At 58.9% G+C, this 84,996-nt stretch carries 79 protein-coding genes and 1 pseudogene (1 of these 80 only partly in view); 19 read left to right on the forward strand and 61 right to left on the reverse strand.

Features of this window, described 5'->3' with window-relative positions:
- The 6 genes in view from AC07UB_RS08880 to AC07UB_RS08905 are tightly spaced (at most 20 nt apart) and all read right to left on the reverse strand, a layout consistent with a single transcriptional unit that may run on beyond the window.
- Positions 1-122, reverse strand: partial view of a carboxymuconolactone decarboxylase family protein gene (locus AC07UB_RS08880; protein WP_494651331.1) — the 5' end (the start) only. Its footprint begins 607 nt before the window's first position; the window shows 122 of its 729 coding nt (coding positions 1-122); the start codon lies at positions 120-122; its stop codon lies beyond the left edge, outside the window.
- A gap of 18 nt (positions 123-140) precedes the next feature.
- A complete protein-coding gene (locus AC07UB_RS08885; RefSeq protein ID WP_494651330.1) occupies positions 141-3,539 on the reverse strand; it encodes a molybdopterin cofactor-binding domain-containing protein in 3,399 nt (1,132 codons plus the stop codon).
- Positions 3,536-4,000 (reverse strand): (2Fe-2S)-binding protein, encoded by a 465-nt coding sequence (locus AC07UB_RS08890; RefSeq protein ID WP_492792335.1) that lies wholly within the window; start codon positions 3,998-4,000, stop codon positions 3,536-3,538. The genes AC07UB_RS08885 and AC07UB_RS08890 overlap by 4 nt, the downstream gene beginning before the upstream one ends.
- A complete protein-coding gene (locus tag AC07UB_RS08895; protein WP_494651328.1) occupies positions 3,990-4,922 on the reverse strand; it encodes a DUF1177 domain-containing protein in 933 nt (310 codons plus the stop codon). The genes AC07UB_RS08890 and AC07UB_RS08895 overlap by 11 nt, the downstream gene beginning before the upstream one ends.
- A 20-nt stretch (positions 4,923-4,942) precedes the next feature.
- Entirely contained in the window at positions 4,943-5,947 is a 1,005-nt protein-coding gene (locus AC07UB_RS08900) for an LLM class flavin-dependent oxidoreductase (protein WP_494651326.1), read from the reverse strand.
- A gap of 3 nt (positions 5,948-5,950) precedes the next feature.
- Positions 5,951-6,661: a GntR family transcriptional regulator gene (locus AC07UB_RS08905; RefSeq protein ID WP_492792332.1), complete on the reverse strand. Its 711-nt coding sequence runs from the start codon at positions 6,659-6,661 to the stop codon at positions 5,951-5,953.
- A gap of 263 nt (positions 6,662-6,924) precedes the next feature.
- Here AC07UB_RS08905 and AC07UB_RS08910 point away from each other — a divergent pair, with 263 nt between their 5' ends.
- From AC07UB_RS08910 to AC07UB_RS08950, 9 genes are all read left to right on the forward strand, one after another.
- Complete coding sequence (locus tag AC07UB_RS08910) at positions 6,925-8,064, forward strand: ABC transporter ATP-binding protein (RefSeq protein WP_492792331.1); 1,140 nt, start codon at positions 6,925-6,927, stop codon at positions 8,062-8,064.
- Positions 8,064-8,780, forward strand: a complete 717-nt coding sequence (gene pepE / locus AC07UB_RS08915) for a dipeptidase PepE (RefSeq protein WP_494651324.1) — start codon at positions 8,064-8,066, stop codon at positions 8,778-8,780. The genes AC07UB_RS08910 and pepE overlap by 1 nt, the downstream gene beginning before the upstream one ends.
- The gene (locus tag AC07UB_RS08920; RefSeq protein ID WP_492792791.1) at positions 8,780-9,643 is read left to right on the forward strand and encodes an FAD binding domain-containing protein; all 864 of its coding nucleotides are present in this window, start codon (positions 8,780-8,782) and stop codon (positions 9,641-9,643) included. Before pepE ends, AC07UB_RS08920 begins: the two co-directional genes overlap by 1 nt.
- A gap of 8 nt (positions 9,644-9,651) precedes the next feature.
- Positions 9,652-10,137, forward strand: coding sequence for a (2Fe-2S)-binding protein (locus tag AC07UB_RS08925; protein ID WP_494651323.1), 486 nt, complete (start codon positions 9,652-9,654; stop codon positions 10,135-10,137).
- A gap of 32 nt (positions 10,138-10,169) precedes the next feature.
- A complete protein-coding gene (locus tag AC07UB_RS08930) occupies positions 10,170-11,204 on the forward strand; it encodes an ABC transporter substrate-binding protein (RefSeq protein ID WP_492792328.1) in 1,035 nt (344 codons plus the stop codon).
- Positions 11,201-12,079 (forward strand): ABC transporter permease, encoded by an 879-nt coding sequence (locus AC07UB_RS08935; protein ID WP_492792327.1) that lies wholly within the window; start codon positions 11,201-11,203, stop codon positions 12,077-12,079. The genes AC07UB_RS08930 and AC07UB_RS08935 overlap by 4 nt, the downstream gene beginning before the upstream one ends.
- Complete coding sequence (locus AC07UB_RS08940; RefSeq protein WP_492792326.1) at positions 12,076-12,876, forward strand: ABC transporter permease; 801 nt, start codon at positions 12,076-12,078, stop codon at positions 12,874-12,876. Before AC07UB_RS08935 ends, AC07UB_RS08940 begins: the two co-directional genes overlap by 4 nt.
- A 62-nt stretch (positions 12,877-12,938) precedes the next feature.
- Positions 12,939-15,263, forward strand: coding sequence for a xanthine dehydrogenase family protein molybdopterin-binding subunit (locus tag AC07UB_RS08945; RefSeq protein WP_494651320.1), 2,325 nt, complete (start codon positions 12,939-12,941; stop codon positions 15,261-15,263).
- Positions 15,260-15,910 (forward strand): flavin reductase family protein, encoded by a 651-nt coding sequence (locus AC07UB_RS08950; RefSeq protein WP_492792324.1) that lies wholly within the window; start codon positions 15,260-15,262, stop codon positions 15,908-15,910. Before AC07UB_RS08945 ends, AC07UB_RS08950 begins: the two co-directional genes overlap by 4 nt.
- Before the next feature lie 6 nt (positions 15,911-15,916).
- Here the strand turns inward: AC07UB_RS08950 and cofD are convergent, their stop codons facing one another.
- Positions 15,917-16,894, reverse strand: a complete 978-nt coding sequence (gene cofD, locus AC07UB_RS08955) for a 2-phospho-L-lactate transferase (RefSeq protein WP_492792323.1) — start codon at positions 16,892-16,894, stop codon at positions 15,917-15,919.
- Positions 16,895-16,911: 17 nt separating this feature from the next.
- The gene (gene cofE, locus AC07UB_RS08960; RefSeq protein ID WP_492792322.1) at positions 16,912-17,676 is read right to left on the reverse strand and encodes a coenzyme F420-0:L-glutamate ligase; all 765 of its coding nucleotides are present in this window, start codon (positions 17,674-17,676) and stop codon (positions 16,912-16,914) included.
- Between the two features lie 987 nt (positions 17,677-18,663).
- On the opposite strand from cofE, the pseudogene AC07UB_RS08965 reads away from it, so the two are divergent.
- Together AC07UB_RS08965 and AC07UB_RS08970 are read left to right on the forward strand one after the other, a co-directional pair.
- Positions 18,664-18,840, forward strand: a pseudogene (locus tag AC07UB_RS08965) (transposase domain-containing protein); the annotation flags it as partial.
- A gap of 391 nt (positions 18,841-19,231) precedes the next feature.
- Positions 19,232-20,158, forward strand: a complete 927-nt coding sequence (locus AC07UB_RS08970; RefSeq protein ID WP_492792321.1) for a LysR family transcriptional regulator — start codon at positions 19,232-19,234, stop codon at positions 20,156-20,158.
- On the opposite strand, the gene AC07UB_RS08975 is transcribed toward AC07UB_RS08970, so the two are convergent.
- The 24 genes from AC07UB_RS08975 to AC07UB_RS09090 form a co-directional block, all read right to left on the reverse strand.
- Positions 20,155-20,889 (reverse strand): ABC transporter ATP-binding protein, encoded by a 735-nt coding sequence (locus AC07UB_RS08975; RefSeq protein WP_492792320.1) that lies wholly within the window; start codon positions 20,887-20,889, stop codon positions 20,155-20,157. The genes AC07UB_RS08970 and AC07UB_RS08975 overlap by 4 nt on opposite strands.
- Positions 20,879-21,610: an ABC transporter ATP-binding protein gene (locus AC07UB_RS08980; RefSeq protein ID WP_492792319.1), complete on the reverse strand. Its 732-nt coding sequence runs from the start codon at positions 21,608-21,610 to the stop codon at positions 20,879-20,881. The genes AC07UB_RS08975 and AC07UB_RS08980 overlap by 11 nt, the downstream gene beginning before the upstream one ends.
- The gene (locus AC07UB_RS08985; protein ID WP_492792318.1) at positions 21,607-22,596 is read right to left on the reverse strand and encodes a branched-chain amino acid ABC transporter permease; all 990 of its coding nucleotides are present in this window, start codon (positions 22,594-22,596) and stop codon (positions 21,607-21,609) included. Before AC07UB_RS08985 ends, AC07UB_RS08980 begins: the two co-directional genes overlap by 4 nt.
- Positions 22,593-23,465 (reverse strand): branched-chain amino acid ABC transporter permease, encoded by an 873-nt coding sequence (locus tag AC07UB_RS08990; RefSeq protein ID WP_492792317.1) that lies wholly within the window; start codon positions 23,463-23,465, stop codon positions 22,593-22,595. Before AC07UB_RS08990 ends, AC07UB_RS08985 begins: the two co-directional genes overlap by 4 nt.
- 80 nt (positions 23,466-23,545) lie before the next feature.
- A complete protein-coding gene (locus tag AC07UB_RS08995) occupies positions 23,546-24,802 on the reverse strand; it encodes an amino acid ABC transporter substrate-binding protein (protein ID WP_492792316.1) in 1,257 nt (418 codons plus the stop codon).
- Between the two features lie 26 nt (positions 24,803-24,828).
- On the reverse strand, positions 24,829-27,216 hold the full coding sequence (locus AC07UB_RS09000) for a xanthine dehydrogenase family protein molybdopterin-binding subunit (protein WP_494651317.1): 2,388 nt from the start codon (positions 27,214-27,216) through the stop codon (positions 24,829-24,831).
- Positions 27,209-27,691 (reverse strand): (2Fe-2S)-binding protein, encoded by a 483-nt coding sequence (locus AC07UB_RS09005; protein ID WP_494652637.1) that lies wholly within the window; start codon positions 27,689-27,691, stop codon positions 27,209-27,211. The genes AC07UB_RS09000 and AC07UB_RS09005 overlap by 8 nt, the downstream gene beginning before the upstream one ends.
- Before the next feature lie 15 nt (positions 27,692-27,706).
- Positions 27,707-28,579, reverse strand: coding sequence for an FAD binding domain-containing protein (locus AC07UB_RS09010; RefSeq protein WP_492792314.1), 873 nt, complete (start codon positions 28,577-28,579; stop codon positions 27,707-27,709).
- Positions 28,580-28,594: 15 nt separating this feature from the next.
- Positions 28,595-29,527, reverse strand: coding sequence for an alpha/beta hydrolase (locus tag AC07UB_RS09015; RefSeq protein ID WP_494651316.1), 933 nt, complete (start codon positions 29,525-29,527; stop codon positions 28,595-28,597).
- A 26-nt stretch (positions 29,528-29,553) separates the two neighbouring features.
- Complete coding sequence (locus AC07UB_RS09020) at positions 29,554-30,012, reverse strand: SRPBCC family protein (protein WP_494651315.1); 459 nt, start codon at positions 30,010-30,012, stop codon at positions 29,554-29,556.
- 34 nt (positions 30,013-30,046) lie between these two features.
- Complete coding sequence (locus AC07UB_RS09025) at positions 30,047-30,817, reverse strand: SDR family NAD(P)-dependent oxidoreductase (RefSeq protein WP_494651313.1); 771 nt, start codon at positions 30,815-30,817, stop codon at positions 30,047-30,049.
- Complete coding sequence (hisD, locus tag AC07UB_RS09030) at positions 30,814-32,121, reverse strand: histidinol dehydrogenase (protein WP_492792310.1); 1,308 nt, start codon at positions 32,119-32,121, stop codon at positions 30,814-30,816. Before hisD ends, AC07UB_RS09025 begins: the two co-directional genes overlap by 4 nt.
- Positions 32,122-32,175: 54 nt before the next feature.
- On the reverse strand, positions 32,176-33,132 hold the full coding sequence (locus AC07UB_RS09035) for a cyclase family protein (protein ID WP_492792309.1): 957 nt from the start codon (positions 33,130-33,132) through the stop codon (positions 32,176-32,178).
- A 46-nt stretch (positions 33,133-33,178) separates the two neighbouring features.
- The gene (locus AC07UB_RS09040) at positions 33,179-33,475 is read right to left on the reverse strand and encodes a hypothetical protein (RefSeq protein ID WP_492792308.1); all 297 of its coding nucleotides are present in this window, start codon (positions 33,473-33,475) and stop codon (positions 33,179-33,181) included.
- Between the two features lie 401 nt (positions 33,476-33,876).
- Positions 33,877-34,020 carry a hypothetical protein gene (locus AC07UB_RS09045; protein WP_492792307.1) on the reverse strand — a complete coding sequence of 48 codons (144 nt, stop codon included), beginning with the start codon at positions 34,018-34,020 and terminating at the stop codon, positions 33,877-33,879.
- Between the two features lie 28 nt (positions 34,021-34,048).
- Positions 34,049-35,116, reverse strand: coding sequence for a phytoene desaturase family protein (locus AC07UB_RS09050; protein WP_492792306.1), 1,068 nt, complete (start codon positions 35,114-35,116; stop codon positions 34,049-34,051).
- A gap of 183 nt (positions 35,117-35,299) precedes the next feature.
- Complete coding sequence (locus AC07UB_RS09055; protein ID WP_492792305.1) at positions 35,300-35,611, reverse strand: NAD(P)-binding protein; 312 nt, start codon at positions 35,609-35,611, stop codon at positions 35,300-35,302.
- Positions 35,608-39,123, reverse strand: a complete 3,516-nt coding sequence (locus AC07UB_RS09060; RefSeq protein ID WP_494651309.1) for an indolepyruvate ferredoxin oxidoreductase family protein — start codon at positions 39,121-39,123, stop codon at positions 35,608-35,610. Before AC07UB_RS09060 ends, AC07UB_RS09055 begins: the two co-directional genes overlap by 4 nt.
- The gene (locus AC07UB_RS09065) at positions 39,116-40,024 is read right to left on the reverse strand and encodes an alpha/beta fold hydrolase (RefSeq protein WP_492792303.1); all 909 of its coding nucleotides are present in this window, start codon (positions 40,022-40,024) and stop codon (positions 39,116-39,118) included. Before AC07UB_RS09065 ends, AC07UB_RS09060 begins: the two co-directional genes overlap by 8 nt.
- On the reverse strand, positions 40,014-41,438 hold the full coding sequence (locus AC07UB_RS09070) for an amidase (protein WP_492792302.1): 1,425 nt from the start codon (positions 41,436-41,438) through the stop codon (positions 40,014-40,016). Before AC07UB_RS09070 ends, AC07UB_RS09065 begins: the two co-directional genes overlap by 11 nt.
- A complete protein-coding gene (locus tag AC07UB_RS09075; RefSeq protein ID WP_492792301.1) occupies positions 41,428-42,171 on the reverse strand; it encodes an ABC transporter ATP-binding protein in 744 nt (247 codons plus the stop codon). The genes AC07UB_RS09070 and AC07UB_RS09075 overlap by 11 nt, the downstream gene beginning before the upstream one ends.
- 2 nt (positions 42,172-42,173) lie before the next feature.
- Positions 42,174-43,961 (reverse strand): branched-chain amino acid ABC transporter ATP-binding protein/permease, encoded by a 1,788-nt coding sequence (locus AC07UB_RS09080; RefSeq protein ID WP_492792300.1) that lies wholly within the window; start codon positions 43,959-43,961, stop codon positions 42,174-42,176.
- A gap of 2 nt (positions 43,962-43,963) precedes the next feature.
- Entirely contained in the window at positions 43,964-44,986 is a 1,023-nt protein-coding gene (locus tag AC07UB_RS09085; RefSeq protein WP_492792299.1) for a branched-chain amino acid ABC transporter permease, read from the reverse strand.
- 5 nt (positions 44,987-44,991) lie between these two features.
- Positions 44,992-46,206, reverse strand: coding sequence for an ABC transporter substrate-binding protein (locus AC07UB_RS09090; RefSeq protein WP_492792298.1), 1,215 nt, complete (start codon positions 46,204-46,206; stop codon positions 44,992-44,994).
- A 172-nt stretch (positions 46,207-46,378) separates the two neighbouring features.
- Between AC07UB_RS09090 and AC07UB_RS09095 the strand changes: the two genes are divergently transcribed.
- Positions 46,379-46,909: a flavin reductase family protein gene (locus tag AC07UB_RS09095; RefSeq protein WP_492792297.1), complete on the forward strand. Its 531-nt coding sequence runs from the start codon at positions 46,379-46,381 to the stop codon at positions 46,907-46,909.
- A gap of 7 nt (positions 46,910-46,916) precedes the next feature.
- Here AC07UB_RS09095 and AC07UB_RS09100 read toward each other — a convergent pair whose 3' ends face one another.
- Positions 46,917-47,585, reverse strand: coding sequence for a Crp/Fnr family transcriptional regulator (locus tag AC07UB_RS09100; protein WP_492792296.1), 669 nt, complete (start codon positions 47,583-47,585; stop codon positions 46,917-46,919).
- Between the two features lie 120 nt (positions 47,586-47,705).
- Between AC07UB_RS09100 and AC07UB_RS09105 the strand changes: the two genes are divergently transcribed.
- The 3 genes from AC07UB_RS09105 (at position 47,706) to AC07UB_RS09115 (ending at position 50,671) form a co-directional block, all read left to right on the forward strand.
- Positions 47,706-48,929, forward strand: coding sequence for an acyl-CoA dehydrogenase family protein (locus AC07UB_RS09105; RefSeq protein WP_492792295.1), 1,224 nt, complete (start codon positions 47,706-47,708; stop codon positions 48,927-48,929).
- A gap of 35 nt (positions 48,930-48,964) precedes the next feature.
- Positions 48,965-49,378, forward strand: coding sequence for a RidA family protein (locus AC07UB_RS09110; protein ID WP_492792294.1), 414 nt, complete (start codon positions 48,965-48,967; stop codon positions 49,376-49,378).
- 261 nt (positions 49,379-49,639) lie between these two features.
- Positions 49,640-50,671: a glycoside hydrolase family 88 protein gene (locus AC07UB_RS09115; protein WP_492792293.1), complete on the forward strand. Its 1,032-nt coding sequence runs from the start codon at positions 49,640-49,642 to the stop codon at positions 50,669-50,671.
- Between the two features lie 77 nt (positions 50,672-50,748).
- Here the strand turns inward: AC07UB_RS09115 and AC07UB_RS09120 are convergent, their stop codons facing one another.
- The 13 genes from AC07UB_RS09120 to AC07UB_RS09180 all read right to left on the reverse strand — a co-directional run bounded on the left by AC07UB_RS09120 (position 50,749) and on the right by AC07UB_RS09180 (position 67,846).
- On the reverse strand, positions 50,749-51,414 hold the full coding sequence (locus AC07UB_RS09120) for a TetR/AcrR family transcriptional regulator (RefSeq protein ID WP_492792292.1): 666 nt from the start codon (positions 51,412-51,414) through the stop codon (positions 50,749-50,751).
- A 38-nt stretch (positions 51,415-51,452) separates the two neighbouring features.
- On the reverse strand, positions 51,453-54,944 hold the full coding sequence (locus AC07UB_RS09125) for an indolepyruvate ferredoxin oxidoreductase family protein (RefSeq protein WP_492792291.1): 3,492 nt from the start codon (positions 54,942-54,944) through the stop codon (positions 51,453-51,455).
- 2 nt (positions 54,945-54,946) lie between these two features.
- A complete protein-coding gene (locus AC07UB_RS09130) occupies positions 54,947-56,659 on the reverse strand; it encodes an AMP-binding protein (protein WP_492792290.1) in 1,713 nt (570 codons plus the stop codon).
- 41 nt (positions 56,660-56,700) lie between these two features.
- Positions 56,701-57,852 (reverse strand): ABC transporter substrate-binding protein, encoded by a 1,152-nt coding sequence (locus AC07UB_RS09135; protein ID WP_492792289.1) that lies wholly within the window; start codon positions 57,850-57,852, stop codon positions 56,701-56,703.
- 38 nt (positions 57,853-57,890) lie between these two features.
- Complete coding sequence (locus tag AC07UB_RS09140; protein WP_492792288.1) at positions 57,891-59,087, reverse strand: CaiB/BaiF CoA transferase family protein; 1,197 nt, start codon at positions 59,085-59,087, stop codon at positions 57,891-57,893.
- A 3-nt stretch (positions 59,088-59,090) separates the two neighbouring features.
- Entirely contained in the window at positions 59,091-60,221 is a 1,131-nt protein-coding gene (locus tag AC07UB_RS09145) for an acyl-CoA dehydrogenase family protein (RefSeq protein ID WP_492792287.1), read from the reverse strand.
- A 2-nt stretch (positions 60,222-60,223) separates the two neighbouring features.
- Complete coding sequence (locus tag AC07UB_RS09150; protein ID WP_492792286.1) at positions 60,224-61,420, reverse strand: CaiB/BaiF CoA transferase family protein; 1,197 nt, start codon at positions 61,418-61,420, stop codon at positions 60,224-60,226.
- On the reverse strand, positions 61,413-62,243 hold the full coding sequence (locus AC07UB_RS09155; protein WP_492792285.1) for an ABC transporter ATP-binding protein: 831 nt from the start codon (positions 62,241-62,243) through the stop codon (positions 61,413-61,415). Before AC07UB_RS09155 ends, AC07UB_RS09150 begins: the two co-directional genes overlap by 8 nt.
- 10 nt (positions 62,244-62,253) lie before the next feature.
- Positions 62,254-63,015, reverse strand: a complete 762-nt coding sequence (locus AC07UB_RS09160; RefSeq protein WP_492792284.1) for an ABC transporter ATP-binding protein — start codon at positions 63,013-63,015, stop codon at positions 62,254-62,256.
- Positions 63,012-64,010, reverse strand: a complete 999-nt coding sequence (locus tag AC07UB_RS09165; protein ID WP_492792283.1) for a branched-chain amino acid ABC transporter permease — start codon at positions 64,008-64,010, stop codon at positions 63,012-63,014. Before AC07UB_RS09165 ends, AC07UB_RS09160 begins: the two co-directional genes overlap by 4 nt.
- On the reverse strand, positions 64,007-64,873 hold the full coding sequence (locus tag AC07UB_RS09170) for a branched-chain amino acid ABC transporter permease (RefSeq protein ID WP_492792282.1): 867 nt from the start codon (positions 64,871-64,873) through the stop codon (positions 64,007-64,009). Before AC07UB_RS09170 ends, AC07UB_RS09165 begins: the two co-directional genes overlap by 4 nt.
- A gap of 232 nt (positions 64,874-65,105) precedes the next feature.
- Complete coding sequence (locus tag AC07UB_RS09175) at positions 65,106-66,251, reverse strand: ABC transporter substrate-binding protein (RefSeq protein ID WP_492792281.1); 1,146 nt, start codon at positions 66,249-66,251, stop codon at positions 65,106-65,108.
- 140 nt (positions 66,252-66,391) lie between these two features.
- The gene (locus AC07UB_RS09180; RefSeq protein ID WP_492792280.1) at positions 66,392-67,846 is read right to left on the reverse strand and encodes an FAD-dependent oxidoreductase; all 1,455 of its coding nucleotides are present in this window, start codon (positions 67,844-67,846) and stop codon (positions 66,392-66,394) included.
- A gap of 132 nt (positions 67,847-67,978) precedes the next feature.
- On the opposite strand from AC07UB_RS09180, the gene AC07UB_RS09185 reads away from it, so the two are divergent.
- Positions 67,979-68,917 carry a LysR family transcriptional regulator gene (locus AC07UB_RS09185; RefSeq protein WP_492792279.1) on the forward strand — a complete coding sequence of 313 codons (939 nt, stop codon included), beginning with the start codon at positions 67,979-67,981 and terminating at the stop codon, positions 68,915-68,917.
- On the opposite strand, the gene AC07UB_RS09190 is transcribed toward AC07UB_RS09185, so the two are convergent.
- The 11 genes from AC07UB_RS09190 to phnG all read right to left on the reverse strand — a co-directional run bounded on the left by AC07UB_RS09190 (position 68,914) and on the right by phnG (position 78,053).
- A complete protein-coding gene (locus tag AC07UB_RS09190; RefSeq protein WP_492792278.1) occupies positions 68,914-69,498 on the reverse strand; it encodes a TetR/AcrR family transcriptional regulator in 585 nt (194 codons plus the stop codon). The two genes, AC07UB_RS09185 and AC07UB_RS09190, sit on opposite strands and share 4 nt — an antisense overlap.
- 727 nt (positions 69,499-70,225) lie before the next feature.
- The gene (locus tag AC07UB_RS09195) at positions 70,226-70,597 is read right to left on the reverse strand and encodes a hypothetical protein (protein ID WP_492792277.1); all 372 of its coding nucleotides are present in this window, start codon (positions 70,595-70,597) and stop codon (positions 70,226-70,228) included.
- A 196-nt stretch (positions 70,598-70,793) separates the two neighbouring features.
- Complete coding sequence (locus tag AC07UB_RS09200) at positions 70,794-71,111, reverse strand: hypothetical protein (protein ID WP_492792276.1); 318 nt, start codon at positions 71,109-71,111, stop codon at positions 70,794-70,796.
- A 647-nt stretch (positions 71,112-71,758) separates the two neighbouring features.
- The gene (gene phnN / locus AC07UB_RS09205) at positions 71,759-72,334 is read right to left on the reverse strand and encodes a phosphonate metabolism protein/1,5-bisphosphokinase (PRPP-forming) PhnN (protein WP_492792275.1); all 576 of its coding nucleotides are present in this window, start codon (positions 72,332-72,334) and stop codon (positions 71,759-71,761) included.
- Positions 72,331-73,482: an alpha-D-ribose 1-methylphosphonate 5-triphosphate diphosphatase gene (locus tag AC07UB_RS09210; protein WP_492792274.1), complete on the reverse strand. Its 1,152-nt coding sequence runs from the start codon at positions 73,480-73,482 to the stop codon at positions 72,331-72,333. Before AC07UB_RS09210 ends, phnN begins: the two co-directional genes overlap by 4 nt.
- Before the next feature lie 14 nt (positions 73,483-73,496).
- Complete coding sequence (phnL, locus tag AC07UB_RS09215) at positions 73,497-74,195, reverse strand: phosphonate C-P lyase system protein PhnL (RefSeq protein WP_492792273.1); 699 nt, start codon at positions 74,193-74,195, stop codon at positions 73,497-73,499.
- An 8-nt stretch (positions 74,196-74,203) separates the two neighbouring features.
- Positions 74,204-75,007, reverse strand: coding sequence for a phosphonate C-P lyase system protein PhnK (phnK, locus tag AC07UB_RS09220; protein WP_492792272.1), 804 nt, complete (start codon positions 75,005-75,007; stop codon positions 74,204-74,206).
- Positions 75,000-75,881, reverse strand: coding sequence for an alpha-D-ribose 1-methylphosphonate 5-phosphate C-P-lyase PhnJ (locus AC07UB_RS09225; protein ID WP_492792271.1), 882 nt, complete (start codon positions 75,879-75,881; stop codon positions 75,000-75,002). The genes phnK and AC07UB_RS09225 overlap by 8 nt, the downstream gene beginning before the upstream one ends.
- Entirely contained in the window at positions 75,878-76,984 is a 1,107-nt protein-coding gene (locus AC07UB_RS09230) for a carbon-phosphorus lyase complex subunit (RefSeq protein WP_494651300.1), read from the reverse strand. The genes AC07UB_RS09225 and AC07UB_RS09230 overlap by 4 nt, the downstream gene beginning before the upstream one ends.
- A 2-nt stretch (positions 76,985-76,986) precedes the next feature.
- Entirely contained in the window at positions 76,987-77,592 is a 606-nt protein-coding gene (gene phnH / locus AC07UB_RS09235) for a phosphonate C-P lyase system protein PhnH (RefSeq protein ID WP_492792269.1), read from the reverse strand.
- A 2-nt stretch (positions 77,593-77,594) separates the two neighbouring features.
- The gene (gene phnG, locus AC07UB_RS09240; protein ID WP_492792268.1) at positions 77,595-78,053 is read right to left on the reverse strand and encodes a phosphonate C-P lyase system protein PhnG; all 459 of its coding nucleotides are present in this window, start codon (positions 78,051-78,053) and stop codon (positions 77,595-77,597) included.
- 129 nt (positions 78,054-78,182) lie between these two features.
- Here phnG and phnF point away from each other — a divergent pair, with 129 nt between their 5' ends.
- Positions 78,183-78,914: a phosphonate metabolism transcriptional regulator PhnF gene (gene phnF / locus AC07UB_RS09245; protein WP_494651298.1), complete on the forward strand. Its 732-nt coding sequence runs from the start codon at positions 78,183-78,185 to the stop codon at positions 78,912-78,914.
- A 6-nt stretch (positions 78,915-78,920) separates the two neighbouring features.
- Here phnF and phnE (AC07UB_RS09250) read toward each other — a convergent pair whose 3' ends face one another.
- From phnE (AC07UB_RS09250) to phnC, 4 genes are all read right to left on the reverse strand, one after another.
- Positions 78,921-79,769, reverse strand: coding sequence for a phosphonate ABC transporter, permease protein PhnE (phnE, locus tag AC07UB_RS09250; protein ID WP_492792266.1), 849 nt, complete (start codon positions 79,767-79,769; stop codon positions 78,921-78,923).
- On the reverse strand, positions 79,766-80,650 hold the full coding sequence (phnE, locus tag AC07UB_RS09255) for a phosphonate ABC transporter, permease protein PhnE (RefSeq protein WP_492792265.1): 885 nt from the start codon (positions 80,648-80,650) through the stop codon (positions 79,766-79,768). The genes phnE (AC07UB_RS09250) and phnE (AC07UB_RS09255) overlap by 4 nt, the downstream gene beginning before the upstream one ends.
- Before the next feature lie 80 nt (positions 80,651-80,730).
- Positions 80,731-81,669 (reverse strand): phosphonate ABC transporter substrate-binding protein, encoded by a 939-nt coding sequence (phnD, locus tag AC07UB_RS09260; protein WP_492792264.1) that lies wholly within the window; start codon positions 81,667-81,669, stop codon positions 80,731-80,733.
- Positions 81,670-81,736: 67 nt separating this feature from the next.
- Positions 81,737-82,552, reverse strand: coding sequence for a phosphonate ABC transporter ATP-binding protein (phnC, locus tag AC07UB_RS09265; protein WP_492792263.1), 816 nt, complete (start codon positions 82,550-82,552; stop codon positions 81,737-81,739).
- 203 nt (positions 82,553-82,755) lie between these two features.
- Between phnC and AC07UB_RS09270 the strand changes: the two genes are divergently transcribed.
- Entirely contained in the window at positions 82,756-83,946 is a 1,191-nt protein-coding gene (locus tag AC07UB_RS09270) for an alpha-D-ribose 1-methylphosphonate 5-triphosphate diphosphatase (protein ID WP_494651295.1), read from the forward strand.
- Positions 83,947-83,956: 10 nt separating this feature from the next.
- Positions 83,957-84,670, forward strand: coding sequence for a DUF1045 domain-containing protein (locus AC07UB_RS09275; RefSeq protein WP_494651293.1), 714 nt, complete (start codon positions 83,957-83,959; stop codon positions 84,668-84,670).
- Positions 84,671-84,996: the final 326 nt, after the last annotated feature.

Raw genomic sequence — 84,996 nt, forward strand, 5'->3', positions numbered from 1 at the left:
CCTTCGAGATGTGCTTGCCGCTTTGCAAACGCATCCATCCAGTCGGCATCACCGCCAAAGACCTCACCATAGACGTCTTGCGGCCGCGCACCGGCCTCTTGTCGCATAACTACGGCTTTCATGGCTAGGCTCCGTTGTCTTCAAGCTGTTCCGCCGCCCGAACGCACGTCCATCGCGCGCTCGATCGCGCGCTGTGCCAGTTCGACGATCAGATGGGTTTTGTAAGTATTGTCCTTGAGCGGAAGGCTGCCGTGGACAATCGTATCCGCCAGATCGGAGACGATGGCCGCATCAAACCGGTTAAGACCGACCAGCCCCTGCTCAACTTTTTGAGCGCGGATCGGCTTTGGCGCCACCGCTCCCAGCGAGATGCGGGCTTCGGCGATCCGCCCACCATCCCAGATGAGTTGAGCCGCGACCGAAGCTTCGGCGAAATCGCTGCGGCGCACGGCAAACTTCTCAAAGGCGAAGGTAGCGTTCTGCGCGACCGGAATTTCGATCCTGACCAAGGCTTCATGGCTCCCGATGCACGACAACCCGGACCACAGATAGAACTCGTCCATTCCGACGCTGCGTTCGCCGCTCGTGCTGCCGATGATCGCGCGCGCGTTAAGCGCGGTCAGAAGAGGAGCCAGATCAGCGGGACACGGCGCGGCGCATCGCTTCGCTCCGAGAATCGAATGGAAACGGTTGTTACCCTTCACCGCGAAGCACGGACACGTCGCGCCACCCAGTTTGAAACACGGAAAGGCGCTGCGGAAAAACCAGCAACGCTTTTCCTGGCAAAGATCGCCCGCGACCGTCGCAACGCGACGTATCTGGGGCGTTGCGATCAGTTCGACACCTTCCACAAGTCCGGGGAGGAGTTGATTGACAAGGTCCGAACGGACGAGACCATCCAGCGTCGTCGCCGCACCAATCCGCAGGACGCCGTCGTTAACATCAATTTTTTTCAGGTCGGCGACACGCGAGGTATCCACCAACACGTCCGGATCGTAGATGCCCTGACGTATCCCGACGAACAGGTCAGTCCCCCCGCCCAGAATACGGCGCTTCTGCCCGTCCGGCTTCAACGCCGTCATCAGGTCATCGAGGCTCGCAGGCGTCATGACCACCGGCGTGATATCCCGCCGCGGCAGATTGGCGAACTTCGTTCCGACGTTTCGCAGAACCGGGAAAACCACCGATGGATAGGCTTTGCGAACCGTGGCGACCTCGAGATTCATCGGCCGCTTCCATGACTTCAAACGCAGTTCCCGGCCGGATTGCGCGGCGAGGCGCGGCAGCACGCGATCAGGGCTCAGCGGCAACTGCTTGAAACGAATTCCGGTGGCGTGCGCGACAGCGTTGGCAATGGCGGCGATAGTGGCGTTGATGGTCGGCTCCGCGCCGGCCTTGGCGCCGAACGGACCCTCGGGATCGAGGGTTTCGACCAACGCGATCTCGATGGGCGGCGCGTCGCCGATACGCGGCGCCTTGTAGTCGAGGAACGAGGCGTTTACCGGCCTTCCCTCCTCGAAGATCATCTCCTCCTGCAAGGCCATGCCGATGCCTTGCAGCACACCGCCATAGATCTGGCCTTCCATGGCCATCGGGTTCAAGGCGCGTCCGACATCCTGCGCCACAACGATCTTCTTGATGGTGATCCGGCCTGTTCCGGCATCGACCTCAACCTCGGCAGCCTGCGCACCGAAAACATACGTCGCCGCGTAGTTACCTATCCCGGTCGCCGGGTCCGGCCGCTCGCCGGGAGTCGTATAGAAAGCTTCGGCATCCAGCGGACCGCACAGTCGCGCGACGTCCGCCATGGTGGCGCGACGAGCCGGATCGGCGGTGTGAATGACATCGCCGTCGACGAAGGCGATCTGATACGCACTACAGTTCCAGTGCAAGCCGAGCGCGCGCTGAATTTTCTCGCGTAATGCCGCGCCGGCGCGAATGGTTGAGTTTCCGGTGACGAAGGCGACGCGCGATGCGGCGCTGCCGAGATCCGCGGGCGCCTCAGCGGTATTCATATGAGAGACGCGCACCATTTCACTTCGAACGCCGAGCGCCTCCGCAGCGAGTTGGGCGAGCGTGGTATTCTGCCAGGTTCCCGCATCGGCGGTCTGGGTATGAACGACGAATTCACCCGACGCCAGCAACTCGATCCGGGTGTTGGAGTAATTGCCTTCCTGATAGATCACGCCGCCGCTGGGATGGATCATCGCCGCGACGCCAACGCCGCGGAAAGTCCCGCCCAGCTTTCGCTTCTCGGCCCAGCCGATGCGCGTGCGCACCTCTTCGAGACATTGCGACAGACCGCAACTCGATATTTTCCATCCAAGCGGCGTCACGTCGCCGGTCTGGTTGGCCTGCGAGAGCCGGTATTCGAGCGGATCGCGACCGAGCTTCTCGGCGATCTGGTCCATGTGGCTCTCGATGGCCCAGATCGTGTGCGGCGCGCCCATGCCGCGATACTGCCCGCCGGGTACCTTATTGGTGTAAACAAGATCGCAATCGTAATGCGCGGTTTTCACACGGTAGAGACATGTCGTCCGTTGCCGCGACGCGCCGACATAAGTTGGCGCATAAGCGGTGTAGGCACCGTTGTCGATCTGTAGCGATGTCGAGCGGCCGAGAATCGTACCATCGTGATCGAATGCCGTCTTGATCCTGATGCGCTTGGCGTGATCGGTTTTGCCGCTCACGAATTCATCGCGGCGGTTGAGCACCAGCTTTACCGGCCGCCCTGCCTTCACTGAAAGCCGTGCTGCGAGCGCTTCCTGCTCGCAGACCTTCGACTTTCCTCCAAAACCCCCTCCAACGTCGACGCCCCTCAGGTGAACGCGCTCGATATCCATGCCGAGCACGTGCGCCACTTCCTTGCGAATGAAGAACGGAGCCTGCGTCGCAGTCCAGAGCGTCAGATCGCCTGTTTCGGGATCGAAGCTGGCAGCCGTCCCGTTGGTTTCCATGCAGGCCGGAGCGACGATGCCGTGCTCGAACTGATCCTCCAGCACATGCGGCGCATTGGCGAACGCATCGTTGACGGCGCCGTAGTCGCAGGAAAACTTAATCGCGACATTTTTTCCGCCTGGGGTAGAAGTTCCCTCGTGGATCGCAGGGGCATCCGGGCGCAACGCGTCATCCGGAGAAAACACTGCAGGCAGCGGTTCGTACTCGACCTCGATGAGACCGGCGGCATGCTCGGCCGCTTCCAGCGTGTCCGCGGCCACCGCCGCGACCTCCTCGCCATAAAACCGCACTCTATCGACGGCCAGCGGATGCCGGTCGGAATAGCTTCCGCCAAGATGCATATAGTGCCGGCCCGGAAAGTCAGCCGACGTGATGACCGCCCGCACGCCCGGACAAGCCTGCGCGGGATCGGTATTGATGCGAACGATGCGCGCATGGGCATGCGGACTGCGCAGCACGGCGCCAAACAGCATTCCGGGCAGATTCATGTCGTGCGTAAAGATCGCACGCCCCCGCACATGCAGCTCCGAACCTTTCTGCGGCAGCCGGCGGCCCACTTCCTTGACCTCCATGGTGCTCATGGGCGTGCCTCCGCAGCGACCGAGCTGATCGCTTCAATGATGGCGCGATAGCCAGTGCAGCGACAGATATTGCCGGTCATGCCGTGGATGATGTCCTCCTCGGTTGGATGCGCGAACCGCGCAAGCAGGGCCGTTGCCGACATCAGCATTCCGGCCGTGCAAAAGCCGCACTGGGTCGCGCCGTGATCAATAAATGCCTGCTGCAACCGCGTCAGCGTCCCGTCGCGTTCGAGACCTTCGATCGTGGTGACGTCGGTGTCTTCGGCGCGAAACACAGGATAGAGACAGGAACAGACGGCGGTATCGCCCACCAGGACGGTACAGGCGCCGCAGTCTCCGTTGCCGCAGCCGATCTTGGTGCCGCGCATATTGAGCTGTTCGCGCAGGACAACGGCCAGCGGCCGAAGCGGCGGAGCTTCCACCTCGAACTCGTGCCCATTCACACGCAGCTTAATCGGCATGCGCGACGCCTTCCGCCGTCTGCAGATGACGCATGGAGCCGTAGATGGTCGTTAGTTTCCGATACTCGGCCTCGTCATGAAATTGGCATTGGCCGCGGCCGAACCGCTTCGCCACTTCGATCGAGAAGCGAACCGACTTCTCGATGTCGTCAAGCTGCGTGGCGCCCGTCGCGCAGCCGGGCACGACCGAAGCGGCAGTGACAGCGACACCGACGACCGGCACCGACGCATAAACGGACGGCTGAAGGATCGAATTGATATGAAAAAGGTCATTGGCGTAGGGGGTGATATCCTGCGTGCTGAGCGGCATGACCACTGCTGGCTGCGCCGTGACCGTTTCCACGATGTCGATCAGATCGGAACTGACGGGAAGGATATAGCCTTCGCGAACCGTCGGGGTGATTGCAATGCCCTTCCAGTTCACGACGCGATTCCCGCGTGAGGTATCGATGCTGATGATCGCTCCCATATCGGGATGAACCTCGGCCTCGCCGAGCAGCCGCCGATCCACCGGTGAAGACATGAACGGCACCGGATGATGGGGTCGCGTCGGCGCGGCAGGACAGATATGGGTTGATATGATGACGTCGCCGTCGAGCACGTCACCTTTTCGATTCATCGTCGCGAGCTTCATCGCCATCGCGACCGCGGCAATCGCACCATCGGCATCCGACACCATGCCGATCTGCTCGGGACGGGCTCCAATGCCACCCAGTTTGCCCACGACTCCCAGAACCGGCGCATCGCGCCGCCGTCCCGGTACGCGCACCTGAAGAAAATCGGTGAAGTGACGGTCTGACGAGATCCGTCTGGTAACAACGTCCTGCAACCCCATGGCCGCAAGTGTCCTGACGACCTCGTCGCCATCGATCACAGCACTGTCGAGCAACTCGTAGGCATTGACGACTTGTTGGAACGCCATCGATATTCAACCTTTCAGGACTAGATGTCCCTCACGCCTGGCAACACCTCGGAGAAGATCAATTCGCCCATCTCGGGAATGGTCATCCCCTCCGGAGGATAGGGAAGCAGAATTACCTGATCGACGCCGCAGGCGCGGATCGCGCGAATGCGATCGATGCACTCGGCAGGCGTACCGGAGACCGAAAGCTGTGTCGTCAGAGAGTCCGAGACAGTCTCGCGCATAGCCGCGTCGTAGGCATCGGAGCGCGCGTAACCAAACTTATCGAGTTGCTCGATAAGCCGATCTCCGTTTTCGCCCAAGATACCCAGCGCTTCGCGCGTCGAGCTGATCGTGCGACCGATCGCAGGCTTAACCGCCGCCCTCGCCGCATCGCCGTCCCGCGACACCGATGTATAGGCCCAGACTGCAATTTCGGGACGTTTGCGATCGGGCGACCGCTTCTTCAGTCCCGCACTGATATGCCCCTGCGCGAAGGAAATGCCCTTCTCCGAAGTGAAATGGCCAATGATGATTCCATCAGCAAGCTCGCCACCCAGAGCGAGCACCATCGGACCGCGCCCCGTGATGAAAACCGGGATCTCACGTGCGGCAAAACCAAGCGTCGCCGCCTTGGCCGGAACGAACTCCGAAGACGACGTGATTGTTTCACCGGCCCAGAAACGCCGCGACAAATCAATCGCATCACGCAGCGCTTTCACCGGACTGACGCGTTTGATGCCGAGCGCGTCGAAGCCGCTGATTCCCGCGCCCATTCCGAGGATAGCCCGGCCACCCGACAACTCGTCCAGCGACGCTATCGCCGCCGCCGTCAGCAGCGGGTGCCGAATGTACGGATCGGTCGCCCCCGTTCCCAAGGTCGACGCCGCCGTATTGCAGGCCAGAGCAGAGAGGCTGACGAAAACGTCACGGAAGAAACGCTCGTCTGGCACCCACATAGAGAGCCCGTGACTTTCACACCTTCGTCCGAACGCGATAAAATCACCGAGCGACAACTTCGGCAGAATAGCAATACCGACCTTCATGAATCACGCCGCCTCGCTCGAGCCACGACCTTTTCGCTTTTCCTTCTCCGAGAGGAGATCGCCCCCCTTCTCGTGAAGGAGCGCAACCGCACGGTGCAGATGCGCACGAACGATGCGATCTGCCGCATCGCCGTCACGAAGCTCCAGCGCATTGATCAGAAGCTCGTGCTCGCGCACGAACTGCCTCGCATCATCGATCGAGTGAAGCGTCATATCCTCGTCCGTGAAGATGAACTCGGACAGATTGTCGAACTCCCGCTCGATGCGTGGAGAGCGCGAGGCCTTGGCAACCATGCGATGGAAGGCAAGATTCAATTTCGCGCGAAGCACCGTATCCGACAGGTCAGCGATGGCATTCTCGGCAACATTGGCGCGGAGCGCCTGAATTTCGACATTCGTGATGTTCTCCGCCGCAAGCCGCGCCGCATATCCCTCGATCGCAGCACGGACATGATAGCTGTCGAGAATGTCCTGACGCGGGTCCGTTAGAATATAGCCACCGCGCTCCGCACTCGCGATCAACCCATCCCGCTTCAGCTGCGCCAGCGCCTCGCGAAGCGGCGTTCTGCTCACGCCCATCGCACGGGCGAGGTCGACCTCCACGAGGCGCGCGTTCTGCGTGAGCTCACCGTTCAAAATGGCGATGCGAAGGTTGCGGTAGACGCCACGCCATGTGGCCTCGCGGCGCGGCACCTTGTATTCGTCGGTTAGCATTTTTGTATCCTGCATACACTCAATAACGACCATCTCTCATGCACAATGCCATGATTTACAGCACTATCGCAATAAAAATGGCGCAGATAACGAGATTTTTTTCGTTGTTTTTGTATTCAGGATACAATAGCGTACATTCAAGTGCCCGATCTGTGGAGATTTGAGAGCATGCCTGTGTGGGACGGCAGAAATGAATGGCGGAACGTCGATGGTGACGGGACGCTGACGCGCAAACAGATTGCCCTCCGTCGGGAGTGGCGCTGATGTTGTTTCGTCCCTCTAGCGCCATCCGCAATGGCATAGCTCGCGGCGGCGCACCGTGTGATGTATCGATCGCCGGGATTTCCGTGGCCTATGGCGACACGATGCCGGTACGCAATCTATCTCTGGACATTCAGGCTGGTGAATTTCTGTCGCTGCTCGGACCCAGCGGCTGCGGAAAGACCACGACCCTGCGCGCCGTTGCAGGTTTCGTTGCGCCCAGCGCCGGCGATATCCGGATCGGTGGACAGTCCGTTGTGAATGTCCCGCCCAATCAACGCAGCATCGGCATGGTTTATCAGAACTATGCCCTCTTCCCCCACATGACCGTGGCGGACAACATCGCTTTCGGCATGAAAATGCGCGGCTTTCCGCGCGCGGAGATCGCGCAGCGAATCCCGCAATTACTCACCCAACTTCAGCTTTCGCCGTTCGGTCAACGCTATCCCAAGCAATTGTCCGGCGGGCAGCAGCAGCGCGTCGCGCTCGCGCGCGCATTGGCCTTCAATCCGGGCGTCCTGTTGCTGGACGAGCCGTTGGCGGCGCTCGACAAGCAGTTGCGTGGAGATATGCAGTTCGAATTGCGGAAGCTGCAGCGTGAGGTCGGCATAACGACCATCTTCGTGACCCACGATCAGGAAGAAGCTCTCTCCCTGTCGGACCGAATTGCAGTGCTGCATGAAGGCAAGATCCTCCAGGTCGGCACGCCGCATGAAGTCTATAAATTTCCTTGCTGCCGTTTCGTCGCGGAGTTCATCGGCGAGGCGAACATGTTGCAGGGCTCCGTCGTGGGGTCCGGGCGCGACGCCATGTTGCAGATCGACGGCATCACTGAAAAACATCGCCTCAGCGCCGCTCATGATAGCGGTACTGTGTCGATTCTTCTGCGACCGGAAAAGCTTCACCTTCATACCGCCGGCGAAGCGGCTCCCGCCAGTCACAACGCGATCCACGGGCGCATCGTCAATTCGGTCTTTGTCGGAACAAGTCTCAAGTATCAGGTCCAGATCGGCTCCGGGCGTTTGCTTCGCGTCGACTCTCAAGCAGATCGCGAACGACCTGCGGATATCGGCGATGAGGTCGTCCTGTCGTGGATGGCGGATGACGCGCGGTTATTCCGCAACGACCTACTGGAGGCATGATGCGTTTGCTACTCATCAGCAACTCCGGCCGACCTTTTCTGCAGCATTGCCGTACCGAGGTGCTCAATTTTCTGCGGTCCGTTAGATCGCTTGGTTATATCACCGCCGCGCGGCTTGACGATGAAGATGAGCGCTTCAAACTCGCCGCCACCGCGTTGTCCGACTTCGGAATCATGACAGAGCATCTCCGGCTGAGCGACGACTTCAAGTCTCGCTTGAAGCGTGCGGAAGCTGTGCTCGTCAGCGGCGGCAATACTTACGCGCTGCTCAAGCGGTTGCGTGACGCGAGTGCTCTTTCCTTGCTTGCCGACCGGGTCAGGGGCGGCCTGCTCTATATCGGCACCAGCGCGGGCACGAACATCGCGGGCCCGAACATTCTCGCCACCAACGACTGGAACGTCGTCGGCTGCAATCAGTTCGACGCCATGGGGCTCGTCCCGTGGGCCATCAACCCCCACTATCTTCAGCAAGACCCGAACATGGCAACGGGGAGCGAAACTCGCGATCAACGGATCGGCGAGTATCTCACTATCAACAGGGCGCCGTTGCTGGCCATTGAGGAAGAGACTGCCGTCCGCATCGAGGGCGGACACGCAAGTGTCGTCGGATCGGGTCGCGTCCGTCTGTTTCAACCCGATGCCGAGCCGATGTGGTTTGCAACTGGCCAGACTTTGCCAGCCGTCACGCTGTCGTACTCCGCCCCGATGGTTTCGTGATGTCCGTGCAATACGTTGCCGCCACGAGTGTCGCAGATGCCATCTCGCTCGCAAGGCATTGCGGCGCGGGAGCCCGGCTCATTGCCGGAGGCACCGATCTTGTCGTTCAAATGCGGCGCAAGGTGCTCGCACCAACCCATCTGATCGACATTCAGCCCATCGACGAACTCAAGCAGGTCCGGATTGACGATCGTCAAGTCGAGATCGGTGCGATCGTAACGCATAAGGAAATTGAGCGCCTCTTTTCCTCCTATCCCCATCTTGCCGGTCTGGTCGAGAGCGCACGGATCGTGGGCGGACATCAGATCCGCAACAGCGGAACGATCGGCGGAAACATCTGCAACGCGTCTCCTGCTGCCGACCTGCTGCCGATCCTGCTGGCGCTGGAGGCCACTATCGAACTCCAGGGACCCGATGGCAGCCGGCGCGAGCCACTTGAAAGTTTTCTCAAAGGCCCCGGGCGCACATCGCGCCATACAAATGAAATTCTGACGCGCATCACCTTTGCCACTCCTCCCCGCTCATCGGCCACGGCCTTCCTCCGCGCTGGTCGCCGCCGCGCAATGGAAATCTCGCTCGTTTCGGCAGCGGTCTTGGTCGTCCTCGACGCGAACCAGAGGTGCATAAGCGCGCGCATCGCCATTGGCGCAGCAGCTCCCACCGCCTTTCGCGCACGCGAGGCCGAGGCCGCCCTGATCGGTGCGCCGATCACTCCGGCAACGTTGCAGACCGCCGGCGAAGCAGCGGCGGCCGCCGCAAAGCCGCTTTCCGACGTTCGCGCTTCAGAGACATACCGCCGCCGACTGGTCCGGGTCATGACGGCGCGAGCTCTCGAAGCCTGCGTCAAAAGGATCGAACAATGACCCAGATCTTGTTCACGCTCACCATCAATGGCGAGCACTACGAAACGCATGCCGAACCCGACACGTCGCTGCTCGACGTGCTACGCGACAACCTCGGCCTTACCGGAACGAAAACAAATTGCCTCGAGGCGGAATGCGGCGTCTGCACCGTCTTGCTGGATGGCAAGGCGGTTTGCTCCTGCATCACTCTGGCAGCTCAATGTCAGAGCAAGTCCATCGTCACCATCGAAGGGCTCGCCGAGGGCTCGACGCTTCATCCGCTTCAATCCGCCTTCCTCGAAACAGGCGCCGTTCAGTGCGGCTACTGCATTCCGGGCATGATCATGACAGCAGTATCGTTCCTGCATGAAGTCCCGAATCCGACGGACAGCGAAATCCGCGAAGGCCTTGCCGGCACGCTGTGTCGCTGCACCGGCTACCAGAAAATCGTCGAAGCCGTTGCGACGACTGCAAAACAACTCAATCAAGACTCCAGAAATCTACCACGATCTTGAAGACTAACGTTTACAGGGGGAAGTAAGATAAAATGGATTACAAACCGTTCAAATCAAAACTTCAAATCGCTGTCGTCGCTCTCGCAGCCCTTCAGACCATGTCGTCCGCAGCTGCGGCACAGGACAAGAAGCCGCTGGTGTTCATGACCTGGGGCGGCGTCTGGCAGCAGACCTTCGACAAGATCGCAAAAGAATACGAGGCCAAGACGGGTCAGCCGGTCTCAGTCATTGTTCAGGGCGCCGGAGAGGCCGGCCTTGCGCGCGTGATCGCGCAAAAGGACAAGCCGGAGATCGACCTCTGGTCGACCAACATGATCAACTATGAGCGCGGCAAGAAGGCCGGCGTGCTTGCTCCATTTGACAAGGCTGGCGTTCCCAACGCCGCGAAAATGGATCAGTCCCTGATCTTCTCGCATGGCATCACCACCTGGGTGTCGCTCCGCGGAATCTTCTATCGCAAGGATCTCGTGCCGTTCGAACCGAAGACTTGGGAAGACCTTTGGGACCCTCGCCTGAAGGGCAAGATCGCAGCTCCTGCCGCGACTTTCGATCCCGGCTATTTCCCCACGATGGCGGCTTTGCTGGCGGGTGGTAGCGAGCGCAACCTCACTCCGGGCTTCAAGAAATTGAAGGAACTGCGTCCTAGCATTCTCACCTTCTACACCAACAACGTTCAGTCCATTCGCCTTCTGGAGAGCGGCGAAGTCGGGCTGACCGCGTGGGGCATTCTGCCGAACGTGATCAGCTACATCAAACCCGGTGGGAACTACGGCTTCGTCGTGCCGAACAAGCCCCTCTTGATCGCCGAAACGCCAATCGCGCTGATTGCAGGCGCCCCCCGGAAGAAAGAGGCTGAAGCTTTCCTCAACTATCTGCTGTCGATGGACGTGCAGACGAGAATTGCCGATGCCTTTGGCGCGCGCCCAGTCAACAGCGATGCAAAGGGCCCGGAGGTCGTCGAATCAATCCTGACAAACCTCAAGGGAGCATATGCGATCGACTACGATTATCTGTCGGACAATCTCTCAGATATCATCAAGAACTATGACCAAGAGGTCGTCCAATGACGTCTCTTGCTCCGGCAAGTCGTCTGGACAGGCTGGCGCGTGACCGATCGGCCCTCAAGGGCCTGTTGCTCACGGCCCCGGCCCTCATCCTGCTCGTTTACTTTTTTGCCGCGCTTGCCAATATTCTCTCGTTAAGCGTTACGGATAACTCCGGGGCCTTTTCGACGAAAAATTTCACGACGTTCGCGGCGGACGCGCGATTCAGAACCTACCTCATGCGGTCGGCCTGGATCGCGCTCTATGTTACATTCATTGCCTTGCTGGCTGGCTACCCCATCGCCTATGTCATGAGCCGGGGGCGGCAAAGGATCGCTTCCATCGTCACCCTAGCGCTCGCCATCCAGTTTTTCTCCATCTACGTCATCAAGATGTACGGCTGGATGCTGGTTCTCGGCAACAACGGCATTATCAATCGTACATTGCAGGCGATCGGTCTAACTGATGCGCCGGTCAAGCTGATGTATAACGAACTCGGCGTTGCCATCGGCCTGTTCGCCTCCTCCCTTCCGTTGATGGTCTTTCCGATCAGCTCCGTGTTGCAGAACATCAACTCCGAATACGAAGAAGCCGCGAAAGGCCTGGGCGCCAATCCCATATCGGCCTTCTGGCGCATCTTGCTGCCGCTGAGCGCTCCAGGCGTGACAAGCGGCGCAGTGCTGACATTCGTTTTCTGCTTCACGGCCTATCTGGGACCGTCCTTGCTCGGCGGCGGAACATTCAAAATGATCGGCAATCTGATCTACGATCAGGCAACTGTTGGCTTCAATTATCGGCTTGCCGGTGTAGCGGCGGTCGTAACCCTGTCTGTCAGTCTGTGTGTTGTCTTCGGCATTACCGCGCTTGGCAACAGAGTGCTTGACGAGAAACGACGATGACCAGAAACACCGCCTCAACCGACCCGCTTTACATCTTCAGTTTGATTGTTGCTGCGATCGTCCTGACATTCGTCACACTCCCGTTGATCGTCACCTTCGTGACGGCCTTCAATGCCACGACCCAAGCGGCATTTCCTCCAGAAGGTTATTCGCTCCGCTGGTTCAAACACGTATTCGAGCGTCCGGAATTCGCAGGTCCATTCTACAGAAGTCTGGCGCTGGCGCTCGTCTCAGGCCTGTGCGCCATGACGCTTGGCACAATGTCGGCCGTCGCCCTTACTAAGTATCGTTTCCCCGGGCGCAACGTGATCGATACTGTTCTGATGTCGCCGCTGATCGTTCCTCAGGTTATTCTAGGCCTGTCCTTTCTTGTATTCAGCGTGCAGACCAAGGCCCTCGGCAGCTTCGCGACGTTGGTCATTCTGCATTGTGTTCTGACGCTGCCCTATTCGGTCCGCGTCATCCGCGCGTCCTTGCAAAGCATCAGCCTTACGCCGGAAGAAGCCGGAGTCGGCCTTGGCGCCTCCGCGCTCAAGAGCTTCGTCCTGATCACGCTTCCGCAGATCAAGTCCGGCATCTTCGCAGCATGTTTCTTCTGTTTTGTGATCTCGTTCGACAATTTCACGGCAACGGCCTTCCTCGCCCAGAACGACACGACGCTGCCTGTCGAAATCTTCTTCTACATCGAAACCCGTGTCGATCCGACGATCTCCGCGATCGCGGCGCTGATGATGCTCGGAACGGTCTTCTTTGTTCTCGTTATCGACAGGCTCGTTGGCGTGAAACGGATTACCTAATCGCCTTATAGGAAAGCTGCCGCGAGCGGACGACGCAAGTGTGACAGTGAGGAAAGCAGACGATGAACAAACCATTCAATGTCGTCGGGAAGCGCTTGCAACGGATTGACGGCACGGGAAAGGTCACCGGATCGACGATCTTCGGAACCGATTTCTCCCTGCCCGGCATGTTGCACGGAAAGATCTGCCGCAGCACACACGCCCACGCACGCATCCTTCGCATCGACACGGAGGCCGCGCGGAAGATGCCTGGCGTGCGCGGCATCATCACCGCCGTCGATGTGCCCTGCACCCGCTACGGCTCCTTCATCAAGGATATGGAAGTCTTCGCCTCCGCCAAGGTCGTCCATATCGGACAGGCCATCGCGGCAGTTGTGGCGCAGACGTCACGGCAGGCCGAGGCAGCCTGTGCGGCAATCGAAATCGAATATGAGCCCCTTCCCGGCGTTTTTGATATCGAAGCTGCACTCGACAAGAACAGCCCGCTGGTCCACGAGGATTTGCTAACCTATCAGGCCATGCCGATCGTACGGCGTGATGGCAATGTATCAAATCGCTCCATGCTTCGCGTCGGCGATGTCGAAGCCGGCTTCGCGCAATCTGACCGGATTTTCACCAACCGGTTCGAAACTAGCCCGGTTCATCCGGGCTACACCGAACCGCGCGCTGCGGTTGCCACCTATGACCCGGCCGGCCAGTTCTCGGTGTGGACCAACACTCAATTGCCGTTCGAAGCACAGGCGACTCTCGCCGATATTCTGATGGTGCCCACCTCGCACATTCGTGTCATTTGCACGACGATCGGGGGCGGCTTCGGCGGCAAGCTGCGGCTCGGCGTCGAACACTATGCTGCGCTGCTGGCCAAGAAGTGCGGACGTCCCGTCAGGATCGCGACGACGACGGAAGAGGAAATGACGGCTGCCTATCCGCGACAGCCTGTCATTGTCGAATTGAAGACCGGCGTCACCAATGACGGCCGCATTCTCGCCAAGCAGGGCCGTATCCTTGTCGACACGGGCGCAACTTCGGGGTCCGGCGTTGGCGTCGGGTCGAGTTCGTCGTTGATTCTTGCCGGCCCCTACAAGATTCCAAATCTGCTTCTTGAGGGTCTGGCAGTCTACAGCAACAGGACCCCCACCGGATCGTTCCGTGCGCCGTCGGGGCCGCAATCGAACTTTGCGGTCGAATCCCAGATGGACATCATCGCTGATGCGCTCGGGATTGATCCCCTCGAGTTTCGCTTGAAGAACATTCTGCGCGACGGCGATACGGCGGTGAACGGTCAGGTTCTCGACAAGGTCAGCCTCGAGGAATGCCTCCTGAAAGCTGCCGACGCCATCGGATGGTCCAATCGCAAGCCGGGACCCTGGCGCGGCAAGGGAATTGCCTGCAGCTGGTGGACGACGACATCCGGCTCCTCGGGAGTCTATATCAAGGTCGCAACTGACGGACGGGTTCAGCTGAACACCGGCTGCGCCGAGATCGGCACTGGCGCCCTCACCGGTGCCGCACAAATTCTCGCTGAGGAACTGGGTGTCAGCTTGAGCGACATCAGCATCGTAAGTGCCGACAGCGCCTCGACGCCCTATGACTACGGCGCACAGGGCAGCCGCGCGGCGTTCGCGGTAGGTAACGCCGGCCGTGCCGCAGCCGCCGAGTTGCGCAAGCAGGCCATCACCATCGCAAGCAAGCTGCTGAAGCTGCCGGATGACAAGCTGATCTACGGCAATGCCGCCGTCTGGGGGGAAGGAAAATCGGTCTCGCTGGCTGACATTGCCCGATCGGCGCAGCTATCAAGCGGAGGCCTCATCGCACACGGCACCTTCATCGCGCCGCCCACGGTCTACGATCCGAAACGCAGCGAGCACATGGTGATCACCACGCTCAACTCGCCCAGCTTTCATGCGCACGCCGCCGATGTCGAGATCGATCCCGAGACCGGCGACGTACATATTCACGACTACGTGGTGGCCCAGGACGTGGGATTCGCGATCAATCCTACATTGATTGAAGGCCAGATCGAAGGCGGCGTCGTTCAGGGTCTCGGACAAGCGCTGTCCGAGGAGATCGTCAGCATCGACGGCAAGGTCCGTAACGCCAACCTCACCGACTACAAGATGCCGACCTGCGTCGATGCTCCGCGCATCCGATCCATTCTCGTGAAGTGTCCGAGCGAGAACGGCCCGTTCGGGGCGAAAGGTGTCGGAGAGCCGCCGGTCATCGAACCGCCGGCGACCATGGCCAACGCCATCGCATGTGCGTCCGGGGCCCGGGTGACCACGCTTCCGATGACCGCCGAACGGATCGTCGACAGGTTGTCCGCACAAACCCAGCAGTTCGTTCCCGGCAATAGAGCGCCGGTTTTCTCAACCGAGAGACAGTTATGAAGATCGCCTCATCCAGTCTGGACACAGTGCAAGCCTACAAGCTGCTCAGCGGGATCGTCGTGCCCCGGCCGATCGCCTGGATCACGTCACGGTCGAGCGACACCGTCATCAATCTTGCGCCCTTCAGTTGCTACACTTTCGTGTCAAGCAATCCGCCGATGGTGGGATTCAATGTCGGCAAAAAAATTTCCGGCGCCAAGGATACCCCGACCAACATCATGCGGACCGGCGAATACGTTGTGAATATCGCCGATCATACGATGATCGCAAACGTTCACAAAAGCTCCGGCGAATTTTCCACTCATGAAAGCGAGGTCGAACTTCTCGGTCTCAAGACCACGCCGGGCGAGTTGGTCGATTGCCCTCGTCTTAGCGATGTCCCGGTCAGTATGGAATGCCGTTACGTATCGTCCACGCCGTTCGGCCGGGGAAACACGCAGTTCATCGTCGGTGAAGTTGTGGTCTTCCACATCCGGGACGACCTCTATGACAACGGCAAGATCCACACCGAAAAGCTTCAACCGATTTGCCGCATCGCCGGCCCGAACTATGCGACACTCGGCCCGATTGTATCGCAGACATTGTCCGGAACCTGGGGACCCGGCGATACAGTGGCGCGCTGGGAAAAAACCGAGCGCCCCAGATAGAAGACATCAGGCCGGTCGCGACCCATCGCGCCGAGAAAGCCGCGACGCAAATAATGTTGCCTCCCGCGCGAGATGAACCTTGGCGGCAAGGTCTGTCATCAGCGTTGCGGTGAAATGAACAGGAATCGCTAGACCTTCAACCGATCCGATATCGGCGTGGTCTATCAGCAGTCCGTCGATCAGCCCGTCATAGTGCCGGGCAATCGATTCCGTCGTCACCTCGATTGAAAGCTCTTCCATGATCTTCACGGTCGGCCCCTTGATGGCCTGGCCCGCAATGATTGGAGAAACCGCGACAACCGGCGCGCCATTGGTCATCAATAATTCGCGCATTCCGGCGACGGCGAGGATCGGGTCGATGCTCAAATAGGGATTCGAGGGACACAGCACGATCATGCCGACGCGGGGCGAACGCAGGATCTCCACAACATTGCTGCTTGGTTTCGCCTGCTCACGTCCAGCAAACGAGATAGAATGAACCCTTGGTTCGCATCGCCGGGCAACGAAGTAGCGCTGGAAATCCAGCAAGCCTTCGTCCGTCTCGACCTTTGTGCGCAACACATCATCCGTTACCGGCAGAATACGCCCCGCTATGCCAACCGATTGCCGGATGGCATCGATGCATGCGGTCAATGTCTGCCCGGCAGCGAGGCGGCGCGTGCGTTCAATATGGATCGCCAGGTCCTTGTCGCCCAGCAGAAACCATTCCTCTCCACCAAGCTGGCGAAGCGCTTCCATGAAATTCCAGGATTCGCCGGAACGACCCCACCCGCGGACCTCGTCGCTCAGCCCGCCAAGTGTGTACAGCACAGTGTCGATATCCGGACAGATACGCAGACCGAGGTGATCGAAATCATCTCCAACATTGACAACAACCGTTAGACGCTCGCCAAACAGACGCTGCAACCCGAGTGCAAGCTTCGCGCCCCCCACTCCCCCGCAGATCGCGACAACTTCATTGTCAGAATTCAAAATTTCATTCATCACACCAGCGTCCTTCGCTATCGGAACATGTCCAACTCGCGCGGGCGGATCAACGACGCGGCGTCGTTCTCTGCTCCCGGATTGCGGAATCCTCGCACATGAATGATCGGCATGCCTTCGGCTCCCTGCCCCATGAGCAGCGAAGCCGCAGCGGCCATCTCGTCGGCAATCGCAACCTCAGTCACGACCATGGCGCGGCCGAACAGATCCGGCGCACCGATCATATTGAACAGTGAACTTATTCCGGCGGACCCAAGCGCGACGCCGACAACACCGTTGCGCCAGGCCCTGCCGAAGCTGTCATTGATGATCACGCCCAGCTTTACGCCGAATTCAGCATCGAGCCGCTGCTTGATCTGACTGCATGACGCGTCCGGATCGACCGGCAGCAAAAGCACACGATGCTTCGCGCCGGCGTCGATATTCGATTCGTCGATGCCAGCATTCGCCATGACGAAACCTAGGCGATGCTCGACGATGATGACATTGGTCTTGGCGCGAAGAACCTCGCGCGACTCCGACAGGACGACCTCAAGGTGGCGAGGGTCCTTGCCGGTGATCGCTGCAAGGTCTTGCGCCCTCGCCGACGGGACGATCGACTCCAAATAAACGTAGCGATTTTCTGATTTAGAAATAATCTTCTGGGCAAGAACGACGATATCGCCGTTCTGAGGCTCGATCTTCGCCGCAGCCAGGCCATCCTTGATGATCTGACAGATGTCGTCTCCCGGACTTACTAGCGGGATATCGGGTAGCGCCGTGTAAGTAATCGATCTCTTCATAATTACTCCAGGAATCTGGCACTAACATCCGCCACTTCGTCCGTAAAGCCTCGGCGCGCCGTTCGCTCAACATACAAAATATTCCTGTAAATTCCATAACCGCTCATTACGCGAATCCATGCCCCTCCGCGGATTCAATCTCATCGAGATGCTGGTTCCGGCCGAAACCACGCAGCAGAGGAACTGTAAGCGACAACTATTGCTTCCTGTCGATCTCTGCTAAATTTGCTCGAGTGATCGACAAACGGTGAAGAATTATGGGTGCTCAGGTTTTCTCGGTCCGCGCATTTGACAATGACATAGAGGCCACGCATCGGAAGCAAATGCGGAAACTGGCGGGCTACACCGTGCCCGTACCGCCTAATTGGCTTCCAGAGCTGCTCTCGGAGAGGTCATTCGAAATCGGATCGCGGAAAAGCATCGAAGACATTCAGCCCACACGCGCCGTTCGAATCCGGTCTCTGTAGAGACTCGGCATGCGTAAGAAGCCCGCCATTGGCGGCCTTTTATCGCAACTAAGAGAGAAATTCTCTGAAAGCCGGACTGGATGGCTGGCGACACAGTGCTGATCGCACACGTCTCTGAGGGAATTCCCTGCTAACAGGGAGTTTTACAGGGAAATTCGCGAAATTAGGCCTCTGCAGAGAGCTTTAGACGCAAGAAACTACAGCGTCACAGCGATTTCTGAGATAATTCCCTAGGAAAATTAGCAGCGAATACATTTCGAGGAACAGGGAAATTTCCGCTCACAACAGGGATTTAAGGGCTCGGAACATTGACCGGCTTGCCCGCTAAGCGTTGAATTCTCACATACTTGTCTAGCATCGCGTGGACGCGATCTGTTTTCCCCTTCGATTTGTGGATGTGGAGAGCGAGATGGTGGCAAAGAGTGGATCCTGGACACGTCAGGGCGAGGCTTTCTGGCGGCCGCATCATGAGGCGTGGAAGCGCAGCGACTTGAATCAAAGGCAGTATTGCGAGGCATATGGCGGGGGCCAGCGCTGGGCAACCGTCTGCTCGCCCATCACAACCGCCAAGCTCAACAATGTCGAGCCCTTCGCCTATCTCACGGACGCGCTCGAACGCATGTCCGGCGGTCACCCGATGAGCCAGCTCGACGACCTCCTGCCCTGGAATTGGCGTCCATTGACGGCTCTCAACTGACACCAGGTGTCAGAAATGGACGCTTACTGGTGAACGAGATTGCGCTACATACAGGAGATTCGAATTATTTAGCCAGACGGCGACAATCCTGTCGCGAGTCGCGGCGAGATGGCGGAGGTTCGAAAAATCACTGACGCGAGCCGTCCAACAGGATGGCTGGTGACCCGGAGCATCGATAGGGAGCGTCACGGTGACAGAAGCCGATGTGGACCTCCGCCGACTGTTTATTCTCGATGCGTGCACAGTCATTAGACGCGGGCGCCCACTCCAATTTTCGATCCAAAGCTCCAGAACCGTGGAACTTCAAGCCAAATTGCCAAGCCCATTTATAGCTGTAATGCGGGTCTCATAGTGCTAATTATGAGACGATCTTTCAAACGAGAAAATACTCATGAATTTAAGACAGATCCGCTACTTCCTCCAGGTGGCGGAACTCGGGAATTTGACGAGGGCGTCCGATGTTCTCAACATCGCGCAGCCGGCTCTGTCTCGCCAGATCCGACTTCTCGAAGAGGATCTCGGAGAATCCCTTTTCACTAGGTCCGGACAAGGAGTCGAATTAACGCAAGCTGGTCGGGCGCTGAAGGAGCACGCCGCCTCCGTTGTGAACCAATTTGATAAACTCCGCGAAGTTATCGGCGACCAATCCTCGCCTAGAGGTCATTTGACGGTTGGGCTGCCCCCCGCGATTGGTCAGTTCGTCAGCCTTGAATTGATTGACGAGTACTGCCGTCGATACACGGACGTGCATCTGCACGTCCGTGAAGGCATCAGCATTGATCTGGCAAGCGATGTACAGCAACGGAAGATCGACTGCGCTGTGGTTGTCTTGGATGATACACCCGGAGTAAATGCCGAACAGCTGTTCACGGAAGGCTTGTTCCTGGCGGCGCCGTCCTCCGCTGGGTTATCACCAAGCAATCCTGTCACCCTAAAAGCCGCTGAAAACAAGCCGCTTATTCTCACCAATAGAATGAATAACTTTCGTCTCGCAATCGAGGCTGCCTTTAAGCGCGCAGATATATCCATGCGCATACTCGCGGATAGCAACTCAACCCGCATGATTTCTAATTTGGTAACACGCGGAACCGCTTATAGCATCCTCCCCTACTGCGCCATCCAAGCATCACTGATGCAGGGCGACCTTTCGGCGAGTCCGATCGAAGGACTTCACGTGAACTGGGCCTTCATTCGCCCAGCGGCCGGAGAGCTGACCTTGCCCGCCAAACTCTTTCGGCAACTTCTACTGGATATCGTGCGGAAGAAAATTGAGAACGGTAGTTGGCCGAGCGCTATACTGGCCGAGACGCGTGACTAATGGGCACCCAGATATAGCTCGCTTATCAGATCACTGTTCTTCAGCTCAGCCGCACTTTCGGCTGCAAATGCAATATGCCCGTGCACCAAGACATAGCCGCGATCGGCTATCCGCAGAGCCTCTGCAAAGTTCTGCTCGGCCATTATAACGGTCAAGCCAAACTTCTTCTTTAGCTCACTTATCTTCGTTATGGCTTGAGTGACCATGATGGGAGCTAGTCCAACAGAGGGCTCGTCCACTAACAAAACCCTAGGGGAGGACATTAAGGCCCGGCCCAACGCCAGCATCTGCTGCTGACCGCCCGACATAGAGCCCGCAGGCTGTCGTCGCCGCTCCTTTAGAATGGGAAATGATTCGAAACAGTATTCTAGATTTTCTTGGGTTCGCTTACGTGCCGCTTTGCGATATGCACCGAGAAGAAGATTCTCTTCGACCGTTAGCAAAGGAAAGAGCCGGCGGCCCTCCGGGACTATGCTAATTCCTCGTTCAACGATCTGCTCCGTGGTGAGCCGAGACAGGTCAAACACGTCACCATCTATCTCTAAAGTCACCCGGCCAAGGGTCGGACGTACATCTCCGATTAAGCACTTCATCAAGGTGCTCTTACCGTTTCCATTGGTCCCCAGCAGGACTACCGTTTCCCCTTCGCGCACCTCCAGTGACAGGCCGTGCAGCACCTGCACTGGCCCGTATCCCGCGTGGAGGTCGCTGACGACGATCTTAACTGCCAAGGTAAGCCCTCCTGACTTCCGGATTCGCCATGACCTTTTCTGGAAGGTCATCGCAGATGATCTGCCCTGCGCTCAGGCAAACAATGCGTTGCGAGAACCGCATGACCGCCTGCATGATATGTTCAATCATGATGATGGTGATCCCTGCCGAGTTCAATTCGAGCAGGATATCCAGAATCTCGTTGACTTCTTTCATGGCCAGGCCGGCCATCGCCTCATCACAGATGAGCAGCTTCGGCCGCGCAGCTATTGCGCGCGCAAGCTCCAGCTTCCGCAGCTCGACTTGAGAAAGTTTGCCTGGATGAGCATGACTTCGATCATCAAGCCTCACACGACTTAAGATCTCGCTCGCCTCACGGTACACCGATTCCTCATTGGATGCATCGATCGACCCGTGGACGATATATTCCAGAGGTACCATGAGGTTCTCGACCACCGACATCGAGTGAAACGGTTGTGGAATCTGAAACGTTCGTGCAACACCCCTCTTCGCCCTTTGATGAGGCGCCAGCTTTGATATGCTTGAACCCTCGAACGCGATTTGCCCGGTATCGACTTCCAGAGCGCCGGAAATACAGTTGATCAGCGTCGTTTTTCCCGAACCATTCGGGCCGATGAGACCAAGCCGCTCACCGCTTGCGACGTTAAGATTGACATTGGACAGCGCCGTAAAGCCAAAGAATTTCTTTGTAACGTCCTGAACGTTCAGAAAGGCAGTCATCGCTTGATTAACCTTTCAGTCAAGCGCCGCGTCGATGATCTGGACGTCTGCCAGTCTCGAAACCAATGAACCAAGCCGACTAAGCCGGAAGGTGCGACAACTACAAAAACCATGAGTGATAAACCGACGATGAGGAGGTGCTTCTCGGGACTGGCCGAAACAGCAAATTGCTGGCTGGCAGAAATCAGAACGGCACCAATCGCGGGCCCCCACCATTTCGACATTCCCCCGATCACTGCCATGGAGAGCGCCATTACGGAGTAGTTAAGATTGAAAGCGGAGTGCGGCTCGATGAAACTGGAATACAAAGGTAACGTTGACCCAGCCATTGCCATAAGCCCTCCCGACAGCGCACAGGCTATTAGCTTCAGCCTCAGCGTAGGCACTCCCGAACATTCGGCGGCAATCTCGGCATCCCGCAATGCCTGCAACCCCCGTCCTAGCCAAGACGTTTGGACGTACCGCGCAACGGCGAGTGAAATGACCGCCAGGACCGTCATGACCACCAAAAGCATTTGCGTGTAGGTCTCAAATCCAAGCGGAATCGGAGGTCGAAGGATCTGCATACCCGTCGCTCCGCCAACGTAGCGCCAATTCAAGACAAACGTTTCGATGACAATAGCGACGGCAATCGTCGCGATCGAGAAAAAGATGCCCTTTAACCGAAGTGTTAAAAGTCCGACGCAAAGTCCCATAGCTGCGCCGATCAGCGCTGCACCGCTGATCTGCACAATCAGCGGAGCCTGAAACGTGAGCATAAGTACGAGGGCTGCATACGCGCCGGCGCCGAAGAAGGCGCCCGTCCCAAAGTTTACATATCCCGCATATCCCCCCAGCACATTCCAGGCCGTCGCGAGCACCACATACTGCAGGACGATATAGCTGACGTACAGGTAATACTCGTTGAGGCCGAGCGCTGGTAAAAGATAGGCGGCAACAGGAAGCGCAGTTGCCGCAATCCAGAAAGCGATAGAGCTCTTTTTCATCGGCCAAACAATCCTTGTGGACGAATCCCCAACACGAGGAGAAGGAGGCCATAGGCTACGGCGGGCGCCCATGAAGCTCCGAACATGGTAAGGACCAGGGATTCAATAACGCCGAGGATTATCCCGGCCACGAGCGTGCCGGTTACGCTGCCCAACCCAGCCAGCACCACGACACAGAATGTGCGGCCGATGTAGACGCGATCGAGACTGGGCTCGACCGGGCTGACAATTATCAGCAAAGCCCCGCCAATAGCCGCAACCGCGGTTGCTAGGCCAAAGGCCCATTGCTTTGTAAGTACAGGGTTGATGCCCACAATGCGCAACGCCCAGGCATCCTGCGCAACAGCTCGGATCGCCCGCCCCTGCATCGTATTTGATAGATAGAGATTCAAGATCAGGGTTGAACCGACCGCGACGAGCAGCGCCACGATCAGCCGCCACGGCAATCGCATCTCGCCCATAGCGAAACTATTGCCGACATACGCAGCGGTAGCGGTACGCTGGTCCAGGCCAAAAGCTATCGAGAGGAAAACTTGAACAAGAAACGCGATGCCGAAAAAGAAAGCGATGCCACGGACGCCCGCGTCGGCTCCGCGCTTTTCAAAAGCCTCGTAGTAAAATCGATAGACTAAGACTCCAAAGGCAAAAAACGGGAGGACGATCAGGAGAGCTGCGATGAGCGGATCGAAGCCGTAGGTCCCCAATAAAAAGACCATGTAGGCTGCAAGAACCAAAAAGGCCGCATGCGCAATATGCGGCACATCCAACAATCCGAACGCAATCGACAGCCCAAGGCTAAGTGCTCCGTAAAAACACCCAACCAGGACGCCGAATACAATTGCCTCAAATAGAAGGTCGAGTGAAATCATCAATGTTCTCCACATGGCTCCTTGCAGGCGACGAGTGTTGCTCGCCGCCCGTAAGCGCAAGGACCGTGTTGGTGGTGACGCTATCGCTTGCGTGCCTGCTGAAAAGACACGAACTCGCCTGTGCGAAATTCCTTGGGCTCAACGATCACCTGCTTGCCCGCTTGCCGGAATTGCTCGAGATCGTTGTCTTTAATATCGCGGAATTGAACCATGACGACGCGCGGGTTGGCCCACTCACCGTCCGGACCCCAGCGAATAGGTCCTACGATCGTGCTGACCTCGTTCTTCCGAAGATAGTCCGCGAGCACGTCATGCTTGAGGCTTTTGGTTGCCGTGACTGCGCGCTCTAAGATCTGAGCCGATGCGTACGCAAATGGAGCGACGTAATAACCTAGCGTTTCGACATTCGCGCCCGAAGCACGCTTGGCGAAGCGATCCAAGAAGTCTCGGATGCCTGGGAAGGCCATCGTGCTTTCCGGAACGTACGTATGATAATTTACGACGCCGTTCAGCTGTGATCCGAGCGTCTGCATCACCGACGCATACTGCAAGCCGACCATAGCGCCTCCAAAAAGCTTTACAGAGGAGCCTATCCCAATCTCGTTTACAGCGCGGATGATGGCAGTTGAGTCGGCAGGATATGACGCGACGAAGACCATATCTGGAGCCGCCGCGCGGATTGCCCTAATCATCGCCGAGAAATCGACCGTGGTAGGCGGATAGGATTGCTCGTAGACCGTCTCAAATCCCGCACTCTTTGACAGCGCCTTCGCGCCGCCAAGGATATTTTGTGAGAACTCTTGATCCGCGGCCAAGAACGCAATCTTTTTGACCCCGGCTTGCGTGCCGAGACGGAAATAGCCCCCTACCCAGCTTTCCGCGTCGCTCCACGGCGAATTGTTGAACCACATATCGTGTTTCGCCTTGGAGTTGATCTGGTAGCCGATGTGCCCGATCATCAACAATCGCCGCTCCTTCGCGGACGGCATGATAGCCGCTGCGGGGACCGTTCCATAAGGCGCGATGAGAAGATCTACCTTGTCTAGATCGACAAGCTTGGAGAGAATTCCCGGGGTCTGTGCGGGATTAGCCTGATCGTCGTATGCGACGATTTCAACCTTGCGTCCGAGCAGACCGCCGCGCCCGTTTACATCTTCCGCCCACATCTGAAGCGCAAGCTGCGACTGCCTTCCGCCGCTTGCAAGCGGACCTGAAAGGGCCATGCTCGTTCCGATTTTGATAGGGGCTCCTTGTGCCACCAGCTGGCTTGAAACGGTGAGTGCGCCCAGGCCGAGCCCCATTCCGTACAGAAAGCGTCGTTTTGAAACCTCTGTCATCTTATCCTCCCAGTTACTGTTGACGTTTAGTTTTTATCGGTCGAATTCAGCTCATCGAGCGCCGCCAATATTCGCTCGGGGGTCATTGGCATATGCCGCACGCGAACGCCGATGGCGTCGAATATCGCATTTGCAATTGCGGGGGCCGTCGGTGAGGTCGTCGCTTCCGAGAAGCCTTTTGCTTGATACGGCCCGTCAAACTGGGGGATCTCGACGATGTGCGTCGAGACGAAATCGTTTGACGGCGCATCCTTCGCGGTGAGGAAGCGATACGAGGAAAAATCAGCGTTGCGAATGCTACCCTCGCTCAGCTGGAATTCTTCCGACAGCGCCTGGCCAAGACCCATCGAAAGAGCCGCATGCATCTGGCCCTCGCAGGACATCGGATTGATGGCACGGCCAACGTCGTTCGCAATCGCTATCTTTTCGAGTTTGACTTCGCCGGTTTCGGTATTGACCGCGATTTCAACAGCCTGCGCCGCTCTCGTGCAGAACGAGAAGATTTTGCGCATTCCGTCGTCGGCGGCGTGACCAGTCTCTGGGTCAATTTTGCTCGATGGGACAGTGAACGTCGCCTTGCCAAGCAATTCGCCGCCTGTCGGGAGGAAAGAGCCCGTGAAGAACACCGTGCGGAAAAGTTCGCGGACGGCCATGAAGCGATCAGGATTATCCTTCACGAAGACCTTCATGCCGGCCAGATCAAGCTCTTCCGGGCTTGCTTGCATCACCTCAGCCGCCATCTTCAGTATCTGGCCCTTAACATCTTCGCAGGCCATTAGAACCGCATTGCCTGCGGCAAACGTGATACGGCTCGAGCCGGTCAGTTGGTCGTAAGGCGTGATCCAGGTATCGACTTCAGCCGTCTTCACCCTATCTGGACGAACTTTGAAGAATTCGGCCGCAATTTGGATAAGAGTCGTCGAACTACCCTGGCCGATGTTGCCGGCGCTGTGTCGAATTTCGACCGTCTCGTCATTGTGAATTTTCACGATCGCTGAGGAAGCCGATGGAGCGACGCTATCCTTGTTAGCAAAAGCGATGCCGCGTCCTCTTCGCCAAGGCCCCTTCCCTTCCCTGACAAGCGTGCCGTGCTGCTCGAGGCCTTTCTTTATCTCGTCGAGCAACTCGGATCCGGCGACTGAATGCTGAATCTCTCCTGCAGCGTTGATCTCACCTTCTACGAGAATGTTCTTTCTGCGGATCTCGTAGGTGTCCATTCCAATCGCACTAGCAAGTTCGTCGATATGCGATTCCAATGCAAAATGGATTTGCGTGTTACCAAATCCACGATAGGCAACGCCGGGCGGCTGGTTAGTGTAAACAACGTAATTGTCGAGCTTGAAGTTTGGAAACCGATATGAACCAAGCGGGCCATAGCTCGCCTGACGGGTAACCAGGAAGCCGTGCTGCGCGTAAGCGCCGCCGTTGACCAAGACAAACATTTCACAGGACGTGATCGTTCCGTCCTTTCGAACGCCCGATTTGATCTTCATATCGAAGGGATGCTGGACACCAGCCCAACACAGCGACTCCTCGCGGGTATAGACGATCTTGACAGGCCGATTGCCTGCAATGCGCGAGAGCACCGCGCAGAGACCCTCCGCCTTCATCTCGATCTTTCCGCCGAAGCCGCCACCCACGTATTTTGGAATGATCACGCGAATTCGCGAGTGCGGAATATCAAGCGCCTCGCTAATCTGGTTGAGCAGTGGGTAGGCAGCCTGAGATGACGACCAAACAGTAACGTTTCCATCCGCGTCCCACAGAGAGACCGAATTGTGTCTCTCCATGGGGGCGTGCCCCATCATCGCATTCGTATAGGTTCTTTCCAGGACAACGTCGGCCTCTTTGAACCCCTTTTCTACCTCACCGGTGCGAATGCGGTAGTAACCAAAGGCATTGGGATGTTTGGGGTTGTACTGCACCGGTCCAATCGGAACGCGCCGATACCTCTCCTGCTCTTCGTGAACAATCGCGGGCGGATTCGTCTTAAACGCTTCGTGTACGTCAAAGACCGCAGGAAGGTCTTCGTAATCGATTTCGATGAGATCGCAGGCTTGCTCCGCAATAGCTTCGCTATCTGCAGCCACGGCAACGACCGGTTCTCCGATATATCGAACCTTTCCCCGCGCAAGGAGGGGCTCGTCATAGCAGCCGAAGCCGAACAGCGTCTGCGGGCAATCCTTGTCAACAAGCACCGCGTGTACGCCGGCAAGACTTTGTGCGCGGCTAACGTCGATATTGATAATCTTTGCGTGTGGGCGGGTGCTTCTTTTGATCTTGGCCCACAGCATGCGGGGCATTTCAAGATCGATTGCATACTTTCCCAGGCCGGTGACTTTGCCATGCCCTTCTTCGCGGATGACGTTCTTTCCTAGAACCTCAAACTCTGCACTGTCCTTAATGTTATGCATTGGCCCCACTCCGAAGTTCCGCAGCTGCCGCGAGAATGGCTTCGACAATCTTCACGTAACCAGTGCAACGGCAGAAATTGCCGCGAATGGCGTCTCTCACCTCCGCCTCCGACGGGTCCGGATTTCTGCTAAGCAGCGCTTTCGCTGTTAAAATGAGGCCCGGCGAGCAAAAGCCGCACTGTACCGCGCCATGCTCCAAAAACCGGCGCTGAAGCGGATGCAACTCGGACCCGTTCGCGATCCCCTCGATCGTCGTCACGGCTTTGCCATCGACCTGCATCGCCAGCGTAAGACAAGAGCGTACTAGCTCGCCATCGACCATCACGGTGCAGGAACCGCAAACGCCCTCACCACATCCTTCTTTTGTACCGGTGAGGCCGATCCCCAGCCGTAAGACGTCAAGAAGAAGCTCGTTCGGCTCAATCTCCAGAACTTGCTTGCGGCCGTTGATCTCTATGTTAAGTGCTCTTCGCATTTTTTTCTCGCTCACCTAAGCGTGGCCAATGCGGCCGGCTGCAGCTTGAAGTGCATCGCGCACATAGACTGCAACAAGACGGCGTCGATATTCCGCGGATGCGTAGACATCGCTATCAGGAGCGCAATCCTCGGCAGCGATCAGTGCGGCATTGTGGATCGCTTTCTCGTCGAGTTTTGCACCAACCAGGGCTTTTTCAGCCCGCGTCAAGCGGATGGGCGTTTCGGCTGAGCCTGCCAGCGATATGCTGGCACTCGTACATCCCTTCCCATTGGCTGTGAGCGAAACACCAACCGCGATGAGCGGCGTTTCCATGGCAGCGCGCCCCGCGTGAGCAAGATAGGCCATACCGACCGGCTCCTTGGGTAGCGGTATCCTGATTTCGCGGACAAGTTCGGCCTCTTCGAGGGCCGTGGACATGTGACCGAGGAAGAACTTGTCGATTGGCAGCGTCCTCTCGCCTTTTGGATTCGAGATTACGAGCTCGGCGCCAAGTGCCAACAGGGCGGCTGAGGGATCACTGGCTGTATGACCTACACAAATGTTACCTACGACAGTTGCCCAGTTTCTCACCGCAGTCGTTGCGATGCGGGCAATGGCCTCAGAAAGCAAAGGCAATTTTTCCGCTACGTCGGACGACCTCAAAACGTCGGTAGACGTAGCGGTTGCGCCAATCTGCAGCACATCCTTGTCGCATTTTACGTATCGGAGCCCTGGAATCGATTTAACGTCGATCAGGCAATCAGGTGACATGATACGAAATTTCATGACGCGTAACAGCGACACGCCACCAGCAATTAGCTTCCCCCCGTCGGGATTCGCCGCCAAAGCTGCACAGGCCTCGCCTATGCTCTTTGGTGCCAGGTAATCGAACTTGGGTAGCGCCATGTCGCTCTCCTGTCGCTAGGCAACTTTCGCCGCGGTTACCGCTCCATCGGTCCTCGTAAGATGAGCGTTGAACCAACCGATGGTCTCTCGCATCACAACTTCATAGACCGGTGGATTCACGAACTCATAGACATCGTAGTGGTCCGCGTCGGGGATCGTAACGAGCTTCTTTGGCTCGTTCGCCTTTGCAAACATGGAGTAGCATTCATCGATTGGCACAAGGCCGTCCCGCTCCGTATGGATAAACAGAATCGGCCTGGGAGATATTGCGTGCACGTAATCTTCGGGAATGTGACGCATCGTAGCTTCGGCGTTTTCAAGAGGATAACCCTCGGCGTACCTTTCGGCCGCCTTCACCTTCTCCTGAATAACCTGTCGCGAGTGAGGGTCGCCTGGCATAAGTTCGGTCACATCAACACGGCGCGACTTTCCCGTAAGCACTCGCTGAACGCGGTCTTCAGCGAGAACGTTCTGAAACTTAAGCCATTCCCAATGCTTCCTTAGGCTCTTCATCCAGCGGTAGCCATTCGCCACCGGAACGACAGAAACTATGCATACAACGCGTTCATCGGTGGCCGCGGCCACGACCACATTACCCCCGCCGAACGACGTGCCGTAAAGTGCGATCTGGTTTGCATCTACCGATGGAATAGTGGTCATGTAAGTGACGGCGTTACGGATATCCTCGACCTGCTCCGTCGGCATCAAGCGCGCCACAATGCCCTCGCTCTTACCAAATCCACGGTGATCGAAAGTGAGCGCAACGTATCCGTGCTTCGCCAACCGTTCCGGAACGGGCAGCAGATAAACGTCTTTCATGCCCGTATAGCCGTGGCAGCAGATCACCGTGGGGCGCACTTCACCAGGCTTCAAATCATCGGGTTCATACAAGAGCCCGCTGAGCTTAAGACCTTCACTGTAAAATGAGACTTCCGTTACTTTGGCCATGGTCATACCTTTCTAAATTGCGCCGCTCAGGCTGCGTTCGCTTGAAGAGTAGCTAGAAGATTCTCGAAGAACCGATCGGCAATCTTCTTGCTTGTATTGGTGATCAGTCGCTGTCCCAGTTGCGCAATCTTTCCGTTAATGTTGGCATCTGCCTCATAGACGAGCTTTGTTCCGCCATTCTCGTCAGCAGTCAGCCTTACAAACGCTCCGCCCTTCGCAAATCCGGCGATGCCGCCGTCGCCCTCCCCGCTGATGCGGTAACCATTCGGCGGATCCTGATCTTCGAGCTTTACTTTGCCCCGGAATCGAGTTTTCAGCGGTCCCAGTTCGAGCCGGACTATTGCAGCAAAGATGCCGTCCTCCCGCTGTTCCAACTCTTCACAGCCCGGAATGCATTTGCGAAGAATCTCTGGATCGTTGAGCGCTGCATACACAGCGTCTTGCCCGATGGGCAGCTTGTATTCTCCAGAAATCAGAATCGCCATATTACCTCTCCGTCGTCCCAGACCTAAGTTCACGCTATTCAGCGGTCCAACCACCATCCAACATCAGGGACGATCCCGTCATCAGGCTTGATGCATCACTCGCTAGGAACACAAAGCCCCCCATTACGTCGTCCACGCGTCCCAGACGCTTGAGCTTTATCTTCTCCAGCACCTGGCGCCTGAAATCGACGTCGCTAAGGAATTCTCTGGTCATGGGTGTTTCGACAAACGTAGGGCAGATAGTATTGACGCGAATTCCGCGCGGCCCGAATTCAACCGCCATAGCCCTTGTCATCCCTTCAATCGCCCACTTCGAGGTGCAATAGAGAGTCCGATTGGCAGCGCCAACGTGCCCCATTTGTGATGAGACATTAATGATAGAGCCTGGCCGGTCCGCCGAAATCAACCGCTGGGCAAACAATCGGGCAGCAAAGAATGCAGCTTTGACATTGAGCCCCATAACAGCGTCGTAGTCGTCAACGGTGAGCTCAATCATAGATTTTGGCCGATTCATTCCTGCGTTGTTAACGAGAATGTCGTGAACCGGCTGAGCCTCGATTGCGCGAGTCAGTTGATCAATATCCGTTACGTCGATAGTGAGCGCCTCGGCCGAGCCCCCCACAAGCTTGATCGCCTCGACCGCATTATCCAGTTCCTTCGCCGTCCGCGACACAAGCGTGACATGCGCACCCGCCGTTGACAGAGCGACTGCAGCCGCTAGCCCTATCCCCCGGCCGGCACCTGTTATGAGAGCCCGCTTGTTATCGAGACGAAGCGACGGCGTGACTGGTAGAAACATTGTCATTCTGCAGCTGTCGCATAGGGAATGTTACGACCGCCATATCGGCGTACGCGCAGGTTTGCCTGTTCAGCGTGCCCAGCAAAACCTTCGAGCATGCTAAGGCGGGAACAATACTCCCCGATCTTTGCCGACGCTTGATCCGTGTCCACGCGCTGATACGTGCAGGTCTTTAGGAACTTTCCGACCCAAAGCCCCCCCGTGTATCGAGCAGCCTTCATCGTCGGAAGAGTGTGGTTGGTTCCGATCACCTTATCACCGAACGCGACATTCGTTCGCGGCCCGAGGAACAGGGCGCCATAGTTGGTCATATTCTCGAGGAAATAGTTGGGGTCTCTCGTCAACACCTGAACATGTTCCGAGGCAATCCTATCCGCCTCCTCGACCATTTCCCGGTCATCTTTGCAAAGGATCACCTCGCCGTAATCTTCCCAAGCACAACGGGCGACGTCTGCGGTCGGCAGGATCTTGAGCAAGCGTTCGATTTCGGCGAGAGTTTCCCTCGCCAATTTCTCGGATGTCGTCAGCAGAATGGCGGGCGAATTCGGTCCGTGCTCAGCTTGGCCGAGAAGATCGGTTGCACACATTTCGCCGTCGACGGAGTCATCTGCTATCACAAGTGTCTCAGTGGGACCGGCGAACAGGTCGATACCCACCCGCCCGTAGAGCTGTCGCTTCGCTTCGGCCACGAAGGCGTTGCCGGGGCCGACAAGCATGTCAACCGGATCGATTGTTTCAGTGCCTAAGGCAAACGCACCGACGGCCTGCACTCCACCTAGCGCGTAGATAACATCAGCGCCAGCGAGATACTGAGCTGCCACGATCGCGGGCGCAGGTTTTCCTTGAAATGGTGGCGCGCAGGTAATGACCCTATCTACCCCTGCGACACGCGCTGTGATGATCGACATGTGCGCTGAAGCTAGAAGTGGGTACTTGCCTCCCGGCACATAGCAGCCGACCGAATTGATCGGAATATTCTTGTGGCCTAGCCACACCCCGGGCAAAGTCTCGACCTCGAGATCCTGCATCGTCGCACGTTGATGTTGCGCGAAGTTACGAACCTGCTCTTGAGCAAACCGAATGTCGTCCAGATCGCGACTCGACAGCTGCGACACGCAATCTTTGATCTCTTTGTCCGTGAGACGGTAATCGTCGCGCGTCCACCCGTCGAACTTGGTGGATAGCTCGCGTACAGCAACGTTCCCTCTCTTCGCTATGTCGGCGAGAATTGACTCGACTGTCAGCCTGACCCGAGCGTCGTCTTCAGCTCGTGCTTCCGCATCTCGCCCCTTCTTTAATGACTTCACCATTTGAAATTGTCCTTCTAGCAGCGATGAAAATCGCGGCAGCTCTTCAGATCCGGGTCACTTGATAGCTTGAGGGTTAATTGGAGAGCCGGCTCCGCCCGGCAGATGTAACGGCGGAGCGCAGAAGAAAAATTCGTAGACTTTATCTTCCGCGCAATCGGCAGCGAGATCCTTCATGTAGAAGATCTCACCCATCGATATACCCATGGCCGGAATGACAACCCAGTGCCAGGGCTGGTTAGCCTGATCCGTTTCGTTAGGTCTAACCTCGCAACCCCAAGTATCACAGCAGATGCCAGCAACGTCTTTATCCCGCAGCCAGTAACACGTTTCAAAGGCCATACCGGGCGCGTCGCCGCCGGCGTAACCGGACCAATCCCCCTTCGCCAAGCATCGCTCCTGGTGGCCCGTGCGCACTAGGACGAAGTCACCCTTTCGAATTGATACACCTTGCGCCTTGGCACACCCGTCTAAATCTTCGTTCGTGATTCCGTAGCCGTCATCAAGACTTTCCTTACCCTTCCAACGCGCCACATCAAGCAGAACCCCACGACCGACCATCTTGTCGCGGGTATGCTCTATTCCGAGCTTTTTGGCTCCTCGGGCATCAACAAGTTTGGCGCTGTAGCCATTGTACATCTTGTCATCAATGAAGATGTGGCAAAGAGCGTCCCATTGCGTGGACGCTTGGCATGGCATGTTAATGGCATCGTCGGCATACCGAAGATAAGGATAAGGCTCGTCCTGGTTACCAGCGGCGGCATCTGTTCCAGTAGCGAGCATTGTATGGATCGGATTCCATCGGCCACCAAACAGACCCGACTGGATAGGCTCCTTAAGCGAAAGTCCAAGTGAGAATACCTTGCCCTTACGGATCAGCTTTGCAGCGCCAATGATGTCGCTTGGAGTAATATTATTAAGCGTGCCGATTTGGTCGTCATTGCCCCAACGCCCCCAATTGGAAAGCTTCGAGCTGGCTTCCCGTATAGCCTTCTGATTCACCGGTTCGCGCATGGTTGGTCCCTATACTTTTAAGGCGTGAGAAACTTGAGCTCGAGAATTAGAATTTTGCGGTGTTATCTATGGAGACTGGCACTTCGAAGATGGATAAAGTGGGAGGAGACCCATAGCGCTCGGTAAGTGTCTGCTTCCACTTGTCGTCGAAGAATGCGGTGACCTGCTCTCGCGAAGACCACATGTAGAATGCGCCAGCGCGTGTTTCACCATCGAACAGGTATTGCTTGCTAAGCAGCCCTGGCAGGCCGCAAAATCGCGGCGCGGACTGCTCGAAGGATTCTGCGATCTGCGGCAACGTTGTGCCGGACGGCACCCAGAACAGCACTAGGGCTGCGATCATAGCTTCCTCCTCCATGGCTAGCTGCAGCCGAATAGTTTCGGTCTTCTCAGCACCAGAATTTGACGTGTTGCAAAACCGTCAAATTTGATCGTGCTTACCTAGAGGAAAATAGCCTGTGTCGGCCAATACCTTTTGAGTAGGAGCCCATAACACAATTATATCGAAGCAAGGAGTGCTGCCCGCGCACAATGCGGTCATCAGAAACAAGAGCGACATACCCGCGCCAAAGAGCCGAATTTTACCGAAAGGAGGTTGAAATGGGTTGAGCAAACAGTGCAGGCGACGATGAACAGTCGTAGCGTAGGCGGATTGGCCTTTTGGTTTGTTTCTCCTACTAAACGCTATCGGATATATTTCTCTTTCAGTGATGACGCCGTTTACCGCAGGACGTCACGTGATGATCAATCACGCAAGAAGATGATGTGGCCTTGCAGTCCGTCGGAAGAAACCGCCAAACGCCATGCTTTTGTTGTCGGCGTACCTGATAGCAACTCGGCAAAGAATGGCACGTTCATCACCGGCTCAACCGCTTGATCGAAACGCAATGAGATGACTCATCTCTATAGTCCCGTATTATTGCGCGGAGCCGGATGACGCCCACCGCTGTTCAGACTTTTGTTGATCGAGCACGACGCCGGCGCCGATGTAGCCGGGTAAACCCGTGATATTGCCTCCCGGATGTGACGATGAACCGCACAAATAGAGATTCGTCAAAAACGTGCGGTAGTTTCCAGCTCCTTCAAACGGCCGGTTAAGTCCAACCTGCCCGTGTTTAAACGCGCCAATCAAAACATCGGATTCGTACATGTTCGGGTTATCGCGCTGTCTTGTATGGACTACGCGAGAATCTGTCGATCGTAGACCTGCGCAAGTTCGATGCGTAGTCGCACCACATGTCGAACATTCGTCGTGCGTGATTCGACTTCTCCGCAACCCAGTTCTCTGGATTACCGAGAAGTTTGTATGGCGTTTTCTCACACATGAACGCGGTCTGGTAGCCAGGCGGAGCTTGGGACGGATCCAGCGCTGTCGGTGTATCGCCCCAAAGAACCGAAGGACCGATTGTTCCATCATCATGGTGCGGTCGATGTCCATGATGACCATGAGCGATTTCTGCACTTCAGGGTGTTTGTCCGATACCTTGTATATCAGAGGCTCCTCCATATTCAGGTGAAGAGTGAATAGCGGTCCCAGCGTATTGCATTTGAAATTCTCCGCTTTCTTTTGCCAGCCAGCTGGCAGTTGCGAAGTTTCCATCAAGTCGAGAAACGTCAACTGTGGGTTGAGGCTTGGGACCACGAATTTTCCGGCTCGGATGATCTCGCCGCTGACGAGTTCGACGCCGATGGCATCTCCGTTCTCGATGAGAACACGTTTCACGGCTGCATTTGAACGCACAACCCCGCCGGCCTCTTCGATACATCTCGTCAAAGCCCTTGCGAGGGAAATTGCACCGCCTCGGCAAGTCTGAACTTTCGCGGGAGTCGCAAATAGCGACGGAAGATGATGACCGAAGCCCTTGGCCCGAAGATCGACTTCGCACATCCCATTAATGAAAAGGATGGCACCCTGGATCGCTGAATGATGGAACTCGCGCTTGACGAACTCATACGGCGATAACTCACTCACCTGAAGCAACAATCGCCCGTCTGCTGTTTTCTCCAGTTTCTCGCGGCGCGCTCCCGCAGACACGGGTGGCGACGATGCTTCCGGGCGGAGGATGTCCCGTGAGATCGGGATAAATCTGTCTCGCCAATATCTGAGCTTGTCCGCATCCTTCTTGTTGATGGTAGCGAACGAGCGATATGTCTGCTCGAAATCGTTTCACCATTGCAGCATACCACCGTCCCGATGCAACACTGAAACATAGAGATCGTTATCGATGTATTCCACGCCATGCCGATGAAGCTCCAAGTCGGAGAACCAGGGCATGTTAGGTAGACCGCGATGAAAATATGAATGCAGATTATGAAGAAATCCGGGATGCTTCGCATCCTCGACGGCCGAAAGCCCACCACCAATCACCGGCGATGCGTCCAGTGAAATGACTTTGAAACCCGCTCGAGCAAGATACGCTTGAGTGATCAAGCCATTGTGGCCGGCTCCAATAACGATCCCATCGCATGTGTCATTCATCGACTATTGCCCCGTGTCGTGGCTGCCAAGATCCGGTTACGCTGCGCTCGCTGGACCGTCGCCTGCCCCAATTGCGCCCGCAGGATGTTAACCCGAGGCTGAAGGCGCGCTACAGCCTCGTCCTTTACGGGACCGAAACCTCTTATGTCGTCCGGATAGGAGACAAGCGCGACTGCGGCTTTATGGTTCGCTTTACATAGGCAAGAAAGAACCTCATCGATTAACCGAACGTATTGATCGCGAAGCCGCCGCTCAATCTGACGTTCACGCGTCCAGCCGAACGGATCCAGCACGGTGCCTCGTAGCACCTTTCCTCGCGCGAGCAGGCGCAAGATCGGCAACAAGCGGCGCGCCGAAAATGCTCTCTTACGCGGGCGACCCGTCGCCGGATCGCGGCCGAAGAGCAGCGGGGGCGCCAAATGCAACTTCAACGCGCCGCCATCGAACGTTCTCTGAACGCCGTTCCAAAAAGAAGCGTCTGTCAACAACCTGGCAACCTCATACTCGTCCTTGTAGGCCATCAGTTTGAAAAGGTTTCGCGCAACCGCCTCGGTCAACTTGGTCGAACCGGCAGAGATTTTTTCTTCCGCCGTGCGCACGCGACCAACAAGATCCTCGAAAGACGCTGCATAGGCCGGCCCCTGATAGGCGCGAAGCGTTTTGGTACGAAGGTCGATACGTGCTTGCAGAGAACCGACCGGTTCAGGTGCGGAGGTGGCGACATGCTCGGGGGATCGCAACATTTCCTTGGCGACATCCTCATTGGACACGCTGAGCCGGCCAAGACGAAACGCCTGCAGCGTTGACTCAACAGCCGACCCATTCAGCCGGATCGCGCGTTCGATCGCCTCCGCGGACACCGGCAGAACGCCGGTCTGAAAAGCCGCTCCGATAAGGATCATGTTGGCCGCAATCGGATCGCCGAAGGCGCGCTGGGCCAACTCATGCGCGGAAACGTGCGTCAGCGGATGACCTGCTCGCGCCTCAAGGCGGCGAACGAGGCTTTCGGCGCCCAGGTCGATATTCGCGTTTTCATGGAATTTCTGCGTCGCGGGAACATAGCCATCGGCAATGATTGCGGTGCGGGCGCTCACCGTCTTTAATGCCTCGAGCTGCGTCGCGGCAACCAGATCCGACGCGATCAGCAAATCGGCATCCTCAAGGCCGAGCCGCAGCGGCGCAATGTCTTGAGGCGTCTCAGACACCCGAAGATGGCTGTAGACCGCTCCGCCTTTTTGAGCGAGCCCCGTCATGTCGTAGATGCCGACGCCGCGCCCTTCGAGATGCGCGGCCATGCCCAGAATCGCCGACGCCGTCACCACACCAGTCCCTCCGATTCCGGCCATCAATATGCCCACGGGTAAACTGCCCGGCGTCCTTCCAGGAGGCATCGGCAACCGCGCGACCGCTTCGTCAAAATTGGCTCGCTCGGGTTTCCGGAGATGCGCTCCTTCGAGCGAGACAAAAGACGGGCAAAAACCGTCCAGGCAGGACATGTCGCTATTGCAGCTTGCCTGATCGATGCGCCGCTTGCGGCCAAATTCGGTTTCAAGCGGCTGCACCGACATGCAGTTCGACGCGCGCGAGCAATCGCCACAGCCTTCGCAAACGGCGGGATTGATCACGACGTGCTTAGCAGCGGTCGGAACTTGTCCCCGCTTGCGACGCTTGCGCTTCTCGGTCGCACAGATCTGCACGTATACGATGACCGTCGTGCCTGGAATTTCGCGAAGTTCCTTCTGCACATTCTCCATTTGAGTGCGGTCAACGACCGGGATATCCCGCGGCAACGACTCCTGCGATCGCACCGCCTCCGGATCTTCAGCCACAACAACGACGCGCTTCGCACCCTCGAGCAACACCTGACGAACCATGTCGCCGATCGACAATCCGCTCTCGATCGTTTGGCCACCCGTCATCGCCACGATGTCATTGGCAAGGATCTTGAACGTTACGTTGGCGTTCGAACTTGCCGAAGCGCGGATCGCCAGTGAGCCGGAATGGGAAAACGTACCGTCACCCAGGTTGACGAAGACGTGCTTCATATCGGTGAAATGCGAGAGGCCGATCCAGTTCACCCCCTCCGCGCCCATATGCGTGCAAGGCAACGGGTTGCGATCCATGAACTGAACGAGGCCGTGGCAGCCGATTCCGGCCACACCGAAGGAGCCTTCCGGCAGCTTGGTCGAGCGGTTGTGCGGGCAGCCCGAACAAAACACCGGCCGGCGGGCGAGCGGCCCCACTTCGATCCGGTTCCACAAAGCAATGCGTGCGGCTATTCCACCCAGCGCGGTGGCTATCCGAGACTTGTTTTCGTCGGCTTCCAGAACAGCAACTATGCGACGTCCGAGTGCGGACGCGACGACGGCCGCATCCAGCGGTTCGTCGAGCGGCAGCAGAGCTTCGCCGTCGGGGGTGTGCTTGCCTGAAATCCGTGGCCGGCGCTCCAGATGATACAGCAAGGTGGCCGCTTGAAGCTCCATGTGCGGCCGCTTCTCTTCCACGAACAGCAGTTCCTTGGCGTCGGCCGCAAAGCCGGTCAGCGGTTGAGGATCGAGCGGATAAATCAGCCCCACCTTCAGAACGCCGATTCCCAATTTGCGCGCTCCAGCATCGTCGATGCCAAGCAGACGCAAAGCATCGATGACATCTTGAAAGGCTTTGCCCGCCGTGACGATACCGAGACTCGATGGCCGCTCCGCGCCAAACGCTATCCTGTCTATGGCATTGCGGCGGGAGAACTCATGAACGCGCGGCAGCTTGTTTCGGACCATGCGCTGGTCTTGCGCCGCGACCGCCAGCATTTCCACACGAATGCTGACGTCGTTGCGCGGCGAAGCATCGCCGGCGAGAATCGGACGGACCGCGGCGAGAGAGAAATCGACGGTCTGGGTGCAATCCGCCGTCTCGTTGACAAGCTTCAGCCCAACGAGCAGTCCGCATTCGCGCGACATCGCGAAGCCGGCAAGACCAAACTTGAAAATATCCTGCACATCCGACGGGTACAGGATCGGCACTTCGTGGGCGGCCAGCGCGAGGTCGCTCTGGTGGGCGAGTGACGACGATTTACCTGCGTGATCGTCGCCAAAAGCAAGCAGTACGCCACCGTTGGGATGTGTGCCGGACATATTGGCATGTTTGATAGCGTCGCCCGAACGATCAACGCCAGGACCTTTGCCGTACCACATTGCAAATACGCCATCGAAGCGCCGTCCCGGAACGAAGTCGAGTTGCTGGCTTCCCCAAACGGCAGTCATGGCAAGGTCTTCGTTGAGGCCCGGCTCAAAAACGATGTCCGCCGCTTTCAACCGATCGGTGATCTTCAAAAGCTCATTGTCCACCGTTCCAAGCGGCGAGCCACGGTAACCGGAGATATATCCGGCGGTTCGCAATCCACGACTGCGATCGATCTCCCTTTGCAGCAAAGGTACTCTTGCCAATGCCTGCTTTCCGGTGATCAAGATCGTGCCGTCCAGCAACTCGAATTTGTCTGACAAAGAAACTTCACGCATCGTCGGAAAACTCCGCAAACTGTTGTTCATTCTGCGGGATTGCCGCCACATCGACGCCGGACGCTGGTGGGACCGCCGGCGCCATGGCGAGATGTTCGATCGCGCGCGCCCGAAAATTTTGATCGGTGAGAGCCGTCGCGTGACCCGGCCCGGGTACACTGATGGCCATTCCGTCCGGGAAAAGAGCCGCTACGCCGTTGGGAGAACCGGCCAGTTTGTCGTGGTCGCCCACGATCACAAGGGTGGGCGCGGTGACGGTAGACAAGCGTCGGGTTTCAAAGGTTGTTGTTTGGCCGCGAAGACAGGACGCCAGCACCCCGAGATCGTTGAAAGAGCGGGAGGCAGCATGTTCCCGGAAACGGATGGCGTAGGCTGGCAGCATGGGAGCGGCTCCATCCGCCGCATTCGGATCAGAATGATCGAGGGCGTCGGCGAATTCTGGCGCCAGCCCGACCGTCGTCACGATCCGCTCGCCCATTCCTCCCAAAACCAATCTATCGATCCGGCCGGGGCACGCGAGCGCCAGGGTCATCGCAACATGCGCGCCCATCGAATAGCCGACCAGACCAACCGGCGCATCGGCCCAGCATGCCCGACAGAGCGCGATGAGATCGGCTGAAAACGCCTCGAGCCGATAGCTGGCCGGTTCACGCAACTTCACGCTGCGCCCGTGCCCTCTCATATCCGGGGCGACGACGTCATATCCGACCGCGGCCAATGCGTTGAACCAGCCCGTCGCGACCCAATCCGAACACGCATCGGAAGCAAAGCCGTGCAGCAGAAGAACAGGCCGGCCTTTGCCTGCGCGCACATAGGACAGATGAATCGGCTCTCCTGCGGCCATCCCCGGAATTTCCAGCGTCAAACGCACGGGTTGTTCGATCACTTCGTCAGACGGCATGAGAACCCGCCGGATGGTTTGCGGTACTGCGATCGTTGACGGACCCGCGTGAATGATGGCGACGTTGTGCGGCTAGTTTCTCGATCATCGCAGCGGCGGCGATTGCGGTCTCATCGCGTCCGGGCGCGGCCCCGATCTGCAACCCGATCGGGAAAGCATGTGGATCCGATCGCCACCACGGCACGGAAAGTGCCGGGCCATGCGTGAGATTGAAGAAGGGCGTGAACGGACACCAAGCGAGCCAATCGCTATCCGATATGGAGGATGCAGCATCGACGCGTGGCGGAAGACACGGCATGGTCGGGGTCAGAAGAATATCGACGTCGTTGATCAACAACATCGCCGCCCTGCTTGCGATTTCCTCGCGACGTCGCAGCAGTTGAAGTAACTGCTCGGTACCGAGACCCCGCAACGGTTCCAGGAAATCCAGCAGGGCGGGATCGAGCTCGCTCTGTCTATCTTGAGGGACTTGTGACACCGCGTAGGCACAGCCCAGGCGATAGAGCGAACCGACGATGTCCCGCGCTTCATCCAGCGGAACCTTGACTGCTGTGATCTTCCATTCCGAAGAAAGTGCGGCAAGCGCCTCGTCCCATGCCCGCCTCAAGTCCGGATCCAGGTGGTGAACCACATCATCGGGAATACCGATACGGAGCCTTGGCCCACTGACATATCTTTCGCGCGAAGTCCTATTGAGTGACGTCCAATCGGATGCGGCAGCGCCGCTCATCACCGAAGCCGCGAGCGCGGCATCTGCCACAGTCCGGGTAATGGGCCCGATGTGCGGAAGCTGCGAGAATGCCGCCGGATAAGGATCAAGCGGAATTTCTCCAAAAGTTGGCTTGTATCCGACCGTACCGCAAAATGCCGCCGGAATGCGAACGGATCCGGCAGCGTCGGTGCCTATTCCGATGATTCCCAGTCCCGATGCGATTGCCGCCGCAGCGCCCCCGCTACTTCCACCGGCGCAAAGAGCGAGATCGAGTGGATTCCGCGTGACCCCGCCAAACGGACTGTCGGTGAGACCTTTCCAGGCGAATTCGGGCGTGGTGGTCTTGCCGAGAAAAACGGCGCCGGCCGCGCGAAGGCGCGAAATAGAGACGGCGTCGGCGGACACAGGGTTCTCGGATGTGGTGCGAGAACCGCGCCGTGTCGGCCACCCCGCAACATTGAGCGTATCCTTGATCGTGACAGGTATGCCGTCCAATGGGCCGAGCGGTTCGCCTCGGCTGTATCGCGCCTCCGATGCGCGCGCCATGCTCATCGCAACAGCAATATCGACCAGAACGAAAGCGTTCACAGCCTGATCCAGATTCGCGATGGCTGTGAGTTGCGCTTGCGTCAATTCGACAGGCGAGATTTCGCCTCGCTTGTAGCGATCATGGAGCCGCGACGCTTCTCCCTCAATCGACATAGACTTGGTCCCGCGCTGCCGCATAGTCCGCTGCACCGCCGAGATAGGCTTGGCTCAATCGCGGATCCGCGGAGAGCGACGCGCTCGTGCCTTCCAGAACAATCCGGCCGACTTCGAGAACGTAGCCCCGATCCGCGACGGACAAGGCGAGCCGTGCATTCTGCTCGACCAAAATGATCGTAAGACCCTCGGTCTTGAGTTGGCCGATAACCTGGAGAATCTCATGAACGATGAGCGGGGCAAGCCCGATGGACGGTTCGTCCAGCATCAACAGGCGGGGCTCAGCCATCAGCGCCCGGCCGATAGCAAGCATCTGCTGCTCGCCGCCGGACAATGTCGCCGCTTTTTGCCGACGGCGCTCCGCGAGGATCGGAAAAAGCGCGTAGATTCTGTCCAGCGCATTCGCTAGCGCACCGGTTCGATAACCGCCAAGCCGCAAATTGACTTCGACCGCAAGACTTCCGAACAGCTCCCGCCGTTCTGGAACCAAGACGACACCACGACCGACAAGCTGCTCCGGGCGGAGGCCGGTCAGCTCCTCGCCGTCGAGTGTAATGTGTCCGGCACGAGGAGGTGCAAGACCCATGATGCCGTTGAGCAACGTTGTCTTTCCAGCTCCATTGGCGCCAAGGACCGTGACAAGCTCGCCAGACTTGACGTTCAGGTCGAGAGCTTCAATGACCGTCGCACGGCCATAGCCAACATTTAATCCGCTGACACGCAGGTCCGGCATGATCACGCCCCCAAATAAGCTGCGATCACCCGCTGGTCCCGACGCGCCTCGTCGGGAAGGCCGGTCATCAGTCCCTGCCCGCGATCCAGAACGACCACTCGATCAACACAGTTCATAACGAGATCCATGTCATGCTCGACGAGAAGCACGGACATGCCTGCGCGTCTGAGGCGATGCAGCAGCGTGACGAGCTTCACCTTTTCGCCAGTGCGCAATCCGGCGGCGGGCTCATCCAGAAGCAGCAGTCTCGGCCGACTGACGAGTGCGCGAGCGACCTCCAGAAGTCTGGCTTGCCCCATTGCCAGCCGTGATGCCGGCTCGTGTGCGAGCGCGTCGAGTTCGACGATTTCGAGGGCACGCCAGGCTTTCGCAAAGGTCGCTGCTTCCTCACTCCGATCGAGGCCGAACATGCCGGAAACCATCCCCGAACGACCCTGCGCATAGGCGCCGAAGGCTACGTTCTCAAGGACAGTCCGCTCCGGCACGACCCTTACATGCTGGAACGTGCGGGACACGCCGCGATCAACCAACTCGGACACACGCGCCGACGGCGGCTCTCCCATGAGAAGAACAGCCCCATGGGATGGCCGGAGAAGACCGGTTGCGATGTTGAACGTCGTGGACTTGCCGGCGCCATTCGGTCCGATGAGGCCGACGATTTCGTCGGCGCCGACGGTGAACGAAACATTCTGAAGAGCCTGCAGGCCGCCAAACTTCTTGCCTATCGCCGCTACCGACAAAAGATCTTCGCCAGTTGCACCACGCCTCGACGGCGTCAGCTCGATACTACGCGCGGGACGAGAAACGGTGAATTTTGGCCAGAAGCGCTGCAGTGCCGACCAGAGACCTCCGGGCCATTTGAGCAAAACGCCGATCAGGACGAGACCGAATACGATCATCTCCACATGCCCGGACAATCCCAGCATGCGGGCCACGGTATTCTGAAGCACGGTCTCGAGCGCCGTGATCGCGGCAGCACCGAGCAGCGCGCCGAATGGATGCCCCATACCACCGAAGATACACGCGATCAGCAGATTGACGCTCGCGGTCAACCCGAAAGGTGCAGGACTGAGAAACTTGAAATAGAAGGCATAGAGGCCTCCGGAAAGTCCCGCCAGCGTCGCGGCAACGACGAATACGACCAGTCGCAACCTCGTACCATCCACGCCGAAAACTTCCGCCATCTCGGGATTGGTCTTCAGTGCCGCGATGGCCCGCCCGGTACGCGTGTGGAGCAATCGTGACAGGCCGCCGCTCACGACGGCCACGATCAGCCAGACGAAGATTGCGAATGTACGATCATCCGTCATCGCGAGCGGTCCGATCGCGAGGAACGGAATTTGTCCAAAGCCCGATGCGCCGCCCGTGATCCCGCCGGAAGCCACAATCGCAGCGCTGGTTGCGATTCCAATCGCCAACGTCGCAAGCGGCAGAAAATGTCCCTTGAGCCGAAGCGTGACCGCACCGATGATCAACCCGCAGACGGTCGATGCTGCGACGCCTGCGAGCAGGGCAAGGATGGTCGCCACGCCGAAGTCCCGCGCCAGGATAGCGGTCACATACGCGCCGATGGCCATGAACGCGGCCTGCCCCAGGGAGACCTGCCCTGAAATCAGCAGGAGTGTAAGACCGGTCGCCGCAAGAGCGGTCAATCCGACAGTGACGAGCAACGTGACGTTATACTGGGGCGCGAATATCGAGATCGCGCAAGCGATCGCAAAAACAGAAGTTGCGACTGACACTGAAGCCGTCGCAGGCGAACGCCAGAAGGACCTGACTTCGGAAGCCATGCTCAATGCTCCGCATCGGGCGGGCGAACCGCGTTGCGCCAGAGCAGAATCGGGATCACCATGAGAAATACAATCACATCCCGGAACGCACTTATCTGAAACGCCGAGAACGATTCCGTAAGGCCTACCAGCAAGACCCCAAGCAGGGCGGTTGGATACTCCACGATGCCGCCGAGCGCCGCAGCGACAAAGCCTTTCAGTCCGATCGGAAAGCCCATGTCGTAATTGGCCGTTACAAGCGGTGCCAGCAGCAATCCGGACAGCGCGCTGAAGCCCGCACCAATGCCAAAGCTGAGCTGCCCCGCCGTGCGAACCGGAATGCCGCAAAGCTGCGCGCCAGTCCGGTTTACGGCTGTCGCCTGGAGCGCCTGACCGACCAACGTTCGTTCGGAAAAAAGATAAAGCCCAATCATCGCCGCGACTGCGAGGCCACAGATCCAGAGACTTTGGTAAGTGACGTAAATTGGGCCAAGGGCAAGCCCTCCATCGACGACGGGCGGAACGGATCGAGGCTCGGCGCCCCAGATCATCACGGCCGTGCCGTGCAGAACCATATAGACTCCGACGCTGACGATGAGCAGCACGATCGGAGATGCGCCCGGCACCGGCTCAACCGTCAGCCGATAGATGAGCGTCCCCAAGGAAGCGGTCGCGACCAGAGATGCCAGGGCCGCGAGCCAATAGGATTCCGCAAATGTCTTTGCGGCGAAACCCGTGGCGAGCACGCCCGCGATCCAGACCGCGCGCGTGAGCATCATGTGTAGTTTAGCGCCGGTTTTGATATGCCTGTCAGCAATGTCCCTCACGGCGAACAGCGCGAGACCCCCGGCAACCAGCGCGCTCAACACGTTGAACGAGCCTGCAAGCGCGCTCGCAAAGGAGAGCGCACCCAGCGTGACGTATTCGCCCTGTGCGATGTTCACCACGCGCGTCACCGTGTAGACCACGATGAGGCTAAGCGCGACGAGCCCGTAGACAGCGCCGTTGGTGACGCCGTCCGCCAACAGAAAAAGCAGCGTGTCCAACTACGTCACTCCTCAACAAGGACGAAACGGCCACCTTGGATCTTCGACAAGAAGGTCGATCGCTTGTCCAACCCGAGATGGTCGGTCGGACTGAGGTTGAAGATGCCATTCACACCCGGCCACTCCTTGGTGCGTTCCATCGCATCCTTGATCGCAATGCGCGTTGCTCCAAGATCTTCCTCCTTCACGCTTTCTTTCCCCATCGTGCGATAGGCATTCACCGCGAGCATCATTGCATCCCATGACTGTCCGGCGAACAGGTCGACCTTCCCCTTGCCATAGGCAGCGTCATATAAGGTCGCGAATTCCGACAGAACGGGGCGAAGAGGATTCTCCTTCGAGATCTGGTCGTAGACATTGAGCGCGCCGACGCCGACAATCGCTCCTTCGACGCTTGCCTTGCCGATATCGACGAAGCTTCGGATCGATGACCCTGCGCCATGATAGATCGGCCCGGTATAACCGACGCGCTTGAGCGCCTCATGTGCAAGGTCGGCCGACGGCGGAATCGCGTGGACGTAGACGGCGTCAAGCGACGTCTGCCGCAGACGCAACGCCTGCGGCGTGAAGTTGGTGTCTTGCCGCGCGAACCGCTCGGTAGCCACAAGTTCGATTCCGGCGTCCTTCGCGACAATCTGAAGTTCCTTCAACCCGTTTTCACCATATGAATCTTCGAGACCGAAGAATCCGATCTTCTTGATTCCCTGCCGCGTCATGTAGTTGAGCGTTCGCTGCAGCATCAGCTTGTCGGACGTCGGCGTCTTGAAGGTGAAGGACCGCGCACTCGCCGGCTCAACGATCGCGGCCGACGAGGCCATGGAGATCATGGTGACCTTCGCGGCATTCACTGTATCTATGATTGCCAGCGAGCCGGGAGTCGTCGTGCAACAAACCACGACATGCGCACGATCCTCCTCGATCGCCTTGCGCGTCAGGCTGACGGACTTGGTTGGGTCGGAGCCATCGTCGTAGGAGACGACCTTGATGCGGAACGGCAGATCCGTGCGCGCGGACCACGTCTTGTCAAAAAGCTCCACGGCGTTGCGTTCAGGCGCTCCGAGCGTCGAGGCAGCGCCGGTCACCGAGATAATCGCTGCGATGCGTAGCTCCGGCTTTTCCTGTGCCGTAACCGTACCTGACAAACCGAGCGCGATGGCGCTGCCGGCGAGCAGTAATGACATACCCGATACGATGGACGCGCGTTCCTTGGTCATGGTCATGAAATCCCCCTTACGGCTGCATTGACGCCGCAAGGTGTCATTGGCCGGCACGGCCGCGCTGTATCTGTGGATACATCTGTCGCTGCTCACAGTGTACTCCTGGATACAGCCGACACTGCGCCGCAGACGGTAGTGCTCTTCTGATACGGGATTGATTTAGGGAGCCGCAAACATGACGAGCGATACGGCACAGCAATTTCGAACTCTGTTTCGGAGGCTGACGACCGGGGTCACGTTGATAGCGGTGGCTGGCGAGCAAAGCCCCATCGGAATGACGGTCAATTCGCTGACGCCAGTCAGTCTGGAGCCGCCAATGCTGTTGTTTTGCGCAGCGATGACCAGCGCCACGGCAAAACGAATCTGCACGGTCGGTCGATTTTCCGTCAATATTCTGTCAGGCAGCCAGCAAGATGTGTCTACCCATCACGCAGGGCGACCAGTCGCTGACCCCACCTGGCATTGGCAGGAGAAAGACGGCGTACCGTGGCTGAAGGCCGCGAACGCGACGTTCCTTTGCCGGCTCGAGACTGAGCATTCGGGCGGTGACCATCGCATTTTGGTCGGCAAGATTGAATGCATGTTTGGGCCGGTTACGGCCGCTACACCTTTGCTTTATCACGGCGGCAAGTATGCGCGGCTGGCCTATGAGGAGGCAACTGACTTCAACGCGCAACGAATCGAAGACTTCTGGTGGACCGGATAGGCACCATTCAGTTTTTGTCAGCTTTGATTTTTCTAGCGAGGATGGTGTAGCCGTCCTCACCGAACAACATCCCTTTATCACGCAGCCTTCCGAGCGTCCGGGTGACTGTGACGCGCGATGTTCCGGTCATCGATGCAATCTGCTCATGGGTCAGGTAAGTAAGGATCTTGCGACCGCGTTCGTGATCAACAGCGAACATTTCGCTCAGACGATGCAGAAGCTCAAGAATACGTTCTTCCGGATCGTTCGAGACCAGATGTTCAAGCCGCAGCGCTAGAATGCGCTGCTTCTGGCTCGTCAATCTGAGCATAGCCAGGGCGAGTTCGGGGTCCGCCCGGATCAGCGGCTCGAAGTGCGCGGCATCAAACTCGAGAGCTTGGGTGTCCTCGACAGCAGCTGCGGTCGAAAATCTGGGCAAACCGTCAAAGGCGGCCCCCTCTCCGCACAGCGCATTGGGACCCATGTTTTCGAGCACCACTTCGGTACCGTCGCGCCGAAAGATCGAGACTTGCACAAGTCCCGACTTCACGAAGTAAAAACAAGAGGTGATCTCGCCTTGCCGGTAAAGCTGTTCTCCTTCGGAAAAACTCCGTAGCCGAACCTTTCCCTCAAAGGACAGAAGTTTGGCGGCGAGCGTGTCAGCCATCCGCCAGGTCGCAGCTGGCTTCTTCGTCATCACACGACCCTGCCGGCTCCTTCCTGTACCCAATCGTCGAATCGTATCCAGCGATACAGCGCCCGGCGCCCGTCAGCGGTATCGCAATCAGCAATGATAGCGCGAGAGGAGGCATTCGCAATGGGTTTGGCACATCGGACTGCTTCGGAGACAGACTCGGTCGAAAGGGAGGCCGAGACTGTACTTGCGAAAACGGCAGCTCTCATCCCATGGCTGACCGAGCAGGCAGCACGAGTCGAAGAGACGCGACGGATCCCCGACGACGTTGCAGAACGGCTGTTCGACACAGGGCTATTTCATCTGATGCGCCCGTTGCAGTTCGGCGGTCTTGGTCTGTCGCCTCGTTTCTCGTGGGAAGGAACATTTGACATCGCGCGGGGCTGTTCGTCCTGCGCCTGGCTCGCCGGCCTCAGCAGTGCCAACATCATGATGCTCGGAAAATTTTCAGCCGAAGCCCAAAGCGAGATCTTCGCAGCCAACGTCTCGCCCATCGTTCCGATGCTGACGGGTGGTGTGGGTCAAGACATTAACGTTGAAGCCGCTGAAGGCGGGGTCGTCCTGAGTGGACGATGGCGATATGCGTCCGGCGTGGATATCTCGACGTGGCTCGGGCTCTTGGTCAACTTGCCAGGATCGAACGGAGGCGAGGAGCCTCACATTGTCCTCGTTCCCCAATCAGAATTTGAGATCGACCACCAGAGCTGGCGCGTAATGGGTATGCGTGGCACTGGGAGCAAAAACATCGCTCTGGAAAAGGCTTTCGTTCCTGCTCACCGCTTCATGAGCTGGTCGGAACTGCAAGCCGGCCGGAAGCATCCGACCAACACGAATACCGAACCGTGCTTCGACTTTCCGCTCAACACGGCCTTTGCGATGTCGGTGCTGGCGCCGACGCTCGGCGTCGCTAGCGCTGGCAGCGAAGAGTGCATCAAGATCATTCGCAGCCGCATCAGCTCCGGTAATCAGCAAGTTCAAATCAATGATAAAATCGCACAAGTCGATGCCGGTAACAGCGCTGCGACCATGAGTTTCCTGCGTGAATTCCTGCTTTCTGAAACCGCGATGATCGAAAAGCGTATTCAAAAAGTCGGCGTCCTATCGCCGGAAGAACGCGGGCTCAATCGTGCGAAAATCGCGCTTGCCTCACGGCAGGCGCTCAGCTCAGCGCAACGACTCTTTGCTGCCATCGGCGGTTCAATCCTGCCCGAGGGTACGCGGATCGAGCGACTGTTCCGCGACGTTCATGCCATGAGCTCGCATTTTCTGCTCCAACCCGAACCGATTTCGGAAGCCTATGGCAGGCTTCTGCTCGGTCTCGAACTGGCGCCCGGCACCCGCCTTTGACAATCTCAAACTTCCAGAACTGTGAGAACTTTCTTATGACCAAGACAACATACCGCTGCACGAATCCGATCTTCGCCGCTGCTGGCGGAGGAACGATCTTCGACAAATTCGAGTACTCATCTGCGGTGAAGGCTGGTGGTCTTGTCTTCGTAGCGGGTCAGATCGGCCTCAATCCCGACGGATCGATGCCTGAACAACCGGCGGAACAGTTCGTCAACGCTTTCGAGCGGTTAAAGCTCGTTCTGGAAGACGCTGGCTGCCAAATGAGCGATCTTGTCGAACTCGTCTCCTATCACGTCGGATTGAGCACCCATCTGGCGGAGTTTATGAAGGTCAAAAGCCAATACGTGCCCGCGCCTTTTCCCACATGGACCATACTGGACATCGCGGGACTTGCCCGACCGGGCCTTATCATCGAAATCAAGGCCGTTGCTGCAGCTCGATCCTGACGACCTTGCGTGAACGGCCGGACAACGGCCTTCTACGACTTCGTCGCTGACCGCACCCACGACGGCAAAGTGTTCCGAATGCTGTGCATCATCGACGAGTTCAGCCGATGACAAAAGTCACACCCTGAACGGGAGCGCCTGGCCCCCAGCATCTTGACTAAAGATTACATACCGACTAGTCGGATTGTAATGGAATGATGAGCACTAATGCCTTGCGGTACCCAGATCGAAATCCGCCATTAAAGAGCGAAAGGAAACGCCATGACACTCAATCCCAAAGAGCTCGTTGCCAGGGTGATCGACTACACCCTCAAGAATCCCTACGAGCGGGACTACTGGGAAAAAGCCCCGGCCCTGACCGGCATCCTCGCATGGGAATTCGACGACTCCATCGCCGCGATCCAGATTTGGATGGATCGCGCGGTGGAAACCCAGACCACTGAGGGATGCCTGAACTACAGCGAGCGCCTCGATCTGCCCGCGGGTCATGTTGCCACATTCACCCCGACCGCCAGCCTGTCCGCGAGCCTCGGCTATCCGCTGCTCGACTTCTACGAGCGCACCAAGGACAAGCGGTACATGGAAGCGGCGCAGTTGCAGGCCAAGGCCCTGCTCGCCGCGCCCCGCACCAGCGAAGGCGGCATCTGCGCCCGCACCGAGGCGCCGGAGCTCTGGGTCGATTTCCTCTACATGATGTGTCCATTCCTGATCCGGCTCGGCAAGCTCACCGGCGACCAAGCCTATATCGACGAGGCATTTCGCCAGTACGAGACCCACATCAAGTATCTGGTCGACCCGCATGTCCACCTGTCGCGGCATGCCTGGTGCGAGCGGCCCAACCATTTCCCGCAATCCACACTGTGGGCGCGCGGCAACGGCTGGCTGATCGCCTGCTCCGTCGACATGCTGGCTCTCGCGCCTGACCACGCGAAATCCGCCCTCGTCGCGGAAACCTGCCGCAAGGCCCTGACGGCGATGCGTCCGTTCCAGGATCGTTCGGGCTACTTCCACCATATCCTGGATGATCGCTATTCAAAGCTCGAGGCATCCGCAGCGCTGATGTACGCCTACGCCGCGCGGACGGCCGTCCGGCAAAAGATCGTCGGTGACGATTTCATTGAAGGCGCGGTGCGGGCCTGGCGCGTGGTGGCGGGATCCGTGCAGGAAAACGGCGCGGTGCCGGGCGTCGCCGTCCCGCCGGGCGGCCCGGGCGTGCCATTCGGCACTACGCTGTTCGGTCAGGGCTTCTTCCTGCTCGCGGCGCACGCGCTTCGCGGCGAACTGAACATCTGACATATCCTTGGCTCCGCTGTGATCAGCGGAGCCAGACCACTCCAAAGCAAAAAATGATGTGTCTCTCGGGTCGACGATCAGACCACAGCGAGTGCCGCTAGGAAGGACGTGCGCAGCGCCTGGATGAGCTCGACGCCTTTCTGCGGCTTGCGGCCGCCGCGATACCACTCCAGCATCATGCCGTCATGCGCAGCGACATAGAACGCGCCAAGCTGTTTTGAGGACAGCGAGCTGGAGAAAACGCCGCTCGCCTTGCCTTCGTCGACAATTTCCGCGATCGCATTCGACATCTCGGCGTAGATCTGGTCGATCTTGAGTTTCGTTTCGTTTTTCGTGTCCTTGAACTCGACAGACATCAGGATCATCAGAAGCAGGTTGGTTGGCCGTTCGATCGCCCACTTCGCTTGGGTATGAAAAAAATTAACGAGCTTTTCCTGAGGACCGCTCCCTTCCGGAATACCGCAGGGATAGTCGTTTTTGACACGCTCAACGATTTCATCGAGCAGCTCGGCTTTGCTCTGGAAATAATAGTAGACCGCACCCTTGGTCAGGCGGCCGCGCTTTGCGATCTCATCGATCGTGGTGGCGCGATAGCCCTTCTTCACAAAGAGTTCGAGCGCGGCCTCGCAGATGCGATCAACCGGCGCCTCCTCCGAATGGCGGGAGCGCGGCGCGTTTGCCAGCGTCGCCAGGCGCAGCGATCCGGACCCAGCTTCCCTGCCGGCAGCCGGCTCTGGCTTCATGAACAACGGTCGTTTCTTGCGCTGACTGGGTGTATCTTTCACTCGGCAGCCACCTTGAGGCGGGAGGGATTCTCAAACGTCGTAAGCAGATCGGCCTCTAACGCACGCGCGGACGTCACACTTCGTTCCTTGACGTGGCCAAAGCCTCTGATCGTCTGCGGAATCTTCGCCAGCTCGACGGCAATAACATGGTTCTCCGGCGTGAGCCGGGCAAGAATCCGATCAAGAAGGCCCTCGAAGTGCGTGAGCAGATCCCGCTCCATCCTTCGCTCGGCGGTATAGCCGAAGATATCGAGAGGACCGCCGCGCAAACCCTTCAGGCGCGCCAGCAGCCCGAACGCCCGGAAAACCCATGGACCGAACGACCGCTTCTTCAGATGCCCGGTCACGGCGTCGCGCTTGGCAAGCAGCGGCGGCGCCAGATGAAACTCCAGCTTGTAGTCGCCCTCGAACTGACGCTCGAGATCCGCGATAAACGACCCGTCGGTATAAAGGCGGGCAACCTCGTACTCGTCCTTGATCGCCATCAGCTTGAACAAGCTCAGCGCCGCTGCCTCCCCGAGATCGGTGCGACTGGGCGCGCAGCGTGACTCGGCCTCCCGTACGCGCGTGATCAAATCGCTATAGCGCGCAGCATAGGCCGCATCCTGATAGCGGGCGAGGAAATCAGCACGGTACTTCACCCGCTCCGCCAATGATTGGGGCAGTTCCTGCGGCACGGCGCTGGGGCGAACCGCCGCCGTAACCTGATCCGGATCATGCGCCGCGAGCCGTCCCCACGCGAAGGTGCGCTTGTTGGCATCGACCGCCGCGCCGTTGATCTCGATCGCTTTCTCCAGTGCCGCAAGCCCGACCGGCAACAGGCCCTTCTGGAACGCGAAGCCGAGCATGAACAAATTAGTCGCGATCGAATCTCCCATCAGAGCGGTGGCGATGCCCGAACCATCGATCAGGCTGAGGCGCTGATCGCCGACAGCCTTACGAAGGGTGCTGAAAATTCTCTGCCCTTCGAAATCGACATCGCCATCCATGACGAACGCAGCCGTCGGCACCAGCGCCGTGTTAACCACCGCGCGGGACACGCCGTTTTCCAGACGCGACAACGCCTGCGCGCCTGCCGCCACCACCATATCGCAGCCGATCAGAAGGTTTGCGCCACCTACCGGGATTCGCGTCACCGACAGATCTTCCGGCGCCGGCGCGATCCGCAGATGGCTCATCACCGCGCCGTTCTTCTGTGCGAGACCGGTGAAATCGAGCGCGGTGCAGCCCTTGCCTTCGAGATGCGCCGCCATTCCGAGAATGGCGCCGAGCGTGATTACCCCGGTGCCGCCGATGCCGGTGACCAGCACGTTATACGGCTCGTTGAGCGCGACCGGCGACGGCTCGGGAATGGCCGCGAACGGATTCTGCGCCGCCGCGGTTGCAGGTTTGCGCGCCTTGCGCGGCTCGGCGCCGTGGACCGTGACAAAACTCGGACAGAAGCCGTTGACGCAGGAGAAATCCTTGTTGCAGTTCGACTGGTCGATGGTCCGCTTCCGGCCGAGTTCGGTCTCGAGCGGCCGCACCGAAACGCAGTTCGATTTCGTCGAACAATCGCCGCACCCCTCGCAGACCAGATTGTTGATGAAAACCCGCTTCGACGGATCGGGGTACTGGCCGCGCTTGCGGCGCCGACGTTTTTCCGCCGCGCAGGTCTGGTCGTAGATCAAAACCGTCAGGCCGGGAACGTCGCGCAACTCTCGCTGCACCGCATCCAACTCCTGGCGATCGTGAATGGTGCTGCCTGCCGGCAGCCCGGTGACGCCGGCATATTTGCCTGGCTCGTCCGATACGATCGCAACCCGGACCGCGCCCTCGGCCGCAACCTGGTTTGCGATCTGAGGCACCGTGAAGCTGCCCTCGGCCGACTGGCCGCCGGTCATGGCCACCGCATCATTATAGAGAATCTTGTAGGTGATGTTCACTTTAGCCACGGCCGCGGCGCGGATCGCCAGCAATCCACTATGAGTGTAGGTGCCATCGCCGAGATTCTGGAACACATGCTTCTCGCGCGTGAACGGCGCCTGCCCGATCCAGTTGGCGCCCTCCGCTCCCATGTGGGTGACGGTCTCGGTGTTTCGTGTCGGCATCCACATCGCCATGCTGTGGCAGCCGATGCCGGCCATGGCGCGGCTGCCTTCGGGCAGAACCGTCGATGTGTTGTGCGGACAGCCGGAGCAGAAGAACGGCGCGCGCTGCGACTTGATCTGCTGCGTCGCGGCGACCTGTTCGAAGCTCTCGAGCCGTGCGACGCGCTGGGAAAGAGCCTGACTGGATGCACCGATCCTGTCGAGACGCGAGACAATCGCGCGTGCGACCATGCTCGGCGACAATTCGCCCTGGCTGGGCAGCAAGGGAGCGCCGTTCTCGGCGCGCTTGCCGACCACCGACGGACGGCGCGAGGCATCCATGTTGTAGAGCGCGTGCACGAACTGCTGTTCGATGAATCCGTGCTTCTCCTCCACGACGAGAACATCCGTGAGGCCGTCCGCAAACCGGCGCGCGCCTTCGACCTCGAGCGGCCAGGTCAGGCCGACCTTGTATATGCGTAGACCCAGTTCCTTGCACCGCTGGTCGTTAAGACCGAGATCGGCCAATGCCTGCCGGACGTCGAGGTAGGCCTTGCCGGTGGTCAGAATGCCCAGCCGGGGCGCGGCAGAATCCAGCACGACGCGATCGATCGGGTTGGCTCGCGCGAAAGCCGCGACCGCCAGCATTTTCGGCCCATGCAGCCGCGCCTCGGCCTCGAGAGGCGGGTCCGGCCAACGGATATGCACACCACCTTGCGGCGCATCGAAATCGATCGGCGAAACGAACTGCAGACGATCCGGATCGACGTCGATCGACGCCGAACTCTCCGCCGTTTCGGAAATCGCCTTGAAGCCGATCCAGCAACCCGAAAATCGCGACAGCGCGAATCCATACAAGCCGAAATCGAGATATTCCTGCACGGTCGATGGATTCAGGATAGGGATCATCGCAGCCTGAAACACCTGCTCGCTCTGGTGCGCCAGCGTCGAGGATTGGCAACCGTGATCGTCACCGGCAAGGGCCAGAACACCGCCGAACCGCGAGGTCCCCGCGGCATTGGCATGCTTGAGTGCGTCTACCGAACGATCGACGCCCGGCCCCTTGCCGTACCAGATGCCGAAAGCGCCCTGCACATCCGCACCCGGAAACAACCCGACCTGCTGACTGCCCCAGACAGCCGTTGCGGCGAGATCCTCATTCAGACCGGGCTCGAAACGAATGTTCTCGGCCAGCAGATGTGATTTTGCCCGCCACAATGCGCTGTCGTAGTTGCCAAGCGGCGAGCCACGGTAGCCGGAGATAAAACCGCCGGTGTTGAGTCCGGCCTTGCGATCCCTCGCCCGCTGCATCAGCGGCAGCCGAACCAGCGCCTGCACACCGGAGAGATAAATGCGGCCACGCTCCAGCGTGTATTTGTCGTCGAGCGTCACGTTGCGAAGAGTTGCTTCTTTCAACATCGTCAATCTTTCTTGTTTTGTTTGTTCGATGGGGCCGCCATCGCATGTGCGCCTATCACGGCTCTGCCGGATTCGGCGGGAGAGCGGAGCGAAGACACAAAATCCTTCAATACGATCCCTGCGGTTTTCCGATCCCAAGTCTGCGGTGTGATGCCATTCGTGCGCAGCTCCGCTTTCTTCACCTTGTTGGTGGGCGTGCGTGGCAGCGCAGGCATGATCTCGATGTAACGCGGTACCATGTAGTGCGGCAGCGTGCCGGCAAGGTGCCGAAGAATATCCAGCGGATCGATGTTTGAGCCAGCCGCCGGCACAAGACAGAGCTTAATGTCGTCATCGGATTCAAACTCCGACGCAACGCCAACGGCGGCCACCTCAGCGACCGCGGGATGGGCTGCAGCCGCAGCTTCGATGTCGTAGCTCGATATGTTCTCCGCACGTCGCCGGATCCGGTCGCCGAGCCGATCGACAAAATAATAGTACCCGTCGTCGTCGCGGTACCCGATGTCTCCGGTGTGAAACCAGAGATTTTGCCAGGCTTCGACGGTCTTTTCCGGCATTCCGATATACCCGCGCATGAAAGCAAACGGCTTCCTCGGCCGGATCACCAGTTCGCCGGCCTGCCCGGACGGCTGTTCGACACCGGTGACAGGATCAACGACCCGCAGTTCGACCCACTCGTCGCTAGCGCGCCCGCAAGATCCCGGCCGCAACGGCTCGTCATAGGGCCGCCAGGTGCCGATGTTGATTTCGGTCATGCCCCAAACTTCGATGGCGCGCAGGTTGAAACGGGCCTCGAAACGCTCGGCAATCGCCTTTGGCAGCGGTGCCGCCAACAATCGGCTGACCTTGTGCTGATGGTCTTCGGGTCGCTCCGGCTGGGCGTAGATCATTTCGATCATCGGCCCATGCGCCAACCCCACAGTCGCGCCGTAGCTGCGAACACGATCGACCCATAGCTCGCCCTTGAAGGTACGGTCGAGCACGACACGGCCTCCCGCCATCAGCGTCGCAAACACAGCCATGAATTTTCCGGCCATGTGGAACAACGGATGGAAGCAATAGAAAACATCGTCCTCGCCGAGCCGCAATCCATCGATCGACTGTTTAGCCAGCGCGCAGACTTGCGCGTGCGGCATCATAATGCCCTTGGCTGGTCCGGTGGTACCGGACGTATAGATCACCGATGCGACATCCGACATCCGCGCAGCAGGCAGGTCGGCTTCGGGCGCCGTCGCCAGCAGGTCGTCCAGTCGGGAGAGCCTGATCCGCTCAAAAGCCGGCGGTGATTCTGCAGCGGACCCCGGCGCATCAAAATAAAAAATGTGATGGACACCGCTCAGCCCCGCTTCGCACTCCCGGAACACTGGCAGGAAACTGCTCTCGGCAATCACCAGCCGCGCGCCGGAAATGTTGACGGCATGCTCGAGCAACCGGGCGCGATAGGCAATATTGATGGTGACTTCGGTCACGCCCGCGAGGTTGGCGCCGAGCCACGCATGGATCGCCGTCAGGCAGTTCGGCGCCATGACGACAACGGCGTCGCCCTGACGAATGCCCGCGGCCACAAGGCCACGGGCTAGAGCCAGCGATGCCCGGAAGCACTCGGAATATGTCTCTCGACCCTCGCCGATCATTTCGACGGCCACCCGGTCCGGAAAGGCAGCCGCACGCGCGCGGATACATTCACCAACCGTTGTCTCGTAGAAATCACTCATCGGCGTCTTCCGATCCACTCCCGGGTCCGCTGCGCTGCCTCTTACTTTAGGTTCTTGAACTTGCCGTTGCGGATTTCCGCCGAGACTAGCAGATCGCCGTTCCAGCCGTCATGGCTGTCGGTGGAGAAGCACATCTTGCCTTCGGAGTAAGTCTGGATTCCGCACAGCTTTTCGATGGCGTCGCGGAGCGCGCGACCGGTCACGTCGCCTTTCATCGTCTTGACCGCCTCGGTGATTGCGAGCAGCGCGTTCGAGCCGATCACTTCACCAAATCCCTGCGGCGGCTTGCCGGCGGCGGTCATCAGCTTGCCGAGATCCTGCAGCCCCTGTCCCGGCTGATCCCAGTTCGCAACGAGGACAATGCGCACCCCGTTGCCGGCTTCGCCGCTGGCATCAATGAAGGACTTCTGGCCGAGGCCGACCGGCGCCCACATCGGTGCTTCCAGTCCAACCTGGCGCGCGGCGCGCACGAAGGCTGCGCCGAGCGTCGGCGCCGAGGCCTGAATTAGCACGACATCGGGATTGCTGTTACGGATCTTGGTCGCCTGTGAAGTCAGATCGAGAGCCTTCAGCTGAGCCGTCGCCGTCTCGACGATCGTCACATTGGTCTTCTTAGCCAGCTCAGCGATGTAGTCAGCAGTGTTCTTGCCATAGGCGTCTTCCTGATAAAACAGGCCGACCTTCTTGGCACCACCGGCGATCGCTCGCTCGAACATCACCGCCGTGTTGGTGAGATCGCCCGACAGCGACCGGAAGACCCACGGATAGAACTTGTTTTCCTTCAGGGTAACCGCGAGCGTGCCGTTCGGCGCCACCATCGGCACTTCGTAGCGCATGGCGACCGGAGCAGCCGCCAGCGTGCCGCTGCCCGTGGTCGATCCGATGATCGCGACCACCTTGTTTTGCTGGATCAACTGGGTTGCGCCGCGCGCCGCTTCCGTCGGGTTGGTCGCATCGTCATACACCGACAACTCGATCTTGCGGCCATTGATGCCGCCTTCCGCGTTGAACTTGTTGACCAGCACTTCGACCGAATCGCGCTCTGGGATTCCGAATGGCGCGGCTGGCCCCGTGAGACTTAGCAGCAGCCCGATCCTCACGGGTTCCGCCGCCCGGGCCGAGGTCAGATCGGCAACTCCAGCGAGTGTCGACGCAGCGACACCCAGCGCGATGATCAATGACCTTCTCTTCATAACTATTCACTCCCCTATTGATTATGTTTCTTGGTTCATCATGCTGGCGCCGCAACGCCAAACGCACCTTCGTCGCCATGCCGAACGATTTCGTCCTCGCTGAACCCGAGGGATTGAAGAATATCGCGGCTGTGCGCGCCGAGGTCGGGGGGCCCGTAGCTGACCGATGGCGGGGTCCGCGAAAACTTCAGCGGATTGCCCACCACCTCAGCCGACTTCCCGTCCGGCATCGGCACCGTAACAACCATGCCATTGTTGCGGACCTGCGGATGATCGAGCGCCTCAGCAAGCGACAACAGCGGCGAGCAGAGGATGTCTTGCTTCACCAGACTTGCCAGACAGTCCGCCGTCGTAAGCCGGAGAAATTCAAAGCGCAGCAGGTCGTAGATTTCAGCTTTACGTTCGAGTTGTGCTGCCGCGCTGCCGAGACCTTCGCGAGCACTAAGATCTTCAATCTGAAGTGCGTTGCAAAGCAGTTGCAGCGGATTGGGTCGAAAGAAGCCAAGGACAGTGATCCAGCCATCCCTGGTCTGGAACACAAAGTTGAGGCTCTTGTCGATCCATCGCGTTTCGTATCCGTAGATCAGTTGCGATGCCGCCTCGAGGCTCTGCATCGCGATCGCCGCATCGAGAAGGCATGTGCTGACCTTCTGGCCGATGCCAGAACTTTCCCTTTCCAACAGCGCAAGCACCACGCCCTGCGCGAGAATCATGCCGGCGGCGAAATCAACCACCGGCGTGTTGATCAGAGCGGGCGCCCCATCTGGCCGTGCGTTGCCAGTGGCAATGCCGCTCAGCGATTGAATCGCCATGTCCTGGCCGGGATTGCGCGCCAGCGGCCCAGTCGCGCCATAGCCGCTCGACTCGGCATAGACCAGCCGGGGGTTAGCTTCCCTCAGTTGTTCATAGCCGAGACCGAGGCGCTCCATGACGCCCGGGCGATAGTTGTGAATGAGAACGTCGGCGGTCTTTGCCAGGCGTGCGACGATCGCGCGGCCGGATTCGGTCTTGAGATCGACTGCCAAAGACTTCTTGTTGCGGTTAACCGCAGCAAAGTAGCTACTCATCGCATTGCGCGCGGTCGCGTAACTGTCGTAGTTGCGCAATATCTCACCGCTGCCCGGCCGCTCGATCTTGATCACGGTCGCGCCGAAATCGCCCAGCACCTGGGCGGCGATCGGCGCCTGATACACCTCGCTCAGATCGAGGACCAATGCTCCCTTGAGGATGCTCATCAATCAATCCGCGTAGACGCTCTTGGCAATGATCAGCCGCTGGATCTGATTGGTCCCCTCATAGATCTGCGTAATCTTGGCGTCACGCATCATACGTTCGACCGGGTAATCCTCGAGATAGCCGTAGCCGCCATGCAACTGGACCGCATCGGTCGCCACCGACATCGCGGTATCGCTGCACATCATCTTGGCCATCGACGCGAGCGTCCGGCCCTGCACGGGATCAGCCTCGATGGCTTCGACCGCGCGATAGAGCAGACTGCGCGACGATTCGACCTTGACCGCCATTTCCGCGATCATGCCGCGCACCATCTGGAAGCGCGACACAGACTGACCGAACTGCTTGCGGTCACGGGTGTACTTCACCGCCTCATCAAGCGCGCCCTGAGCGATGCCGAGCGCCTGCGCCGAAATCAGCGGGCGCGAGATGGTGAGCGACACGATCATGTGCTCATAGCCCCGGGCGGTATCGCCGACTGCGCGACTGGCGGAAACGCGGCAATCGTCGAAGATGACGTCAGCGGTCGGGCTGCCGCGCAGGCCCATCTTGTTTTCAAGCTTGCCGAATGAGATGCCCGGATCGTCCCGATGCACCATGAATATTCCACATTCCTTCTCACTGGTCCGCGCGAGAACGAGATACCACTCCGCCCAGGTCGCATTGGTGATGAACCGCTTGTTGCCGTTGATCACCCAATGATCCCCGTCCCTCACGGCGCGGGTCTTCAGCGCGGCGAGATCCGAACCGCCCTGCGGCTCAGTCAGGCACCAGCCGGCAATTTTTTCACCGGCGGCCACTGGCGGCACGATCTCCCTGATTAATTCGGGAGAGCCGAAGCGAACCAGCGGGTCAAGCGCTGCCCATCCGGTCAGCAACGAGAGGCCGGACGTCGCGCATACCCGAGCAACCTCTTCCACCGCGATTACCTGCGAGAAGAGATCGCCGCCCTGCCCTCCGTATTCCTCGGGAAAGCCAAGCGAAGGAATGCCAGCCTCGCGAAGCCCGGCATAGGCTTTGATCGGCGGCTGCTTGGTGCGGTCGACTTCGGCGGCATGAGGCTCAACCTTATCGACCGCAATCCGCCGCATGGTGTCGCGGAACGTATCGTAGGCCTGCTTTTCCATAGCTTGCATAGCTATTGTCCTTGTTTTGAAGTGAGGGGCGAATTGCGGAGTACCGGCGGCCAGGAGAGGCCTTCGACAGCGGAGGCCGGATCGGACGGCACCGCCGCAGCGATCTCATCATCCGTCATTCCGACCGAAACCAGCACCTCGCGACTGCGGTCGCTGCGATCAAGCGTGCCGCTGAACGACGCTGTCCGGCTGAAGCGCGGAATTGCCGGAACGCTCGAATGGGACGAACCGGGATGACGATGCCTGTTCTGAGGTTCACGCCAGACTTCGTCCGGCGACAGCACCGGCGCGACGCAGGCATCGATGCCGGCGAATATCGCTTCCCAATGCGCGCGCGGCTGCGACCTAAACGTCCTGTCGAGAGTCTGCTCGATGAACGGCCAGGTCGCCATGTCCATGTGGTCCGGAATGTCGCCGAGCTTCAGCGTGGTCCAGAGTGCCTTGAAGAACGCGAGCTCCAGCGCGCCGACCGAAACTTGGCGGCCATCCGCACAGAAATAGCAGCGATAGAATGGCGCATTGCCGGAGATCAGTCCATCGCCCCGGCCCGGCATCACCGGCGTCTGCCAGCCCGGGAAATGCATCGCCATCATCGAAAGACAGCCATCGACCATCGCCGCATCGACGTGCTGGCCACGGCCCGACGCGCGGGCCTCGAACAGTGCTGTCACCATTCCGAATGCGGCGAGCAGACCGCCCGCGCCGAAATCGGCAAGCAGATTGAGCGGAGGGGAGGACACTTCATTCTTCGGACCCACAGCACCGAGAACGCCGCTGATCGCCAGATAGTTGATGTCATGGCCGGCTTCGCGGGCACGCGGACCATCTTGGCCGTAGCCGGTCATCGAGCAGTATACCAGGCGCGGATTGATCGCGCTGAGTTCGGCATATCCCGCGCCGATGCGATCGGCGACACCAGGGCGGAAACCTTCGATCAGGGCATCAGCGGTCTTCACCAGCCGATGCAGAGCCTCGCGCCCTGCACTGTTTTTGAGATCGAGCGAAATGAACTGCTTGCCACGCGACAGTTCGGTTACCGGAAGACCGGAGCGGCCGCCGCCAACCACGATTACCTCAGCCCCGAGATCGGCGAGAAGCATCGTGCAGTAAGGACCGGGCGCCAAACGCGAAAGGTCGATGACGCGCACGCCCGCGAGCGGGCCTTTCGGCCGCGCGTTGGTATTGATGCTTTTAGCCATGGAGCGAGCCTACTGAAGATGGAGAATTCTGACCCGTCTCGGCCGTGTCGGATGAACCGTCGTCGCCACCGAGAAACGCGGCAAGGATGGTGTCGTGCTGACTGAGTTCGTCACGGCCGCCGCGCATGACCACTTGACCATCGGACAGCATGATGAAGCGGCTGGCGATGCTCGCTGCAAACGGCACGTTCTGCTCTGCAACAACCATTGCCAGACCGTCGGCGCGGAACTTGGCAAAGGTCTGTCGCAGGATGTCGTAGACCGCCGGCGCGAGTCCTTGGGTTGGCTCGTCCAGAATTAGCACCCGCGGTCGGCGCGCCACCGCCATGCCGATCGCAAGCATCTGCTGCTCGCCGCCACTCAGCATCCCGGCCGGGGCAGCAAGCCGTTCCTTCAGGATCGGAAATAGCGACAGGATGTGCTCGCGCGCCGCATTCCGGTCTCCTTCGATCAGCCGAAGACCAAGAGAAAGATTCTCTTGGACTGACAGCGCCGGGCAAAGGTTGCCGCGAATTTCAGGGACCAATGCCAATCCACTCTTGGCGCGGAGATGGGCCGGAAGCCGGCCGATATCCTGGCCGCCTACCTCGATCTCGCCCCTTCCATGCACAAGACCGCTCACCGCTCCGAGAAAGCTGCTCTTGCCCGCGCCGTTCGGTCCGAGCACCGCGACGAGTTCTCCGGCCGCCACCGACAGATCGATGCCGTGGCAGACTTCGATCCGGCCATAGCGCGCTGAGACATTGCGGCAGGACAGAACCGGCTGCGCCATCGGCGCGGCCACAACGACGCTACTGGTATCAACGGCAGACATCGCATTCATGACGTGCTCCTCAATGCGCGCTGGTGCCGAGATAGGCAGTGACGAATTCAGGCTGGCGGCTGACCTCCTCGGCGGTGCCACGCAGCAGGACCTTGCCGCGATCGAGCACCACGACACGATTGGCGAGACGCTTCACAAGGCCGAAATTGTGCTCGACCAGCAACACGCCGACGCCTCTGGCCGCCAGTTGGCGAACCTGCTGCACCAGCACATGCTGCTCGGTCTTCGAAAGACCGGCCGCGGGCTCATCAAGCAGCAGATATTTCGGCTCGGCCGCCATCGCGCGCGCGATATCGACCATGCGGACGATGCCCATCGGCAATTCACCCATCTGTTGCTTGGCGAAACCGCCGAGACCGAGTTCCTGCAATAGTTTCGTTCGCCGGTCACGCAGGTCCCGTTCGCTACGCCGCATAGATGGCGGCCGGAGCAATCCAGCCCACAAACCGACACGTGCGTGCGGTTGAAACCCGCATAGCACCGCATCCTCAACGCTTGCCGACGCATTAATGCGCGGCGTCTGGAATGTCCGCGAGATTCCGCTGGAGATGCGGCGGGCCGCTGGAATGCTTGCGAGATCCTCGCCATCGACCGCGACCGCACCTGCTGCAATATCGACAAAGCCGGTAATCGCATTGAACAGCGTGCTCTTACCCGAACCGTTCGGCCCGATCACCGCAAGCACTTCCCCGCGATTGAGTGTCAGATCGACATTCTGTAGCGCGACCACTCCGCCGAAACGAACGTCTATACTGGATACGTCAATGCTCATTGCGTACCTCCCGCAATGACGGGGCTGCTGGCTACCTGCGATGGGCTTTTTTGCGGCTTGGCGACAACGGTTCCGGAAGATTTTCCGAAGAGAGCGCGAAGCCCCAGCAGGCCATTCGGCGATAACACGAGAACGGCAATCAGCGCGCCGCCGTAGAACATCCCCTGCACTTCCTGACTGGGAATGAACTTGAACAGCAGGGTCAGCAGCGCGGCGCCGACAATTGGACCGAGTACTGTTTGCGCACCACCGACCACCGCCATCAAGAGGACGGAGAGTGAAACGGCAGGACCGAGCGAATCCGGCCCGATATAAGCAATGTGATGTGCGTAAAGCCAACCGCCAAGTCCGGCGACTGACGCGGACAGCGCCAACACGACGCTGCGAACGTGCGGGACGTTCACACCATCTGCAACAGCACGCAGTGTATCTGAGCGAAGGGTGCTGGTCGCACGCCCGAACGGCGAGTCGATCAGATTGCTGAGCAGGATCACCACAACGAACACGGCGCCCCAGCTGAGGAAATGGTATTGCAACAGCGTCGATGCGATCGACAGCGGTGGAATACCTGACAGGCCGATATATCCGCCGGTGAAATCACCCCCCTCACGCAGAGCGATGTCAACGGCCTGACCGAACACCAGCGTCGCAATGGCCAGCGACAGTGCATTCAACCGCGTCACTAGGCGTGCGAGAGGATACGCGATGAGCGGCGGCACCACGAGTGCCAGCACCAGGCCGAAGACCGCCGGCAGATTGTAACGCGTGGTCACGATCGCCGCGGCATAGGCCCCGACCGACGCGAACGCCGCCTGCGCGACCGAGAGAATGCCGGCCTGGCCATAGCTGATGCCGACCGACAGAGCGATCAGCGAATAGATCGCGATCACCACCGATGTATCGAGCCACACGGTATTGCCGCTGATGAAAAGCGTGATGACGGAGAGCGCGCCAAGCAAGAAGAGCGCGGAACGCTGACGTTCGAACAGACTCATGCCCGAACTCCCGCGGGTCCCTGGCGGCCGACACGGCCGATGGTCAGCACGGCGAAGATGAAGGCAAGCGGCACGAGACTCGCAAGACCGCCATTGGCGTAGCCCGAACTTATCGTCTCGACGACGCCGATGGCGAGCCCACCGAAGAACCCGCGTAACGGACCGTGCAGACCGAACACAATCGCCGCGCCAAAGCCGGCGAGAGTCAGATGCATCCCCGACGCGAAGTCCATGCCGGAGGTGTAGAGCACGAGCACCCCGGCGATCCCCGCCAGCAGCCCCGCAAGCATGAACGAGGAGAACTGCAGCGCCCGAACAGGGATGCCGGCGAGCAGCGCGCCACGCTCATTGTTGGCGCTGGCGCGCACGTCGCGACCCCACGAGGTGCGGTAGAGGAGGACATAGACGAAGGCGATCAGCAGCAGGCCGACCAGCACATTCACACCGGCCTGAGGGCTGATGCGAATGCCAGCCACGTTCCAGAAATTCGCAAACGGCTGGCGGATGAATGGATCTTTCCCGAACAGCGTGAGGACGCACGACTCGAGAAAGATCGCGAAGCCGAAGCTGGCGAGCACAAGAACGAGCGGATCGCCCTTTTGCCTGCGGCCAAGCATCAGCGAAACGCACCCGACAGATGCCGACGCCAGGACACCGGCAAAGATGCCCATCATAATTCCTAGAGCGGCTCCGTGGCTTTCGCCGACAAACATTGCAACTGCGCCCGCGAGCACCGCGTAACCGCCGACAGCAAGGTCCACCGTGTCGGTGGCGATGAAAAGCAGGCTGATAGGGAACGCGAGCAGACCGTAGGTCACGCCTAGCAAGATCCCCCGCGAGCCAAATTCTAGAAGTTCGTACATCCGCCCTCCCCCTTCGATTTAAACGCCCGCCGATCAGTGCCGCGCAGACGCCGAAGGTTCTTGTTTTTAAAAACCGTCTAGTCGGTATCTAATACTGTGCAGAAGGTTTTTATTTTGTCAAGAATACGCCGACGGATCCCGGCAATCACATCAGCTGATTGAAATAACTAAATTTCTTGCGTTCGCGTGGCGGCTTCCGGTGAAGGCGCCGCCACGCAAGATGTCGCACGTCTTAGGGGGGCGAAACTCGCCTGAAGACTCCGTTGCGCACCTCGACGGTGGTCAGCGCGTCGGCGCTCCAGCCGTCGTGATTGTCCTTCGCATAGCAGAGCTCGCCGTCGGAATAGGTCGTGACATTGCACAACTGCTCGAGCTGATCGCGCAGCACCGACCCCGTGATCTCGCCCTTGACCTTCCGTGCAGCTTCGACGATCGCCAGCAACCCATTGGTCGAGAGCAATTCGGCAAATCCCTGCGGCGGCTTGCCAGCATCTTTGAGCTTCTGGGCAAGCTTTGCCTGCCGCGGCGAGGGATCATCCCAATTGCCGAAGACCACCAGCCGGACGCCATCTCCCAGGGCCCCGGAGCTGTCGATGAAGGACCTCTGCCCGAGCCCCATCGATCCCCAGATCGGCACATCCAGACCGACCTGACGTGCCGCGCGCACAAACGCAGCTCCAAGCGCCGGCGCCGTGACCTGCATGATAACGGCATCCGGTGAGCTGCCGCGCAGCTTCATGGCCTGCGCCGCGACTTCGATCGCCTTCAGCGGGGCCGACGACATGTCGGTGATCGGAACCCTCCTCTCCTCAGCCAACTGCTTCACATAGACTGCGGAGTCCTTTCCGTAGGCATCCTCCTGATAGAAGATGGCGATCTTCTTGGCGCCGCCTGCGATCACGGCATCGAACAGCCGCTTGGTGTTGACCAGATCGTTCGACATCGTGCGAAACACGTAAGGGTATTGCTGGCTCTCGCGCGCAGTGACCGAGATCGTCGCATTCGGTGCGAGCATCGGAACCTTCTCGCGCGCGGCAATCGGCGTCGCCGCCAGTGTGCCGCTGCCGGTGCTGGCGCCGATAATCGCAACCACCCCGTCCTCGCGAATCAGCTTGGTTGCGCCGCGGGCCGCTTCCGTGGGGTTGGTGGTATCGTCGTAGATCGCGAGCTCGATCTTCCGCCCATTCACACCGCCCTGCGCGTTCAGGTCGCGGACCAGCACTTCAACCGCATCACGCTCCGGCAGGCCAAATGAGGCCGCCGGCCCGCTCAGACTAAGCAACAGACCGATCTTGAGCGGCTTATTGTCCTGAGCGGCAGCGGACAACGGCGCGAGCGCAATCACGCCGGCTACAAGCAATCCTATTCTCGTTCTCATTTCACTTCCCTCCCATGGTTTTTCCCACGCCTTTACTGACGCTTTTTTGTTTTGTTCGCGCAGCAGTCAGCGGCGGTCGGTGAACCGGCAAGCACACGTGCTGAACTGGCGAACCTCCGAAACGGCCTGTGAAAGGCCGCTTACTCTGCGGCGTCAGCCGCGCTTTCCATTGTCGCAACAATGGAGGGCGAAAGGTAAGCGCCCTGCCTCAGCAACTCGCGCTGGATTGAGCGCGGGTCGAGCTGACGCGGCGCCACGCCTGCACCGGCGGCGAGAGCGCCGGCGACGCCTGCGGCCTGACCGGTCATCCAGCACTGCGGAACCTCGCGGAGGAAGGTGTGCGAACTCGCATCGCAGGCCACATGGCGGCCCGCTCCAAGCGCGCCTTCAAGTCCCGCAGGAAGCAGCGAGCCATAAGGCACCGAAATATTCTTCCACTTGGGCGACAACGACGTGGAGACACCAATCTCATCGTCCCAGACCTTCCCCTCGTCCCACTGCTTACGCGTGACCATCCGATCGGCCGCGAAGCGACGGCTGTGACGAACGCCGACCTGCGGCGCGCCGAGCATCAGGAAGGCATTTTCAAAGCCCGGTGCTTCCGCCCGGTAGATTTCGAGATGCCTGACAGCAAGTTGTCGTGACTTGAGCTCGACCTCAGTCAAATCTTCCACGTTGATTGCGCTGTAGCCCGACAGGCGCGGGCCCATGAACAGGCCGATATCAGAGCGCCACGAGAAGAACGGCTTTTCAAAATACTTCAACCGATCGCGGCCGCGCTTCATGAAATCGGAGAAACCGGCGCTGTTGGTACGGCGGAACTCGGTCCAGCGCTCCATATCGACGCCGCCGAGCATGAAGGCGGTGTTGATACAATGGTGGATGTCAGTTTCGTCGATGTCGGAATCCGATCCTACGCCGGCGCGCGCCAGCATGTCCGCATCACCCGTGGTGTCGATCACCACCTTGGCCAGCACGGCATGGCGACCTTCTTTACTCTCGAAGATCGCGCCCCTGACCACATTGCCTTCCATGATCGGCTGCGCGGCCACGGCGTGGAGCATCAGATGGATCTTGTTCTCCGTGACGAGCTGCATCGAAAGCGTTTTCAGTGCCTCGGGATCAACCGTCGGCGACCAGGTCACGATGCCTTGGAACGCCGCGGATCGGTATGACCAGTAGTCGGCGATCGCCGCATCCTTCGATCCCCATTCCGACTTCGGCGGCCCCATCACGGCGTCCTTCGGCAGCCGGTCGAAAAGCTCGCGGGCGAAGCCTGCGATCACCTGCTTGCCGCTCCAGTCGGTCATGCGGTCGATCCAGATAACCAGCCCGCCAGTGGAAAGGCCGCCCAGATGATTGTAGCGCTCGACCAGCGTGACATCGGCGCCCACCTTCGCCGCGGCCACCGCTGCCGACGTTCCCGATGGTCCGCCGCCGATCACCAGCACGTCGGTTTCGGAAAACACCGGAATGTCGCGTGCCTCCTCGCGATAAGTCAGCGTGGGGCGTTCGCGCCGGCGGTCGCGCGCGCCGCCGAAGATCTCCAGCGCCATGCCTTCCGAAACACTGTTGATCGACTTCTCAACCGCCATGGTCATTTCCTCGCCCAATAAAATCCGGCTTGCAGACACCGGGTTGTGATTAAGCAGCCTGCGGCGTCCGAAAACCCACAGTTCCGCATTTCGTGAAGGCAATCTTGACGGTCCCCCTCGATTATTACAAATATGAATTTTGCAAACTCAAATTTCGATTTTCGAAATATGCTCTCTATTCGGCAAATTCGCTATTTCGTGGCCGCAGCTGAAACCCAGAAGGTTTCGGCGGCAGCCAGCAGTCTGGGGATTTCACAATCTGCGGTCACCGTGGCGATCAAGGAACTCGAGGGGCAACTCGGCGTGTCGCTGATACGCCGACGTGTCGGTGGCATCGAGCTGACCCAGGACGGGCAGAAATTTCTGCATCACGCCAGGAACATCGAAGCGAACATCGTCGATGCGATGAACTCGATGCTCAACAAGGAAGCGCGGACGACCGGAAAAATCCGGCTTGGCGTTACCTACACCGGGGTCGGGTATTTCCTGCTCCCGGCTCTGGCGCGCTTTCGGCGCGCCTATCCGAGCGTGGCGTTCAACTTGGTCGAAATGGACCGGCGCGGGCTGGAACAGGCGCTCGAGTCAGACGACATCGACTTGGCTCTGGTCATCATATCCAACCTTTCGAAAAACCACCGCCTGCGTCATCAAATCCTCATCCGATCGCCCCGAACGTTATGGCTCTCGAGCGGCCATCGTCTCAACCGTCTTCCGACGATTTCCCTGCAGGATCTTCGCCATGAAGCCTATGTGCAGTTCGCATCCGATGAAGCACCTATTTCGGCACGACGTTACCTGAAGAAGATCAAGCCTAGGGTGCTCTTCAGCACCTCATCCATGGAGGCGGTGCGAGGGATTGTTGCTACAGGCGCGGCGGTCACCGTGCTTGCTCAACTGGTCTATCGGCCATGGTCACTCGATGGCGGCCGGGTCGAGTCGCGCGCGCTGGCAGATTCTCTTCCGACCCTCGACCTTGGCATGGCCTGGAGCGCTCGCAAAACGTTGTCGGATGCGGAGCGTAAGTTCATCGACTATATGAAGATCGACGGAAACGGCGCTCACCAAGGCTAGGACAGAGCGCGCAGGAACGCTTCTCGGAAAACGCGCACAAGTTCAGTGCCATCTATCTTCGCAGCTCGCCGATACCACTCCAGCATCATGCCGTCATGGGTCGCAACGTAGAACGACGCCGTCGCAATCGGATGAAGTTTGGTTGCGAAGCTCTTGCTGGCAAGCCCCTGCTTGATGGTCATTAGGATGAACTCGCGCATGCGCTCATAGATCGCGTCGATCTTCTCGGTGAGCGCGTCGTTCCGCTTGGAGAACTCGACCGATGACATCACCAGCAGCATGACCTCCTGCGGATTCTCCAGAGCGAAGGTCACTTGAGAATGCATGAACGCGACAAGCCTCTCCTGCGGTGTCAGATCCCGTGCCTTCAGTTTGGCGATGATATCGTCGATATAGCGCGCGGAAATGTCATCGAGCATCTGTGCCATCAGATGCTCCTTTTTGGAAATGTAGAAATAAACGCCGCCCTTGGTAAGACCCGCGCCGGCGGCGATTTCGTCGATCGTGGTGGAGCCGTATCCCTGCTCCACGAACAGATTCAGCGCCGAATGATAAATGCGATCGACACTCACTTCGCGCATTTCCCGGTTCGATCGTGGCGCCCGCGCGCGGGGCGCCGAATTCGCAGGCTCGATCTTGGTCAAAGCGGCGGTCGGCTTTGACACACGCGTGGCCGACTTGCGCGAAGTTCGCGACACGGTATGCGACTTATTGCGATCGATCTGTCTGACCATGAATTAAATGAAGCTCGAACAACCGTGCTGGCGCGGGAAATTGGAAGTAGTTCTTTTTAGAGAGAGGGATAGAGTAGGCAAGAGACGAGACAGCCATTTCCGAATGTAATTTCAGAACGGAAACGAAACCTCAACCGGCCATCCTGCCGTTCAAACATTTCTATTTATCTTATTATTTCAGCAGCTTGAATACCAGAATGAGCTATTGAAAGCCGCTTCATGGGGCATTCCCTGTATTCCGCTCACCTTAAAATGTCTCCAACAATGGCGGATAAGTACGCGCTTTTGGCCGCTGCAGGTGATGATGTCGGCGGACCGCGCTATCGGCGGGCATCCGCTGGAATTCGAACTTCTATACCGACGGTCGAAGCTAAGCCCGCAGTCGTCCCAGTGCCTCATTGATAGTGATGCGCGAAAACCATATCGCAAGGCTGGAGGCGCCGCGGAAGCTGTCCAGATGGGTGAAGGAGCGCGCCTGGTCATGCAGCGTTACAATCAGCATCTTTATCGTCTCGCGCGAAGCGTTCTCCGGAACGAGAGGGAGGCGGAGGAGGTGGTCCAGAAGACTTCGTGCCTACGACACTGACAACCCACCGTCAAACCCGTTCGGCTTGTAGAGGATGCGATCCTCGACAGTACCCATCGGGGAGACATCGTACTCGACCCGTTCCTCGGTAGCGGCACGACAATTCTGGCTGCCGAGCGCACGGGGCGACGAGGCTTCGGCATCGAACTCGATCCGGTACACGTCGACACGGCCATTCGGCGTTGGGAGCGCATGACCGGTCAGAACGCGATCAACTAGGATGGCCTGTCTTTCGCAGAAGTAACTGCTCAGCGCGTCGCGAGAGCCATCAATGCCCCGTAAACGCCAACGCCCGCTCAAAGATACGGCGGAATCGTCCGCGGACATCATGCGCAGGCTGATCTTAGAACCTGTGCCCATAACGATCGCAGGGCCAATCGAAAACTCTGTTCGGTGTAAGGCACAACAGCGATTTGTCTACCGCGTGATGGCGCCATAAGCAGCCCAACTGTTTCACATAGTCCGCGATACAGTTTAGATTTTTGGCCTGAATGTCGCGTGTTGATGATACCGCCTTTGCATTCGGCGACAATGAACTGACCGCCGCCTAAGTCAGCTACGACATCACCGATGCCTGACTTTGGATAATGGTGCGGTCGTCATGTGCGCGGTAAGTCCCGACATACGAAGTCGTACCCGTGCTACTCTCGCGCTTAAAGTTTTGTTTTTCCAGCCACGCCGAGAAATCGAATTGTTTTCCGTGCATACCGTCGGGGTGGATGAGGACCTCGTTAGTCTTCTCCGTTCGTAAAAGATGCATGGCGTACGCAACCACCACCGCACCTTCGTGAAATTTATGCTCGTAGTCGTGCGTAGCGCTTCCGACCCGGTTAGGCGGCGAGATCGTCTCCTCAATCAGGTCATCGAAATCCATTTTCCCCTCCCGGCCGCGGTGTCTTTCCAATCGCTCGAAACATCCCGATGCAAACTCGTCGGAAAATGATCTTTGCTCCCTTAGCACCACTGCGTAGAGGCCACGCAGTGGTTTTATTCTCCGGTCTCTTTCGCGCGACTCTTGAAAACGGGAATTCTTCAATGGTTTGTCAGAGAACGTCGACCAGTTTGGGAAGGTGACGGTTCGATTCCGGTCTCTGTAAAGACTCAGTGCTTTTAAAAAGCCCGCCATTGGCGGGCTTTTCAAGATCGAAACGGTAATATTCTCCAGAACGCACACTGACTGGCTGGCGACCCAGTGTTGATCGAACCCGTCTCCGCCGGAATTCTCTGCTAACAGGGAATTTTACAGGGAAATCTCAAAAATACTGCTTTGGATACGGCCTAATCTGTCAGGAAAGGCCCATTTAAGGCACTTATTGCGAAATTTCCCCATCAAGAACAACAGGGAAATGTTTTCGCGGATCAGGGACTTGGTTTCGTCTTAACAGGGACCTGGCGGGATGCTGACAACCATTTATGCGGCGCTAACCTTTGCCGGAAGATACGCCCGGATCTGGGGAGCCTTCGCAATGACCCGGCCGCCACTTTTCGGAAGCAGCCTCACACGCGCCGATTCACTTCCGCTCATGACGAGATTGCGCCAAGCAACAGTCTGACATTCACGCCAGTATCACCGACATTGTTGATAGTTACGTCGGATACAAAATTTTCTATAGTTCGCTGCAATCTTCTTTCGATCGAGCCGTCGCTAACGCGCGAACGTGCAGACAACCTACTTGCAAGAACATCCAGTGGCGCCGTAACGAGGACCACAACCAAATCGGCATATCGCTCGCGTAGCAGCGCTATCACTGAGCGGGATACATTTGCAACTACCGTGCGCCCAGCGCGAATTTCGTCATTAATAGCGAGAGGCAGTGCATAGCTTAAGCCATGCGCTTTCCAGTCCACCGCGAACTCGCCGCGCGTACACGCTGCCTCAAATGCAGCGGGCGTAATCTGCGTATTGTTCTCGGAGCGCGATGCTTCCCGCGTCACGACACGACGGGCGAAGACGACACGCTCATTGCCAGCACAAGCGGCACGCGCGAGATCAATCAGCGTATCCTTGCCCGCGCCTGATGGTCCAACGACCAGGACCAGGCGGCCCGGACCGATCTTTGCTGTGCACAATCCGGACATCGCCGGGAGGTCGATCATGCCACCCGACGCCCCTCACGCCAGACGCTGCGGACCACCGGGATATCGCGCGCGACATGGACGCGGATCAGGTCGGCGCGCTTGCCTACCGCGATCTCGCCGCGATCCGGTAAACCAACCGCTTCTGCCGGGCGCTTGGTGACGGTGCGCACGGCGCTCGCCAGATCAATTGACGGCACACGATGAGGCAGTTGCAGCGCCGCCATCAACAGGCTGGAGGGGATGTAATCCGACGACAGGATGTCGAGCAGCCCTTCGTGGGCAAGATCGATTGCAGCGATGTTGCCGGAATGAGAGCCGTTGCGTACCACATTCGGCGCGCCCATCAATATGCCGATGCCAGCCTCGTGCAGGCCGCGCGCAGCTTCCAGCGTTGTCGGGAATTCCGCCACCGAGACGCTGTCGCGAATCGCAGCGGTCACATTCTCATCGGTGGTATCATCATGGCTCGCGAGCGGGATATTGTGCAATTGCGCCAGCAACACGATGTTGCGCAGATTATCGGCGGCATAGAGCCGCTGATACTCGAAACGTTGCGCGAACAATTCATCAAGCTGGGCGTCGGTCTTGCCAGCGCCCTTGCCACGATAATAGTTTCGAAGCTTGGCCTCATCGCGGAACTGACGCTGGCCGGGCGTGTGATCCATCAGCGACAACAGCCGCACATCCGGGCGACCGATCATCTGCTTCGCCTCATCGACCACGCTCGGCATCGGAATTTCGCAACGAAGATGCAGAAAATGATCCGCGCGTAGCAGTCCAGCTTCGCGGGCCGATGTGATGGCCTCGGCCAGTAGGACGGCATGTCCATCAGCCTCCTCGGCCCCACTCTCTCGCCACACTCGGAGCGAATCCAGCACCGTGGTAATGCCCGAGGTCGCAAGTTGCCCGTCATAAGAGACGACTGCGGCAACCGGATCCCAAAACACCTTTGGACGCGGCGCGAAATGCGCTTCAAGGTGGTCGGTGTGCAACTCGATCAGACCGGGCATGATGAGGTCACCATTGGCCTCCTCGCTGCCCGCAGGTGCCGCGCCCTCACCGAATTCGGCGATCCTGCCGTCAGCTACGGCGACCCAGCCATTTTCGATCACACGATCCGCAAGCACGATTTTCGCGTTGCCGATTATGGCTTCTTGTTGTTTCACCTTCATCATCCTTCTTAGGCGCTGGCGGCAAACGACGTGACGTCGACCAGCCGGTCGGCAATCGCATTGCGAATTTTGTCGTCATGGACAATGGCAACCATGGCAACGCCGTCCTTTTTCTTTTCGGCCACCAACTCGACGACCACGGCACGATTAGTCGCATCCAGCGAAGCCGTGGGCTCATCGAGCAGCAGGATAGGCAGACCGGAAATGAAACCGCGCGCAATGTTGACACGCTGCTGTTCACCGCCGGAGAAAGTCGAGGGCGGCAGCTTCCATAATCGTTCTGGAATGTTGAGGCGGCGCAGCAGCACACCCGCTCGCTCGCGCGCCTCTTCGCGGCCTCTGCCAGCGTTCAGCAGCGGTTCTGCCACCACATCCAGCGCCGCCACCCGCGGCACCGCGCGCAGAAATTGGCTGACATAGCCAATCGTGTTGCGACGGATATTGAGAATCTGCCGTGGTTCGGCGAGCGCGAGATTGATGGTCTGGTCCATGTGACGCAGGTTGATAACGCCACTGTCACAGCGGTAATTGCCAAAGATCATCTTAAGGATCGAGGATTTTCCGGCACCGGACGGGCCACCCAGCACAACGCATTCGCCGGCTGCCACATGGAACGAAACACCGCGCACGACAGGCAAGCGGATACCGTCCTGCAGATGCATCACAAAGGTCTTTTCCGCATTGCGGATATCGATCATCGGAGTCATTGTGGATCTCACGCTGGCAGGATCGAGGAAACGAGAAGTTGCGTATACGGCTCGCGCGGATCGTCGAGCACCTGATCGGTCAATCCGGTCTCGATGACGCGACCGCCCTGCATCACCATCACCCGGTGCGACAACAGCCGTGCCACCGCGAGATCATGGGTGACGACGACGGCGGCAAGGCCAAGTTCGCTGACCAGCGTGCGCATCATATCCAGCAGACGCGCCTGCACCGAGACGTCGAGACCGCCGGTGGGCTCGTCCATGAACACGAGGCGCGGCTCGGTGACCAGATTGCGCGCGATCTGCAACCGCTGCCGCATCCCGCCCGAATAGGTCTTCGGCGCATCGTCGATCCGGTCAGTGGAAATCTCGACCCGTTCCAGCCAGGATGCAGCGGTTCGCCGAATTTTGCCGTAGTGGTTGTGGCCGACCGCCATCAGCCGCTCGCCGACATTCGCACCGGCCGAGATGCCCATGCGCAGGCCCATCGCGGCATCCTGATAAACAAAGCCCCAGTCGGTGCGGAACAGGAAGCGTCGCTCGGCTTCGCCAAGGGTGGCGAGATCGCGCATCACGCCATCTCGCATGCGATAGGAAACCGAGCCAGCATTGGGTGTCATCTGTCCTGACAGCAATTGCAGCAGCGTTGACTTGCCGGAACCGGACTCGCCGACGATCGCCAGCACTTCGCCCGGATATAGCGCGAAAGAAACATCGCGGCAGGCATTGAGGCGACCGAATGATTTGCCAAGGTCCTGCGCTAACAACAACGGCTGATCGGCCCCAGCGGACACTTTGATCTTATCAAGCATGCTGACTCTCAGCATAAGGCGCGTTCTCTCCGCCGCGATGACCATCAAGCTGCCGCGTCTCGCAATAATCGGTATCAGAACAGACGAACATCCGGCTGCCTACATTGTCGGTGACGATCTCGTCCAGATAGGAATCGCCCGAGCCGCACAGCGCGCAACAGGCATCGTGCTTGTAGCGCGTAAACGGATGATCATCGAAATCCAGCGACACCACCGACGTGTACGGCGGGATCGCGTAGATGCGCTTCTCGCGGCCCGCGCCGAACAATTGCAACGCGGGGCAATTGTCCATCTTCGGGTTATCGAATTTTGGTGTCGGCGACGGGTCCATCACATAGCGCGCGTTCACTTTGACCGGATAGGCATAGGCCGTAGCGATGTGGCCGAAACGCGCGATGTCTTCGTAGAGTTTGACATGCATCAGCCCATATTCGCCGAGCGCATGCATGCGCCGGGTCTCGGTCTCCCGCGGCTCAAGAAAGCGCAGCGGCTCCGGAATCGGCACCTGATAAACCAGGACTTGACGCGCGCTGAGCGGCGCTTCGGGAATGCGATGCCGGGTCTGGATGACGGTCGCATCCAGCGTGCTGGTGGTCACGGCAACGCCTGCGGTTTTCTCGAAGAATTTGCGGATCGAGATCGCATTGGTGGTGTCGTCAGAGCCCTGATCGATCACCTTCAATACATCCTTGATACCAAGAATCGCCGCTGTCACCTGCACACCACCTGTGCCCCAACCGTAAGGCATGGGCATCTCGCGACTTGCGAACGGCACCTGATAGCCCGGGATCGCAATCGCCTTCAGGATCGAGCGACGGATCATTCGCTTGGTCTGCTCGTCAAGATAGGCAAAGTTATATGCTGGCGCGTTCATTCCGCAGCCTCCATCTTGGTATCGGCCACGCCGTTTGTCTCGGCAAATTCCTGGCGCAGCTTGCGCAGCAACCCGAGTTCGGACTGAAAATCCACGTAATGCGGCAGCTTGAGATGTTCGACGAAACCCGTGGCCTGCACATTGTCGGAATGCGACAGCACGAACTCCTCGTCCTGCGACGGGGCGACGACGCTCTCGCCGAGTTCGCGTGCGCGCAGCGCTCGATCAACCAGCGCCATCGACATTGCCTTTCGCTCGGATTGTCCGAAGGCAAGACCATAGCCGCGGGTGAAGCACGGTGCTTCCGTGTCACTCCCCTTGAACTGATTCACCATCTGACATTCGGTCAGTGTAATCGCACCCAGAGGCACCGCGAAGCCGACATCTTCCGCCACGAACTCGACTTCGACTTCGCCAATGCGTATCTCACCGGCGAAAGGATGGTTGCGGCCATAACCGCGCTGTGTGGAATAGCCGAGCGAAAGGAGAAAGCCCTCATCTGCCCGCGCGAGGTTCTGCAGGCGTAGATCGCGCTCCGCCGGAAAGCTCAGCGCATCACGGGTCAGATCGGCAACGGGCCGATCCGCATCCTCAGTCGGCGAAGATTCAACCAAGCCGTCGCGGCCGAGAATATCGATGACGCGGGGCATGATGTTTGATTGAACTTCGGCCAATGCTGGCTGTTCCGGCGTCGATTCACCAGCCAGCGCGGGATCAAGCAGACGATGGGTGTAATCGAACGTTGAACCCAGAATCTGACCGCCCGGCATATCCTTAAACGTCGAGGAAACCCTGCGACGCACCTGCATCTTTGACGTATCGGCAGGCTCACTGGCGCCAAAGCGAGGCAGTGTGGCGCGAAATGCGCGCAACAGGAAAATCGCTTCGATCATGTCGCCGCGCGCCTGCTTGATAGCCAGCGCCGCGAGTTCCCGGTCGTACAGTGAGCCCTCGGTCATGATGCGATCAACGCCGATGCTCAGCTGCTCTGATATTTGCGCCAGTGAAATTTCCGGGATGCCGCGATCACCGCGACGCTCGTGCGCCAGCAGCCTATGGGCGTTTTCAATGGCGCGTTCGCCACCCTTTACTGCGACATACATGGTCAGCTTTCCTTCGCAACAAGACGCGTGGTGCGCGGGATCGCGACGATGGCATCGTCTGCGACAAGGACGAGATCGATACCGCGCGGAAACAGCTTTCCGTTCAGTGCAAGACGATCAAGGAAATCGGGGACGCCGACTGTGGCGTGCAAAATGGAAGCACCATCAATGCCGGGGCCGCGCAGCTCATAAGCCGGCCCTTCCGTCAAACTCGCAATCTGCAGGATAATCGTGGTGGAACGATCCGGATATTCAGCACTACCAAACGAGAATATCCCGAACTCCGGCAGGGTATTGCTATTGGCGATCAGCGCGAAGCTCGAGACTGACGAGTCGGCAATCACCGGCGCGCTGGTGTGAAATCCAATCCACCTGGCGACGCTCGACGACTCCGCCATTCCCGCATCAAGCCAAACCGGTGTATCCTGATCAAGCAGCGTCAGCGCAATGGCCGCTGTTGCGCGCATCATGGGTGCAGGCACACCTGACGTGGCCTCGATATGCTGCACCCTCCCCGGTCTCGCCATGGCGTCCATCATCGAGCGAAAGACTGATTGGGCCGACAGGACCTTGTCCGCAAAGCCCGCAGGCAATTCTGAAATCATCATCTTCAGCTTTCCCCGCGCACGAGCGTGTAGAAATCCACCTTTGTCGCAGCGGTTTCTGCGGCCTTGCGTGCTTGCTCCGCCTCGTTGCGCGCGCGCAGCGGTGCCAGCACCTGTGTTTCCACCGCATCCGCAAATGCGTCTGTCTGGCGCAGCGCATCGCACAGCGCGATTAGCTCGGCCTTTGTACGATCACGCCCAAGAGTGTAGCCGAAGCCGACTTCACCACTGGCCAGCCGTACGGCGGCACGCGATACCGTCGCCTCACCGAGATTGAACGGAGCGCCGTCACCGCCAATCCGACCGCGCAGCATGACCAGACCATTCTCCGGCTGGCGCAGTCGCTCGTAGGCGGGAACGGCCAACGTCTCGAGATGTTTGGCGATCTCGGCCGCGGCGGCGTGGGCCAGCACCGCCATTACCTGCTGACGCTGCTTCTGCTGAGGGTTCAAGCGTGCAGTCATCAGATTTCCAAGTCCGGTTAAGTTGTCTATCGTGCTAGACAACTAGATAGATCGGAGCAATGACCGTTTCGTGACAGCGACATGTTTGTTCGCTATCTCCATCCAGCATATTCGTGAGACAGAACTATCGTGAGCATTCACAATAAACCAAGCGGCGTTGCGCTGTGGCGGCAGGTCGCCGACGGTATCGAGCGCGGCATTGCCGACGCGCGCTTCCCTCCCGGAGAAAAGCTGCCGGGCGAAACCGATATCGCCGAGACCTATCGCGTCAACCGCCACACAGTGCGCCGCGCGCTGGCGTCGTTAGCGGAACGTGGTCTGGTGCGCGCAGAACGTGGCAGCGGCACTTACGTGGAAGCACCCAAGTTGAGCTATCCGCTGCGATCGCGTACGCGATTCTCCGAGATTGTCGGCGCGGGCGGACGGGAACCGCGCGGCCAGCTAATCGGGTCATTCATCGAACCCGCGACACGCGAACTGGCTAAGCATCTCGCGCTCAAGACTGGCGCACCTCTGTTACGCCTCGACGTGCTGCGCTTCGCCGATCGAACACCGATCTGCGTCGCCACCAACTGGCTGTCGGCTGATCGTTTCGCCGACGCAGGTCTGATTTATGAGAAGATGCGCTCCATGACCAAGCTGCTGGCGCATTACGGCATCAAAGACTACCGCCGCCATTCGACGCGCGTCACGGCCGCGATCATTGATGCCAGCGATGCCGCCCGGCTTGATCTGGCACTGGGACGGCCGGTGCTGGTCGTCGACAGTAGCGATGTGGATGCCGACGGCACGCCACTGCTGACTTCGCACTCGCGTTTTGCGGCGGAGCGGGTCGAGTTCATGGTCGAGAGCCTAGGCTAACGATGATCAGATCGCTGCACGCCGCCCGATGATCGCGAAGCGCAACCGGCTGGAAATCCAGTCGATCGCCGCCACCGCAACCAGAATCATCAGAATGATAAAGGACACCTTCTGCCATTCCAGTACGCGGATCTGTTCGGAAAGTTGCAAACCGATTCCACCCGCGCCGACGATGCCGATAATGGTGGCGGAGCGGGTGTTGGATTCGATGAAGTATAGCACCTGACCTGCGATCACCGGCAACACCTGCGGCAACAAGCCGAAACGGATCTCATGCACAGGGCTGCCGCCCGCGGCGCGAACGCCTTCGATCTGCTTTTTGTCCGCGGCCTCGATAGCCTCAGAAAACAATTTGCCGAACGCGCCGAAATCCGAGACCGCGATGGCCAAAACCCCGGCGAACGGGCCAAGTCCAACCACGTTGATCCAGACCAGCGCCCAGATCAGCGTATCAATCCCGCGGATCGAATCCAGGAATCGCCGCACAGGCGAGCGAAGCCAGATCGACGGCATGACGTTGCGCGCTGCGAGCAGGCTGACAGGCAACGCGAACACAGCGGCCAGCGTGGTCCCCAGCAACGCGATCGAGAGCGTCTCCCCCATCGCCGTCAAATAGGCAGGCAGAGATGACCCGGGATCCGGCGGGATCATCATCATCACGATCCAGCCAAGTTGCTTCAGGCCTGCCAATATCCGCGCCGGTGAGAACTCCAGTTCGTTGAGGCCGAAGATGAACAGCGCAAGCGCAGCGACGAAAATCGCGGGTACCGCCGCGCGCGTTCGCAACGGCCGGTTGAACACCGCAGGATATCGCTTGCGCAGTTCAGCGCTATTCACCCCTGGCGTGTTTTTCACGAGCGAGCTTCCTTGCCGAACAGTCGACCGCGCATCCAGCCCGTACCGATGTCGATAATAAACACTGTGATGATGATCAGGAGCAGGATGGCGCTGACGTCGGAATAGTAGAACTTGCGCACCGCAACCACGAGTTCCTGCCCGATGCCTCCGGCGCCGACGAAGCCCATCACCGAGGCACCGCGCACATTGATCTCGAAGCGCAGCAACGTGTAGCTGGCAAAGCCGGCCGCGATCTGCGGCAGCACCGCAAAGCGCATACAGTCGATCCAGCCCGCACCCGTTGAACGAATACCCTCGACCGGCTTCATGTCGATGTTTTCGACCATCTCGCTGTACAACTTACCCAGCGCACCAACGCAGTGGATCGCGATCGCCAGCACGCCCGCCATCGGCCCAAGACCGAAGGCGATGACGAAGATCAGCGCAAATACGATATCGGGAACTGTGCGACAGAATTCCATGAAGCGCTTGACGACAAAGCGCAGCCACGCGGACGGCGCAGTGTTTTCGGCCGCGAGGAAGTTCAGCCCGAAAGCAAGAACGGCACCGATCATGGTCCCGACATAGCTGATCAGCACAGTCTCACCCAGCAGGGAGAGCCACTGCCGCCAGCCCCAGAACCACTCGGTCATATTGCTCCACACCCGCACGCCACTATCAAGCCTGAAGATGCGATCAAAATAACTGAGGAAATTCCCGATCTTGCCGACGAACGTGCCGAGGTTAACCTCGGCACCCTTTGCGGCGAGGAGCAGCGCCGCAAAGCACACGGCCGTAGCCAGCATCGTGCGTAGCCGCTTTTTCGCGACTGCCTTGCGATAAGCATCGTTCAATGCCGCGAGCTGCTGGGTGGGCAGGAGCGAAATGGCAGCGGGCATCGCGACGTCACTTTCGACGGTTCAGGCCGACAGAAGGGAGCCGGATCGCCAGGATCCTGCTCCCTGAGGTTGTGCGACGCTCAGGACGCCTTCTTCTTGCGAAGCGCATCGACAAACTTGATCAGGTCGATCGTGGCGTCCCAATCCTTCGTCGTTGCAGCATGGAAACCTTGTTTCTGCCCATCGGACAGTTTCTCGAACGCAGCCTTGTCCTTGGCCGGCGCGTCCATAAACGCCTTGACGATCGCAGCCTTGAGGTCTTCCGGAAGCTCGGAGAGGTAGGCATAGGGACCGTTGATAATGGGGGCAGACTTGTGAACAATGCGGAAGTCCTCCTTCTTCAGGGCCGCGCCATTCGCGCCTTTCAACATGCCCTTGTGCAGCATCTGCACCAGAGTGGAGTCGTTATCGTTGGTCCACTGATTGGCGGCGACGTCGACCGTACCCTGTGTCAGCGCCATCATCGCGTTCTCATGGCTGCCGGTGAACACCACCTTGCTGAAGTAAGCGTCGGCGTCAGCAATACCAAGCTTGTCGAGTTCGAAGCGCGGAACATTGTTGCCCGAGGTCGAATTCGGATCGACAAGGCCCAGATTCTTGCCCTTCAGATCATCGATATTCTTGTAAGGGCTGCTGGCCTTGACGAAAAAAACCGAGTAGTAGCCGGTGGATCCATCGATATTAATGTCATTGGCGAAGGCATCTGTCTTCACCCCCGTCATCCGCGCTCGCGCGAACGAGGCAGAGCCATAGCTGGCGACGTGGATGTTGCCCGCACGCTGGCCTTCAATCACGGCGGCATAGTCGTTGGCGATACGCAAGTTGACCTTGACGCCGATTTCCTTCGACAGGTAGGCGACGAATGGCGCCCAGCGCTCGGTGACGCCAGAGGCATTTTCCGCCGGGATGATGGCGAAGGTCAATTCCGGATATTTTGTCTTGTAATCCTGGGCCGACGCAACTGAGGTGGCGAACGCCAGCGCTGCGGCGCCGAGTATAATGGTGCGACGATTGATCATGATGACCTCGGGGTTTTGGTTTGGGGTTGACGCTTGCGAAGTACGTGACGCGCACAGCAATGCCATGTCAGGCGGCAGCAACCGCGCTGTAGGCCGGAACGCTGACCGGCGCTGGGACGTGACCGGGTATGGCTCCCATAACTTCATCGGCCTCTAGATCATATAGTTCGCGAGCGCTCCGGTCGGTCAGCGCGGCTGGCACACCATCGAATACGACACGACCGGCTGACATGCCTATCAACCGGTCACAATAGCTGCGCGCCAGATCAAGTGAATGCAGGTTGCATATCACGGTGATGCCGAAATGCTTATTGATCCGCAGGAGTGCATCCATAACGAGGCGGGTGTTGCGCGGATCCAGCGAAGCAATCGGCTCGTCTGCAAGGATGATGTCAGGCTGCTGTACCAGCGCACGGGCAATTGCGACACGCTGTTGCTGCCCACCGGACAATTGATCGGCACGCTGCGCGGCCAGTGACGCCATGTCGAACTGCTCCAACGCAGACATCGCCAGCGCACGGTCCTCCTCCGGCCACACCTGCATCAGGGAGCGCCATTGCGGAATTTCAGACAGGCGCCCCATCAGGACATTGGTGAGCACGTCAAGGCGCCCGACAAGATTAAACTGCTGGAAAATCATCGCCGAGCGCGCACGCCACTGCCTGAGCTTGCGACCCCGTAGCGCGGTGATATCAGTGCCATCACACAAGATGCGCCCCGAACTAGGCTCGGCCAGGCGATTGATCATACGCAGTATGGTCGACTTGCCGGCACCCGAGCGGCCGATGATGCCGACAAAGGCGCCAGGCTCGATCGCAAATGATGCCTTATCAACGGCCGCCTTTGCGCCAAACCGGCACGTCAGCCCCTCAACCACCAGCATAAAGCGCTCCAATGACAATGTGTGTTGTCACCCGTAACGCCACCGGTTGACAGTGATGTGACACGACCGCGCATATCCCCGGCGTCCGCCGGTTTTAGACGATAAGTGGAATGTCATCTCACAGTCGTGACGTTGTCATTATTGATGAAGATGACGATGCACGTCGGATATCCCCCTCCGTCTTTCGAACAAAGAGCCCTGCCATGATCGACATCTTCATCGACAGCGGACGTAGCCTTTTCGGCGACGAAGTCATCGAGACATCGATGCAAATCAGTGGCGGAAAGATCGCAATGATCGGCGCAGACCCCACGCCCGGCGCGCTCGTCCTCAACGCCCGCGATCTGCTGGTACTGCCAGGCATCGTCGACCTTCACGGCGACGCGTTCGAACGTCAGCTGATGCCGCGCCCTGGCGTCGATTTCCCGGTTGACGTCGCACTGATCGACAGCGATCGGCAGGCAATCGCCAATGGTATCACCACGGTGTTCCACGGCACCACATGGTCATGGGAGCCTGGCCTGCGCGGCGCCCAGAACGCACGAAAATTGCTTGACGCCATCGAGACGCAGCGGCCGCACATGGCCGCCGATACCCGCTTCCATCTGCGCCAGGAGATCTACAATCTCGACGCAGAAGAAGAGATCCTGCAATGGCTTGCGGAAGGCCGCATCGACCTTCTGGCCTTTAACAACCACATCGAGACCAGCCTGCACAATCCGGCGAAGCCGGAAAAACGCGCCCGAATGGCTGAGCGCACCGGGTTGACGGACGAAGCCTTCGACCAACTGGTTCAGCGCACCATCTCGCGCGCCGATGAAGTTCCCGGCTCAATCGAGCGCCTCGCCCTTGCTGCGCGAGTAGCGGGCGTGCCGACCCTGTCTCACGACGACGAAACGCCGGCGATGCGCGCCGACTTCCGCAAGCTCGGCGTCTCCATCGCAGAGTTTCCTATCAACGAAGAGACCGCCATTGCCGCCGCCGCGGCCGGCGACTTCATCGTGTTCGGTGCACCAAATGTCGTACGCGGCGGCAGCCACACCGGCTGGACAAAGGCGTCCGACATGATCGCTAAGGGCCTGTGCCAGGTGCTGGCCTCTGACTATTACTATCCGGCGCAGTTGCTGGCTGCGTTCCGTCTTGTCACCGACGGCATCCTGCCACTGCCAGCGGCTTGGGCGCTCATCTCGTCGGCTCCGGCCAAAGCGGCCGGTCTAACGGATCGCGGCGTGCTGGCCACAGGCTGCCGTGCAGATGTGCTTCTGGTCGATAGCAGAACAGTGCTGCGCCCGCGGATCGTGGCCGTCGTCGCCAACGGCAAACTAGTGCACCTGACAGAGGCCAGCCGACTGCTGCAGCCAACTCTGCCACGCAGAATGATTGCGGCCGCTTGACTGGTCTGTATTGTCGGACATCATGACGCTCTTCCCCCGTTACGCCATCTATTACGCACCGGACGCCGATAGTGAATTACATCGCTTCGGCGCCGAACTGCTGGGCTATGATGCCTTTAGCGGCGAAGCTCGACCGTTTCCGGCGGATGTACTCTCCCATGCGCCGGACTGGGCCGCACTGACGAGCGATCCGCGCAAGTACGGCTTTCACGCCACGTTGAAGGCGCCGTTTGCGCTCGCAGCCGGGAAAATCGAGGACGATCTTTTCGCGAGCTACATGGTTTTCGCCGCGATACCGCGCACGCTTCCCGTTATCACACCCGCCGTTCGTGCGATCGGCGGTTTCGTCGCCATAGTGCCTGACTCCCCGTCGGCACCACTCGGCCTGCTTGCGCAGGAATGCGTCGAAGCCTTCGAAAGCCTTCGTGCGCCTATGACGCCGGAGGACCGCGCCCGGCGCAACCCAGAGTCGCTCACCGAGCGCCAGATCGAGCAGCTCGATCGGTTCGGATATCCGTATGTCGGCGACGACTTCCGCTTTCACATGACGCTGACGGGCAGATTGCCGGACGAGCGCCGCGGGCAGGTTCTCGAAATGCTCAATGACCGGTTCGCTGCGCTCGCGCTCGAAACATTGCCGATTAACCGCATCGCACTGTTCCGCCAGAACGATGCAGCTTCGCGTTTCACCAACATCCGGCAAGACGCGTTGGCTGCTTTTTGACTCTAGAAGTTAACCGGGAGGATCCCATTCATGGGCTCCTCGCCCACTTCCTGAAAAACAGAATCTATACTGGCGAGACCGGTCATGGGGCAAATGTATCCGGGCGAGCTTGCGGCCAAGTACAAGGCCCCCCGCAGCTAGTCGGCAACTGGCACCTCCCTATACTCGGCCGCCCCTTCACGGAGATACCAACCTCGCCACCGACAACGACATTGGACGCTATTCGAAGGGAGAGGGCAGCAGACCGGCTGACCTGACCGGGCTTTTTTGGACCAAGCTTTGTGAGAAAGTGAGCTTGGAAAGGAGCTTTGGTTATGCCGAAGAAG

The organism is Afipia sp. GW821-FHT04G03, from assembly GCF_059419985.1.

What these genes read in the sequence shown, in the direction of transcription:
- AC07UB_RS08890 (WP_492792335.1), bottom strand. Translation starts at nt 4,000, where the DNA reads ATGCCGATTAAGCTGCGTGTGAATGGGCACGAGTTCGAGGTGGAAGCT.
- AC07UB_RS08945 (WP_494651320.1), top strand. Translation starts at nt 12,939, where the DNA reads ATGAACAAACCATTCAATGTCGTCGGGAAGCGCTTGCAACGGATTGAC.
- AC07UB_RS09150 (WP_492792286.1), bottom strand. Translation starts at nt 61,420, where the DNA reads ATGGCTAAAAGCATCAATACCAACGCGCGGCCGAAAGGCCCGCTCGCG.
- phnK (WP_492792272.1), bottom strand. Translation starts at nt 75,007, where the DNA reads ATGCTTGATAAGATCAAAGTGTCCGCTGGGGCCGATCAGCCGTTGTTG.
- AC07UB_RS09070 (WP_492792302.1), bottom strand. Translation starts at nt 41,438, where the DNA reads ATGTCGATTGAGGGAGAAGCGTCGCGGCTCCATGATCGCTACAAGCGA.
- AC07UB_RS08935 (WP_492792327.1), top strand. Translation starts at nt 11,201, where the DNA reads ATGACGTCTCTTGCTCCGGCAAGTCGTCTGGACAGGCTGGCGCGTGAC.
- AC07UB_RS08910 (WP_492792331.1), top strand. Translation starts at nt 6,925, where the DNA reads ATGTTGTTTCGTCCCTCTAGCGCCATCCGCAATGGCATAGCTCGCGGC.
- AC07UB_RS09270 (WP_494651295.1), top strand. Translation starts at nt 82,756, where the DNA reads ATGATCGACATCTTCATCGACAGCGGACGTAGCCTTTTCGGCGACGAA.
- AC07UB_RS09120 (WP_492792292.1), bottom strand. Translation starts at nt 51,414, where the DNA reads ATGAAGCCAGAGCCGGCTGCCGGCAGGGAAGCTGGGTCCGGATCGCTG.
- AC07UB_RS08905 (WP_492792332.1), bottom strand. Translation starts at nt 6,661, where the DNA reads ATGCTAACCGACGAATACAAGGTGCCGCGCCGCGAGGCCACATGGCGT.
- AC07UB_RS08985 (WP_492792318.1), bottom strand. Translation starts at nt 22,596, where the DNA reads ATGAAAAAGAGCTCTATCGCTTTCTGGATTGCGGCAACTGCGCTTCCT.
- cofE (WP_492792322.1), bottom strand. Translation starts at nt 17,676, where the DNA reads ATGAAGAGATCGATTACTTACACGGCGCTACCCGATATCCCGCTAGTA.
- AC07UB_RS09025 (WP_494651313.1), bottom strand. Translation starts at nt 30,817, where the DNA reads ATGACAATGTTTCTACCAGTCACGCCGTCGCTTCGTCTCGATAACAAG.
- AC07UB_RS09125 (WP_492792291.1), bottom strand. Translation starts at nt 54,944, where the DNA reads ATGTTGAAAGAAGCAACTCTTCGCAACGTGACGCTCGACGACAAATAC.
- pepE (WP_494651324.1), top strand. Translation starts at nt 8,064, where the DNA reads ATGCGTTTGCTACTCATCAGCAACTCCGGCCGACCTTTTCTGCAGCAT.
- AC07UB_RS09145 (WP_492792287.1), bottom strand. Translation starts at nt 60,221, where the DNA reads ATGCAAGCTATGGAAAAGCAGGCCTACGATACGTTCCGCGACACCATG.
- AC07UB_RS09105 (WP_492792295.1), top strand. Translation starts at nt 47,706, where the DNA reads ATGGGTTTGGCACATCGGACTGCTTCGGAGACAGACTCGGTCGAAAGG.
- AC07UB_RS09185 (WP_492792279.1), top strand. Translation starts at nt 67,979, where the DNA reads ATGAATTTTGCAAACTCAAATTTCGATTTTCGAAATATGCTCTCTATT.
- AC07UB_RS09225 (WP_492792271.1), bottom strand. Translation starts at nt 75,881, where the DNA reads ATGAACGCGCCAGCATATAACTTTGCCTATCTTGACGAGCAGACCAAG.
- AC07UB_RS09055 (WP_492792305.1), bottom strand. Translation starts at nt 35,611, where the DNA reads ATGAATGACACATGCGATGGGATCGTTATTGGAGCCGGCCACAATGGC.
- AC07UB_RS09190 (WP_492792278.1), bottom strand. Translation starts at nt 69,498, where the DNA reads ATGCGCGAAGTGAGTGTCGATCGCATTTATCATTCGGCGCTGAATCTG.
- AC07UB_RS09115 (WP_492792293.1), top strand. Translation starts at nt 49,640, where the DNA reads ATGACACTCAATCCCAAAGAGCTCGTTGCCAGGGTGATCGACTACACC.
- AC07UB_RS08930 (WP_492792328.1), top strand. Translation starts at nt 10,170, where the DNA reads ATGGATTACAAACCGTTCAAATCAAAACTTCAAATCGCTGTCGTCGCT.
- phnD (WP_492792264.1), bottom strand. Translation starts at nt 81,669, where the DNA reads ATGATCAATCGTCGCACCATTATACTCGGCGCCGCAGCGCTGGCGTTC.
- phnG (WP_492792268.1), bottom strand. Translation starts at nt 78,053, where the DNA reads ATGACTGCACGCTTGAACCCTCAGCAGAAGCAGCGTCAGCAGGTAATG.
- phnE (WP_492792265.1), bottom strand. Translation starts at nt 80,650, where the DNA reads ATGCCCGCTGCCATTTCGCTCCTGCCCACCCAGCAGCTCGCGGCATTG.
- AC07UB_RS09230 (WP_494651300.1), bottom strand. Translation starts at nt 76,984, where the DNA reads ATGTATGTCGCAGTAAAGGGTGGCGAACGCGCCATTGAAAACGCCCAT.
- AC07UB_RS09000 (WP_494651317.1), bottom strand. Translation starts at nt 27,216, where the DNA reads ATGCATAACATTAAGGACAGTGCAGAGTTTGAGGTTCTAGGAAAGAAC.
- AC07UB_RS08950 (WP_492792324.1), top strand. Translation starts at nt 15,260, where the DNA reads ATGAAGATCGCCTCATCCAGTCTGGACACAGTGCAAGCCTACAAGCTG.
- AC07UB_RS09130 (WP_492792290.1), bottom strand. Translation starts at nt 56,659, where the DNA reads ATGAGTGATTTCTACGAGACAACGGTTGGTGAATGTATCCGCGCGCGT.
- AC07UB_RS09180 (WP_492792280.1), bottom strand. Translation starts at nt 67,846, where the DNA reads ATGGCGGTTGAGAAGTCGATCAACAGTGTTTCGGAAGGCATGGCGCTG.
- phnL (WP_492792273.1), bottom strand. Translation starts at nt 74,195, where the DNA reads ATGACTCCGATGATCGATATCCGCAATGCGGAAAAGACCTTTGTGATG.
- AC07UB_RS09040 (WP_492792308.1), bottom strand. Translation starts at nt 33,475, where the DNA reads ATGATCGCAGCCCTAGTGCTGTTCTGGGTGCCGTCCGGCACAACGTTG.
- AC07UB_RS08990 (WP_492792317.1), bottom strand. Translation starts at nt 23,465, where the DNA reads ATGATTTCACTCGACCTTCTATTTGAGGCAATTGTATTCGGCGTCCTG.
- AC07UB_RS09140 (WP_492792288.1), bottom strand. Translation starts at nt 59,087, where the DNA reads ATGAGCATCCTCAAGGGAGCATTGGTCCTCGATCTGAGCGAGGTGTAT.
- AC07UB_RS08885 (WP_494651330.1), bottom strand. Translation starts at nt 3,539, where the DNA reads ATGAGCACCATGGAGGTCAAGGAAGTGGGCCGCCGGCTGCCGCAGAAA.
- AC07UB_RS09090 (WP_492792298.1), bottom strand. Translation starts at nt 46,206, where the DNA reads ATGACCATGACCAAGGAACGCGCGTCCATCGTATCGGGTATGTCATTA.
- AC07UB_RS09080 (WP_492792300.1), bottom strand. Translation starts at nt 43,961, where the DNA reads ATGGCTTCCGAAGTCAGGTCCTTCTGGCGTTCGCCTGCGACGGCTTCA.
- AC07UB_RS09065 (WP_492792303.1), bottom strand. Translation starts at nt 40,024, where the DNA reads ATGCCGTCTGACGAAGTGATCGAACAACCCGTGCGTTTGACGCTGGAA.
- AC07UB_RS09200 (WP_492792276.1), bottom strand. Translation starts at nt 71,111, where the DNA reads ATGGATTTCGATGACCTGATTGAGGAGACGATCTCGCCGCCTAACCGG.
- AC07UB_RS09015 (WP_494651316.1), bottom strand. Translation starts at nt 29,527, where the DNA reads ATGGCCAAAGTAACGGAAGTCTCATTTTACAGTGAAGGTCTTAAGCTC.
- AC07UB_RS09175 (WP_492792281.1), bottom strand. Translation starts at nt 66,251, where the DNA reads ATGAGAACGAGAATAGGATTGCTTGTAGCCGGCGTGATTGCGCTCGCG.
- AC07UB_RS08980 (WP_492792319.1), bottom strand. Translation starts at nt 21,610, where the DNA reads ATGACTGCCTTTCTGAACGTTCAGGACGTTACAAAGAAATTCTTTGGC.
- AC07UB_RS09075 (WP_492792301.1), bottom strand. Translation starts at nt 42,171, where the DNA reads ATGCCGGACCTGCGTGTCAGCGGATTAAATGTTGGCTATGGCCGTGCG.
- AC07UB_RS08895 (WP_494651328.1), bottom strand. Translation starts at nt 4,922, where the DNA reads ATGGCGTTCCAACAAGTCGTCAATGCCTACGAGTTGCTCGACAGTGCT.
- AC07UB_RS09020 (WP_494651315.1), bottom strand. Translation starts at nt 30,012, where the DNA reads ATGGCGATTCTGATTTCTGGAGAATACAAGCTGCCCATCGGGCAAGAC.
- AC07UB_RS09155 (WP_492792285.1), bottom strand. Translation starts at nt 62,243, where the DNA reads ATGAATGCGATGTCTGCCGTTGATACCAGTAGCGTCGTTGTGGCCGCG.
- AC07UB_RS09095 (WP_492792297.1), top strand. Translation starts at nt 46,379, where the DNA reads ATGACGAGCGATACGGCACAGCAATTTCGAACTCTGTTTCGGAGGCTG.
- phnH (WP_492792269.1), bottom strand. Translation starts at nt 77,592, where the DNA reads ATGATGATTTCAGAATTGCCTGCGGGCTTTGCGGACAAGGTCCTGTCG.
- AC07UB_RS09195 (WP_492792277.1), bottom strand. Translation starts at nt 70,597, where the DNA reads ATGGGCACAGGTTCTAAGATCAGCCTGCGCATGATGTCCGCGGACGAT.
- AC07UB_RS09160 (WP_492792284.1), bottom strand. Translation starts at nt 63,015, where the DNA reads ATGAGCATTGACGTATCCAGTATAGACGTTCGTTTCGGCGGAGTGGTC.
- AC07UB_RS09170 (WP_492792282.1), bottom strand. Translation starts at nt 64,873, where the DNA reads ATGTACGAACTTCTAGAATTTGGCTCGCGGGGGATCTTGCTAGGCGTG.
- cofD (WP_492792323.1), bottom strand. Translation starts at nt 16,894, where the DNA reads ATGAATGAAATTTTGAATTCTGACAATGAAGTTGTCGCGATCTGCGGG.
- AC07UB_RS09165 (WP_492792283.1), bottom strand. Translation starts at nt 64,010, where the DNA reads ATGAGTCTGTTCGAACGTCAGCGTTCCGCGCTCTTCTTGCTTGGCGCG.
- AC07UB_RS08995 (WP_492792316.1), bottom strand. Translation starts at nt 24,802, where the DNA reads ATGACAGAGGTTTCAAAACGACGCTTTCTGTACGGAATGGGGCTCGGC.
- AC07UB_RS09100 (WP_492792296.1), bottom strand. Translation starts at nt 47,585, where the DNA reads ATGACGAAGAAGCCAGCTGCGACCTGGCGGATGGCTGACACGCTCGCC.
- phnN (WP_492792275.1), bottom strand. Translation starts at nt 72,334, where the DNA reads ATGATCGACCTCCCGGCGATGTCCGGATTGTGCACAGCAAAGATCGGT.
- AC07UB_RS08920 (WP_492792791.1), top strand. Translation starts at nt 8,780, where the DNA reads ATGTCCGTGCAATACGTTGCCGCCACGAGTGTCGCAGATGCCATCTCG.
- AC07UB_RS09135 (WP_492792289.1), bottom strand. Translation starts at nt 57,852, where the DNA reads ATGAAGAGAAGGTCATTGATCATCGCGCTGGGTGTCGCTGCGTCGACA.
- AC07UB_RS09110 (WP_492792294.1), top strand. Translation starts at nt 48,965, where the DNA reads ATGACCAAGACAACATACCGCTGCACGAATCCGATCTTCGCCGCTGCT.
- AC07UB_RS08940 (WP_492792326.1), top strand. Translation starts at nt 12,076, where the DNA reads ATGACCAGAAACACCGCCTCAACCGACCCGCTTTACATCTTCAGTTTG.
- AC07UB_RS08970 (WP_492792321.1), top strand. Translation starts at nt 19,232, where the DNA reads ATGAATTTAAGACAGATCCGCTACTTCCTCCAGGTGGCGGAACTCGGG.
- AC07UB_RS09035 (WP_492792309.1), bottom strand. Translation starts at nt 33,132, where the DNA reads ATGCGCGAACCGGTGAATCAGAAGGCTATACGGGAAGCCAGCTCGAAG.
- hisD (WP_492792310.1), bottom strand. Translation starts at nt 32,121, where the DNA reads ATGGTGAAGTCATTAAAGAAGGGGCGAGATGCGGAAGCACGAGCTGAA.
- phnC (WP_492792263.1), bottom strand. Translation starts at nt 82,552, where the DNA reads ATGCTGGTGGTTGAGGGGCTGACGTGCCGGTTTGGCGCAAAGGCGGCC.
- AC07UB_RS09060 (WP_494651309.1), bottom strand. Translation starts at nt 39,123, where the DNA reads ATGCGTGAAGTTTCTTTGTCAGACAAATTCGAGTTGCTGGACGGCACG.
- AC07UB_RS09010 (WP_492792314.1), bottom strand. Translation starts at nt 28,579, where the DNA reads ATGGCGCTACCCAAGTTCGATTACCTGGCACCAAAGAGCATAGGCGAG.
- AC07UB_RS08900 (WP_494651326.1), bottom strand. Translation starts at nt 5,947, where the DNA reads ATGAAGGTCGGTATTGCTATTCTGCCGAAGTTGTCGCTCGGTGATTTT.
- AC07UB_RS09005 (WP_494652637.1), bottom strand. Translation starts at nt 27,691, where the DNA reads ATGCGAAGAGCACTTAACATAGAGATCAACGGCCGCAAGCAAGTTCTG.